Raw genomic sequence first — 112,939 nt, forward strand, 5'->3', positions numbered from 1 at the left:
CGGCGCCACGAGCGACTCGCCCGGTATCGGCTCGGGCAACAACGTCCAGGTCCCGGTGCACGTCCCGGTCAACGCCTGCGGCAACGGCGTCAACGTGGCCGCCCTGTTGAACCAGGCGTCCGACAACTCCTGTGGCGAGGCCTCCGGCAGCGGAACCTCCTCCACGGGTGCGCACGCCACCGGCGCCACGAGCGACTCGCCCGGTATCGGCTCGGGCAACAACGTCCAGGTCCCGGTGCACGTCCCGGTCAACGCCTGCGGCAACGGCGTCAACGTGGGCGGCCTGTTGAACGAGGTCACCGGCAACTCGTGCGGCCCCGCCACCGGCTCGGGCCAGACCTCGAACGGCGGGTCGGGCAACACGGGCGGCCACGGTACGCAGACCCCGCCGCAGACCCCGCCGCAGAACCCGCAGACCCCGCCGCAGACGCCTCCGCAGAACCCGCAGACGCCGCCTCAGACGCCTCCGCAAAATCCGCAGATGCCGCCTCAGACGCCTCCGCAGAACCCGCAGACGCCGCCCCAGACGCCTCCGCAGAACCCGCAGACGCCGCCCCAGACGGTTCCGGGGACCCCGCCGCGGGGTGTCACTCCGGTCGGCACGCCCGTCACCACTGCGCACCCGGCGCCTGCCCTGGCACAGACCGGTGGCGAAGGCGTGATCGCGGCCTCGGCCGTCAGCGTCGCGATGCTGGCCGGCGGGCTCGTCCTGTTCCGGCGCGGCCGCGTAGCGTCCCGCTTCTAGTGCGACGGGTGCCGGGCGTCCGCGTCCGGCACCCGCGCCCTACTCCGTCAGTTCCACGGCCCAGGGGCGGCACCCGTACAAGGGGTGCCGCCCCTGGGCCGTCGTCGTTCCCGGAACACGGCACACCCGCCCCGTTCGTCAGCCGTGTCACAAAGAACTCCGCCGCGTCACGCATGTCCCGCGCGGACCGCTGTTCTGTCACACCCCGTCCACAGGCCCTGCCCGGCCCGGACCCCCCGTCGTTGACGGAGCACAGGTTCGTGATCACCAGCGCAGCGCCCGGCTCCCCCGTCGGCCTCCCCCGGTCGCCACCGCGGCGCGCGCGGGGAGGTGCTATTGATGTCCGACCGCCACCTCTGGTCGTACAAGGAGATCGCCGCGCACATCCGGGTGCAGCCGGACACCGTGCGGTCGTACCGCAAACACGGGCTGCTTCCCCCGCCCGACCACGTGGAGGGCGGAAAACCCTACTGGTACGCCGACACGGTCCGGGCCTGGGTCGCCGCCCGGCCCGGCAACCGCGGCCGCGCGGAGCCCTGACGCCCACCGGAGCGGCCCGTCCCAGGGCGGGGAGGGGCCGCTCCGGTGGGCGTCAGGCCCACGGTTCGATGACGGTCACTCCGCTGCCCGGGGCCGTTCCCATGGCGGCCAGGGCCGCCGGCGACGCGTCCAACGGGATCGCCGAGGTGACCAGGAGGTCGGGGCGCAGGGCGCCCGAGCGGACCAGCTCCAGCAGGGGCGGATAGGCGTGGGCGGCCATGCCGTGGCTGCCGAGCAGCTCCAGCTCGAGGGCGATCGCCCGGGCCATGGGCACCGGGGTCGTGCCGCCGGGCGACGGCAGCAGGCCGACCTGGACATGGCGGCCGCGGCGGCGCAGGCCGTTCACCGATGCCGCGCAGGTGGCCGGGGAGCCGAGCGCGTCGAGGGAGACATGGGCGCCGCCGCCCGTCAGGTCCCGGACCGCTTCCGCCGTGTCCTCGGTGCGGGTCGCGTCCACGCACTCCACCGCCCCGAACTGCCGTGCCAGCTCCAGGGCCCGGGGCGACACGTCGACGGCCACGACTCTCGCCCCCGCGGCCGCCGCGATCATCACCGCGGACAGGCCGACGCCCCCGCAGCCGTGCACGGCGACCCACTCCCCCGCCGCCGTCCGGCCCTGCCCGACGACCGCGCGGAACGCCGTGGCGAACCGGCACCCGAGCGCCGCGGCCGTCCGGAACGACAGCTCCTCCGGCACCGCCACCAGATTCACGTCCGCGTGCTCCAGGGCCACGTACTGGGCGAAGGACCCCCAGTGGGTGAACCCGGGCTGGGTCTGGCGCTCGCACACCTGCTGGTCGCCCGCCGCACAGGACGGGCAGCTGCCGCAGGCGCAGATGAACGGGAGCGTGACCCGGTCGCCGGGGCGCCAGCGGGCCACCCTGGGTCCCGCCGCCTCGACGACGCCGGCGAGCTCGTGTCCGGGCACATGCGGGAGTGCGATGTCCGGGTCGTGCCCCATCCAGCCGTGCCAGTCGCTGCGGCACAGGCCCGTCGCCTCGACCCGTACCACCACCCCCTGCTCCGAAGGCTCCGGATCCGGCACCTCGCGCACCTCGGCCGGCTCCCCGTACCGCTCGAACACCACCGCACGCATACGACCGCACCCTCCGCCCTCGTCGCGCGCTCCCCGGCGGCCCCGGGGGCGCCTCTCCGGCGGAACGCTAGCCGAGGAGGGGCCGGGAGGCGGTCACGGTCATCGGGCGGCGCCTCGCCGGACGTTCCGCCGGACGGGCGCACCGGCCGCCGCCACCGTGCGGTCCGCGCTCCCGGTGGCGGATCCCGGCCCGATCATGTCCCCCAAGGCGCCCCCCGCCCGGCCCGCGTGAGCAACCTCTTTGGGTGATACCCCCTAGGGGTATAGTCTGAGACACGTAGGCCCCATACGTCTCCCAAGGAGTAACGACATGACCGCGCAGACCGACATCTCCGGCTCCGTGACGACCGTCTACCGGGTGAGCGGGATGAGCTGCGGACACTGCGAGGGTTCCGTCTCCGGCGAGATCTCCGGCATCGCCGGGGTCAGCTCGGTCACGGCCGTCGCGTCCACCGGCGAGGTCACGGTGGTCTCCGCCGCGCCCCTCGACGACGAGGCCGTGCGCGCCGCGGTCGACGAGGCGGGCTTCGAGCTCGTCGGCAAGGCCTGAGCAACCCCTCCCCGATCTCCGCACCGGGGCGTACCGACCGGCTGATACCGGCTCCGTGCGTCCCGGTCTCCCTTCTGGAGTCCGGACATGACCACCACCGCAGCACCAGTCCCGATAGACCCCGCCACGCACTCCGAGGTCGAACTGACGATCGGCGGTATGACCTGCGCCTCGTGCGCGGCCCGCGTGGAGAAGAAGCTCAACCGCCTGGACGGCGTCACCGCCACGGTGAACTACGCGACCGAGAAGGCGAAGGTCTCCTACGTCGACGGCATCGAGGTCGCCGATCTGATCGCCACCGTGGTGAAGACCGGCTACACGGCCGAGGCACCCCCGCCGCCACGACCCGAGGATCCCGAACCGCAGCAGTCCGGCGCCTCCGAGGAGGACCCCGGGACGGCGGCACTGCGCACACGGCTCACCGTCTCCGCCGTGCTCGCCCTGCCCGTGGTCCTGATGTCGATGGTCCCGGCCCTGCAGTTCGACAACTGGCAGTGGCTCTCGCTGACCCTCGCCGCTCCCGTCGTGGTCTGGGGCGGACTGCCCTTCCACCGGGCGGCCTTCACCAACGCCCGGCACGGCACGGCCACCATGGACACCCTGGTCTCGGTCGGCACGCTGGCCGCCTTCGGCTGGTCGCTGTGGGCGCTGTTCTGGGGGGACGCCGGGATGCCGGGCATGCGCCACGGCTTCGACCTCACCGTCTCCCGTACGGACGGATCGAAGGCCATCTATCTGGAGGTGGCCGCGGGGGTCGTCGCGTTCATCCTGCTCGGCCGGTATCTGGAGGCCCGCTCCAAGCGGCGCGCGGGTGCGGCCCTGAAGGCGCTGCTGGAACTCGGCGCGAAGGACGTGGCGGTGCTGCGGGACGGCCGGGAGGTACGCACCCCGGTGGCGCGGCTGGCCGTCGGGGACCGGTTCGTCGTACGGCCCGGGGAGAAGATCGCCACGGACGGGACCGTCGTCGAGGGCGCCTCCGCGGTCGACGCGTCGATGCTGACCGGTGAGTCGGTGCCGGTCGACGTGGCCGTCGGGGACGCCGTGACCGGCGCGACCGTGAACGCCGGGGGCCGGCTGGTGGTGGAGGCGACCCGGGTGGGCGCCGACACCCAGCTCGCCCGGATGGCACGCCTCGTCGAGGACGCGCAGAACGGCAAGGCCGAGGTGCAGCGCCTCGCCGACCGTGTCTCGGGGATCTTCGTGCCCGTCGTGCTGCTGATCGCGCTGGGCACCTTCGGGGTGTGGCTCGGCGTCACGGGCGACACGGTCGCCGCCTTCACCGCGGCCGTCGCGGTGCTGATCATCGCCTGCCCCTGCGCCCTGGGCCTCGCCACCCCGACGGCGCTGATGGTGGGCACGGGCCGCGGCGCCCAGCTCGGCATCCTCATCAAGGGCCCCGAGGTGCTGGAGTCCACGCGCCGCGTCGACACCGTGGTCCTGGACAAGACCGGAACGGTCACCACCGGCCGGATGGCCCTCCAGGACGTGTATGTCGCCGAGGAGGCCGACGAGAAGGAGGTTCTACGGCTCGCAGGAGCCCTGGAACACGCCTCCGAGCACCCGATCGCCCGGGCTGTCGCGGCGGGCGCCCAGGAACGCACCGGTGCCCTCCCCGTGCCGGAGCACTTCGAGAACGTGCCCGGCTTCGGGGTGCGCGGCCGGGTCGAGGGCCACGAGGTCACGGTGGGCCGGTTCCCGGACGCGCTCCCGGATGCGGTGGCCCGCGCGAAGGACGCGGCCGAGGCGGAGGGGCGCACGGCCGTCGTGGTCGCCCGGGACGGAGTGGCCCTCGGTGTTCTCACCGTCGCCGACACCGTCAAGGAGACCAGCGCCGAGGCGGTACGGGAGCTGCGCGCCCTGGGGCTGCGGCCGGTCCTGCTGACCGGGGACAACCGGGCGGTGGCCGAGGCCGTGGCACGCGCCGTCGGCATCGGCTCCGGCGATGTGATCGCCGAGGTGCTGCCGCAGGACAAGGTCGACGTCGTCCGGCGGCTGCAGGGCGAGGGGCGGACCGTCGCCATGGTCGGCGACGGCGTCAACGACGCGGCCGCGCTCGCCACCGCCGATCTGGGGCTCGCCATGGGCACCGGCACGGACGCGGCGATCGAGGCGAGCGACCTGACGCTGGTGCGCGGGGACCTGCGGGTGGCCGCGGACGCGATCCGGCTGTCCCGGCGGACCCTCGGCACGATCAAAGGCAACCTGGTGTGGGCCTTCGGCTACAACGTGGCAGCGCTGCCGCTGGCCGCCGCCGGCCTGCTCAACCCCATGATCGCGGGCGCGGCGATGGCCTTCTCGTCGGTCTTCGTGGTCACGAACAGCCTGCGGCTCCGGACATTCTCATGACGCAAGGGTGAGAGTGCCTCTAGAGTCCGACGCATGCCTCACATAAGCTCTTCACAAGGCTCGCGCATCATCCTTACGCTGGGGACTCGATCGCCGTATCGGGCCTCTTGCGTATTTTCAGGACATATGCAAGAGACGCAGATCACAGTGATGTGAACGTAACCAACGGAAGGGTTCGTGGGTCTAAGTTGGCGATGTCAGAAGCGTCTTGGGGGGCGCGACTGACATCCGGGGAGGTCTTGGGGGACGTTCCCGGGAAACTGCGTTGCCGGGGCACGTACACCGGGGAGCTTTGAGCGGCCCTCCCGTCGGTACGCGTCCCGGCAGACCGCATCGCAGTGGTACGCCGAGTTCTGCTCGTTTTGCTCGCAGCGATTCAGGCGCTGTCCCGCAGGCGCCCGGCCGGATCCCGTGGGGGGAATCCGCACCGGGACATGGGAAGGCGCCCCGTGCGCCGGCCCGTGGGGGGACCGTCGCCGGGGCGCCTTCTGCTTTTTCGTGAGGGGTTCGCCTCCGGGGCGCCTGAGCGGCGCCCCTTCGGCTCACCTACCGGTCGAGCAAGCTGCCGTGAGGCGTGCTCAGCGCTCCTCGACCGAGGTGAAGTCGCGCTCCACCACGCCGGTGTAGATCTGGCGCGGGCGGCCGATGCGGGAGCCCGGCTCCTTGATCATCTCGGTCCACTGGGCGATCCAGCCCGGCAGCCGGCCGAGGGCGAACAGGACCGTGAACATCTCGGTCGGGAAGCCCATCGCGCGGTAGATCAGACCGGTGTAGAAGTCGACGTTCGGGTAGAGGCTGCGCGAGACGAAGTAGTCGTCGGAGAGCGCGTGCTCCTCCAGCTTCAACGCGATGTCCAGCAGCTCGTCGGACTTGCCGAGGGCCGAGAGGACGTCGTGCGCCGCCGCCTTGATGATCTTCGCTCGGGGGTCGAAGTTCTTGTAGACCCGGTGGCCGAAGCCCATCAGACGGACGCCGTCCTCCTTGTTCTTCACCTTGCGGATGAAGGAGTCGACGTCGCCGCCCGCGTCGCGGATGCCCTCGAGCATCTCCAGGACGGACTGGTTGGCGCCACCGTGCAGCGGGCCCCACAGCGCGTTGATGCCGGCCGAGATCGAGGCGAACATGTTGGCCTGCGACGAGCCCACCAGGCGCACGGTCGAGGTCGAGCAGTTCTGCTCGTGGTCCGCGTGCAGGATCAGCAGCTTGTCCAGGGCGGAGACGACGACCGGGTCCAGGTCGTACTCCTGCGCCGGCACGGAGAACGTCATACGGAGGAAGTTCTCGACGTAGCCCAGGTCGTTGCGCGGGTAGACGAACGGGTGGCCGATCGACTTCTTGTAGGCGTACGCGGCGATCGTCGGAAGCTTGGCGAGCAGACGGATCGTGGAGAGGTTGCGCTGCTTCTCGTCGAAGGGGTTGTGGCTGTCCTGGTAGAAGGTGGACAGCGCGGAGACCACCGAGGACAGCATCGCCATCGGGTGCGCGTCGCGCGGGAAGCCCGTGTAGAAGTTCTTGACATCCTCGTGCAGCAGGGTGTGCTGCGTGACGTCGTTCTTGAAGGTGGAGAGCTCGTCGACGGACGGCAGCTCGCCGTTGATCAGCAGGTAGGCGACCTCCAGGAAGGTGGAGCGCTCTGCCAGCTGCTCGATCGGGTAGCCGCGGTACCGCAGGATGCCCTGCTCGCCGTCCAGATAGGTGATGGCGGATTTATAGGCGGCGGTGTTGCCGTAACCGCTGTCCAGAGTGACCAGACCGGTCTGGGCGCGGAGCTTCCCGATGTCGAAGCCCTTGTCGCCGACGGTGCTGTCGACCACCGGGTAGGTGTACTCGCCGCCGTCGTACCGCAGTACTACAGAGTTGTCGCTCACGTCTTCCCTCACCGACGTAGTGCCTCATCTTCGAGGTGCCCTGACTGTCTCTACCATCCCCCATTTGGCGCAGGAGAGTGCACTCGGGGTCGACCATTGGGCTCATCGGCGGCACTGAGTGCCGTCAACCTGCTCATCCTGCCCGCCTGGAACCGGTTCCGGAAGTGCTCTGTGACCTTCGCGACTCGTTTGATCGATCATTTTTTTCGAGGGCGGCCCGGGCGGGCGGAGATCAGCCGTCGAGGGGACCCGGGGACAGCCGGAAGTCCAGGGCCGTGCACCGCCGGCCCGCCGAGACCGTGCGCACCGCCTGCCCGATCGCCTTGCGGGAACCGACGAGGACGACCAGCTTCTTGGCGCGGGTGACCGCCGTGTAGAGCAGGTTCCGCTGGAGCATCATCCAGGCTCCGGTGGTGACCGGGACCACCACCGCCGGATACTCGCTGCCCTGGGAGCGGTGGATCGTCACCGCGTACGCGTGGGCCAGCTCGTCCAGTTCGTCGAACTCGTAGGGGACCTCCTCGTCCTCGTCCGTCAGCACCGTCAGGCGCTGGTCGACCGGGTCGAGCGAGGTGACCACGCCCACGGTGCCGTTGAAGACCCCGTTCTCGCCTTTTTCGTAATTGTTACGGATCTGGGTGACCTTGTCCCCGACACGGAAGACCCGGCCGCCGAACCGCTTCTCGGGCAGATCGGGGCGGCCCGGGGTGATGACCTGCTGGAGCAGCCCGTTGAGGGTGCCCGCGCCGGCCGGGCCCCGGTGCATCGGGGCGAGCACCTGCACGTCCCGGCGCGGATCGAGGCCGAAGCGGGCCGGGATGCGCCGTGCCGCCACGTCCACGGTGAGCCGTCCGGCCTCCTCGGTGTCGTCCTCGACGAACAGGAAGAAGTCCTTCAGGCCGTCGGTCAGCGGATGCTGCCCGGAGTTGATGCGGTGCGCGTTGGTGACGACGCCGGACTGCTGGGCCTGGCGGAAGACCCGGGTGAGGCGGACCGCGGGCAGGGGACTGCCGTCGGCGAGGAGGTCCCTCAGCACCTCTCCGGCGCCGACGCTCGGCAACTGGTCGACATCGCCGACGAAGAGCAGATGGGCGCCCGGCGGCACGGCCTTGACCAGCTTGTTGGCGAGCAGCAGATCGAGCATGGACGCCTCGTCGACGACGACCAGGTCGGCGTCGAGCGGGCGGTCCCTGTCGTACGCCGCGTCGCCGCCGGGCTTCAGCTCCAGCAGCCGGTGGACCGTGGAGGCCTCGGCGCCGGTCAGCTCGGACAGGCGTTTTGCCGCCCGCCCGGTGGGCGCCGCGAGCAGGACCTTGGCCCGCTTGGCCCGGGCGAGCTCCACGATGGACCGCACCGTGAAGGACTTGCCGCAGCCGGGGCCGCCGGTGAGGACGGCGACCTTCCGGGTCAGCGCCAGCCGTACGGCCTCCTCCTGCTCGGGGGCGAGATCGACTCCCGTGCGCTCCTTGAGCCAGCCGAGCGCCTTGTCCCACGCCACGTCCCGGAAGGCGGGCATCCGGTCCTCGTCGGTCCGCAGCAGGCGCAGCAGCTGGGCGGAGAGGGAGAGTTCGGCCCGGTGGAAGGGGACCAGATAGACGGCGGTGACGGGCCCCTCCCCCTCGGGTCCGGGCACCTTCTCCCGGACGACACCGGGGTCGGAGTCGTCCTCCGGGGGTGCCGCCAGCTCGGCCAGGCACTCGATGACGAGCCCCGTGTCGACCTGGAGCAGCTTGACCGCGTCCGCGATGAGCCGCTCCTCGGGGAGGTAGCAGTTGCCCTGGTCGGCGGACTGCGACAGCGCGTACTGAAGGCCGGCCTTGACGCGCTCGGGGCTGTCGTGCGGGATGCCGACGGACTGGGCGATGCGGTCGGCGGTGAGGAAGCCGATGCCCCAGACGTCGGCGGCCAGGCGGTAGGGCTGGTTCTTGACTACGGAGATCGAGGCGTCGCCGTACTTCTTGTAGATCCGCACGGCGATGGACGTGGACACCTGGACGGTCTGCAGGAAGAGCATGACCTCCTTGATCGCCTTCTGCTCCTCCCAGGCGTCGGCGATCTTCTTCGTCCGCTTCGGCCCGAGACCGGGGACCTCGATGAGCCGCTCGGGCTCCTCCTCGATGATCCTCAGGGTGTCGATGCCGAAGTGCTGGGTGATGCGGTCGGCGAAGACGGGGCCGATGCCCTTGACGAGGCCGGAGCCGAGATAGCGGCGGATGCCCTGGACGGTGGCCGGCAGGACGGTGGTGTAGTTCTCCACCGTGAACTGCCGTCCGTACTGGGGATGTGATCCCCAGCGGCCCTCCATCCTGAGCGACTCCCCGACCTGGGCGCCGAGGAGCGCGCCGACGACGGTGAGCAGATCACCGGCGCCGCGGCCGGTGTCCACGCGGGCGACGGTGTATCCGTTCTCCTCGTTGGCGTAGGTGATCCGCTCGAGCACGCCCTCCAGCACGGCCAGGCGCCGCTCCCCGTCGCCCGCCTGCCCCGCCCGACTCGCCTCCGTGGTCATGATCCGACGCTACCGCCCGGGTGTGACAACCAGGGACGGCCGGCCACAGGCCCCCCGGGCCGACGGCCTCGGCGCCCGCGTCCGGCGGCGACTGACGGAGCGTCAACCGGCTGCGGGCGGAGGCCGGACGGCCACGAGACCGCACCCCCGGGTCCGAGTTCGCCGCCCACCCCCGCGCCCACCCCAGGATCACAATCCGGTCTCGGGGCCTCTCCGACCCTTGATTAACCCCCGTGTAATCGATTCCAATCCTCCGTGCCGGTCGTTGTAAACGATTCCACCAGATCGCAAAACGGCCGCAACCGGCTCAAACGCCTTTACGGACTCACAAGGAGGTGGTCCCGGCAATGTCGAGCATCAAGGACGTCGCCGCGGCGGCGGGCGTATCCGTCGCCACGGTGTCCCGCGTCCTGAACGATCACCCGTCGGTCAGCGCCGACGCCCGCAGCCGTGTACTGGCCGCCGTCGAGGCGCTGGGCTACCGCCCGAACGCCGTCGCCCGGTCCCTGCGCACCGACCAGACCCGCACCCTCGGCCTGGTCATCAGCGACGTGCTGAACCCCTACTTCACGCATCTGGCGCGCTCCGTCGAGGAGGAGGCCCGCGCCCTGGGCTACAGCGTGATCATCGGCAACGCCGACGAGCGGCCCGAGCTCCAGGACCACCATGTGCGGACCCTGCTGGACCGGCGGATCGACGGGCTGCTCGTCTCCCCGACCTGCGGCGGCTCCCCGCTCATGCTGGACGCCGCGAAGGCCGGCACCCCGATGGTCTTCGTGGACCGGTGGATCGCGGGCGTCGACGTCCCCGTCGTACGCGCCGACGGACGTGCCGCCGTGCACGCCCTGGTGGCCCATCTGCACGCGCTCGGGCACCGGCGGCTCGCGATCATCGCGGGACCGGCGGCGACCACGACCGGCAGTGAGCGTGTCGAGGCCTTCCGCGAGGCCCTGGGCGAGTACGGCCTCCCCCTGCCCGACGCCTACATAGGCCAGGGCGACTTCCAGGCCGACAGCGGACGCAGGGCCACCGAGCGGTTCCTCGACCTGGCCGAGCCGCCCGAGGTCGTGTTCGCGGCCGACAACCTGATGGCGCTCGGCGCGCTGGACGCCATCCGGGAGCGCGGGCTGCGGGTCCCCGACGACATCGCACTCGCCGCGTTCGACGACATCCCGTGGTTCGTGCACACCGATCCGCCGGTCACGGCGATCGCCCAGCCGACCGGCGAGCTGGGCCGTGCCGCCGTGCGGGCGCTGGTCGACCGCATCGAGGGACGGCCCCCCGAGTCCGTCACCCTCCCCGCCCGTCTCGTCGTACGCCGCTCGTGCGGCGAGCCGGCTTCTGCGCAGGCCCCCGCTGCGCAGCCCTCCCCCATGCAAAGGAGCATGCCGTGAGCAACCCGGACGAGTTGCTGCGCATCGAAGGCATACGCAAGACCTTCCCCGGCGTGGTCGCGCTCGACGGCGTCGACTTCGACCTGCGCCGGGGCGAGGTGCATGTGCTGCTCGGTGAGAACGGCGCGGGCAAGAGCACCCTCATCAAGATGCTCTCCGGCGCCTACCGCCCCGACGGCGGCCGGATCCTGGTCGGCGGCGAGGAGGTGCGCATCCATGGAGCGCAGGACTCCGAGCGCCTCGGGATCGCCACCATCTACCAGGAGTTCAACCTGGTTCCCGATCTGACCGTCGCCGAGAACATCTTCCTCGGGCGGCAGCCGCGCCGCCTCGGCATGATCGACCGCAAGAAGATGGAGGCGGACGCGGCCGAACTCCTCGAACGTGTCGGGGTGCAGGTGTCGCCCAGGACGCGCGTGCGAGAACTCGGCATCGCACGGCTGCAGATGGTCGAGATCGCCAAGGCCCTCAGTCTGAACGCGCGCGTGCTCATCATGGACGAGCCGACGGCCGTGCTCACCTCCGAAGAGGTCGACAAGCTCTTCGCCATCGTGCGCAAGCTGCGCGAGGACGGCGTCGCCGTCGTCTTCATCACCCACCATCTGGAGGAGATCGCCGCGCTCGGGGACCGGGTCACCGTGATCCGTGACGGCAGGAGCGTCGGGCAGGTGCCCGCCTCCACACCCGAGAGCGAACTCGTGCGCCTCATGGTGGGGCGGTCGATCGAGCAGCAGTACCCGCGGGAACGGCCGGGCGCCGGGGCCGCGTTGCTCACCGTCGAGGCGCTCACCCGGGACGGCGTCTTCCACGATGTGTCCTTCGAGGTGCGTGCCGGCGAGGTGGTCGGCATCGCGGGGCTCGTGGGAGCCGGCCGTACGGAGGTCGTCCGGGCCGTGTTCGGCGCCGACCCGTACGACAGCGGAGCCGTGCACGTCGCCGGCGCGCCCGTGCGCCGCGCCGACGTGAACGCCGCCATGGCGGCCGGGATCGGGCTCGTGCCCGAGGACCGCAAGGGCCAGGGACTCGTCCTGGACGCGTCCATCGAGGAGAACCTCGGGCTGGTGACCATGCGCGCGGCGACCCACGGCGGCATCGTCGACCGCAAGGGGCAGCACACCGCCGCGGCCAAGGTCGCCGACCAGCTCCGGGTGCGGATGGCCGGACTCGGCCAGCAGGTGCGCACGCTCTCCGGCGGCAACCAGCAGAAGGTCGTCATCGGCAAGTGGCTGCTGGCCGACACCAAGGTGCTCATCCTCGACGAGCCGACGCGCGGCATCGACGTCGGCGCCAAGGTCGAGATCTACCAGCTGATCAACGAACTCACGGCCGCGGGCGCCGCGGTCCTGATGATCTCCAGCGATCTGCCCGAGGTGCTCGGCATGAGCGACCGGGTCCTGGTGATGGCCCAGGGCCGGATCGCGGGCGAACTCTCCGCCGACGAGGCGACCCAGGACTCCGTCATGGCACTCGCCGTCTCCTCCCCCACCACGACCGAGAACGAAACGGAGGCCTCCCGTGGCCACTGACACGCTCAAGACCCGGGCGGGCGCCGGTGGCGCCGGCGGTATCCGCCGTCTCCTGCTCGACAACGGCGCGCTCACCGCGCTCATCGGCCTGGTCATCGTGATGTCGGCGCTGTCCGGCGACTTCCTGACGACCGACAACCTCCTCAACATCGGCGTCCAGGCGGCCGTCACCGCGATCCTCGCCTTCGGCGTCACCTTCGTGATCGTCTCGGCCGGCATCGACCTGTCGGTCGGTTCGGTCGCCGCGCTGTCGGCCACCGTCCTCGCCTGGAGCGCCACGTCGGCGGGCGTCCCCGTCGCGATAGCGGTCCTCCTCGCGATCGCGACCGGCCTCGCCGCCGGTCTCGTCAACGGCGTCCTGATCTCGTACGGCAAGCTCCCGCCGTTCATCGCGACGCTCGCCATGCTGTCGGTGGGCCGCGGTCTGTCGCTGGTCATCTCGCAGGGCTCCCCGATCGCGTTCCCCTCCTCGGTCTCGCACCTCGGTGACACGCTGGGCGGCTGGCTGCCCGTGCCGGTGCTGGTGATGGTCGTCATGGGCCTGATCACCGCGTTCGTCCTCGGCCGTACGTACATCGGCCGCTCCATGTACGCGATCGGCGGCAACGAGGAAGCGGCCCGGCTGTCGGGTCTGCGGGTGAAGAAGCAGAAGATCGCGATCTACGCCCTGTCGGGCCTGTTCGCCGCGGCCGCGGGCATCGTGCTCGCCTCGCGGCTGTCCTCCGCGCAGCCGCAGGCCGCCAACGGCTACGAGCTGGACGCGATCGCCGCGGTCGTCATCGGCGGCGCCTCCCTCGCCGGCGGTACCGGCAAGGCCTCCGGCACCCTGATCGGCGCGCTGATCCTGGCGGTGCTGCGCAACGGCCTCAACCTCCTGTCGGTGTCCGCCTTCTGGCAGCAGGTCGTCATCGGTGTCGTGATCGCCCTGGCGGTGCTGCTCGACACCGTGCGGCGCAAGGCCGGAGCCACCCCGGTGGCCGCCGGAACCCCGGGCGGCGCCGGCAAGGGCAAGCAGGCGTTGACCTATGTGCTCGCGGCCGCGGTCGCGGTGGCCGTGGTGGGCTCCCTGTCGTTCCTGCACGGCGGCTCGTCCTCCACGACGCCGAAGGTGGGCCTGTCGCTGTCCACCCTCAACAACCCCTTCTTCGTGCAGATCAAGCAGGGCGCGCAGGCGGAGGCGAAGAAGCAGGGCGTCGACCTGACCGTCACGGACGCGCAGAACGACGCCTCGCAGCAGGCCAACCAGCTGCAGAACTTCACCAGTTCGGGTCTCGGCGCGATCGTCGTCAACCCGGTCGACTCGGATGCCGCGGGCCCGGCGGTGCGTGCCGCGAACAAGGCGGGCGTCCCCGTGGTGGGCGTCGACCGCGGCGTCAACAAGGCGAAGACGGCCGCGCTGGTCGCCTCCGACAACATCGAGGGCGGCAAGCTGGGCGCCCAGGCGCTGGCCAAGAAGCTGGGCGGCAAGGGCAAGATCGTGATCCTGCAGGGTCTGGCCGGTACGTCCGCGAGCCGTGAGCGCGGCGCGGGCTTCGAGGAGGGCCTGAAGGCCTACCCCGGGATCCAGGTCGTCGCCGAGCAGCCCGCGGACTTCGACCGCACCAAGGGGCTCGACGTGATGACGAACCTGCTCCAGGCCCACCCCGACATCCAGGGCGTCTTCGCCGAGAACGACGAGATGGCGCTCGGTGCGATCAAGGCGCTCGGCGCCAAGGCCGGCACGTCCGTCCAGGTCGTCGGCTTCGACGGCGAACCGGACGGTCTGGCCGCGGTCAAGGCGGGCTCGCTGTACGCGTCGGTGGCACAGCAGCCCTCGCAGCTGGGCCGGATCGCGATCGACAACGCGCTGCGGGCCATCCAGGGCAAGAAGGTCGAGGAAACCGTCAAGGTTCCGGTGAAGGTGGTCACGAAGGACAACGTGGCGGGGTTCACCGGCTGACCCCCGCACCAGCCGGTCGCCACGGCGGCGGGCCCGCGCACACGGCGCGGCCCGCGGCCGTGGCACCGGTTTCACCGCTGTAGTGGATCCACTGGGATCCGTTGGGAGACAGTTCATGTACGACTACGACCTCCTGGTCGTCGGGTCGGCCAACGCCGACCTGGTGATCGGGGTGGAGCGGCGGCCCGCGGCCGGGGAGACGGTGCTCGGTTCCGACCTCGTCGTCCACCCGGGCGGCAAGGGGGCGAACCAGGCGGTCGCCGCCGCCCGGCTCGGCGCCCGTACGGCGCTGCTGGCCCGGGTCGGCGACGACGCGCACGGCCGGCTGCTGCTCGACGCGCAGCGTGCGGCCGGCGTCGACACCGAGGGGGTTCTGGTCGGCGGGGCGCCCACCGGCGTCGCGCTCATCACGGTGGACCCGTCCGGGGACAACAGCATCGTGGTCTCCCCCGGAGCCAACGGCAGACTCGCGCCCGAGGACGTACAGGCCGCCGGGAAGCTGCTGTCCGCCTCCCGGGTGGTCTCGGCGCAGCTGGAGATCCCGCTGGAGACGGTCCTGGAGGTCGTACGGAATCTGCCGTCCGGCACCCGGTTCGTACTGAACCCGTCGCCGCCCCGGCCGCTGCCCGCCGAGGTGCTGGCGGCCTGCGACCCGTTGATCGTGAACGAGCACGAGGCACGGGTCATCACCGGCGCCGAGCTGGACGGTTCGCCCGAGGACTGGGCCGGCGCGCTGCTGGCGCTCGGCCCGCGGTCCGTCGTGGTGACTCTCGGCGCGCAGGGCGCGCTGGTGGCGACCGCCGAGTCCACGACCCGGGTCCCCTCGGTGAAGGTGGAGGCGGTGGACACCACCGGCGCGGGCGACGCGTTCACGGCGGCGCTGGCCTGGCGGCTGGGCACAGGTGCGTCGCTGCCGGACGCGGCTGCCTACGCGGCACGGGTGGGCGCGGCGGCGGTCACCCGCCCCGGTGCTCAGGAGTCGTACCCCACCGCGGAGGAGGTCGGGGCGCTGTGAAGAAGGCCGGAATCCTGAACCGACACCTCTCCGGGGCGCTGGCCGAGCTGGGCCACGGGGACGGGGTCCTGGTGTGTGACGCAGGCATGCCGATACCGGACGGCCCGCGCGTGGTCGACCTGGCCTTCCGCGCCGGGGTCCCGTCCTTCGCGGAGGTCCTGGCCGGTCTGCTGGACGAGCTGGTGGTGGAGGGCGCGACGGCGGCGCGGGAGATCAGGGACGCGAACCCGGAGGCGTCGGCGCTGCTGGAGGCGCGCTTCCCCGGGCTGGCGCTCGTCTCGCACGAGGAGCTCAAGCGGATGACGCGCGAGGCCCGTCTGGTCGTCCGCACGGGCGAGGCCCGGCCCTACGCGAACGTGCTGCTGCGCTGCGGGGTCTTCTTCTGATCCGCACGCTCTGACCCACGCGGTACGGAACTCTCCGACCCACGCCGTAACGACTTCGAGGGGCCCGGTCCACTGGCCGGGCCCCTCGGCTTCCCCCTCCGCGTCAGAACCCCCGCGATCCCCCCGGATCCCCCTCCAGAAGTTCTGACGCCCACTACGACATGCCGAGTGCGGGAAGGGTTGCACGGCCGGGGTGGAAAATTTTTTCACGTCCCGGCAATCCTGAACAGATGTGCATACGATTGGCATACGGCGCAAAGAGGGTGAATCATGGACGGAGAAGCAAGAAGGTGAATGATCACGAGCGACCCTGAGCCCAAGAAGGCACGTTCCGGCTCACGGAAGCCGCCTTCTCCTGAGCGGAAGACGTCCGGCAGCAGGCCGGAGCAGCCACCCCAGGAGCCGGAGGCTTCCGGTCCCGGGCGCGTGCCCGCCCCCCAGGCCATGCGGAACGCGGCGCAGCAGCTGTCCGAACTGCTGGGGCGCGCCCCCCAGTCCGTCTCCGCGCTGAAGCCGACGGCCGACGGCTGGGAGGCACTGGTGGAGGTCGTCGAGCTGGAGCGCATCCCGGACACGAGCAGTGTGATGGCCAGCTACAAGGTCGTTCTGGATCCTGCGGGTCAGCTGATGGCGTACGAGCGTGCACGCCGGTACACCCGCGCAGAGGTCGACAGAGAGGGCCGCTAGGGCAAGGCGGCTCCCCCTCCACGTGAAGCCTACGAGGGGAAGAAATCGTGACTGTGGTACCAGGAGGCGGCGGTGGCGCCCTCGCCGGGGGCGGAGGCGGCGGCTCCGGAACCCTGTACGACGTGCTGGAACTCGTTCTCGACCGCGGTCTGGTCATCGATGTGTTCGCACGGGTGTCCCTGGTGGGCATCGAGATCCTGAAGGTCGACGCCCGTGTGGTCGTGGCCAGCGTCGACACCTATCTGCGCTTCGCGGAAGCCTGCAACCGACTGGATCTGGAGTCGGGCCGCAAGGCACCCGCGCAACTGCCCGATCTCATCGAGGGCGTCTCCGAGGGTGTCACCGAGGGCGGTGCCCGCGGCAAGACCAAGGGGGCACTGACCGGCGCGGTCGAGGCGTTCACCGAATCGCTGCAGGGCCGCGGTGGCGAGAAGCGCGAGAAGGAGCCCGAGCGCGCCGAACGCGGCTCGCACCGCCGCTCCGCCAAGGACCGGGAGGAGTGAACGCACCGATGGCGCTGTATGTGTACGCGATCACCGACGACTCGCACCCCTTGGACCTGGACGGCATCAAGGGCGTGGGCGCGTCGCCCGCCGAGCTGCACACCGTACGGGGCGACTCCCTGTGTGCCGTCGTCAGCGAGGCGCCGGAGGACCTGTCGGTCGCGCGCCGCGACCTGGAGGCGCACCACGAGGCCCAGGAACGGCTGTGGGCCGAGGGGACCGTCCTGCCGCTGAGCTTCGGATTCGTCGCGCAGGACGAGGACACGGTGCGTGCGGTGCTCCAGGAGCGGGCCGAGCAGTTCGCCCTGCGCCTCCAAGAGCTGGCCGGACGAGCCGAGTTCAACATCAAGGGCCTTCAGGACGAGGACGCGGTGCTGCGCAGCGTCCTGGAGGAGTCCCCGGAGGCCCGCGCGCTGAACGAGGCGACCCGGGCGGGCGGGGGCACGCAGCAGGACCGGCTCGCACTCGGCCAGTTGGTGGCCCAGGGGGTGCAGAGGCATGAGGAGGCGCTGGCCGCCGAGGTGCTCGCCGCGCTGCGGCCGCTCGCCCTGACGGAGAAGGTCGCCCCGCCGTCCCAGCAGTACTTCGTGAACGCGTCCTTCCTGGTGGAGGACGAGCGCGGCGAGGAGTTCACCCGGACCGGCGAGGAACTGGCCGAGCGCCTGGGCGAGGGCGTCGAGCTGCGGGTACGGGGGCCGTTGCCGCCGTACAGCTTCACCTGACCGTTGCGAGGGGCCCTGTCCGTACGGCCCGAGGAGGCGGAGTGGGACTGGTCACCGGGATTCTGACGCTGCCGTTCGCCCCCGTGCGGGGCATCGGCTGGGTGATCGACAAGGTCGTGCGGACCGCCGAGGAGGAGTACTACGACCCCGCGCGCGTACAGGAGGGGCTCGTCCAGCTGGAGCGGGCGAGGAACGAAGGCCGCATCGACGAGGGGGAGTTCGCCCGGCGTGAGGAGGAACTGCTGCACCACCTGGAGGAGATCAGGGCGTACCAACTGCGGCGCGGCGGACAGAGCGGGCTGTGAGCGCATGCCGTGACGCGCGGCGCGTGGTGCCCGGCCGTGGACACACGGGCCGTGAAGCCTCGGCAAGGAGAGAAGACGAATCATGATCAATCCCAAGATCGCGGCGGCTGTTCTCGCCGGCTATCTGCTGGGCCGGACCAGGAAGGCCAAGCTCGCCCTGAGCCTCGGCGCGATGCTGGCCGGGTCCAGGGTGAAGCCCGACCAGCTCGGCAAGCTGCTCCAGGACTCACCGCTGGTGGGGAACGTCAGCGAGCAGGTCCGTACGGAACTGGCGGAAGCGGGCAAGACCGCGGCGACCACCCTGTTGACGTCGAAGGCCGAGAGCCTGGCCGACGCGCTGCACGAACGCACCAGCGGGCTGAAGGAGCAGGCGTCCGGCGAGGACGAGGAGGACGGCGAGGAGGAGGAGGGCGAGCGCGGAGAGGGCCGGGGCGAGGGGCGTCGCACCGGGGCCCGCAAGAGCCAGGCGAGCCGGAACACGGCGCGTCAGAAGAAGGCCCAGGCGCGCGCACCGGGCCAGGGAGGCGAGGCGCGCAAGAAGAAGGCACCGGCCAAGAAGGCGTCGCCCGCCCAAGGCCGCGCGAAGAGCGGCTCCGCACGATCGAGGAGGCCCGACGATGGTTGATGGCGCCCTCGCCAAGGTCCGTGAGCAGGCGAAGCAGAACCCTGCCACGGAACGGCTGATGCAGGAGTTGGAGGAATATCTGCAGACCCGGCTCGAGGTGACGATCGGGAACATGGGCGAGCGGCTGGGCGAGGGGGCACGCCGGCTGGCCGAGACGCGTGTCGATCCCGGCATGCTGACCGGCCTCGTCCTCAAGGGCGGCAAGAAGCTCCTCGGGGGCGGGCTGCTCGGCGGCGGAGGGGCGGACGGAGACGGCGGAGGAATGCTGTCCCACGCCAAGGACGTGCTTCTGGACAAGGCCAAGGAGGCGGTGGGCGGCGGCGGGCGCAAGAACAAGCCCGACGGCCGGGGCAGGTCGCTGAACATCATCGAGGACGTCAATGTGGGCGTGCCCGTGCGCGAGGCCTACAACCAGTGGACGCAGTTCACGGACTTCAACCGGTTCGCCAAGGGCGTCGAGGAGGTCCGGCAGGACGACGAGATCTCCAGCCACTGGAAGGCGAAGATCGCCAAGTCGCGCCGGCACTGGCGGGGCACCGTCACCGAGGAGGTGCCCGACGAGCGGATCGCCTGGACCACCGAGGGCCCCAAGGGCACCCACAAGGGTGTCGTCACCTTCCACCCGCTCGGGGACATGCTGGTCATCCAGTACTACCCCCAGGGCCTCTTCGAGAAGACCGGCGGCCTGTGGCGCGCCCAGGGCCGCCGGGTGCGGCTCGATCTGAAGCTCTACCGCGCCTTCGTCATGAGCCGGGGCGAGGCCACCGGCGCCTGGCGCGGCGAGATCCGCGACGGCGAAGTGGTCCGCACGCACGAGGAGGCCGAGGAGGCCGAGGAGCGCGAGGAGGAAGAGGGCTACCCCGAGGACGAGGAAGAAGAGGAGGAAGAGGGCGAGGAGCCCGAGGAGGGCTACGCGGACGAGGAGGAGGAAGAGGCGGACGAGGAGGAAGAGGGGGAAGAGGGGGAAGAGGGGGACGACGACTACGCCTCCGACGAATCCGACGAAGGCGAGCGGGAGGAGGACGAGGACGAGGACCGCTACGACGAGACGGAGGAAGAAGGCACCCAAGGGCGCCGGCGTCGCGGTTAGTTCCGGGCGCTGAGGTGCGCGAGCCCGCCGGTTTCCGCGTCGCCGACGCCGGGGCCCCAGCGAAACGAGGTCGAGTGTGCCGTGACCCAGTCCGAGCCGGTCCCCACGCCGTCCCGGGGCCTGTACCCGTACGGTCAGGGGTCCTCCAGCACCAACCTGGCCGACATTCTCGAACGTGTGCTCGACAAGGGCATCGTCATCGTCGGCGACATCAAGATCAACCTGCTCGACATCGAGTTGCTCACCATCAAACTCCGGCTGCTGGTGGCCTCCGTCGACAAGGCCCGGGAGATCGGCATCGACTGGTGGGAGCACGATCCCGCCCTGTCCTCCCGCGCCTCCCGGGCCGACGGCCGGCGCAGCCTGGAGGAGCAGAACGAGCGGCTGCGCGCCGAGGTGGAGGCACTGCGCCGGCGGATCGCCGAGTCCCCGGCGGAGTTGCCCGGGAACGGCACGGAGGCCCGCCGCCCCTCGCGCGAGGCCACCGACGCCGAGCGGGAGCCGCTCGCGGAACCCCGGCGCAAGCGGCGGAAGGCCGAGGACGACGACCGCGCGGCCGAGGGCACCCGCAGGGCCCGGCCGGCCGAGGGCACCCGTAGGGCGCGCAGGGACGAGGACCGGAGCTGAGACCGGTGGACGAGCAACTGTGCTACGCATACGCCGTGGTGGGGTCGTCCGCCGCCGTGGAACTCACCGGTGTCCAGGGCGTGGCGGGCGCACCCGTCACCCTGGTCCGCTCGGGTCCGGTGGCCGCCGCGGTCAGCGCGGTGCCCCGGGAGGGGTTCTCGGAGACGGCCCTGAAGGCGGGCCTGGAGAACCTGGAGTGGCTGGAGGCGACGGCCCGCGCGCACCACTCCGTCATCGAGGCCCTCACCGCGCGCACCACGGTCCTCCCACTGCGGCTGGCCACCGTGTATCTCGACGAGGCGAGCGTCCGGCAGATGCTCGGCGAACGCGAGGCGGACCTCGCGGCACTCCTGGACCGGCTCGCGGACCAGGTGGAGTGGGGCGTGAAGGTCTACGCCGAGGTGCCGCCCCCGTCCGCGCCGTCCGCCCCGCCGCCGGCCGCCGACACCGGCGCCGCGAGCGAGGCGGACGCCGGACGCGCGTATCTGCGGCGCCGCAGGCATCAGCGGCAGGAGCGCGAGGACGCGTGGCGGACGGCCGAGGAGGCCGTACGGCGGACGGAGTTGCGGGCCCGGGGGCTGGCGGTGGAGCGGACCCGGCACCGGCCGCAGCAGGGCGGTCTGACCCAGGGGGTGCCGGGTGAGAACGTCGCCAACGACGCCTATCTGGTCCCGCGCCGGCTCTCCGAGGAGTTCCGCACCCGGATGCTGCACGCGGCGGACGACCTGCCCGGGGTGCGCGTGGACGTCACCGGCCCCTGGGCACCGTACTCCTTCACCGCGCCCCTGGCACCCGACGCGCAGGAGGGGGCCGGGCAGCGGTGAGCGAGTACGACACGCGGCACTCCTACGACGACCGGTACGGCGGCACGTACGACGACCGCTACGACCCGTACGAGGACCACCCGGTCAGCCAGCCCCAGGTCGCGCTGATCGATCTGCTGGACCGGCTGCTGAGCGGTGGCGTGGTGATCACCGGCGATCTGGTGCTGTCCATCGCCGACATCGATCTGGTGCGGATCTCGCTGCGTGCCGTCCTGGTCGCCGTCCGCGAGGAGTTGGGCGAGGGGTGGGCGGGCCTCCTCCCGTCGGGGCGGGCGCTCGCGGGAGGGGGCGCACCCGGTGACGAACCCGACTGAGGGCCCGGGCGCCGACCGTCTGCGGGAGGTGGCCGAGGCCGCCACCCGGGCCTTCTCCGTGCTGCCGGCCAGGCCGGACGAGATGGCCCCGGCGCCGTCCGGCCGCGGCCGGGTCGCCGCGCGCCGTCTGCACACCGACCCGGACACGGTCGAGCGGGACCTCGTCAAACTGGTCCTGACCCTGGTGGAACTGCTGCGTCAGCTCATGGAGCGGCAGGCCCTGCGCCGCGTGGACGAGGGCGGTCTGACGGAGGCGCAGGAGGAGCGGCTCGGGCTGACCCTGATGCTGCTGCACGACCGGATGGCCGAACTGTGCGATCAGTACGGACTCACCCTCGCCGATCTCAACCTCGATCTGGGCCCGCTCGGGACACTGCTCCCGCCCTGAGAGGGCCCCGAGGCTCACCGCACCACATGCTCCACGAACCGCGCCACCGTCTCCGCAAGGACCTCCCGGCCGTCTCGCGCCCACAGCTCGTCGTTGAACAGCTCGACCTCGATGGGCCCGATGTAGCCCGCGGCCTCCACCCGGCCCGTCCACTCCCGCAGATCGACCGAGCCGTCGCCGAGCCGGCCCCGGCCGTTGAGGGCGCCCTCGGGCAGCGGGGTGGTCCAGTCGGCGAGCTGGAAGGCGTGGAGACGGCCGCCGGCGCCCGCGCGGGCGATCTGCTCGGGGGCCCTGTCGTCCCACCAGATGTGGTACGTGTCCACGGTGACACCGACCTGTTCGGCGGGGAACCGCTCGGCGAGGTCCAGCGCCTGGGTCAGGGTCGAGACGACACAGCGGTCGGCGGCGTACATCGGATGGAGCGGTTCGACGGCCAGCCGAACCCCCCGCTCGGCCGCGTAGGGGCCAAGTTCCCCGAGCGCGTCCGCGATCCGCTCGCGCGCGCCGCGCAGATCCTTGGAGTCGGCCGGCAGGCCGCCCGACACCAGCACGAGCGTGTCCGTGCCGAGTGCGGCGGCCTCGTCGACCGCGCGGCGGTTGTCGTCCAGGGCACGCGCCCGCTCGCGCGGGTCGGTCGCCGTGAGGAAACCGCCCCGGCACAGCGTCGTCACCGTCAGCCCCGCCTCGCGCACCAGCCTGGCCGTGGCGTCCACGCCGTACGCCCGGACGGGCTCGCGCCACAGACCCACGCCCCGTACACCCAGGGCGATACAGGCGTCGACCAGTTCGGGCAGGCTGAGTTGACGTACCGTCATCTGATTGACGGAGAGCCGCGAGAGCCGCTCCGTTGCCGTGCTCGTGCCGCTCATGGAGTCACTCCGTACAGGGTCAGCAGGGTCCTCATCCGCGCCTCCGCCCGCTCCGGGTCGGGGAACAGGCCGAGGCCGTCGGCGAGTTCGTACGCCGTCGCGAGATGCGGCAGCGAACGGGCCGACTGCAGTCCGCCCACCATCGTGAAGTGCTCCTGATGGCCCGCGAGCCAGGCCAGCAGGACCACACCCGTCTTGTAGAAGCGGGTGGGCGCCCGGAACAGATGGCGGGACAACTGCACCGTGGGGTCGAGGAGTTCCCGGAACCCCTTCACATCGCCCGTGTCCAGGACCCGTACCGCCTCGGCCGCGAGCGGGCCCAGCGGGTCGAAGACGCCGAGCAGGGCATGGCTGAAACCGTGGTCGTCACCCGCGATCAGCTCGGGGTAGTGGAAGTCGTCGCCGGTGTAGCAGCGCACTCCGCCGGGCAGCCGCCGGCGCAGTTCGGTCTCGCGCCGGGCGTCGAGCAGCGAGATCTTGACGCCGTCCACCTTGTCCGGGTGCGCGGTGACGACGTCCAGGAAGGTGCGGGTGGCCGCGTCCAGGTCGGTGCTGCCCCAGTAGCCCTCCAGGGCCGGGTCGAACATCGGGCCGAGCCAGTGCAGGACGACCGGTTCGGCGGCCTGGCGCAGCAGACGGCCGTAGACGTCGAGATAGTCCTCGGGGCCCCGCGCGACCGCGGCCAGCGCGCGGGAGGCCATCAGGATGGCCTGGGCGCCCGAGTCCTCCACCACTGCGAGCTGTTCCTCGTAGGCGGCGCGGATCGCGTCGAGGCCGTAGGGCCACCCGATCTCGGTGGGGTGCAGCTGGTCGGTGCCCACGCCGCAGGCGATCCGGCCGCCGGCCGCCCTGGCCTCGGCGGCGGACCTGCGGATCAGTTCGGCCGCGCCCGCCCAGTCCAGGCCCATCCCGCGCTGGGCGGTGTCCATGGCCTCGGCGACCGCCAGGCCGTGCGCCCACAGATGGCGCCGGAAGGCGAGGGTCGCGTCCCAGTCGAGGGCGGCGGGCGCGTCGGGGGACACGTCCGCGTACGGGTCGGCCACGACATGGGCCGCCGCGAAGACCGCACGGGAGGTGAAGGGCGTGCCCGGGGTGAGGGCGAGGGGCGTCCGGCGCGGTGTGTAGGTCCGCAACCGGCCTTCGCCGTCCGGCAGTCGGAGGGTCACAGCGCGATCTCCGGTACGTCGACACGGCGGCCCTCGGCCGAGGACCGCAGCCCGAGTTCGGCGAGCTGCACACCGCGGGCGCCCGCCAGCAGGTCCCAATGGTAGGGCGCGTCGGCGTACACATGCCTCAGGAACAGCTCCCACTGCGCCTTGAAGCCGTTGTCGAACTCGGTGTTGTCCGGCACCTCCTGCCACTGCTCACGGAAGGCCTCCGTGGCGGGCAGGTCCGGGTTCCAGACGGGTTTGGGGGTGGCCGAGCGGTGCTGGACGCGGCACCGGCGCAGACCGGCGACGGCGGACCCCTCGGTACCGTCCACCTGGAACTCGACGAGTTCGTCGCGGCCCACGCGCACGACCCAGGAGGAGTTGATCTGGGCGATCGCGCCGCCCTCGAGTTCGAAGATGCCGTAGGCGGCGTCGTCGGCCGTGGCGGCGTAGGGCTTGCCCTTCTCGTCCCAGCGCTGCGGGACATGGGTGGTGGCGAGCGCCTGTACGGACCGCACCCGGCCGAACAGCTCGTGCAGCACGTAGTCCCAGTGCGGGAACATGTCGACGACGATGCCTCCGCCGTCCTCGGCACGGTAGTTCCAGGACGGGCGCTGCGCGGGCTGCCAGTCGCCCTCGAAGACCCAGTAGCCGAACTCGCCGCGGACGGACAGGATCCGGCCGAAGAAGCCCCCGTCGACGAGCCGCTTCAGCTTGCGCAGGCCCGGCAGGAAGAGCTTGTCTTGGACGACCCCGTGCCGGATGCCCTTCTCCTGGGCGAGACGGGCCAGTTCCAGGGCGCCCGCCAGGCCGGTCGCCGTCGGCTTCTCGGTGTAGACGTGCTTGCCCGCCGCGATCGCCTTCCGCAGCGCCTCCTCGCGGGCCGAGGTGACCTGGGCGTCGAAGTAGATCTCGACGGCGGGATCGGCGAGGACCGTGTCCAGGTCCGTCGACCGGTGCTCGAGGCCGTACTGCCGGGCGAGCTCGTCGAGCGCGTGCGCGCGGCGGCCGACGAGGACCGGTTCGGGCCACAGCACGGTGCCGTCGCCCAGGTCGAGGCCGCCCTGTCGGCGGATGGCCAGGACGGAGCGGACCAGATGCTGGCGGTGGCCCATGCGTCCCGTGACGCCGTTCATGGCGATACGCACCGTCTTGCGTGTCACGTCGGTTCCCTCCGTACGCGTCCGGCGCCGCGTACGCTCAACGGTGAGCGTGACGGCAAGCGCTTTCTACGTCGTGAGACGCTAGCCGCCGTCCGACGGGCCGGACAAGACCGCGTCACGGGCGAGTCGAGGTGTCGCCGGACGGCGCGCCCCCGTACGGCCGGACGCCATCTTCTCGCAATCCGTCACCTGGCGTGACGCCGTGGTCACAAAAGCCGTTGAGTTGTCCGATCCGTCGAACAAAAGGGAACCACGGGCCTGTACAGGGGTGTCCGGAGAGCTGTAGATGGATTCCTGACAAAGCACGCGACCGGAGGACGACGATGACGGTGACCCTGGCAGACGTGGCGGCGCGCGCGCAGGTGTCGCCCGCGACCGTGTCACGTGTGCTGAACGGGAACTACCCGGTCGCCACCGCCACCCGGGAGCGGGTGCTGCGCGCGGTCGACGAGTTGGACTACGTCCTCAACGGTCCGGCGAGCGCACTCGCGGCGGCCACCTCCGACCTGGTCGGGATCCTGGTGAACGACATCGCCGACCCGTTCTTCGGGATCATGGCGAGTGCGATCCAGTCGGAGATCCGCGGCCCGGGAGGGCGGGCCGGCGGCGAACGGCTCGCCGTGGTCTGCAACACCGGCGGCTCGCCGGAGCGGGAGCTGACGTATCTGACGCTGCTCCAGCGGCAGCGGGCGGCCGCCGTGGTGCTGACCGGCGGCGCGGTGGAGGACTGCGCGCACCAGGAGGCGGTGGGCGCGAAGCTGAGCAAGCTGGCGGCGGCGGGGACACGTGTGGTGCTGTGCGGGCGGCCGCCCGCCCCCGAGGCGATCGCGCTGACCTTCGACAACCGCGGCGGCGCACAGCGGCTCACCGAGCATCTGATCGGGCTCGGCCACCGGCGGCTCGGCTATGTCGCGGGCCCGGAGGAGCGCACGACCACCCGGCACCGTCTGGAGGGCCACCGGGCGGCCCTGGCCGCCGCCGGGATCGAGGACGACCCGCGACTGACGGTGCACGGGCGCTACGACCGCCGCGCGGGCTACGAGGCGACGCTCGAACTGCTGCGCCGCGAGCCGTCGCTGACGGCGGTCGTGGCGGCGAACGACACGGTGGCGCTGGGCGCGTGCGCTGCGCTGCGCGCCTTCGGCCTGCGCATCCCCGAGGACGTGTCGGTGGTCGGCTTCGACGACCTCCCCTTCGCGATCGACGCGGTGCCGGCCCTGACGACGGTACGGCTGCCGCTCGCGGAGGCCGGGGCCCGGGCGGGGCGGATCGCCATGGGCCGTGAGGAGCCGCCGCCGGGCGGGATCGCCATGGTGCCCGGCGAGCTGATGGTGCGGGGGTCCTCGGGGGCGCCCCGCGGCTGAGACGCCGGGGGCGTACGGCGCGCCACACCGGCCGTGCCCCGAGGACAGGCGTTACCGGCGGGTGGCGGGGTAGTTTCCGTGACCATGAAGCTGGCGTTCTCCACCCTCGGTGTCCCCGGTCTGCCCGTAGCAGACGTCGTCCGGCTCGCGGCTGCGCACGGCTATCACGGTGTCGAACTGCGCACCCATCCCGAAGAACCCGTGCATCCGGGCCTCGGACCCGCCGAACGGGCCGCCGTGGCCGCCGAGTTCAGGGCCTCCGGCGTCGAGATCCTGGGACTCGCCGGGTACGCGCGCGTCGCCGCGCCCGGCGACGACGCACCCGTGCTCGCCGAGATCCGCGCGCTCCTGGAGCTCGCGCGCGACCTGGGCGCCCCCTTCGTGCGCGTCTTCCCCGGCGGCGGCACCGAACAGCCTCCCGAGGAGGCCGACGCCACGGCCGCCCGGCGCCTGGGCACTGCCGCCGAGTACGCCGCCGACCTCGACGTACGGATCCTGCTGGAGACGCACGACTCGCATCGCACCGGGGCGGACGTCCTGCGCGTCCTCGGCGCGGTCGGCCACCGCCATGTGGGCGCGCTGTGGGACGTGATGCACACCTGGCTGGGCGGCGAGCAGCCGCAGGAGACCTACGCGGCCCTGTGCACCTACCTCGGCTACGTCCAGGTCAAGGACATCGCCTCCGCCGACGACAGCACCCCGCTGCCGCTGGGCGCCGGCGTCCTGCCCATCACCGAGTGCGTGGAGGTCCTCTCCCGCCACGGCTGGGACGGCTGGCTGTGCTGGGAGTACGAGAAGCGCTGGCACGAAGCGGCGGCGCCGCTCCCGGAACTGCTCGACGCCGGCCGGGACCACCTGGCACGACTGCTCAGCGAGTCGGCGTAGCGCGGTGCGATCGGACCGAGAGTGCGGGATGAGCGAACGCACCCTCTGTGGACTGCCCGTGGGCTGAAGCGTGCGCGTCACCCCCCTGCACGTCTGGGAGCGACAACCCTTCCTCGGCTGGAAAGACTGAGTTCCGGCCCCGGGTCCTGGGGTTGCGCAGGCCCCACGCGGCCGAGAGCGGAATGCAGGGTGAGCTGCATGGCACATAGAGCACGCCGTCGGCTCCCGGACGCTCTCCTCGGCCGGGTCACGGCCGCCGAGCAGAGCGTCGGCCAGGCGGGCCCCACCCTCGGCAACCTGCGCGGGGGTCTGGTCGCCGGCTGGACCTCCGGCGCGACCGCGCCGGTCAGCGGGGGTCTGCTGTGTCTGCTGTGTCTGCTCGCGGTGGTGTTCGTGGGCACGAGCACTCCGGAACTGCGGCAAGGGGCCAAGTCCCCCACTGGCACCGCCGTCGAGGCTACGCCGGGCGTGCCGTGAGCCGTGCGGAGGCGTTCAGGCACCAGTCCGGTACGGCGGGCCAGGAGCCGTAGCCGGCGTCCAGGTCGAGGTGGGCGGCGCCGGGAAGGATCTCGGTCGGGATGCCGAGGGGGTCGCCGAAGACGGTCCGCGCGCCTTCCGGGCAGTACGGGTCGTCGCCACCCGCGACCAGACGGGTGGGCGCGGGCAGGCGAGACCGTCGAGGGGCGGCGGGGCGAACTCCGCCACCTCCTGGTGCCGTAGGAGGACGGAGCCGGCCGGCGGGGCCACGAGCAGCACCCGGTCCACGGCGAGGCCCTTCACTCCGCGAGCGACGGCGTGCAGCCACAGCACGGCGGCCGTTCTGCACCGCGAACGGCTGCACGGGATCGTCGGTTCCCAACGACGAGGGTGAGGTTCAGCTTTGGTGCCTCGCTCACACGGGCCGCAACCCGACCCACGACACATTCCGGCGCGTGTTCACTGACCACGCGCGGGTGACCCGAGAGGAATGACCCCGACCCGCCCCTGTCTGACCCTCTCCCCCGACGCCTGGGCCAGCTTCCTGACCCTTGCCTCCAAGGGCGCGCGGCGTTCGGGCCACTCCTGTGCCGTGATCGAGTAGATCGCGGAGTCCCGGAGGCGGTCCTCCTCGCCCGGCGTCCAGGAGCGGGACCAGTTGCGCAGGACGCCCTCGAAGCGGGCGCCGGTGCTCTCGATGGCCGCCCGGGAGCGGGCGTTGCGTGCGTCGGTCTTCAGGTCGACGCGCGCGACGCCCCACTCCTCGAACGCGTGGCGGAACAGCAGCAGTTTGGACTCGGCGTTGACACCCGTGCCCTGGGCCGACCGGGCCAGCCAGGTGAAGCCGATCTCGATGGCGTCGAGCCGGTCGTCCGACAGCCAGCAGCGAGGGTCCCAGAAGGAGGTGGTGCCGACCACCCGGCCCGTGGCGAGGGAGATCTGGGCGTACGGCGCCAGTCGGCCCGCCGCCGCCCGGGCGTGCTGGGCGTCGATGTAGTCCCCGACCTCGTCGGCTCTGGGCACCCAGGTGTACGCATAGGAGGTCCGGTCCTCCTCCGCCGCCACCGCCAGGCCGGCCGCGTGCCGGTGCTCCAGCGGCTCCAGGCGCACGAGCGTGCCCTCCAGGACCGGTCCCCTCAAGATGAACGTCACCGTTGAAGCGTGGCGGATCCGCTCGTCGGCGTCGAATGGATTTCGTGCTCCTTCACACGTACCTCCGCCGACCGGACCCCCTTCGGAGCCAGGGACGTCAGCGCCACCCCGCCCACCAGCAGCGCCGCCGCACCCCAGCGCAGCGGAGTGATCTGCTCCCCCAGGAACAGGGCGGCGGACGACATGCCGAAGACGGGGACGAGCAGGGAGAACGGGGCGACCGTGGACGCGGGGTGGCGGCGCAGCAGCCAGCCCCACGCGCCGAAGCCGAACACGGTGGTGATCCAGGCGACGTAGAGGACGACGCCCACACCCTGCCAGTTGAGGGCGCGCAGGGCCGACAGGTCGCGGGAGGGGCCCTCGGTCAGCAGGGACAGGCCGAGCAGGGGCAGAACCGGCACGGTGCTCACCCACACCATGAAGTTGAGCGCGTCGGGCGGGGACGCCTTGCGGGTCAGGACGTTGGACAGGCCCCAGAAGGCCGCCGCCGCGATCACCAGGGCGAACGCGCCGAGCGGGCCGGCCGTGCCCTCGTCGACGGCCGCGAGGACGACTCCGACGAGGGCCACCGCCATCCCCAGGGCCCGTATGCGCGTGGGCCGTTCGCCGAGGGCCGCGAAGGCGATGAGCGCGGTGAAGACGGACTGGATCTGGAGCACCAGGGAGGACAGTCCGGCGGGCATGCCCGCGTTCATCCCGAGGAACAGGAGGCCGAACTTGGCCACGCCCAGGACGAGGCCGACGGAGACGATCCATTTCCAGGCCACCTTGGGGCGGCCGACGAAGAGGACGGCCGGGACGGCGGCGGCCAGGAAGCGCAGGGCCGAGAACAGCAGGGGCGGGAAGTGGCCCAGGCCGATCTCGATGACCGTGAAGTTCACGCCCCAGACAGCGGTGACAAGGACGGCGAGAGCAAGGTGTGCGGGTCGCATACGTCGAGGATCCCGGCTGGCGACTGTGAAGCACCAGCGATGATTGCTGCATGATCGGATGAAGCATCGCTAATCCCTGAGGGGGGTCCATGCTCGATCTCCAACGGCTGCGCGCCCTGCACGCCGTCTCCGTCCACGGCACGGTCGGTGCCGCGGCCGCCGCGCTCGGGTACACGCCGTCCGCGGTCTCCCAGCAGATCGCCAAGCTGGAGCGGGAGACCAGAACGACACTGCTGGAGCGGGAGGGGCGCGGGGTGCGGCTCACCGACGAGGCGCGGCAACTGGCGGTTACCGCCCAGGAGTTGATGGCGATCGTGGAGCGCGCCGAGACGGATCTGGAGCAGCGGCGCGGGGTGCCGGCCGGACGGCTGACCGTGGCCGCGTTCCCTTCGGCGGCGCGCGGGCTGATGCCCGGCGTGCTCGCGGACCTGGGGCGGCGGCACCCCGCCCTGGACGCCCGGCTCACCGAGATCGACCCGCATCTGTCAGTGGACCTGGTCGCGAAGGGCGCCGTCGATCTCGCCGTCGTGCACGACTGGGACATCGCCCCACTGCCTGCGCCCTCGGGGGTGGAGCAGGCGGTCATCGGGGACGACCTGTGCGATCTGCTCGTCCCCGAGGGGCACCCGTTCGCCGGGCGGGAGTCCGTGCGGCGCGAGGAGCTGGGCGGCGAGCGATGGATCTGCCAGCCGCCGGGCCGGGTCTGTCACGACTGGCTGCTGCGGACCCTGCGGTCGGCGGGGCACGAACCGGAGGTCGTTCACCAGGCCGACGAGAACCCCACCCTCGTCGCCCTGGTCGGAGCCGGTCTCGGGGTCGCGCTCATCCCGCGCCTGGGCCGTGGCCCGCTGCCGTCCGAGGTCGTCGAGGTTCCCCTCGACCCGATGCCCGTGCGCAGGCTCTACGCACTGTGGCGCACGGGCGCGGCGCGGCGGCCGGCGATCGCGCAGACCGTGCGGACGCTGCGGGAGTTCTGGCCCAGGGCGGCGGCACGGACGACCCGCTGACCCCCCACGTGCCGACTTGAGGATTCCCGCGGCGCCCGGGGAACCCGTCCGAGCCCGCCTCCGTCCAAGGCGCAGGCTGCCGGATGAGTCTCCGCCTGCGGTGTCGGCCTCGCTGCTGGCTGCGATCGCTGACCACCCTCTCCGCCGCGCGCGGCCGGCAGCACGCCGTCATCGGCGCGCCCCCTCCACCTGCGCCGATGACGGCCCCCCGGCCGGTTACCGTGCAGTGCCTTGACTGGCAGAAACTTCCCGGATATTGGTGACTCCTCGGAAGTTTCCTTCAGTGTTCTCCTTCGGAAGGAGCGCATGTGCACGACTCCGGCACAGGAAGCACCGCACACCCCTCCAGACGCACGGTCCTCGCCGCCACGGCGGGCCTGACCGCGGCCCTCGCCCTCACCCCGGAATCCGCCCGCGCCGCCGGGCCCGACGAAACGCGGCTCACGGCCCTCATCTCCCGAATGACGCTGGAGGAGAAGGTCGGCCAGCTCTTCGTGATGCGGGTCTACGGCCACTCGGCCACCGACCCCGACCAGGCCGACATCGACGCCAACCTCGCCGAGATCGGCGTACGGACGGCGGCCGAACTGGTCGCCAAGTACCGCGTCGGCGGGATCATCTACTTCACCTGGGCGCACAACACCCGTACACCGCACCAGATCGCGGACCTCTCGAACGGCATCCAGCAGGCGTCCCTCGCCCAGCCGCGCGGCCTGCCCGTGCTCATCGCCACGGACCAGGAGCACGGCATAGTGGCCCGCGTGGGCAGGCCCGCCACCCTCTTCCCCGGCGCGATGGCGATCGGGGCCGGCGGCTCCCGGGCCGACGCCCGTACCCTCGGCCGGATCTCCGGCGCCGAGCTGCGCGCCCTCGGCATCCGTCAGGCCTACGCGCCGGACGCCGACGTGAACGTCAACCCGGCCAACCCGGTCATCGGCGTACGGTCCTTCGGCGCGGACCCGGACGCGGTGGCGGGCCTTGTCGCCGCGGAGGTGAAGGGCTGTCAGGAGTCCGGGGTCGCGGCCACCGCCAAGCACTTCCCCGGCCACGGCGACACCGCCGTCGACAGCCACTTCGGCTTCCCGGTCATCACCCACAGCCGTGAACTGTGGGAGAAACTCGACGCGGTGCCGTTCCGGGCGGCGATCCGTGCGGGGATCGACTCGATCATGACCGCGCACATCATGGTCCCCGCGCTCGACGACTCCGGCGACCCGGCGACGCTCTCCCGCCCGATCCTCACCGGCATCCTGCGTGAGGAGCTGGGCTACGACGGGGTGGTGGTGACCGACTCGCTGGGCATGGAGGGCGTGCGCCAGAAGTACGGCGACGACCGGGTGCCCGTGCTCGCCCTGAAGGCGGGCGTCGACCAGCTGCTCAACCCGCCCTCCCTGGACCTCGCCTGGAACGCGGTGCTCTCGGCCGTGCGGAGCGGGGAGCTGACGGAGGCGCGGCTCGACGAGTCGCTGCTGCGCGTCCTGCGGCTGAAAGCGAAGCTCGGGCTGCTGGACCGGCCGTACGTCACCGCGGCCGGAGTCGACCGGACCGTCGGCACCCCCGGGCATCTGCGCACGGCGGACCGCGTCGCGGACCGTACGACCACGCTGCTCGTCAACCAGCGGGGACTGCTGCCGCTGTCGCGCCGTACGCACCGCAGGATCCTCGTCGTGGGCGCGGATCCGGCGTCCCCGTCCGGCACCGACGGACCGCCCACCACCGTCCTCGCGAACGCCCTCACCGCCCTGGGCTTCACCGCGACCGCGCTCTCCACCGGCACGGCGCCCACGGCGGCGGCGATCGAGAAGGCGGTGACGGCGGCGGGGGACGCGGACGCGGTGGTCGTGGGCACCTACAACGTGACCGCGAGCAGTTCCCAGCGGACCCTGGTGACCCGGCTCGCCGCCACCGGGAGGCCGGTGGTCGCCCTCGCCGTCCGCAATCCGTACGACGTGGCCCAGCTCCCCGACGCCACGGCCTGCCTGACGTCCTACTCCTGGACCGACGTGGAACTGCGCGCGGCGGCACGGGTGATCGCGGGCCGGGTGAGGCCGCGCGGCAGACTGCCGGTGCCGGTGCCGCGGGCGGACGATCCGACGCAGGTGCTGTACCCCCTCGGGTACAGGCTGTCGTACCAGGGGTACGCCGGAGACCTCTCGAACGGCCCCTGAATGTCGCAAAGCGCCCTGGTTGTCTGGCGTGAGCCGTGGCCGCGGTTCACGCTGGACGGGGAAACCGGGGGGGTTGGCGATGCGAGGGACACACGCGTGGCTGGGTGCGCTGCTCACAGCCGCGCTGGCGGCGGCCGGGCTGTGCGGGTGCCAGTCGCCGTCGGGGGCGGCACAGGAGCGGTCGGGCGGGGGCACCTCCTCGCCCGTGGCCTCCGGATTCGGGGCCGAGTTCCTCGCCGTCGGCGAGTGCAGCTCCTTCGGGACGACGAGCTTCACCGAGGTGCCGTGCACCAGCGAGCGGGCGGCGGCGCGGGTGGTCGCCCGGTTCGACGGGGGCCAGCCGGACGGCGGTCCCGCGTGCCCGGCGACCACGGACTTCGTCCTGCACATCAGCGCGTCCGGGACCGTGCCCCGCGGCTACGCCTGTATGCGGAACCTGGAGCCGCCGCACCCCGGGGACCCCGGCGGCGGGGGCGGACCGCGCACGATCGTCGGGGACTGTGTCTACGGCGCGGGCAAGGGCGAGGTCCGCGAGACGGCCTGCGACGGCAAGGGCGGGCACGCGCCCGAGTACAAGGTCACCTCGGCGGTGTCGCGGCGCTCGCAGTGCCCGCCGTCGACCGCGTTGTACGTCCAGCTGGGCGGTGAGAAACCGGTGGGCTGTGCCCGGAAGGCGTGAGCCCTACGGGCACGGCCCGACCGTCACGGCCGAAGCGCCGGCTCCCGCTCCAAGTCCCGGCGGTCCAGCCGCGCGTCATAGTGCGCCAGCGGCCGCGCCGCCGACGGGTCGGTGCGGACCGCCGCCGGTGCCACGCCCGCCCAGTCCAGGATGCGGGCCGTGGCCAGGGTCTTCTGGTCGGCGACCAGACCGGCCACGTTCGCGCCGTGGTTCAGGCCCGGAGCCGTGAAGACGTAGGAGTCCCGCGCGCCCGCGCCGAGCCGGAAGCGCTCCGCGCCCCACGGGTCGTTCTGGCCGTAGACGAACAGCATGTGCCGTGCGTGGTGGCGCACCCAGGTGTCCACGTCCCGCATCGCCCACGGCTGGAAGCGCATCGGGATCGAGCGGGGCACGAAGTTCCGGGGCGGCTGGTAGCCGTAGCGGATCAGCGGCTTCTCGATGTACGGGAAGTGGATCGTGGGCGCGCCGAGCTGGGTGCCCGCCTGGTAGTAGTACGGCGTGTAGGTCTCCAGCCCCTGGTCCGTGTAGGCCGAGAAGCCCGAGATCGTGTCCACCGAGTCCCAGATCTGCTGGTCGGTGGCGTGGGCCGCGTCGGCGGGGACGGTTCCGCAGTCGGACAGCAGGCTGTACTGCCAGAAGCCCCACACATAGTCCAGGACGACCGCCTCGTAGGCCCGGTCCAGACCGCCGATCGTCGTGAACGTGTAGCCGCCGGCCGCCGCGAACTGCTCGTACTTCCGCTCCAGCGGCTCCCGGCGCACCAGCGCCTCGCGCTGCACCGCCTGCAGCCGGTCCCGGCACTCCTCGGTGCCGACCGTCGTGAAGAAGCGGTCGTAGGCCGAGTCCTCGTCGTTGACCACGTCGTTGGGGGCCACGTACGCGACGACGCCGTCCATGTCGTGCGGGTAGAAGCGCTCGTAGTACGTCGCCGTCATACCGCCCTTCGAGCCGCCCGTCGCGATCCACCGGTGGCTGTAGACCGGCTTGAGCGCCTCGTAGATGCGGTGCTGGTCGCTCGCCGCCTGCCAGATGTCGAGCTTCGACCAGTCGGCCGGAGCGGGGCGGGACGGCGTGAAGAAGCGGTACTCCAGGGAGACCTGGTTGCCGTCCACGATCTGCGTCGGCTCACGGCGGCCCGGGGTGGTGGAGACGTTGTAGCCGCTGGTGTAGAAGACCGTCGGCCGCGAGACGTCCTTGTGCAGGATCGTGATCCGCTGCTGGAACGTGCCTTCGGAGGGGTGCCGGTGGTCGATCGGCTGGGTGTAGTTCAGCACGAAGAAGCGGTAACCGGCGTACGGCTTCTCCTCGATCAGGCTCATCCCGGGTATCGCGAGCAGCCGGTCCTTGATGTCCGTGTCCGTCGCCGTGGCGGCGGTGGCCGTCCCGGCCGTGCTCAGCGTGCCGATCAGCACCATGAGCGCCAGCAGCCATCTGAGCGCCTTGCGCATGCACCCTCCCCTGTGAACGCGGATGTCCGCCGGAACCTAGCGGAGCAACTCCGGTCGCACCAGGGGACGTTTGGGAAGCCTGTGAAATGGCTGAGAAGATCCCCCGCCGTTCGGGACGGCGGCCGTCAGCACATGATCCAGCCGGAACTGACCGAGCCCGAGCCCACCGACCCGCGGATCCACACACAGCGGTGGCCGGCATGCACGACCACCGGCCCGGCGTGGTAGGTGAACTGCCCGCTGTCGGCGACGGGACGGCTGCCGCGCGCCTGCACGCTCACCGACATCGCCTTCCGGCCGAAGGTGTTCCTCGCCACCGTCACCGCGCACACGAAGCCGTCCCGCTTGTACACCCGCACCGAGCCGGTGGCGAACGACAGCGTGCGCACCTGCCGTCCGGAGCAGGGGTCGTCCGCCTGAGCGTGCCCGGGGCTCGCCACTGCGAGCAGACCGGACGCCGTCAGCACGGCCAGGCCGAGCGCCAGGCGCCGGCGTATCGCACCACTGTCCACTTCTCGTCCCTCCCGCGACCGTCAACGTACTGGTGTACGGACGCAGGACGTAGGTCCGATGGTTGCGTCGCACGGTTCCCCCTGCCCCATGGGGAACCGGAAATGCCCCTCCGACCGCCGGTCAGGCCGTGGACCCGACGGGCTCCTCCGGCTCCGGCGTCCCGACGAACGTCCGCCACAGCCGCGCGTAGCGGCCGTCGCGGCGCAGCAGCTCCTCGTGGGTGCCGTCCTCCGCGACCCGGCCGTGGTCCATGACCACCACCCGGTCGGCGCGGGCGGCCGTCGTCAGCCGGTGGGCGACCACGAGCGTGGTACGGCGGCCGGTGAGGCGGTCCGTCGCCTGGTTGACCTGGGCCTCGGTGGCGAGGTCCAGCGCGGCGGTGGCCTCGTCGAGCAGCAGGATGTCGGGGTCGACGAGTTCCGCGCGGGCCAGGGCGATCAACTGCCGCTGTCCGGCGGACAGATTGCGGCCGCGCTCGGCGACCTCGTGCAGATAGCCGCCGTCCAGCGTGGCGATCATGTCGTGCGCGCCGACCGCCCGTGCCGCGGCCTCCACCTGGGCGTCGGTCGCGTCCGGACGCCCGTAGGCGATGGCGTCCCGGACGGTCCCCGCGAACAGGTACGCCTCCTGGGGGACGACACCGAGCCGGTGCCGGTACGAGGTCAGGTCGAGGGAGCGCAGATCGGTGCCGTCGATCAGCACCCGGCCGTGCGTGGGGTCGTAGAACCGGGCGACCAGCTTGACCAGGGTCGACTTGCCCGCGCCGGTCTCCCCGACGAAGGCGACGGTCTGCCCGGCGGGGATCCGCAGATCGATGCCGCTGAGCGCCTCCTCGTCGTCGCCGTAGGCGAAGTCGACGCCGTCGAAGGCGACCTCACCGCGCAGGGAGCGCACCTGGAGCGGCTCGTCGGCGGCCTCGGTGGCGGTCGGCTCCCGCAGCAGCTCCTGGATCCGGCCGAGGGACACCGTGGCCTGCTGGTAGCCGTCGAAGACCTGGGAGAGCTGCTGCACCGGGGCGAAGAACAGATCGATGTACAGCAGATACGCGACCAGGGCACCCGTCGTCAGCGTCCCGGCGTCCACCCGGTGCGCGCCCTCGATCAGCACGGACGCGGTGGCCACCGACGACAGCAGCTGCACGAAGGGGAAGTACACGGATATCAGCCACTGGCCGCGGATACGGGCCCGGCGGTAGCTCTCACTGGCCTCGGTGAACCGCCGTCCGCCGTCCTGCTCGCGCCGGAACGCCTGCAGGATCCGCAGCCCGGACACCGACTCCTGGAGATCCGCGTTGACCGTCGAGACCCGCTCGCGGGCGAGTTCGTACGCCTTCACGCTGGCCCGGCGGAAGAAGACGGTGGCCACCACCAGCGCCGGCAGGGTGGCGAACACCACGAGCGCGAGCCGCACGTCGATCACCAGCAGCGCGACCATGATGCCGAAGAAGGTGACCACGGAGACGAAGGCGGTGACGAGCCCCGTCTGCAGGAACGTCGACAGCGCGTCGACGTCGGTGGTCATCCGGGTCATGATCCGGCCGCTCAGCTCCCGCTCGTAGTAGTCGAGCCCGAGCCGCTGGAGCTGCGCGAAGATCTTCAGCCGGAGGGAGTACAGGACGCGCTCACCGGTCCGCCCGGTCATCCGGGTCTCCGCGACCTGCGCCGTCCACTGCACGAGGACGGCGAGCAGGGCCAGCAGGGACGCGGCCCAGACCGCGCCGACGGCCATCCGGGACACACCCTGGTCGATACCGTGCCGGATCAGGATCGGCAGCAGCAGACCCATGCCCGCGTCGACGGCGACGAGGCCGAGGCTCGCGAGGAGCGGCAGACCGAAGCCGCGGAGCAGCCGGGTGAGGCCGTACGACTGCTCGGCCCGCACCGCGCGTGCCTCGTCGATGCCGGGGGTGTCGGTGGCCGGGGGCAGCTGCTCGACCTGGGCGAGGAGTTCAGGGGTGGCCGGGGAGCCGCTCAGCGCACGGTCCCGGGGCTCGCGGTCGCCGGTCCACAGATGCGGGGTGACGCCCCGCTCCGCGTCGAACTCGGCGTCCAGCTCCTCGCGGACGGAGGAGTCCTCCTGGGGCACGGCAGGCAGGGCGTGGCCGGGCGAGACCCCGCCCAGTTCGTCGGGGTCGGTCAGCAGCCGCCGGTAGAGGGCGGAGCGCTCCTGGAGTTCCTCGTGCGTGCCGATGTCGGCGAGCCGGCCGTCGTCGAGGACCGCGATGCGGTCGGCGAGGTTGAGGGTCGAGCGCCGGTGGGCGATCAGCAGGGTGGTACGGCCCTCCATGACCTGCTTCAGCGCCTCGTGGATCTCGTGCTCGACCCGGGCGTCCACCGCCGAGGTCGCGTCGTCGAGGACCAGCAGCCGGGGGTCGGTGAGGATCGCCCGGGCCAGTGCGATGCGCTGGCGCTGGCCGCCGGAGAGGGTGAGGCCCTGCTCGCCGACCTTGGTGGCGTAGCCGTCGGGCAGCTCGGCGATGAAGCGGTCGGCCTGTGCCGCGCGGGCGGCCCGCTCGATCTGCTCGTCGGTGGCGTCCGGGCGGCCGTAGGCGATGTTGTTGCGGACCGTGTCCGAGAAGAGGAAGGAGTCCTCGGGGACCAGTCCGATAGCGGCGCGCAGGGACGACTGGGTGAGCTCGCGCACATCGTGGCCGCCGACGAGGACGGCGCCGTGGGTGACGTCGTAGAAGCGGGGCAGCAGCAGGGAGACCGTCGACTTGCCGGAGCCGGAGGAGCCGACGACGGCGAGGGTCTCGCCGGGGCGTATCTCGAAGGAGAGGCCGTCGAGGACCGGGCGGCCGTCCTGGTAGGCGAAGGAGACGTCGTCGAACTCGACGGTCGCGGGGGCGTCGGCGGGCAGCTCCTTGGTGCCGTCCGACAGCGAGGGCTCGGTGTCGACCAGCTCCAGGATGCGTTCGGCGCCCGCGCGGGCCTGCTGGCCGACGGTGAGCACCACGGCCAGCATGCGCACCGGGCCGACGAGCTGGGCGAGATAGGAGGAGAAGGCGACGAACGTGCCGAGGGTGATGTGCCCGCGCACCGCGAGCCAGCCGCCGAGCGCCAGCATGGCGACCTGGCCGAGTGCGGGCACGGCCTGCAGGGCGGGGGTGTACCGGGCGTTCAGCTTGATGGTGCGCAGCCGGCCCGCGAAGAGGCGGCGCCCGACCTCCCGGAGCTTGGCGGTCTCCTGCTCCTCCTGCCCGAAGCCCTTGACCACGCGGACGCCGCTGACGGCGCCGTCCACCACTCCCGCCACGGCGGCGGCCTGCGCCTGGGCGTACCAGGTGGCCGGGTGCAGCCGGGTGCGGCTGCGCTTGGCGATGAACCACAGGGCGGGCGCGACGGCCAGCGCGACCAGGGTCAGCGGCGGCGACAGCCACGCCATGATCACCAGGGAGAGCAGGAAGAGGAGGACGTTCCCGATCGTCATCGGGAGCATGAACAAAAGGCCCTGGACCAGCTGAAGGTCACTGGTGGCGCGGCCGACGACCTGACCGGTGGACAGCTCGTCCTGGCGGCGCCCGTCGAGCCGGGTGATCGTCCCGTACATGTCCGTGCGCAGGTCGTGCTGGACGCCCAGGGCCAGCCGGCCGCCGTAGTAGCGGCGGATGTAGGTGAGGACGTAGACGAGGACGGCGGCGCCGATGAGCGCGCCGGCCCAGGGCCCCACGGACCGGCTGTGGTTCCCGATGACATCGTCGATGATCACCTTGGTGATCATCGGGACGACCGCCATGACGGCCATGCCGCCCAGCGAGGAGCCGAGCGCGAGGATCACGTCCTTCGGGTAGCGCCACGCGTACCCCGCGAGCCTGCGTGCCCAGCCGCGTGTCTCCCCCTCGTTGGCCACCACGCCGGTCCCTTCCTGTCGCCCTGATCGTCCGGACAGCACCAACGCGGACCAGGGCGGATTTCATCCCTCCGCAACAATTCCGGGCCGAAAGTCGCAGCCGTCCGCGACCGCGGGCCTAGGCGGACGGAGCGCGTGAGGGGAACGCGAGTGACGTTTCTGCGGTGAAGGTGGTGACCCGACCGGGTGAGTAAAGGATCCCTATAGGGGATGACTTGCGTAGGTACAGAAATAATCCCGATCAGGTAAAGGACCCCCCACGGAAGGGCTGGACGGTGGCCTACGGAAACGAGCTGCGGGAGCAGATCGCCGCGCAGGGAACCACACCTCTGATCGGTGTCTACGACATGTACTCGGCCTCGATCGCGGCCGCGCACTACGACGGGATGTTCGTGTCCGGCTTCGGATTCGCCGCGTCGCACTACGGTCTGCCGGACATCGGTTTCATCGCCTGGCCCGACATGGTGGCGTTCACCCAGCGCCTGCGGGGCGCGTTCCCCCGTCACCATCTGCTCGTCGACATCGACGACGGGTACGCCGACCCCGAGGTGGCCTGCCATGTGGTGGAGGCGCTGGAGCGGGCGGGCGCCTCCGGGGTGATCCTGGAGGACCAGCAGCGGCCGCGCCGGTGCGGGCACGCCGACGGCAAACGGATCCTGCCGCTGACCGAGTACGTCGAGAAGCTGGAGACGGTGCTCGCGACCCGCCGGGAGCTGGTGGTGGTGGCCCGCACGGACGCCACCGAGGAGCAGGACATCCTGGACCGGGCGCGGGCCCTGGCCGCCACCGCCGCGGACGTGGTGCTGGTCGACGGGGTGCGCAGCGTGGACTGGATCCGGCGGATCCGGGACGTGGTCGGGGACAAGCCGCTGCTGTTCAACCAGATCGCCGGCGGCAAGTCGCCGCGGTTGTCCCTGAGCGAGCTGTCCGAGCTGGGCGTGGACGTCGCGATCTACAGCACGCCCTGTCTGTTCGCGGCCCACGCGGCGATGGACTCCGCGCTCGCCGAGCTGAAGCGGGCCGACGGGCGGCTTCCGGACATGGACCCTGCGGAGGGGATCGGGGTGCGCGCCTCGACCGGGCTGCTGGAGCGGAACATCGCGCGGTTCCATCCGGAACGAGCGGGTGTGCACCTTCAGCCGAAGCCGGCGGGGGTGGCCGGATGACCGGCAGCCGCCCACGACTGCGGGCCGTGCTCGCCCTGTCCATGACCCTGCTCGGTGCCGCGGCGGGCCCGGCGATCGCGGACGACAGCCTGGTCACCGTGCTCGACAACTCCCACGCCGACTCGATCCTGGAGGTCGACCGCACGGGCAACCTCCAGACCGGCAGCGGCACCGCGGGCAGCGACCACGACGGCAGCGCGGTCGACGCGATCCAGGCCCTCGTGGGCGGCGGGGAGCGGGACGACGGCGAGGAGGACGGCGGCTGAACCCTCCGGCGGTGAACTCGCAGCGGCCGGGCGCGTGGGCGCCCGGCCGTCGCGCGGTCCGTCAGTGGCCGGCGGGTGCGGGAGACGTACGTGCAGCGAGGTGCCGGTGGCGGGGGCGCCGGCGGCGGCCGGTGAGGTGGCCGCCGCCAGGGTGACGGTGGCGAGAAGGATTCTCGGGCGCATGCCGTCACGGTAGGACGAGGCAGATGGCCCCGGAGTGGACTCACCGTGAGCCAGCCGGAGTTGGCTCGTGCCGGCGCACCGCGGGGCCGCCGGGCTTCAGTTCGCCGGGACCGCCGGGATCGCCTCCTGCGGTGTGCTCGTGGGCACGTACGCGCTCTTGGCGGAGACCGTCGGCACCAGGTCCTTGTGGATGGCCTTGGCCACGTTCTGGATCGTGGTGACGCCGTAGTCCATGGTGCTGTTGTCCTGCGTCAGCACGGTGATCATGTAGTCGTGTCCGGCTCCGTTGAAGGTGCCGACGCTGTGCACGCGCCAGCCGTGCGTGGCGCGCGACAGCCAGCCGTTCTTCACATGCACGGAGACACCCGAGGGCGCGCCCGCCGGGGTGCCCCAGCGCTGGGAGGAGATGACCTTCCCCATCAGCTTCAGGATGTAGGCCCGGGAGTTGTCGCTCAGCACGGAGTTCTTGGCGGTGATCAGCTTGAGCAGCTTCTGCTCGTCCTGCACGGTGATCTGGGTCAGGCCCCAGTAGCCGTTCGCGCCCGGCTTGGTCTGGGTCATACCGGCCGCGGCGAGGAAGCCCTTGACCTTCGTCAGGCCCAGCTGCTTCCACAGCGTGCTGGTCGCGTTGTTGTCCGACTTGGTGATCATCGCCGTGGCGAGGGAGGTCTCACGGTCGGTCAGATAGCGGTTGTGCTTCTTGGCGTCCCACAGCAGCGTGGCGAGCACGGTGACCTTGACGACGCTGGCCGAGTCGTAGGCGCTGGTGGCGCGCAGCGAGCAGGTGGTGTTCGTGGACCGGTCGTAGAGGCCGACCGCGACGGTGCCCTTGCGGCCTGCGAGAGCTGCGGTGATGTCCTTCTGCAGCTTGGCGGCGAGACCCGTCTTGCCCGAGGTGCAGCTCACCGTCGGCGTCGTGGCCGAGGCGGGCGTCGCCGCGACCACGGACGGTATGAGAATCCCGGCGGCGATACCCGCACCGAGCACACGGGCACGCCGGGATCTGTGGTGAGTCATGGAAGTCCCCATCCCTTACGTGGATTCGGACGCGCCCCCGGCACGTCCTGCCCTGATGACTCACGAGTACGGGTGAAAGGTTGCACGAGAGAACATCCTTTCCCGGTTGCCCGGCCCTCAGACGTCCTTCCGCCACGGAGGAAACCGCCCGGCGCGGCGCGGCCCTGACCACGATCCGGCCGGGGGCTGTTGCGATCATGGGCGCACGCGTCCGGAGACACGGGGAGGAAACAGTGAGCCACGGCCTGGAGATGAGCACCGGTGACATGCGGAGCGTGATGCGGCTGCTCACCGCGGTGGAGCGGACGCCGGAGCAGGAGCGGATGCTCGGGATCGTGCGCGAGAGGTGCGCGCGGACCGACGCGCGGCTCCAGGAGCAGGACATCGATCTCGGCGTGTCCGTCGGCCGGGCGCTCGACGAACTGCTGGAGGGCGCCCCCAGCGTGGAGGTGAGCCCGGCGTACACCTATGCCTTCCACGAGTTGGTGGCGTGCCATTTCTCCGAGACCGTGGATCTCGGCTCCTGGCGGCGGCTGTCCTGGTTCCACTCGGTGGACGACGAACTGGCCCGGCACGGTGTGCCGTCCGAGCTGCGGCCGGGCTCGTACCTGTTCAGCGGGCCGCCGGTACGGCTGCCGCACCCCGGCGACATCGTTCCGCAGATCGGCGTCCTGGCGGCCCAGCGTGCCGCCGCGGTCGCCGAGGCGTACGTGGCGGTGCTGGACCGGCTGGACCCCGACCACCAGGGGACGGTGCGCCGGTTCGCCGAGGTCCTGCAGTTCGAGGCCGAGGAGTGGGAGAGCGCCCGGGAGCTCGGCCAGACGAACGACACGATCTTCTTCTGGTTCCGGTGATCCGACTGCGGTGACGGCACGTCAGACGTGTCGGGCGCGTCGGACCTGTCAGGCGCGTCCTTCCAGGTGCGTCGGGGCGAACATGCGCAGCACCGCCGGGAGGACCACCACCGAGGGGCCCGGGTCGGCGAGCGCCTTCGTCAGGTCCTCCTCCAGGGTGTCCGGGGTCGTGCGGACACCCGGGACGCCGAACGACTCCGCCAGGGCCACATAGTCCGGGCGGGTCAGTTCCGTCGCCGTGGCCTGGCCGAAGGCGTCCGTCATGTACTCGCGCAGGATGCCGTAGCCGCCGTCGTCGACGATCAGCCAGGTCACGTTCAGGTCGTACTGCCGGGCCGTCGCCAGCTCGGCGATGGAATAGAGGGCTCCGCCGTCGCCGGAGACCGCGAGCACCGGGTGCGTGGGGTCGGCCACGGCGGCTCCGAGCGCGGCCGGGAAGCCGTAGCCGAGGCCGCCCGCGCCCTGTGCCGAGTGCATGGCGTTCGTCCCCCGCGGGTCGAACGCCGACCACGCCCAGTACGCCAGGATCGTCATGTCCCAGAAGGACGGGGAGCCGGTGGGCAGGGCGCGCCGCACCGACGCCAGCAGCCGCTGCTCCAGGGTCAGTTCCTGGGCCGCGATCCGCTCGGCGACCCGCCCCAGCACGGACCGCACGCGCTCGGGGGCGCTCGCGTCCTCCCGTTCCGACACCGTCTCCGACAGGGCCTGCAAGGCCAGACGCGCGTCCGCGTGGATACCGAGGGCGGGGTGGTTGGACTCCAGCTTGCCGAGGTCCGCCTCGATCTGGATCACCCGGCCGCGCGGCTTGAACGTGTGGTAGTTCGAGGACAGTTCGCCCAGGCCCGAGCCGACCACCAGCAGGACGTCCGCGTCCTCCAGGAAGTCGGTCGTGTGGCGGTCCTCCAGCCAGGACTGCAGGGAGAGGGGATGCTCCCAGGGGAAGGCGCCCTTGCCGCCGAAGGTGGTGACGACGGGGGCGTTCAGCTTCTCGGCGAGCCGGCGGAGCTTGCCCGCGGCGTCCGCCCGGACCACTCCCCCGCCCGCGATGACCGCCGGGCGGGACGCCTTCGACAGCAGGTCGGCCGCGACCGCGGTCAGTTCGGGGCGCGGGGGCAGGTCCTCCGGCGTCGCGTCCACCGCGGTCACCACCGGCAGGGCGGTCTCGGCGAGCAGCACGTCCTGGGGGATCTCCACCCACACCGGCCCGTGCGGGACCGTCAGCGCCGACTTCCACGCCGCCGCGATCGCCGACGGGATCTGCGACTGCGTGCGGACCGTGTGGACCGACTTGACCACGCCCCGGAACGAGGCCGACTGGTCGGGGAGTTCGTGCAGATAGCCGTGGCGCCCGCCGCCCAGCCCGGCGGCCGGGATCTGACTGCTGATCGCCAGGACCGGGGCCGAGGCGGCCGCCGCCTCCTGGAGCGCGGCCAGGGACGTCAGCGCGCCCGGGCCGGTCGAGAGCAGGAGCGGGGCGGCCTCCCCCGTGATCCGGCCGTAGGCGTCCGCCGCGAAACCGGCGTTGTTCTCGACGCGCAGACCGACGTACCGCAGCGTGGAGCGGCGCAGCGCGTCGAACATGCCGAGGGCGTGCTGGCCGGGCATTCCGAAGACCGTCGTCGCGCCCAGCCCGGCCAGCGTCTCCACGACCAGGTCTCCGCCGTTGCGGCCGGGGGGAGCGTTCAGTGCGGCCTCGGTCTGCGCCGCCGTCGGACGGAGAACCAGGTCGTGGTCGTGGGTCACTTGGTCTCGGTCTCCCCACCGGCGCGGGCGGCCGCAATCTGGCGGGTCATGATCGTCGTCAGCTCGTAGGCGGTGTGCGAGGCGGCCACCGAGGTGATCTCCGCGTGGTCGTAGGCCGGCGCCACCTCGACGACGTCCGCCGAGACCAGGTTGCAGGAGGCGAGGCCGCGCAGGATCTCCAGGAGCTCGCGCGAGGTCATGCCGCCGGCCTCGGGGGTGCCGGTGCCCGGGGCGTGCGCGGGGTCGAGGCAGTCGATGTCGATGGAGATGTACAGCGGGCGGTCGCCGATGCGCTGGCGCAGCTGGTCGGCGACCTCGTCCGCGCCGCGCCGGTAGATGTCGGCGGAGGTGACGATGCCGAAGCCCATCTTCTCGTCGTCGGTGAGGTCCTGCTTGCCGTACAGCGGGCCGCGGGTGCCGACGTGGGAGAGCGCGGAGGTGTCGAGGATGCCCTCCTCGACGGCGCGGCGGAACGGGGTTCCGTGGGTGTACTCGGCGCCGAAGTAGGTGTCCCAGGTGTCGAGGTGGGCGTCGAAGTGGAGCAGGGCCACCGGGCCGTGCTTCTTGGCGACGGAGCGCAGCAGCGGCAGGGCGATGGTGTGGTCGCCGCCGAGGGTCATCAGACGGGCGCCCGTGCCGAGCAGTTCGTCGGCGGCGGCCTCGACGGTCTCCACCGCCTCGTTGATGTTGAACGGGTTCACGGCGATGTCGCCGCCGTCCGCGACCTGGGCGAGCGCGAAGGGGGAGGCGTCCTGCGCCGGGTTGTACGGACGCAGCAGACGGGACGCCTCACGGATGGCGTTGCCGCCGAAGCGGGCGCCGGGGCGGTAGGAGACACCGGAGTCGAAGGGCACACCGACCACCGCGACGTCCGCGGTGCCGACCTCGTCGAGGCGGGGCAGCCGGGCGAAGGTCGCGGGGCCCGCGTACCGCGGGATGCGGGACGAGTCGACGGGTCCGCGGGGTCGGCCGGCGCCTGCTGCGGGGTTCTCGGTACTGCTCATCGTCGGACTCCTCCGGGTCATGCGGGTTTCTTCCAGTGTCGCGGACCCCGGGGCGGGGTCCGCACGGTCCGGCCACCGTGCGGCGGCCGGACCGAAGCATCCAGGGCTCAGACGCCCACCGTCGTGGGCTCCTCCGTGGCCGGTGCGCCACGCCCCGCGAGCCGCTCGCGCCAGGCGGTCAGCACGGCCTCCTCGGTCGGCTTCGTCGCCAGCGACACCACGACGTACGACACCAGCGAGGCCAGCAGCCCGTAGTAGACGGGCTCGTTGGCGAGGATGCCGTAGGACGCCATCAGGGCGATGACGGCGAGACCGCCGACGGAGACCGAGGCGAGCGCGCCCTGCGCGGTGCCGCGCTTCCACAGCAGTCCGCCGAGGATCGGCACCAGCAGCCCGCCGACGAGCAGGTTGTACGCGACGGTCAGCGCCTCGACCACGTTGTTCAGCGCGATGGCCGTACCGATCACGGCGACCCCCATGACGAGGATGAAGACGCGGTTGCCCCTGACCTCGTCGTGCGCCTCGTCCCCGTCGCGGCGCACGACACCGCGCAGCCGCGACCAGATGTCGTTGTTGGCGACGGTCGCACAGGCGATGAGCGCGCCGGAAGAGGTCGACATCACCGCGGCGAGGGCCGCCGCGAGCACCAACCCGCGCACACCGACCGGGAGTTCCTGCTTGACGATGGTCGCGAAGGCGTCGTCCGGGCTGCCCAGCCTCGGGAACAGCACCTTGGCGGCGGTGCCGATGACGGCGCCGGCGAGGGCGTAGACCAGACAGTAGGTGCCGGCCACCGTGCCGCCCCACCTGGCCGTCGTGTCGCTGCGCGCGGTGAACACGCGCTGCCAGATGTCCTGCCCGATCAGCATGCCGAACGTGTAGATGAGGACATAGGTGAAGATCGTCTCGCCACCGATGCCCAGCGGGTCGAAGTACGACGTCGGCAGCTTGGCCTTCATCTCGCTGAAGCCGCCCGCCCGTATCACCGCGAGGGGCAGCAGCAGAAGCAGGACGCCGATGGTCTTCACCACGAACTGCACCATGTCGGTCAGCGTGATCGACCACATGCCGCCGAGCGTCGAGTACACGACGACGATGGTGCCGCCCAGGATGATCGCGACGGTCCGGTTCATGTCGAAGAGGACGTCGAAGATGGTGGCGTAGGCGATGGTCGAGGTGACCGCGAGCATCAGCGTGTACGCCCACATGACCACGCCCGAGATCACACCGGCCCGGCCGCCGTACCGGAGGTCGAGCATCTCGGAGACGGTGTAGACCTTCAGCCTGGCGATGCGCGCGGAGAAGAAGACGGACAGGGCGAGCAGGCCGAGGCCGATGGTGAAGACCATCCAGGCACCGGACAGCCCGTACCGGTAACCGAGGCCGACGCCACCGATGGTGGACGCGCCGCCGAGGACGATCGCGGCCATGGTGCCGGAGTACATCGCGGGCCCGAGCCGGCGGCCCGCGACGAGGAACTCGCTCTTGGACTTGGCGCGGCGCATGCCCCACCAGCCCATCGCCAGCATTCCGGCGAGATAGACGACGATCACTGTGTAGTCGACGGCCATTGGGGGCCCTCCTTCGCGCACTTCCCGGTGGCGTGTCGTGCAGAGACGTAGTGGTTCCTGGGGAACCGGGACGTCGGCAGTGGATCGCGGGGACATCCGCCCGTACCCGCCGCTGCCGGTCTGCAGAGACACTAGGTGGCCGGAAAGCGACTCTGAAGTGTACGTTTCATCCATCCGAACCGACCGGAATGGAGGAACCGTCCACCATGCCGGATCCGTCGTCACCGACCGCTCCGGCGGTACCCCCCACACCACCGGTGCCGCTGTCGGCCCTTCTCGCCCGGGAGGACCTGGCCCTGCGGCAGATCGCCGGCCCGGCCGGACCCGACATCGTGATCCACTGGGCGCACACCTCGGAGATGGCCGACCCCTACCCGTACCTGCTGGGCGGCGAGCTGCTGCTGACGGCGGGCGTGCAGATCCCCGAAGCGGCCGGCACCGGCGCGGGAGCCCCCGGTGGAGCGGGACCGGGACCGGGGAAGTATTTCGACGACTACGTCTCCCGGATCGTCGCAGCGGGCGGTGCGGCGCTCGGTTTCGGCCTGGCACCCGTGCACGACACGGTGCCGCCCGCGCTGGTGGAGGCCTGCGACCGCCACGGGCTGCCGCTGCTGGAGGTCCCGCCGCAGACGACGTTCTCGGGCGTGGCCCGTGCGGTGTGGCAGCTGATGGCCCAGGCCCGCCTGGCCGAGCTGCGCCGCGTCACGGAGGCCCAGCAGAGCCTGGCCGCGGCGGCGGCCCGCCCGGACCCGGTGCCCTCGGTGCTGCGGCAACTGGCCCAGCGGGTCGCGGGCTGGGCGGTGCTCTACGGCCCGGACGGGACGCACCTCGCGGCGGCGGGGCGGGGGCCGCGGAACGAGGCACGGGAGGCGATGGCGGAGCTGGCCCGGGTCGTACGGCCCGTCGGCACCGCGGCGGTGCCCCCGGCGGGCGCACCGCAGCCGGGTGCGCCCGCGGGGCCGGGCCGTGCCCGCCCCGCTCCGTCCTCCGCCGCCGAGACCGTCGCCGGGACACATCTGGCCGCCTACGCGCTCGACCCGGTCCAGGGCTTCGTCCTCGGGGTCGCCTCCCCGCGGCGCGACCCCGGGGACCACACCATCGCCTCGGTCGCCGCGGTCCTGCTCTCCCTGCTGACCGGAGAGCATCACAGCGGAGCGGGCGCGGCGCGTTCGTCGGCGCTCGTACGGCTGCTGCTGGGCGCCGCACCCGAGGCGGTCGCACCGCTGCTCGGGGACGACCGGTGGATCGTCGTGCACGCCCGCCCGGACGCCCCGGCCCCCGGTGCCGCCGGGCAGCCGCACCCCGGCGGCACCGGTCCGCACGACGCCATGGCCGCCGCCGCGCTCGGCGCCGCGCTCGGGTCCGCGCTGGTCGACCTCGGAGAGGGGGTGGTCCGGGTCCTCGTCCCCGCCGACCGCGAACCGGCCCCGCTCCCGGGCTGGACCCTCGGCGTGAGCGCCCCCGTCCTCCCGGGCGACTGGCCCGCCGCCGACGCCCAGGCGGCCCGCGCCCTGACCCGCGCCCGCGCCACGCGTGCGCCGCTGGTGCGCCACTGCGAGCGCACGGTCCTGGCCGACCTGGTCCCGGCCGAGCAGGCCGAGCTGCACGCCCGCACCCTGCTCGCCCCGATCGCCGGGACGCCCGCCCTGGTGGAGACCCTGCGCACCTGGCTGTCCCTGCACGGCAGCTGGGACCGTACGGCGGTCGCCCTGTCGGTCCACCGCAACACGGTGCGCCAGCGCATCGCCCGCTGTACGGCGCTGCTGGACGCGGACCTGGACGACCCGGACGTACGGATGGAGCTGTGGTTCGCGTTGCAGCGCACGGGACAGGGCCGGGCGGCACCCGCCCGCGCCGAGTGACGCACGTCCCACGCTGCGGAACAACGGCCGTCCCGGCGCAGCTCGACGGCACAATGGGGGCCATGCCGATACCCGGGACCCCCAGCCGCGCCGAGCTCGTCGACCACCTCGTACGCACGCGCATCGCGGGCGACGTCGCCACGCCCCGTGAGAACAACCTCTCTCACTACCGCAGGCTCTCCAACGGCGACCGCAACTACTGGCTCGGCCTGGAACTGGGCGACCGCTGGACCGACGAGCAGGACGTGCTCGCCGTCATGGCGGAGCGCTGCGGTGTGAACGACGATCCCGAGTACCGCTACGGCCAGGACACCATCGACCCGGAGCTGACCGTCGCCGCCCTGGATCGTCTGGCGGCCCGCCTGCGCAAGGCCGCCGACAGCCGGCAGCGCGTGCTGCTGGCCACGGGGCACCCCGGGGGGCTCCTCGACGTGCACCGCGCCACCGCGGCCGCCCTGCGCGCCGCCGGGTGCGAGATCGTCGTCATCCCGGACGGACTGCAGACGGACGAGGGGTACGTCATGCAGTTCGCCGACGTGGCCGTCCTGGAGCACGGCGCCACCCTCTGGCACACGCACTCCGGCGAGCCGATGCGCGCGATCCTGAAGGGTCTGGAGGGGGCGGGCCGTCCGCTGCCCGACCTGGTCGTCGCCGACCACGGCTGGGCGGGCTGCGCGGGCCAGTCGGGCATCGACTCCGTGGGCTACGCGGACTGCAACGACCCGGCCCTCTTCCTGGCGGAGGCCGAGGGAACCGTCCAGGTGACGGTCCCGCTCGACGACCACGTCACCAGCCCCCGCCACTACGATCCGCTGACGGCGTACCTGCTCGACGCGGCGGGGCTGACGAACGGCGGCTGAGCCCCGTCGCCCCACGGACGGCGGCCGCGCCCCCTCACCACGGGACGCGGACCACGCCCTCCTGGATCACCGAGACCGCCAGGCGGCCGTCCTGGGTGTAGATACGGGCCTGGCCGAGGCCCCGGCCGCCGTGTGCGGAGGGGGACTCCTGGTCGTAGAGCAGCCACTCGTCGGCCCGGAACGGGCGGTGGAACCACATCGCGTGGTCCAGGGAGGCCCCGACGACGTCGCCTATGGCCCAGCCGCCACGCCCGTGCGCGAGCAGCACCGAGTCGAGGAGCGTCATGTCGGACACGTAGGTCGCGAGGACCACGTGCAGCAGGGGGTCGTCCGCGAGCTTGCCGTTGGTGCGGAACCACACCTGGGAGTGCGGCTCGCGGGGGTCGCCGAACTTCCCGTAGGGCGGCTCGTCGACGTACCGCAGGTCGATCGCCTCCCGGGCCTCCAGGAGGCGCTCCACCACCTGGGGGTCGAGGTGGCCGTAGGAGCGCAGCCGGTCCTCGGAGGTGGGCAGGGTGGCCGGGTCGGGAGACGGTGGCATCGGGGCCTGGTGGTCGAGGCCCTCCTCGTCCGTCTGGAACGACGCGGACAGCGTGAAGATCGGCTTGCCGTGCTGCACGGCGACGACCCGGCGGGTGGTGAAGGAGCGGCCGTCGCGGAGACGCTCGACGTTGTAGACGATGGGCGCGCCCGGGTCCCCCATGCGCAGGAAGTACGCGTGGAGGGAGTGCGCCAGCCGGTCCGCGGGGACCGTACGCCCGGCGGCGACCATGGCCTGGGCCGCCACCTGCCCGCCGAAGACACGGGGGACGACGGCGGACCGGGACTGGCCGCGAAAGATGTTCTCCTCGATCTGCTCCAGGTCGAGCAGATCGAGGAGACCCTGTAGTGCCTGACTCATGGGGTCAGTTCTATCCGCAGGTGGTTGCGCCGGGCTTACAGGCCCATGTCCTTGGCGATGATCGTCTTCATGATCTCGCTGGTGCCGCCGTAGATGCGGTTGACGCGGTTGTCCGCGTACAGGCGGGCGATCGGGTACTCGTTCATGAAGCCGTAGCCGCCGTGCAGCTGGAGGCAGCGGTCGATCACGCGGTGGGCGACCTCGGTGCAGAAGAGCTTCGCGGAGGCGGCCTCGGCGGGGGTCAGCTCACCGGCGTCGAGGGCCTCCGTGGCGCGGTCGGCGACGGCCTCGGCCGCGTCCACCTCGGCCTGGCAGGCGGCCAGCTCGAACTTGGTGTTCTGGAAGGCGGCGACGGGCTGACCGAAGACGGTGCGCTGCTGGACGTAGTCCTTGGCGAACCGGATCGCGGCCTTGGCCTGCGCGTAGGCGCCGTAGGCGATGCCCCAGCGCTCCGAGGCCAGGTTGTGGCCGAGGTAGTAGAAGCCCTTGTTCTCCTCGCCGAGCAGGTCCTCGACGGGCACCTTGACGTCGACGAACGCCAGCTCGGCGGTGTCGGAGGTCTTCAGGCCCAGCTTGTCGAGCTTGCGGCCGACCGAGTAGCCCTCCGCCTTGGTGTCCACGACGAAGAGGGAGATGCCGTGGCGGCGGTCCTCGGCGGTGGGCGCGGAGGTGCGGGCGCAGACGATCATGCGGTCGGCGTGCACGCCACCGGTGATGAAGGTCTTGGCGCCGTTGAGGACGTAGTGCGTACCGTCCTCGGAGAGCTTGGCGGTGGTCCGCATGCCCGCGAGGTCGGAGCCGGTGCCCGGCTCCGTCATCGCGATGGCCCACATCTCCTCGCCGGCGACGAACTTCGGCAGGTAGCGCTTCTTCTGCTCGTCGGTGGCGAGCAGCTTTATGTACGGCAGGCCGAGCAGCACGTGGACGCCGGAGCCACCGAAGGTGATGCCCGCGCGGGCGGTCTCCTCCATCAGGATGGCCTCGAACTTGTACGAGTCGATGCCCGCGCCGCCGTACTCCTCGTCGACGCGGATACCGAACACGCCCAGCTCGGCGAGCTTGTAGTAGAAGTCGCGCGGCGCCTGGCCGGCGGCGAGCCACTCGTCGTAGACGGGAACGACCTCGGCCTCGATGAAGGCGCGCAGGGTCTCCCGGAACGCCTCGTGATCCTCGTTGAACAGCGTACGGCGCACGCCGCCACCTCCGCGTACCTTGACTGTCTAAGCGCTTGCTCATATCAAACGTACCGGCGAGTAGAGGTGGGCGTCCAGAGGCCCCCCGGTAACGCTCGTCACGCTTTCCGCGCGGCCCTGGAGCGGAAGGCCTCCGCGAGCGCGGCGCCGACGAGCGTGACGCCGGCCGGGACCCCGGCCGCGGCGGGGTGACCGACCGCGTACAGGGCGGCGGAGCCACCGCCGAGCACCACCGCCGTCACGACCCCCCGGCCGCCGCGAAGGCGCCCCGGGCCATTCGGTGCAGCAGCTCCGCCGTGGCTCCCCGGCTCGGGAGCGGGCCCCGGCGGCTCAGGTGCGGGGTCGAGTTCAGCAGGCCGAAGACCGAGTGGACCGCCGAGCGGGCCGCCGGTTCCGCCAGCTCGGGGTAGACCTCGCGCAGGACCTCCACCCACAGTTCGACGTACTGCCGCTGGAGCTGGCGTACGAGCTTGCGGTCGCTGTCCCGGAGGCGGTCCAGCTCGCGGTCGTGCAAGGTGATCAGGGGACGGTCGTCGAGCGCGAAGTCGATGTGCCCCTCGATGAGCGAGTCGAGGACCGTCTCGGGAGCGGCCGCCCCGTCGGCCTCCGCCAGGCGCCGCTTCGCCCCCGTGAGCAACTGGCCGCTGATCCCCACCAGCAGCTCCGCGAGCATGGCGTCCTTGCCCGCGAAGTGCCGGTACAGACCCGGTCCGCTGATGCCGACGGCGGCGCCTATCTCGTCGACCCCCACACCGTGGAAGCCACGCTCGGCGAACAGCCGCGCTGCTTCCTTGAGGATCTGCTCGCGACGGGTGGGGGCGTCGGTTCTGGTGGCCATGAAATCAATTCTAGACAGGGAGGTTAGCGGTCGTTAACCTGAAGGAAATGCGTTAACGCTCATTAACAAGGTGAGGGGACCGCAGGATGCTGGAGGCACCGGAGCTGACGAGCGCGGCAGAACCCGCGTCGGAGGCCTGGCGGGCCAATGAGGAGGCGCACCGCGCGCTGGGCGAGGAGCTGCGCGCCAAGCTGGCCGCGGCCCGCCTGGGCGGCGGCGAGAAGGCCCGTGCGCGCCACACCGCCCGCGGCAAGCTGCTGCCGCGCGACCGTGTGGACACCCTGCTCGATCCGGGGTCGCCCTTCCTGGAGCTGGCGCCCCTCGCGGCCGACGGGATGTACGACGGGCAGGCCCCGGCCGCCGGAGTGATCGCCGGGATCGGCCGGGTCAGCGGCCGCGAGTGCGTGATCGTCGCCAACGACGCCACGGTCAAGGGCGGCACGTACTACCCGATGACGGTGAAGAAGCACCTCCGGGCCCAGGAGGTGGCACTGGAGAACCGCCTCCCGTGTCTGTATCTGGTCGACTCCGGCGGTGCCTTCCTGCCCATGCAGGACGAGGTGTTCCCCGACCGCGAGCACTTCGGGCGGATCTTCTACAACCAGGCGCGGATGTCGGGCGCCGGGATCCCCCAGATCGCCGCGGTGCTCGGGTCCTGCACGGCCGGCGGGGCCTATGTCCCGGCGATGAGCGACGAGGCCGTGATCGTGCGCGACCAGGGCACGATCTTCCTGGGCGGCCCGCCCCTGGTGAAGGCGGCCACCGGTGAGGTGGTGACGGCCGAGGAGCTGGGCGGCGGCGAGGTCCACTCGCGGGTGTCGGGCGTGACCGACCACCTGGCGGAGGACGACGCGCACGCGCTGCGGATCGTGCGGACCATCGTCTCCACGCTCCCCGCGCGCGGGAAGCTGCCCTGGGAGGTCGTCCCGACCGTCGAGCCGAAGGTCGACCCCTTCGGGCTGTACGGCGCGGTCCCGGTCGACTCCCGCACGCCCTACGACGTACGCGAGGTCATCGCGCGCGTGGTGGACGGTTCGCGCTTCGCCGAGTTCAAGGCGGAGTTCGGCCAGACCCTCGTCACCGGCTTCGCCCGTATCCACGGCCACCCGGTCGGGATCGTCGCCAACAACGGCATCCTGTTCTCCGAGTCCGCCCAGAAGGGCGCCCACTTCATCGAGCTGTGCGACCAGCGCGGCATCCCGCTGGTGTTCCTGCAGAACATCTCCGGCTTCATGGTCGGGCGGGACTACGAGGCGGGCGGTATCGCCAAGCACGGCGCCAAGATGGTCACGGCGGTCGCATGCACCCGCGTGCCGAAGCTCACGGTCGTCGTCGGCGGCTCCTTCGGCGCGGGCAACTACTCGATGTGCGGACGGGCCTATTCGCCGCGCTTCCTGTGGATGTGGCCGAACGCCAAGATCTCGGTCATGGGTGGCGAGCAGGCCGCGTCGGTCCTCGCGACCGTCAAACGCGACCAGTTCGAGGCGCGCGGGGAGGACTGGCCCGCGGAGGAGGAAGAGACCTTCAAGGCCCCGATCCGCGCCCAGTACGAGCGCCAGGGCAACGCGTACTACGCGACGGCCCGGCTGTGGGACGACGGTGTGATCGACCCGCTGGAGACCCGGCAGGTGCTGGGCCTGGCCCTGACGGCATGCGCCAACGCGCCCCTGGGTGAGCCCCAGTTCGGCGTCTTCAGGATGTGAGGGGGACCATGTTCGACACGGTGCTTGTGGCCAACCGGGGCGAGATCGCCGTACGCGTCATCCGTACGCTGCGGTCGATGGGCGTGCGCTCGGTGGCCGTCTTCTCCGACGCCGACGCGGACGCCCGTCATGTCCGGGAGGCGGACACGGCGGTCCGGATCGGTCCGGCGCCCGCGGCCGAGAGCTATCTCTCGGTGGAGCGTCTGCTGGAGGCCGCCGCCCGGAGCGGCGCCCAGGCGGTGCACCCGGGGTACGGCTTCCTCGCGGAGAACGCCGCGTTCGCGCGGGCGTGCGCAGAGGCGGGCCTGGTCTTCATCGGCCCTCCCGCGCAGGCGATCTCCCTCATGGGCGACAAGATCCGCGCCAAGGAGACGGTGCGCGCGGCCGGCGTCCCGGTCGTGCCCGGATCCAGCGGCAGCGGCCTCACGGACGAGGAACTGGCCGCGGCGGCCGGGGAGATCGGCATGCCGGTGCTGCTGAAGCCGAGCGCGGGCGGCGGCGGCAAGGGCATGCGGCTGGTGCGGGACCCTGCCGTGCTGGCGGACGAGATCGCCGCCGCCCGCCGCGAGGCCCGTGCCTCGTTCGGCGACGACACGCTCCTGGTGGAGCGCTGGGTCGACCGCCCCCGCCATATCGAGATCCAGGTCCTGGCCGACGGCCACGGGAACGTGGTGCACCTGGGCGAGCGCGAGTGCTCCCTCCAGCGCCGCCATCAGAAGATCATCGAGGAGGCGCCCAGCGTGCTCCTCGACGAGGCCACCCGCACCGCGATGGGCGAGGCGGCGGTCCAGGCCGCCCGCTCCTGCGGGTACGAGGGCGCGGGCACGGTGGAGTTCATCGTGCCGGGCGGTGACCCCTCGTCGTACTACTTCATGGAGATGAACACCCGCCTCCAGGTGGAGCACCCGGTCACCGAACTGGTCACCGGAGTGGACCTGGTGGAGTGGCAGCTGCGGGCGGCGGCGGGCGAGCCCCTGTCCTTCGGGCAGAAGGACGTCACGCTCACCGGACACGCGGTCGAGGCCCGTATCTGCGCCGAGGACCCGGCCCGCGGCTTCCTCCCCTCCGGAGGCACCGTGCTGGCGCTGCGCGAGCCGCAGGGGGACGGGGTGCGCACGGACTCGGGCCTGACCGAGGGCACCGAGGTCGGCAGCCTGTACGACCCGATGCTCTCGAAGGTCATCGCCTACGGCCCCGACCGCGCGACCGCGCTGCGCAGGCTGCGGGCGGCCCTCGCCCGGACGGTCACGCTGGGCGTGCAGACCAACGCCGGCTTCCTGCGCCGTCTGCTGGCCCATCCCGCGGTCGTGGCGGGCGAACTGGACACGGGTCTGGTGGAGCGGGTGGTGGACACACTCGTCACCACCGAGGTGCCACAGGAGGTCTACGAGGCCGCGGCGGCCGTCCGCCTGGAGGCGCTGAAGCCGCGCGGCGCGGGCTGGACCGACCCGTTCTCCGTGCCGAGCGGCTGGCGGCTGGGCGGCGAGCCCCGCCCGGTGGCCTTCCCGCTGCGGGTGTCCGACCCGGTGGAGTACACCCCGCGGGGCACCCACACGGTGACCGAGGACTCGGTGTCCGTCGTCCTGGACGGCGTACGCCACACCTTCCAACGGGCCGGGGACTGGCTGGGCCGCGACGGCGACGCCTGGCATGTGCGCGACCACGACCCGGTCGCCGCCTCGCTCACGCGGTCGGCGCACTCCGGCACCGAGTCGCTGACCGCGCCCATGCCCGGCACGGTGACCGTGGTCAAGGTGGCCGTCGGGGACGAGGTGACGGCCGGACAGAGCCTGCTGGTGGTCGAGGCGATGAAGATGGAGCACGTCATCTCCGCCCCGCACGCCGGGACCGTCGCCGAACTCGACGTCACCCCCGGCGCGACGGTCGCCATGGACCAGGTGCTGGCCGTGATCGCGCCGCACGAGGAGGACGGGGAGGCTACGGAATGACCGCTCAGGGACTGCCCATGGTCGTGCCCTCCGAGGACCTGCCCCCACGGGTCAGGATCCACGAGGTCGGCGCGCGCGACGGGCTGCAGAACGAGAAGAGCACGGTGCCGACGGAGGTGAAGGCGGAGTTCGTCCGGCGGCTCGCGGACGCGGGCCTGACCACCATCGAGGCGACCAGCTTCGTGCACCCCAAGTGGGTGCCCCAGCTCGCGGACGCCGAGCAGCTGTATCCGCTCGTCAGCGATCTGCCGGTCGCGCTCCCGGTCCTCGTCCCGAACGAACGCGGACTGGACCGCGCGCTCGCGCTCGGCGCCCGCCGGATCGCCGTCTTCGCCAGCGCCACCGAGTCCTTCGCCAAGGCCAACCTCAACCGCACGGTGGACGAGGCCCTCGCGATGTTCCGGCCGGTGGTGGAGCGGGCGAAGGAGCACAAGGTGCATGTCCGCGGCTATCTGTCCATGTGCTTCGGCGACCCCTGGGAGGGGGCCGTGCCGATCCACCAGGTCGTCCACGTCAGCAAGGCGCTGATGGACATGGGCTGCGACGAGCTGAGCCTGGGCGACACGATCGGTGTGGCGACGCCGGGCCATGTCCAGGACCTGCTGTCCGAGCTGAACGAGGAGGGCGTGCCGACCAGTGTCATCGGCGTGCACTTCCACGACACCTACGGCCAGGCCCTCGCCAACACCCTGGCGGCGCTCCAGCACGGCGTGACGACGGTCGACGCCTCCGCGGGCGGCCTCGGCGGCTGCCCGTACGCGAAGTCCGCCACCGGCAACCTCGCCACCGAGGACCTCGTCTGGATGCTTCACGGCCTCGGCATCGAGACCGGCGTCGACCTCGGCCGGCTCACCGCCACGAGCGTGTGGATGGCCGCGCACCTGGACCGGCCCAGCCCGTCCCGTACCGTCCGAGCCCTCTCCCACAAGGAGTGACCCCCATGGACCACCGACTCTCCCCCGAGCTGGAGGAACTCCGCCGCACGGTCGAGGAGTTCGCGCACGACGTCGTGGCCCCCAAGATCGGCGACTTCTACGAGCGCCACGAGTTCCCGTACGAGATCGTCCGCGAGATGGGCCGGATGGGTCTGTTCGGACTGCCCTTCCCCGAGGAGTACGGCGGCATGGGCGGCGACTATCTGGCGCTCGGTATCGCGCTGGAGGAACTCGCCCGGGTGGACTCGTCCGTCGCCATCACCCTGGAGGCGGGGGTGTCGCTCGGCGCGATGCCCGTCCACCGCTTCGGCACGGAGGCCCAGAAGCAGGAGTGGCTCCCGCGGCTGTGCTCCGGCGAACTCCTGGGCGCCTTCGGTCTGACGGAGCCGGACGGCGGCTCGGACGCGGGCGCCACCCGGACGACGGCACGGCTGGACCCGGAGACGGACGAGTGGGTGATCAACGGCACGAAGTGCTTCATCACCAACTCGGGCACGGACATCACCGGCCTGGTGACGGTCACCGCGGTGACGGGCCGTACGCCGGAGGGCCGCCCGCAGATCTCCTCGATCATCGTCCCGTCCGGCACACCCGGCTTCACCGTGGCGGCCCCCTACTCGAAGGTGGGCTGGAACGCCTCGGACACCCGTGAGCTGTCCTTCGTGGACGTGCGCGTCCCGGCGGCCAACCTGCTGGGCGAGGAGGGCCGCGGCTACGCCCAGTTCCTGCGCATCCTGGACGAGGGCCGGATCGCGATCTCGGCGCTGGCGACGGGCCTGGCGCAGGGCTGTGTGGACGAGTCGGTGAAGTACGCCAAGGAGCGCCATGCGTTCGGCCGCTCGATCGGCGCGTACCAGGCGATCCAGTTCAAGATCGCCGACATGGAGATGAAGGCCCACACGGCCCGGCTGTCCTGGCGCGACGCGGCGTCCCGTCTGGTCAGCGGCGAGCCCTTCAAGAAGGAGGCGGCCCTGGCGAAGCTCTACAGCTCCACGGTCGCCGTCGACAACGCCCGCGACGCCACCCAGATCCACGGCGGCTACGGCTTCATGAACGAGTACCCGGTGGCCCGGATGTGGCGCGACTCCAAGATCCTGGAGATCGGCGAGGGCACGAGCGAGGTCCAGCGCATGCTGATCGCCCGGGAGCTGGGACTGACGGGCTGAGCCCGTGGCACGACCACAGCGACGAGGGGCCCGCGCCGCACCAGGCGCGGGCCTCTTCGCATATGAGGCGCGGTCAGGCCCCCCGCCCCGATCGAACTGCCCCCTGGACAGGAAGTGAGGTTAGGCTAACCTACCTTCGACTCGTCCGGCGGATGCTCCGCCCCGTTCGAAGGCAGCACACTCATGTCCAATGCCCGTGCCACCCGTCTCACCCGTCGCGGCCTTCTCGCCGCCGGCGGCGCTCTCGGCCTCGGTGCCGCGCTCGCGGCCTGCGGTAGCGACAAGGGGAAAGACACCGGCTCGGACAGCGCGAAGGGCGCGGACAGGACCGGCCCCTGGTCGTTCAAGGACGACCGCGGGCAGACCGCGAAGGCGGACAAGGTCCCCGCGAACATCGTGGCGTTCGTCGGTGTCGCCGCCGCGCTGCACGACTACGGCGTCGGCGTGAAGGGCGTCTTCGGCCCGACGAGGACCAAGGACGGCAAGGCCGACGTCCAGGCCGGCGACCTCGACGTCGACAAGATCACGACCCTCGGCAACGAGTGGGGCCAGTTCAACATCGAGAAGTACGCGGCCCTCAGCCCCGACCTGCTCGTCACCACGATGTTCGACGGCGCCGGGACACTCTGGTACGTCCCGGAGGAGTCGACGAAGAAGGTCCTCGCCGTCGGCGCCCCCAGCGTCGGCATCTCCGTCTACGACCGCCAGATGACCGAGCCGCTGCAGCGGATGCTGGAGCTCGCGAAGTCGCTCGGCGCGGACACCGCCTCCTCGGCCATCGCCCAGGCGAAGAAGCGGTTCGAGGACGCGGCCGCCCGGCTGCGCGCCGCCACCAAGGCCAAGCCCGGCATCAAGGTGCTGGCGGGCTCCGCGAGCCAGGACATCTTCTACGTCTCCGGCTCCGGCCTCTCCATCGACCTGGAGTACTTCAAGGCCCTCGGCGTGAACTTCGTGGAGCCCTCCGCCTCCGCCCTCAAGGCGAGCGGCGGCTGGTTCGAGAACCTGAGCTGGGAGAACGTCGACAAGCACCCGGCGGACATCATCATGATGGACAACCGCACCTCGGCCGTCCAGCCCGCCGACATCACCGAGGCGACCTGGAAGAAGCTCCCCGCGGTCAAGGCGGGCCAGGTCATCGCCCGCAACCCCGAGCCGATCCTGTCCTACGACAAGTGCGCCCCGCTGCTCGAGGACCTCGCCAAGGCCGTCGAGACGGCCAAGAAGGTCAGCTGACCGCCCCTCACCGCCCAAGGCGCCCCGCTCCCGAGGAGCCCCGCCTCCCGGGAGCCCTGCCCCCTCAGGAGCACCCATGACGACGGCCGTGGCCGCCCCGTTCCGTTTCTTCTCCCTCCAGGTCGTACGGACGAGGCGGCTCGGCCCGTCCGTCGTCCGTGTCACCTTCGCGGGGGACGATCTGCGCGCGTTCCGCTCCGACGGACACGACCAGAGCCTGTCTCTCTTCCTTCCGCACCCCGGCCAGCGCGAGCCCGCCGTGCCGATCGAACTCGGCGACCTGTGGTGGCAGGGCTGGCGCCAACTGCCCGACGGCGTACGGGCGGTGATGCGCTCGTACACGCTGCGGTCCCTGCGGCGCGAACCCGATGAACCCGACGAGATCGACATCGACTTCGTGCTGCACGGCGTGGAGCCGGACGCCCCCGTCCCGGCGGGTCCCGCCTCGCTCTGGGCCTCCCGTGCCGCCGCCGGTGACCGTGTCGTCCTGATCGGCCCGGCGGTCGCGGACAACCGCGCGATCCGCTTCCGTCCGCCCGAGGACACCGATCTGGTGCTGATCTGGGCCGACGAGACCGCCGTGCCCGCCGCCTCCGCGATCCTCGGACAGCTCCCCGCGGGCACCCGAGCCCATGTCTGGCTGGAGGCCGGGCGGGCCGGTGACATCCAGGACCTGGCGACGGAAGCCGACGCCGAGGTCACCTGGCTGGTCCGCGGCACGGGCTCCCCCAGCGCGCTCGCGGCGATCAGGGAAGCCGAACTCCCCGGAGCACGGGCCCCGTACGTCTGGATCGCGGGCGAGTCCGGCCGGGTCAAGGAGCTGCGCCGGCACTTCGTCGGCGAACGCGGGATCGACCGCCGGCGCGTCACCTTCGTCGGTTACTGGCGGCAGGGGCTGAGCGAGGAGCAACTGCGCGCCGAGGAGTGACGACGCTCACCGGGGCGGGGCTTCTCGAGATCGAACTTAAGTTAGGCTAACCTAAGTTCCCACGGGCGGCTCCGCCCTGCCCCGTCCCGCACGGACTGTCCCCACCGGAGGACCCCCACATGCGCTCTCACCTGCTCAATGACCTCACCGCGGAGCACTACCGCCGTTCCGTGACCGAAGGAGTGGAGCGGGTGGCCGCCAGACTCGCCGCCACCGACCGTCCGTTCACCGGCGTCACGGCGGACGCCCTCGCCCCCCGGATCGAGGGGATCGACCTGGACCGCCCGCTGCACGACAGCACCGCGGCCCTGGACGAGCTGGAGGAGCTGTACCTCCGCGACGCCGTCTACTTCCACCACCCGCGCTATCTCGCCCATCTCAACTGCCCGGTCGTCATCCCGGCCGTGCTCGGCGAGGCCGTCCTGTCCGCCGTCAACTCCTCCCTCGACACCTGGGACCAGTCGGCCGGCGGCACCCTGATCGAGCGCCGGCTCATCGACTGGACCGCCGGGCGCATCGGCTTCGGACCCGCCGCCGACGGCGTGTTCACCTCCGGCGGCAGCCAGTCCAACCTCCAGGCGCTGCTGCTGGCCCGCGAGGAGGCCAAGCCGGGGCGCGCGGGATGGAACGCCTCCGACACCTCCGGCACCCTCGCCAAACTGCGGATCTTCGTCTCCGAGGCCGGCCACTTCAGCGTGCGGAAGTCGGCGAAACTCCTCGGTCTGAGCCCGGACGCCGTCGTCTCCGTCCCGGTGGGCGCCGACAAGCGCATGCAGACCGTCGCCCTCGCCCGCGAGCTGGAGCGCTGCGTCGCGGAGGGCCTCGTCCCGATGGCCGTCGTCGCCACCGCCGGGACCACCGACTTCGGCTCCATCGACCCGCTGCCGGAGATCGCCGAGCTGTGTGCCCGCTACGACACCTGGCTGCACGTGGACGCGGCCTACGGCTGCGGACTGCTCGTCTCGCCCGCCCGCCGCCGTCTCCTCGACGGCATCGAGCGCGCCGACTCGGTCACCGTCGACTACCACAAGTCCTTCTTCCAGCCGGTGAGTTCGTCCGCCGTGCTGGTCCGGGACGCCGCCACGCTGCGCCATGCGACCTACCACGCGGACTATCTCAACCCGCGCCGCACGGTCACCGAGCGCATCCCCAACCAGGTCGACAAGTCCCTGCAGACCACCCGCCGCTTCGACGCCCTCAAGCTGTGGATGACCCTGCGCGTGATGGGTGCGGACGGCGTCGGCGCCCTCTTCGACGAGGTCTGCGACCTGGCACGGAAGGGCTGGGAGCTGCTGGCCGGCGACCCCCGCTTCGACGTGGTCGTCGAGCCGCAGCTGTCCACCCTGGTCTTCCGCTGCATCCCGGCGGCCGTCACCGACCCCGCCGGTATCGACCGCGCCAACCTGTACGCCCGCAAGGCCCTGTTCGCCTCCGGCGACGCCGTGGTCGCGGGCACCAAGGTGGCCGGCCGCCACTATCTGAAGTTCACCCTGCTCAACCCCGAGACGACGACGGACGACATCGCCGCCGTACTCGATCTGATCGCCGGCCACGCCGAGCAGTACCTGGGAGAGTCCCTTGACCGCGCGTCCTGACACCCCCGACACCACCACCCACGACTTCGTGGGGATCGGACTCGGCCCCTTCAACCTCGGCCTCGCCTGCCTCACCGAGCCGATCGACGGACTCGACGGCGTCTTCCTGGAGTCGAAGCCCGCCTTCGAGTGGCACTCCGGGATGTTCCTGGAGGGCGCCCACCTCCAGACCCCCTTCATGTCCGACCTGGTCACCCTGGCCGACCCCACCTCCCCGTACTCGTTCCTCAACTACCTCAAGGAGCGCGGGCGGCTGTACTCCTTCTACATCCGCGAGAACTTCTACCCGCTGCGCGTCGAGTACGACGACTACTGCCGCTGGGCGGCCTCGAAGCTGAGCTGCGTCCGCTACGACACCACGGTCACCGAGGTGACGTACGAGGAGCAGGACGAGCTGTACGTCGTACGGACGCGGGAGGGGGACGTCCACCGGGCCCGCCACCTGGTCCTCGGCACCGGGACGCCGCCCCACCTTCCCGACGCCTGCCGGGGCCTCGCGGGCGACGTCATCCACAACTCCCGCTATCTGGACCACAAGCACCGGCTCCAGGCCAAGGAGTCGATCACCCTGGTCGGCAGCGGCCAGTCCGCCGCCGAGATCTACCACGACCTGCTCAGCGAGATCGACGTCCACGGCTACCGGCTGGACTGGGTGACCCGCTCCCCGCGCTTCTTCCCGCTGGAGTACACCAAGCTCACCCTGGAGATGACCTCCCCGGAGTACATCGACTACTTCCACGCCCTGCCCGAACGGACCCGCTACCGCCTCACCGAGCAGCAGAAGGGCCTGTTCAAGGGCATCGACGGGGCCCTGATCGACGAGATCTTCGACCTGCTCTACCAGAAGAACCTCGACGGTCCGGTGCCCACCCGGCTGCTCACCAACTCCGCGCTCACCAGCGCCCGCCACGAGAACGGCACCTTCACCCTCGGCTTCCGCCAGGAGGAGCAGGAGAAGGACTTCGAGCTGAGTTCCCAGGGCCTGATCCTCGCGACCGGCTACCGGTACGTCGAACCGGAGTTCCTGAAGCCGGTCCGCGACCGTCTGCGCTACGACGGGCGCGGCAACTTCGACGTGGCCCGCAACTACGCCGTCGACGTGACGGGCCGGGGCGTGTTCCTGCAGAACGCCGGCGTCCACACGCACAGCGTCACCAGCCCCGACCTGGGCATGGGCGCCTACCGGAACGCGTACATCATCCGGGAGCTGCTGGGCACCGAGTACTACCCCGTCGAGAAGACCATCGCCTTCCAGGAGTTCGCCGTATGAGCACGACCACGAGTGCCCTCGGCGCCCTCACCTTCCGGCCTCTCGACCCTCCGAAGGACGCCGAACTCCTGCACCGCTGGGTCACCCACCCCAAGTCGGCCTTCTGGATGATGCAGGAGGCCCGGCGGGAGGACGTCGAGCGGGCGTACATGGAGATCGCGGCCGACCGGCACCATCACGCGTTCCTCGGGCTGCACGACGGCGAGCCCGCGTTCCTGATGGAGCACTACGACCCCGCGCACCGCGAACTCGTCGCCCTGTACGAGCCCGGGCCGGGTGACGTCGGCATGCACTTCCTAGTCGCCCCCACCGACCGGCCCGTGCACGGGTTCACCCGGGCCGTCATCACCGCCGTCGTGCGGCAGCTGTTCGCGGACCCGGCCACCGAGCGGATCGTGGTCGAGCCCGATGTGCGCAACACGGCCGTGCACGCGCTGAACGCGGCGGTCGGGTTCGTGCCCGAGCGGGAGATCACCAAGCCGGAGAAGACGGCGCTGCTCAGCTTCTGCACCCGCGAGCGGTTCGAGCGGGCGGTGGCGGCATGACCCTCACCGACGCCGTCGCCCATCTCTCCCCCGAGCGCTGGGCGCAGGCCAACCGCCTCCTCATACGCAAGGCGCTGGCCGAGTTCGCGCACGAGCGGCTGATCACTCCCGAGGCGGGGGACGACGGCCACTACGTCGTCCACAGCGACGACCGGCTCACCCGCTACCGGTTCCGCGCCACCCTGCGTGCCCTAGACCACTGGGAGGTCGACCCCGAGTCGATCACCCGCCACCGTGACGGCACCGAACTGCCCCTCGCGGCTCTGGACTTCCTCATCGAGCTGAGGACGGCCCTCGGCCTGAGCGACGAGATCCTGCCCGTCTATCTGGAGGAGATCTCCTCCACCCTCTCCGGCACCTGCTACAAGCTCACCAAACCGAAGGTCACCTCCGCCGAACTGGCCCGGAGCGGGTTCCAGGCCATAGAGACCGGGATGACCGAGGGCCACCCCTGCTTCGTCGCCAACAACGGGCGGCTCGGCTTCGACATCCACGAGTACCTGTCGTACGCCCCCGAGACCGCGAACACCCTGCGGCTGGTGTGGCTGGCGGCGCACCGCTCACGGGCCGCGTTCACGGCTGGCACGGGCATCGCGTACGAGTCCTTCGTACGGCAGGAGCTGGGGGCCGCGACCCTGGACCGCTTCCACCGGCAGCTCACCGGCCAGGGCCTGGACCCGGCGGACTACCTCCTCATCCCCGTCCACCCCTGGCAGTGGTGGAACAAGCTCACCGTCACCTTCGCCGCGGAGGTCGCCCGGCGGCACCTCGTCTGCCTCGGCGAGGGGGACGACGAGTATCTGGCCCAGCAGTCGGTACGGACCTTCTTCAACACCGGCCACCCCGAGAAGCACTATGTGAAGACGGCCCTGTCCGTCCTCAACATGGGCTTCATGCGCGGGCTCTCGGCCGCCTACATGGAGGCGACCCCGGCGATCAACGACTGGCTGCACGGGCTGATCGAGAGCGATCCGGTGCTCAAGGCGACCGGCCTGACGATCCTGCGCGAGCGGGCGGCCGTCGGCTACCGCCATCTGGAGTACGAGGCGGCCACCGACCGCACCTCCCCGTACCGCAAGATGCTCGCCGCCCTGTGGCGCGAGAGCCCGGTCGGCTCGCTCCAGGAGGGCGAGACCCTGGCGACGATGGCCTCCCTCGCCCATGTCGACCACGAGGGCGCCTCCTTCGCGGGGGCGCTGATCGAGCGGTCGGGGCTCGCCCCCACCGAGTGGCTGCGCCACTATCTGCGGGCCTACCTCACCCCGCTGCTGCACTGCTTCTACGCCTACGACCTGGTCTTCATGCCGCACGGCGAGAACGTCATCCTCGTCCTGGAGGACGGTGTGGTGCGGCGCGCGGTCTTCAAGGACATCGCCGAGGAGATCGCGGTGATGGACCCGGACGCGGTGCTGCCGCCGGAGGTCACCCGGATCCGGGTGGAGGTGCCCGAGGACCAGAAGCTCCTGTCGGTCTTCACGGACGTCTTCGACTGCTTCTTCCGCTTCGTCGCGGCGAACCTCGCCGGCGAGGGCGTCCTGACGGAGGACGACTTCTGGCGCACGGTCGCCGAGGTCGTCCACGAGTACCAGGACGCGCATCCGCAGCTCGGCGACCGGTTCCGGCAGTACGACATGTTCGCCCCGGAGTTCGCCCTGTCCTGCCTCAACCGGCTCCAGCTGCGCAACAACCGGCAGATGGTGGACCTCGCGGATCCCTCGGGGGCGCTCCAGCTGGTCGGGACCCTGAGGAACCCGATCGCGGGCCTCTAGGGCGCCCGAAACGGGCGGGCACCCCGGTGTACGGTCCACCGGGGTGCCCGTCGTCGTCTCGCCGGACTACCGCGCGGGCCAGGGCACCTGGGGCGAGCGGTAGTACCCGATCCCCAGCGCGTCCCACCGGGGGCCCTGCGCGGCGAGCCGCACCCGGTAGGCGTCCCAGTCGTGCGTGGCGGCCGGCGACCAGCCCAGCTCGGCCACGCCCGGCAGCCGGGGGAAGGCCATGTAGTCGATGTCGGCGTCGGTGACGATCGTCTCGGACCACAGCGGCGCCTCGACACCGGCGATCGCCGAGGCGGGCGCGCCCGCCAGATAGCTGCCCGGGTCCCAGTCGTAGGACCGTTTGACCTCCACCAGTCCCGCCCAGTCCTGTCCGAGCGGAGTGGCCTTGGTGTACTTCATGTCGAGGTAGACCCGGTCGGCCGGGGACAGGATCAGCCCGGTGCCGTTGCGTGCGGCCTGGACGACCTGGGCCTTCTCGTCGGCGGCGGTGTCGTCGAGGCCCCAGTACTGGGCGAGCGCGCCCTTCACCGGGTGCGCCCCGGTCAGTTGGTGCCAACCGATCACGGTCTTGCCGTACTTGACGACGATGGGCTGCACCCGGTCCATGAACGTCACATAGTCGGCGTGGCTGGTGGAGTGCGCCTCGTCGCCGCCGATGTGCAGGTAGCGGCCCGGGGTGAGGGCGGCCAGCTCCCGCACCACGTCGTCCACGAAGTCGTAGGTCACCGGCTTGTTCACACACAGCGAGCTGAAGCCGACGTCGGTCCCGGTGTAGAGCGGGGGTGCGACGCCGTCGCAGTTCAGTGAGGCGTACGAGGCGAGCGCGGCGTTGGTGTGGCCGGGCATGTCGATCTCGGGGACGATCTCGACATAGCGGGCGGCGGCATGGCGGACGATCTCCTGGTACTGCGCCTTGGTGTAGGAGCCGCCCTTGCCGCCGCCGACCTGGGTCGAGCCGCCGTAGGTCGCGAGGCGCGGCCAGGAGTCCACCGCGATGCGCCAGCCCTGGTCGTCACTCAGATGCAGATGCAGGGTGTTGATCTTGTAGAGCGCCAGTGCGTCGATATAGCGCTCGACCTGGGCGACGCTGAAGAAGTGGCGGGAGACGTCGAGCATCGCGCCGCGGTAGGCGTAGCGCGGGGAGTCCGTGACGGTGCCGCCCGCGACCAGCCAGGGGCCGGGCTGCACGGTCTTCCTCTCGACGGCCGGGGGCAGTAGCTGGCGCAGCGTCTGCACTCCGTGGAAGAGGCCGGCGGGGCGGCCGGCGGTGATGGTCACGCCGTGGGCGTCGCTGGCGAGCCGGTAGCCCTCGGCGCCGAACGGGCCGCTGCCGAGGGTGAGCCGGATACCTCCGGCGCCGGTCGTGGTGACCGGCAGCCGGTAGCCGGTCGAGGGCCGCAGGACGTCCGCGAGGTACTCGCCGACGTTCCGGGTCTCACTCGTGCCGTCCACCCGGATGCGGGTGCTCTGTGTGATCGCGTACGGGGATCCCCCCGCCACGGCGGAGGCGGGCGCCGGGACCACCCGGGCGAAGGCTCCGGTGTCGCGGGCTGCCGCGGCGGGCTGGGCACCGACGCCGAGGGTGAGTCCGGCCGTCGCGACGAGCAGAAGTGTTCCGAGGATGCGGGGCGTTCTGTGGTGCTGTGACACATGCGCTCCCTTCCACGAGGCCCCATGGGCTCGCCCGGACCGGACGAGAGGGGTATAGACCACTCTCCCGCAGAACGGGCCCGGGCAACCCCCGCCCCGCCGAGAATTCATCCCGGCGAGCGGGCCGCGCGAAGGGCTCCGGCGAGCCGTCCGGCGGGACACACGCCGAAACCGAGCGGGCGGCCCTCGTGCCGGACACGAGGACCGCCCGCCGTCTTCCGCGCCCTGCCTTCCGGGCGCCGAAGTGGCCTTCCGAGTGGTGCTACTTCGCCCGGCGCGCCACCGTGAAGTGGTCGACCTGCTCACCGGACTCGGCGATGCCGCGCACCTTCAGCGTGGCGTACCGGCCCTCGGCGGCGGGGGTGACGTCGACGCGCAGGAAGGAGTAGTCGAGGTAGCGCACGCGCGACCAGGCGACCGTCTCGTTCTGCTTGCCGTCCTTGACGTTGATGAAGGAGGCGACGGACTCGACCTCGTTCTCGTGGCCCTCGTACGACAGCGGGGCGCTGAACGCGTACAGGCTGCGGCCCGCCGCGCCCGCCGTCACGTACACCACGCCCTCGGACTCGGGGTACGCCGTGCCGCCGATCGGGAGCTTCTTGACGACCTTGTCGCCCTTGATGACGTCGGTGCGCTCGTACTGGTGGTTGTGGCCGTTGATGACCAGGTCCACGGTGTACTTCTCGAACAGCGGCACCCACTCCTGTCGCACGCCCCCCTCCGAGGCGTGCGCCGTGGAGGTGCAGTACGCGCAGTGGTGGAAGAACACGACGATGAAGTCGATGTCGTGGCTGGCGCGGTACTTCTTGAGCTGGTCCTCCAGCCACTTGGTCTGGGTGCCGCCCGAGATGCCGAGGTTGGCCGGGATCTCGAAGGAGATGTCGTTGGCGTCCAGCGAGATGACCGCCGTGTTGCCGTAGACGAAGGAGTAGACGCCCGGGAGGTTCGTCTTGTCCGGTCCGTTGTCCGGCAGGGTCCAGCGGGCCTCCTCACCGCCGTAGCCGTTGGGCGAGTACCAGGCCTCCATGTCGTGGTTGCCGTAGGCCGGCATCCACGGCACCTGCTTGGCGACCGACTCGGTCTGGTACAGGAACTGGTCCCACACGCGCGAGTCGAAGCCGGTGTCGGTGGTCTTGCCCGCGCCGGCCGGGTCACCGTAGGCGATGTCGCCGGCGTGCAGGTGGAAGGCCGGATTCTGGCCGAGCAGCAGGCTGTTGTTGGCCAGGGCGTGGTAGCTGACGCCCTCGTCACCGAACGCGGTGAAGGTGAAGGGCTCCTTGTGGGCGGGAGCCGTGGTGAAGGTGCCGAGGGTGCCCAGCAGATGCCGCTCGGCCGGGTCGAAGCCCGCGTGGCCGACGCCGTAGTAGTAGGTCTTGCCGGGGCGCAGGTTGGTGAGCTTGGCGTGCAGGTAGTACTGGGTGTGGTTGCCGCTGGCGCCGACGCCGGCCGGGGTGTAGAGGGTGCGGACCTCGGCGGGGATCTTGCGGGAGAGGTCACAGGGGTGGGCGCCGACCCGGATGAACGGCTTCTGCACGGCGACCGGGACCTGCCAGGAGACGGTGATCTCGGTGCGCGGGTCGTTGCCGAAGGCGAGGTGGCGGCCGAAGGGGGCGACGAGGGCGCCGTCGACGGTCTCGGTCGCGGGGGCGGTGCGCTGGCTGGGGACGGCGGCCTGGGCGGTGGCGCCCGGGACGAACGCGCCACCGGTGACGGCGCCCAGGGTGACGGCGCCGCCTCTGATCATCGTGCGCCGGGAGAATCTCGCGCGCAGGTACTCGTGCTGCTCCGCCATGTTCATACGGGCGGCGAGCTTCTCAGGTACTCCCATACGAGGTGTGTCCATGTGGCCCGAACTTCCTCCACATAAGCGACGTGGCGCAAGACACAGAATGGACAGGCGTCGAACAGGTGCCCACGAGAGCCGTCACGGGCAGCTGCCCGAAATCGGGCACGAATCTTGCGATTCCGGCGCCCGTGCCGCAGGATCTACCGGGTGCACGACGAACTTGTTGATCATCTGACGCGGTCCACGACCCTGAGCCGGGGCGAGGCACTGCGGGTGGTCCAGGACGTGCTCGCCTACTTCGACGAGACGACCGAGGAGTTCGTCCGCCGCCGTCATCGCGAACTGCAGGCCCAGGGCCTGGTGAACGCGATGATCTTCGAGCGGATCGAGGCCGATCTGAGGTACCGGGCGGTCGCGCCGCCCGAGCTCACGCTTCGCCAGCTGCGCCGCATCGTCTACGGCTGAGGCGCCGGAGACGGCCTCGGTAGCCACCTCACCACAACGGGGACAAAAGGGACTTAAGGATATATATGTGCGGAATCGTTGGATACATCGGTAAGCGCGATGTGGCCCCGCTGCTGCTGGAAGGTCTGCAGCGGCTGGAGTACCGCGGCTACGACTCGGCGGGCATCGTCGTCACGTCCCCCAAGACGTCCGGCCTGAAGATGGTCAAGGCCAAGGGCCGGGTCCGCGACCTGGAGGCCAAGGTCCCCGCGCGCTTCAAGGGCACCACCGGTATCGCCCACACCCGCTGGGCCACCCACGGCGCCCCGTCCGACGTGAACGCCCACCCGCACATGTCGGCCGACCACAAGGTCGCCGTCGTCCACAACGGCATCATCGACAACGCCTCCGACCTCAGGAAGAAGCTGGAGGCGGACGGCGTCGAGTTCCTCTCCGAGACCGACACCGAGGTCCTCACCCACCTCATCGCCCGCTCCCAGGCCGAGACCCTGGAGGAGAAGGTCCGCCAGGCGCTGCGGGTCGTCGAGGGCACCTACGGCATCGCGGTGATGCACGCCGACTTCGCCGACCGCATCGTGGTCGCCCGCAACGGCTCCCCCGTCGTGCTCGGCATCGGCGACAAGGAGATGTTCGTCGCCTCCGACGTCGCCGCGCTGGTCACCCACACCCGTCAGATAGTCACCCTCGACGACGGCGAGATGGCCACCCTCAAGGCCGACGACTTCCGCACGTACACCACCGAGGGCACCCGGACGACGGCCGAGCCGACCACCGTGGAGTGGGAGGCCGAGTCGTACGACATGGGCGGCCACGACACGTACATGCACAAGGAGATCCACGAGCAGGCCGAGGCCGTGGACCGGGTGCTGCGCGGCCGCATCGACGACCGGTTCTCCACCGTCCACCTGGGCGGTCTCAACCTGGACGCCCGCGAGGCACGCGCGGTGCGCCGTGTGAAGATCCTCGGCTGCGGCACCTCGTACCACGCCGGCATGATCGGCGCCCAGATGATCGAGGAGCTGGCCCGGATCCCCGCGGACGCCGAGCCCGCCTCCGAGTTCCGCTACCGCAACGCGGTCGTGGACCCCGACACGCTGTACGTCGCGGTCTCGCAGTCCGGTGAGACCTACGACGTCCTCGCGGCCGTCCAGGAGCTGAAGCGCAAGGGCGCGCGGGTGCTGGGCATCGTCAACGTCGTCGGCTCGGCGATCGCGCGTGAGGCGGACGGCGGCATGTACGTCCACGCCGGTCCCGAGGTGTGCGTGGTCTCCACCAAGTGCTTCACCAACACCACCGTCGCCTTCGCACTGCTCGCGCTGCACCTCGGCCGCACTCGCGACCTGTCGGTGCGCGACGGGAAGCGGATCATCGAGGGCCTGCGGAAGCTGCCCCAGCAGATCTCCGAGATCCTCAAGCAGGAGGAGGAGATCAAGGCGCTGGCGGACCAGTTCGCGAACGCCCGCTCGATGCTCTTCATCGGCCGTGTGCGCGGCTACCCGGTGGCCCGCGAGGCCTCGCTGAAGCTGAAGGAGGTCTCGTACATCCACGCCGAGGCCTACCCGGCCTCCGAGCTGAAGCACGGCCCGCTGGCGCTGATCGAGCCGGCCCTGCCGACCGTGGCGATCGTGCCGGACGACGATCTGCTGGAGAAGAACCGTGCGGCCATGGAGGAGATCAAGGCCCGTAGCGGCAAGATCCTCGCGGTCGCCCACCAGGAGCAGGAGAAGGCCGACCACACGATCGTGGTCCCGAAGAACGAGGACGAGCTGGACCCGATCCTGATGGGCATCCCGCTGCAGCTCCTCGCCTACCACACCGCGCTGGCGCTGGGCCGGGACATCGACAAGCCGCGCAACCTGGCCAAGTCGGTGACGGTGGAGTAGCGGTTCCGCGCCGCCCCGGATCACCTCGCACGACGTGAACGACCCCCTGTGTGCCACCAGCACAGGGGGTCGTTCCCTCAGGGGACCGGGGCCGCCCTCCCCGGCCCGGCGCTGCCTCAGCCGGCGGCCGTCACCCCCCGGCCGGCAGCGCGTCGCGGCAGGGACGTGGGCCACTTGGCCAGGACCGCCGTGGCCGCGTACCAGGCGACGGCGCCCGCGGCGACCGCGCACCAGCCGCCCACCTTGCCCAGCGCGTCGTTGCCCGCGAAGCGCCCGATGGCGAGCAGCACCAGGGAGACGCAGAGCAGGGCGTAGGTGCCCTGGCCGAGGACATCGCCGGCCGCCCCGAGCGCCAGGCTCAGGACGACGAGGGCGAACAGCAGCAGGAAGAGTCCTGCGGCGTTGTCGGACATCTGGCCGCCGGCCGTGACGGCCCAGGTGAACCACAGGGCGCCGAGCGCCGAGAAGGCCGTACCGTTGGCGGAGTCACGGTCTCGGAAAGCGAGCAGGCCGGCGAGGAACAGGGCGACGCCGCCCACATAGTGGGCCAGTGACACGGCGTCGGCCGTCGTCACGCCGTCGATCACCTTGGTCGTTCCGAGACCGAAGGCCAACAGCGTGACACCCAGCGCGAGTCGGCCGACGATCGTTGTGGTGCTTCCCGCAGAGACGTCGTTGTCCACGGCGGGCTCCCTTCTTGTCCTGCACGTACGGTCGTGCGGTGACCGATATATGCCCTTCACAAGGGCACAAACACCTCTACGCGCGAGTAGCTTCGCGCGCTCGCGCACGGGAGTTGGAGGTGGTCGTTCCCCATCTCGCCTGGGCCGACGGGGAGTTACGAAAGGGCGGCGCGGAGATTGCGACGGGGTCGCGGGGCGAGGCGGCGGGGATCGGGCGGTCGTCAGCGCGCGAAACCGGCCAGGGGCGCGTCCGAGGGCCGTCAGCGCGTGAGACCGGCCTGACGCGTCCGAGGGCCGTCAGCGCGTGAAACCGGCCTGAGCGCGTCCGGGCGTTCGTACGCACGCACAAGCGGCGGCCACGGGCGTGCCGGGGCGCCCGGAGGCGGTGCCGAAGGGCCTCAGGGGATGACGATGACGGGGCGCCGGGCGCGCTTGGCGAGCCGTCCGGCGACCGAGCCGAAGATACGGCCGACGATGCCCTGGGTGGAGCCGACGACGATGGCGTCCGCCTCGTACTCCCGCCCCACCTCTTCGAGTTCGTGGCAGATGTCGCCGCCGCGCTCGACCAGGATCCAGGGCACCTCGGCGAGATGCTCGGCGCAGGCCAGTTCCAGCCCGAGGACCTCGGTGCGGTGGTCCGGCACATCGACGAAGACCGGTGGCTCGCAGCCCGCCCACACCGTGGTGGGCAGCCGGTTGGCGACGTGCACGATGATCAGGCCCGAGCCGGAACGGTGGGCCATGCCGATCGCATAGGCGAGCGCGCGCTCGCTGGACGTGGAGCCGTCGAAGCCGACCACCACACCGTGCTTGAAGGCGGGGTCGCAGGACGGGCGTGACTCTTCCGCCGCCAAGGGCTCGGCCGCCGTGGGATCGGCGACGCGGCGCTTGCGGTCCGCGGGTTCGAAGAATTCGTGACCGGCCATGAGTGTCTCGGCGTTGTGATCCTCGTGGGTGGGACGACACTGTGCGGCGGAGCGGTGTCCGGGAATCATCTTCCCCACCGCATACCCCCAAGGGTACGGCGGCACGCCTCCTTCGCCCAGATCCCGCGCGACCCCCAGAGTTCCCGGCTTCGCGCGAACTAGAGGAGCCCCCGTCACGGGGTTCCAGAGAGCATGCACGAGGGACGCCCGTAACGCAATGGTCGCTGCCTCGTACAGGTGGTTCGCTCAGGGTTCACTCAGCGACCAGGGCGGCGGCCCGGCTTCCGCGGTACGGGTTCGGACAGGGAGCGAAGGACACCGGCCACGGCGCCGGGGAGCGACGGACCGGTCACGCCGTGGCACCGGGACGGCTCGCGGCGATCCGCCGGCGCCGGCCGCCGCGGTGCACCCGTGGACGCCAGTGACCGACCGATCGGACACGCGTTGAATCCGGTGACCCTCCGCCCCAGGGAGCCCGCCGTGTCCGCACCCCGCCCCGCGTCCCGGAACCGTCCGGCACCCCGGAACCGTCCCACTTCCGAAACGGCGGCCGTGCTCGTCCGCTGGGCCTGGTTCACCTGTGCCCTGGTCCCCGTGGTCCTCGTCTGGAGCGGTACCTCGGTCGCCGGTGCGATCAGCGCCACGCTGGGCCTCACGGCGGTCACCTGGGCGTGCCGCGCGCTGTTGCGGCAGTCCGAACTGGGCGCTGCGCGGCCCGTGGACGAGGAGTGCGCACCCTGCGGCTTCCGGCGCTCCGCACCCCACTCCGCCCGGTACGGCGTGGCCGGAACGGGGGCGCGCGGGGGCGGGCGGAACGGAGACGCAAACACTCCGGTCGACTGACCGGTTTCCGCGCACGCCCCCGCTTCTTTTCGGCCAACTTCTCACACCCGTGCATCATGGGGCCGAACGGCCCCCCACCCCCCGTTCGACCTGCACCGAAAGGGTCCCGGAGGGCTCCCGGACCCTATGTGGATTGGCCACTGGGACGAGGCGCACTTCCCTGCACGGCCCACGAGTGCAACCCTTCGTGATCGAATGCTTCACGCCAAGTTGTCATGTCGACAATGTGCCGGATGGTGAACTGGTCACGCCGCCACGGCGGGACACAGTAAATTCGATCATGATTGTCTTTACGGCGGGGGACTCGTGCAGGACCGAGGGGAAACGTGCAGGAGCGACACAACCGAGGAGCCGCGACCACTGAGGGGGGCTTAGCAGGATGAGCCACGACTCCACTGCCACGGCGGATGCCGCGGCCCGGAAGCTGTCCGGGCGACGGCGCAAGGAGATCGTCGCGGTGCTGCTGTTCAGCGGCGGCCCCATCTTCGAGAGTTCCATACCTCTTTCGGTGTTCGGGATCGACCGCCAGGACGCCGGAGTTCCGCGCTACCGACTGCTGGTGGCCGCCGGAGAGGAAGGCCCGCTGCGGACCACAGGGGGCCTGGAACTCACCGCGCCGTACGGGCTCGAGGCGATCTCACGGGCAGGCACCGTCGTGGTGCCGGCCTGGAGGTCGATCACCTCACCACCGCCCGAGGAGGCGCTCGACGCACTGCGCCGGGCGCACGAAGAAGGCGCCCGCATCGTCGGGCTGTGCACCGGCGCCTTCGTGCTGGCCGCCGCCGGACTACTGGACGGACGGCCGGCCACCACACACTGGATGTACGCACCGACGCTGGCCAAGCGCTATCCGTCGGTGCACGTCGATCCACGCGAGCTGTTCGTGGACGACGGCGACGTCCTGACGTCGGCCGGCACCGCGGCCGGTATCGACCTCTGCCTCCATATCGTGCGCACGGACCACGGCAACGAGGCGGCGGGCGCGCTCGCCCGGCGCCTGGTGGTCCCGCCGCGCCGCAGCGGCGGCCAGGAGCGCTATCTCGACAGGTCTTTACCTGAGGAGATCGGCGCCGACCCCCTCGCGGAGGTCGTCGCCTGGGCGTTGGAGCACCTCCACGAGCAGTTCGACGTGGAGACCCTGGCCGCGCGCGCGTACATGAGCAGGCGGACGTTCGACCGCCGCTTCCGTTCGCTGACCGGCAGCGCGCCGCTGCAGTGGCTGATCACCCAGCGGGTGCTGCAGGCCCAGCGGCTGCTGGAGACCTCCGACTACTCGGTCGACGAGGTCGCCGGGCGCTGCGGCTTCCGCTCGCCGGTCGCGCTGCGCGGGCACTTCCGCCGCCAGCTCGGCTCGTCACCGGCGGCGTACCGGGCCGCGTACCGGGCGCGCCGTCCACAGAGCGAACGGGCGGGGGACCCTGACGGGCCCGGCGGACCGATGGCGCCGCAGGTGGCGCCGGAGGCCGCCCCGGTCCCGATGCAGACCCGGCGCACGGCCGCCGCGAGCTCGCTCGGCGCAGCGGCGTCCCTGGCCACGGACCACCACGGCAAGCACGTCGATCATCCGGTCAGGCATGTCCCGGAGTTGTACGCGGCCAGCCGCCCGAGCCTGCCGGGGCAGCGCAGCGCGCACTAGGGCCGCCGGCCCGGAGCCGGGGACGGGCGGGATCCACCAGACGTGGCGCACACCACGCGGATCCCGCCCCCTCGGCGTGCCCGCAGGGCCGGGACCGGGCCTTTCTCCCTGCACGGGCGGTCCGCATGACCCGGGCGGGCCATAAGGTGGGACACATGAACGATCGCATGGTGTGGATCGACTGCGAGATGACCGGACTCTCGCTGTCCGACGACGCGCTCATCGAGGTGGCCGCGCTGGTCACCGACTCCGAGCTGAACGTACTCGGCGAGGGCGTGGACATCGTGATCCGGCCGCCGGACACGGCGCTGGAGACGATGCCGGAGGTGGTGCGTCAGATGCACACCACCTCGGGACTGCTCGACGAGCTGGCGGCCGGCACGACGCTCGCCGACGCCGAGGAGCAGGTCCTCTCCTACATCCGGGAGCACGTCAAGGAACCGGGCAAGGCGCCGCTGTGCGGCAACTCCGTCGGCACGGACCGCGGCTTCCTGGCCCGCGACATGCCGACGCTGGAGGACTACCTCCACTACCGGATCGTGGACGTCAGCTCGATCAAGGAACTGGCCCGGCGCTGGTACCCGAGGGCGTACTTCAACAGCCCCGAGAAGAACGGCAACCACCGGGCGCTGGCCGACATCCGTGAGTCGATCGCGGAGTTGCGCTACTACCGGGAGGCGATCTTCGTGCCGCAGCCGGGCCCCGACTCGGAAACGGCGCGCACGATCGCGGCCCGGCACGTGCTGCCCGCGCAGTAGCGTTCTTGACGGGGCCCTGACCGGGCCCCGGAGAAACGCTGGCGCGAGCACCCCGTCGGACCCTGTACACTTTTTCTCGGCCGGTGCGGAAAGCAGAAAACACCGGTCATGGTGGGTGTAGCTCAGCTGGTAGAGCACCTGGTTGTGGTCCAGGATGTCGCGGGTTCGAGTCCCGTCACTCACCCTCAGTAGCCAGCCGGTGACCCGTGGGAGCGGGACACCGGCTGGACTGCGTTTCGGCCACTGCACCCCGGCCGACCTGGGCCGACGCCCCGGAACGCGGGCCGGCCGTCGTGCGACGCACCCGGCGCACTCGAAGCCCTGGGGAAGCCTCGGCAGCCGGAAGGCACCCGGCCCTCGGTGGGCGCGGCGCGCGGACCGACGGCGTGGAGGCGCCTCTCAGGAGGAGGCCCGCTCGACCAGTTCCGTCGGCAGGACCAGCTGACGGCGTTCCGGGCCGCGTACGGCCGCCGGGCGACGGTCCGCTATCTCCTCCAGCAGCAGGTCGATCATCGCCCGGCCCATCTCCTCTATCGGCTGGCGCACGCTCGTCAGGGGCGGATCCATATGGCGGGCGATCACCGAGTCGTCGAAGCCGACCAGCGCCACGTCGTCGGGGATACGGCGGCCCGCCTCGCGCAGGACCTGGCGGGCACCGGCCGCCATCACGTCCGACTCCGCGAACACCGCGTCCAGAGCGGGCCGGCGGGCCAGCAGTTCCGTCATGGCCCGGCGGCCGCCCTCCTCGGTGAAGTCACCGCGGGCGATCAGTGCCTCGTCCACCACGCGGCCCGCGTCCCGCAGTGCGTCGCGGTAGCCGTCGATGCGCCGCTGGGCGCCGTAGACGTCGAGGGGCCCGGTGATCGTGGCGATGTGCGCACGACCCCGGGTGATCAGATGCTCGACCGCCGAGCGGCCGCCGCCGTAGTTGTCCGAGTCCACCGACGGCAGCGTCTCGCGCTCCGAGCGGGGGCCGCTGATCACCGCCGGGATCTCCAACTGGGCGAGGAGATCCGGCAGCGGATCGTCCGCGTGCACGGACACCAGCAGCACCCCGTCCACCCGGTGCGCCGCGAGGTACTGGGCCAGCCGGCGGCGCTCACGGTCGTTGCCCGCAAAAATCAGCAGTAGTTGCATCTCCGTGTCCGCCAACTCGGCGCCCACGCCCTTGAGCATGTCCGAGAAGTACGGCTCGGCGAAGAAGCGGGTCTCCGGTTCGGGGACGACGAGGGCGATGGCGTCCGTGCGGTTGGCGGCCAGTGCCCGCGCCGCCGTGTTCGGCACATAACCGAGTTCCGCGACCGCCGCCTCGACCGCCGCGCGTGTCGCGTCGCTGACCCGGGGCGAGCCGTTGATCACCCGGGACACCGTGCCACGACCGACACCGGCGCGTGCGGCCACCTCTTCGAGGGTCGGCCGACCGCCGCCCCTGCCCCGCGCTCCGTGGCTTGCCATGGGGCTCCGCCTTCCGCCGTCGTCTCACGCTGGCCTGGAATCTAACAGTCCCGTCCACCGCGGTGATCACTCGCGGCGAGCGCCGGACCGCGCGGCGCTAGGGCCTGCCGTCAACCTCCCGCCTGCTCCGCGACGCCATGCACGCTCCCCCACGCTCGGCTTCGCTCGCGCGGGCGGTACCCCCTCCGCCGCAGGGCCGCCCTTCGGGCGACGACGCGAGTTCGACGACGGGCCCCAGGGTGTGCTGCGACCGGAAAGGTTCACTCGCCCCCCAGCCTGGCGGCTGGGAGGTGCCCCCGGGCACGGCGCCTCGCCGCGTTGTCGCATCACCCGAGTACATCCGGTACACGGGCGATGCTCCGCCTTGCGAGGCTCCCCCACTGCCTGAAAGGCGTGGGGGCACCCCGCACCGGACGCCGCGAGCTTTCCGGCAAACCTTCCCGGCCACAGCACCAGCCGATGGCACCGCCCCGGTTCCGGCTAACAGCCCGATAACTGAACGCAGTTCTGCTCGTCAGCTCCCTTGACACCCCCGCCCCGACCCACGACTCTTCAACTCATCACATGTGGGAGCGCTCCCACAGTACCTGACCCATACACGTCCCGCACGTTCCCCGCCCGAGCCGCAGCGCGTACGAACGGGTCCAACCAATGCAGTTGGCCGGGGGGTCGGCACGTCAGGCAACAGGAGGACGCAATGCGCACGAGTACCCGCCGGTCCCACAGGCTGGTGGCCTTCGCGGCCGTCGCCGCGCTGGCCACGGGTCTGCTGGCCGGCTGCGCCAACGACTCGGACGGCGGCTCGCCGGACGCGAGCGGCGGTGGCGGCGGCAAGGGCAAGACCACCCTGACGATCGGCACGTTCGGCGTCTTCGGCTACAAGCAGGCCGGTCTCTACGACGAGTACATGAAGCTGCACCCGGACATCTCCATCAAGGAGAACGTCACCACCCGCACCGACGTCTACTGGCCGAAGGTCCTCACCCGTCTCCAGGCCGGTTCCGGTACGGACGACGTCCAGGCCATCGAGGTCGGCAACATCACCGAGGCGGTCGAGACGCAGGCCGCCAAGTTCGTCGACCTCGGCAAGGAGGTCGACAAGTCCCAGTGGCTGGACTGGAAGCTGGCCCAGGCCACCACCAAGGACGGCAGGACGATCGGGCTCGGTACGGACATCGGCCCGATGGCGATCTGCTACCGCAAGGACCTGTTCCAGAAGGCCGGTCTGGAGACGGACCGCACCAAGCTCGCCGCCCTGTGGAAGGGCGACTGGGCCAAGTACGTCGACCTCGGCAAGCAGTACATGAAGAAGGCGCCGAAGGGCACCAAGTTCGTGGACTCGGCCGCCTCGGTCTACAACGCGGTGCTGGGCGGCGCGAGCGAGCGCAACTACGACAAGGACGGCAACGTCGTCTGGGACAAGTCCGAGGGCGTGAAGAAGGCCTGGGACGTCGCCATGACCGCGGCGACGAGCAACATGTCGGCGAAGCTGAAGCAGTTCGACCCGACCTGGGACCAGGGCTTCGCCAACGGCACCTTCGCCACGGTGGCCTGCCCGGCGTGGATGATCGGCTACATCGAGCAGAAGTCCGGTGACGCCGGCAAGGGCAAATGGGACGTGGCGGCGGCCCCGACGGCGTCGAACTGGGGCGGCTCCTTCCTCGGCGTGCCGACGGCGAGCAAGCACCAGAAGGAGGCCATCGCCCTGGCGAAGTGGCTGACCGCGCCCGAGCAGCAGGCGAAGGTCTTCGCCAAGCAGGCCAGCTTCCCGTCGACCCCGTCGGCGTACGCGAACCTCACGCCGCAGGCCGACACCACCGCCTACTTCTCGAACGCGCCGCTCACACAGATCTTCTCCGACTCGGCCAAGACCATCCCCTCGCAGCCCCTCGGTCCCAAGGACAAGCCGATCGACAGCGCGATCACCGACGTCGGCATCCTCCAGGTCGAGCAGAAGGGCAGGACCCCGGCCCAGGGCTGGGACGCGGCCACCAAGGAGATCAAGGACGTGCTCGGCCAGTGACCCGCTCCCAAGAGGCTCTCGCGCACCCCGCGTCGAGCGCCGAGGCCGCGCCCGGCAGCCAGCCGGGCGCGGCCCGGGGCGCTCACGGTCGCGGTACGCCGCCGGCGGGCAGCGGCTCCTGGCGCAGCCGGCTGTACCGCTGGGACATGAAGGCGTCGCCGTATGTGTTCATCGCCCCGTTCTTCGTCGTCTTCGGGGCCTTCTCGCTGGTCCCGCTGCTCTACACGGCCTGGTACTCGCTGCACAGCGTGCAGCTGTCCGCGCTGGACCAGCAGACCTGGGCGGGGCTGGACAACTACAAGAACCTGTTCTCCTCGGAGTTCTTCTGGAACGCGCTGGAGAACACCTTCACCATCGGTGTGATCTCCACGGTGCCGCAGCTCCTCGCGGCGCTGTGGCTCGCGCATCTGCTCAACTACCGGCTGCGCGGCTCGACCGTCTGGCGGGTCGTGATGCTCACCCCGTACGCCACCTCGGTGGCCGCGGCGACGCTGGTCTTCACGCTGCTGTACTCCTGGGACGGCGGCATGGTCAACTGGCTGCTGCACTTCGTCGGCGTCGGCCCGGTCAACTGGCGGGAGTCCGACTGGGGTTCGCAGTTCGCGGTGTCCTCGATCGTGATCTGGCGGTGGACCGGCTACAACGCGCTGATCTACCTGGCGGCGATGCAGGCGATCCCCAGCGATCTGTACGAGTCGGCGGCCCTGGACGGCGCGGGGCGCTGGCAGCAGTTCCGCCATGTGACGGTGCCGATGCTGCGGCCGACGATCCTGTTCACGGTGATCGTCTCCACGATCGGCGCGACGCAGCTCTTCGGTGAGCCCCTGCTGTTCGGCGGGGTCAGCGGCTCCAAGGGCGGCTCCGAGCACCAGTACCAGACGCTCGGCCTGTACATGTACGACCAGGGCTGGATCATCGGCAACCTCGGCAAGGCCTCCGCGATCGCCTGGTCGATGTTCCTGATTCTGCTGGTGGTGGCCGTGGTCAACATGCTGCTCTCGCGAAGGCTGAGGAAGTCCCAATGACCACAAGTGATCTGACGCTGCCATTGACGCCCGGGAAGGGGACGTCCCGGGGCGAGCGGCGGCGGCCCCGGGTGATGGGCGCGGGCAGGCAGCTGGACGCGGGCCCGGTCACCTACGCCGTCCTGACCGTCTTCGCGCTCGTCTCGCTGGCGCCGCTGGTGTGGACGGCGATCGCGGCCTCCCGCACCGACCGCCGGCTCGCCGAGACGCCGCCGCCGGTGTGGTTCGGCGGGAACCTGTTCAAGAACCTCCAGGCGGCCTGGGACCAGGCCGGGCTCGGCACCGCGATGTTCAACTCGACGCTCGTCGCGGCCACCATCACCGTCAGCACGGTCCTGTTCTCCACGCTCGCCGGGTTCGCCTTCGCCAAGCTGCGGTTCCGGTTCTCCGGTGTGCTGTTGCTGCTGACCATCGGCACGATGATGATCCCGCCGCAGCTGGCCGTCGTACCGCTGTATCTGTGGATGGCCGACCTCGGCTGGTCCAACCAGCTCCAGACCGTCGTCCTGCCGACACTGGTGACCGCCTTCGGGACGTTCTTCATGCGGCAGTACCTGGTGCAGGCGCTGCCCACCGAGCTGATCGAGGCGGCGCGGGTGGACGGCGCGAGCAGTCTCCGGGTGGTGTGGCATGTGGTCTTCCCCGCGGCACGGCCCGCGATGGCCGTGCTCGGCCTGCTGACCTTCGTGTTCGCCTGGAACGACTTCCTGTGGCCGATCATCGCGCTCAACCAGCAGAACCCCACCGTGCAGGTCGCGCTCAACTCGCTGGGCACCGGGTATGTCCCCGACCAGGCGGTCATCATGGCCGGCGCCCTGCTCGGCACGCTGCCGCTGCTGATCGCCTTCCTGCTGTTCGGGAAGCAGATCGTGGGCGGGATCATGCAGGGCGCGATCAAGGGCTGACCGGCGCCCACGCCCGACCGGCTCGCGCGGGGGACCTCCCTCGCCGCCCCTGACGTCCGGGGGCCGGGTCACCGCCGCCCCGGCCCCCTTCCCTCTCCCCCCTTCTCCTCCCCACCACCGCGGATCCCCCGGACCCCCGGGCCCGTCGGGTCCCGCACCACCGTCGGTCTCCTCGACCAAAAATGGGAGCGCTTCCATGCCTGAGTCCGCAACGCCCGTGACCTTCCCCCCTGCCTTCCTCTGGGGCGCGGCGACCTCCGCGTACCAGATCGAGGGGGCGGTGCGGGAGGACGGCCGTACCCCCTCCATCTGGGACACCTTCAGCCATACGCCGGGCCGGACGGCCGGCGGCGAGACCGGTGACATCGCTGTCGACCACTACCACCGCTATCGCGAGGACGTCGCGCTGATGGCCGAGCTGGGCCTGTCGGCGTACCGCTTCTCGATCTCCTGGTCACGGGTGCAGCCGACCGGCCGGGGCCCCGCGGTCCAGCGGGGCCTGGACTTCTACCGCCGTCTGGTCGACGAGTTGCTCGCCCATGGCATCCGGCCCGCGATCACCCTCTACCACTGGGACCTGCCGCAGGAGCTGGAGGACGCGGGCGGCTGGCCGGAGCGGGACGTGGCGTTCCGGTTCGCCGAGTACGCGCGGATCGTGGGCGCGGCGCTGGGCGACCGCGTCGAGCAGTGGATCACCCTGAACGAGCCGTGGTGCAGCGCCTTCCTGGGATACGGCTCCGGGGTGCACGCCCCGGGCCGTACGGACGCGGCGGCTTCGCTGCGCGCCGCCCACCATCTGAACCTGGCCCATGGCCTCGGCACCTCCGCGCTGCGGTCCGTGATGCCGGCCCGCAACTCGGTCGCGGTGAGCCTGAACTCCTCGGTGGTGCGCACGGTGTCTCAGGACCCTGCGGACCTGGCTGCGGGCCGGAAGATCGACGACCTGGCCAACGGGGTCTTTCACGGCCCGATGCTGCACGGGGCGTACCCGGAGACGCTGCTCGACGCGACGGCCTCCGTCACGGACTGGTCGCAGGTGCGGGACGGTGACCTGGCGATCATCAACCAGCCGCTGGACGCGCTCGGCCTGAACTACTACACCCCGGCGCTCGTGTCCGCGGCCGGCGAGGCGAGGGCGAGCGGGCCGAGGGCGGACGGTCATGGCGCGAGCCCGTACTCGCCCTGGCCGGGCGCGGACGACGTGGCGTTCCATCAAATGCCCGGCGAGCGCACGGAGATGGGCTGGTCCATCGATCCGAGCGGACTGTACGACCTGCTCATGCGGTACTCGCGGGAGGCGCCGGGGCTGCCGCTGTACGTCACGGAGAACGGCGCGGCGTACGACGACAAGCCGGACCCGGACGGCCGCGTGCACGACCCGGAGCGGATCGCGTATCTGCACGGGCATCTGTCGGCGGTCCGCCGCGCCCTCGACGACGGCGCCGAGGTGCGCGGCTACTACCTGTGGTCCCTGATGGACAACTTCGAGTGGGCCTACGGCTACGAGAAGCGGTTCGGGGCGGTGTACGTGGACTACGCGACGCTGGCCCGCACCCCGAAGTCGAGCGCGCACTGGTACGGCCGGGCGGCCCGGACGGGCGCGTTGCCGCCGGCGACCGCCTGACCGTCCGGGGCGCGGCACGGGGGGGTGTCGCGCCCCGGGTCGGCCGGGGCTACTTGAAGGCGGCGAACGCCTTGGCGAAGGCGAACTGCTCCTGGGCGATCGAGCTGCAGGTCGCGTCCGCGGTGGGCTTGGGGCCGCCGGCGCACGCCTTGTCTCGGGCGGCCGACCACATCGACAGCCCGCCGAGGCCCTTGGACTTGGCGAAGTCGACCAGCTGAGTGGCGTCGTCGACCTTGAAGACCTCGGACGAGACGTCGTTGACGCCGATCATCGGAGTGACCGCGACCGTCTTCCAGGCGGTGCTGTCGGAGAGGGCGAGCACGCTCTTGATCTGCGCCTGGGTGGCGGTGGCGGCCTGCACGGCGTAGGTGCCCATGTCGCCGCTGTACGCGGGGCCGTAGTCCATCGCCATGATGTTGACAGCGGAGATCCTCACACCGTTCGCCTTGGCGTCGGCCAGGAGGTTCACACCGTCCTGGGTGAGGCCCTCGGGCATGACCGGGAGGGTGAACGAGACGTCCAGGCCCGGGTGCTGCTGCTGAAGCTTCGCGATGGCCTGTGCGCGGCGCGTGTTCGCGGCCGTGTTCGGCAGCGCGCCGCCCTCGACGTCGAAGTCGACCTTGGTGAGCTTGTAGGAGTCCACGGCCTTCCCGTACGCCGCCGCGAGCGCGTCCGCGGAGGAGCATGTGGTCGCCAGCTCCGAACCGGAGGCACCGCCGAAGGAGACCCGTACGTCGCCGCCCTTGGCGCGCAGGTCGCCGATCTGTGCGGCCACCGCGTCGCTGCCGATGGCCGTGACGCCGCCCCACTTGGGCGTGCAGCCGCCGCCGTCGGTGACGAAGGCCAGGTTGTAGTTCTTGACCCCCGTCGCGTTCGCGGAGGCGAGCATGTCGAAGGCCGGGAAGAGGGAGGTGTCGACGTACGGGGCGAAGCCCGCGCCGGTGGTCGTGCCGGAGTCCGAGGTCTGGGTGGGGGCCGGGGCGGCCGGGGCGCTGGGCGTCCGGGTGGCCGAGGCGGTGGGGGCCGGCCTTGTGGTCGCCGTCCGGGTCGGCGCCGGGGTCGTGGGCCGGGTGGGGCGGCCGCTCGGTTCGGGCGTCGCGCCGCCGTCCGCCGAGCACTTCGCTCCGTCTATGAGACAGCCGGTCGGATCGCCCGACCCGGTCACCACGAAGCCCACGGTCACCGACTCGCCCGCGGTCAGTCCGTCCTTGTCCCAGGACGGCGGTCGTACGGTGACATGCTGTCCGCTCACCGTCGACGTGCCGTCCCACAGGGAGCTGAGCTTGGCGCCGGAGGGCAGGTCGAACTGCAGCGTCCAGTCGTCCTTGGCCTTGCCGCTGGCGTTCGTGACGACGTACTGGGCGGTGTATCCCGTAGACCACTCGCTGGTCCTGGTGTACACGGCGCCGACCGCGGCGGCCTGCGCCGTGCCGGTGATCAGGATCGCCCCGCCACCGACGACGGAGGCGGCGACGAGACCACCGATCACCTTGTTCCGGACGCTGATCGTGCGCCGGTGCGTACTGCTCATCGCGTGCCTGCCTTCACTGCTCACGGGGGGAGGGTGCGGCAGCACGCTAGCGAGCCGGAATCGGTCAAACAGCCTGATCCGGACGCCGGTTGTGGATCTTAGGGTGCGCTTAAGGAAGGGATCGGGGACGGTTAAAGGTCGAGACCAATCTGCCGGGGCGGCGGCGCCGCACCGACCCCCGGTGCCCGCGCCGCACCGGGGCCCGCCCGTCCAGCTGGAACCAGATGCGCACCTCCGTGCCGCCCAGCACCGACGAGCCGATCCGCACGTCCCCGCCCGTCGCCTCCGCGAGCCGGCGCACGATGTCCAGCCCGAGACCCGTCGAACCGTCACTGCCCGAACCACGGCCGCGGGCCATCGCCGCCTGCGGGTCGGCGATGCCCGGACCGGCGTCCGAGACCAGCACGATCACCGCGTCCTCGCCGTTGTGCACGTCGACCGCGAACGCCGTGCCCTCCGCGGTGTGCCGGAAGACGTTTCCGAGCAGCGCGTCGAGCGCGGCCGCGAGATCGGCTCGGGCCACGGGTATCCGCACCGGGCGGTCGGCCCCGGCCACCCGCCACTTGCGGCCCTCGTCCTCGGCGAGCGCCGACCAGAACTCCATCCGCTCACGGACCACTTCGGCCGCGTCGCACCCGGCGCCCGGGCCCGCCGTCGCGGTCTGCGGCTTGGCCTCCCGGGCCGTGCGGATGATCGTGTCCACCTCGCGTTCCAGCTGCGCCACGGCCGTGCGCGTCTGTTCGGCGGCCGGCCCTTCGCCGAGCGAGGCCGCGTTCAGCCGCAGCACGGTCAGCGGGGTGCGAAGCCGGTGGGACAGGTCCGCCGCCAGCTCCCTTTCGTTCGCCAGCAGCTGTACGACCTGGTCGGCCATCGAGTTGAACGCGACCGCCGCCAGGCGCAGTTCGGTCGGCCCCTCCTCCGGGACCCGCGCCCCGAGCTTCCCCTCCCCCAGTTCGTGCGCGCCCTCCACCAGACGCTGCGCGGGCTGCACCATCCGCACCCCGAGCCGGTCGGCGACCGCCACCGAGCCGATGATCAGGGCGATGCCGACCCCGGCGAGCACCGCCCAGGCCGTGCCGAGTCCGTTGGTGACCTCGGAGTCGGGCACGTACACCTCGACCACGGCGATCGCACCGGAGCTGATCGCGGTGGGCTGGAGCAGCGTGGAGCCGCCCGGGACCTCGCTGGTGGAGGCGCGGCCCAGCCGGCGGGTGGCCGCGATGTCCTTGTCGGTGGCGCGCCGGCGGCCGATGTCGATCGCCTTCGTTCCGTCGCCCGCCGGTATGTGCACCGCGATCCCGTCGTCGGAGCCCGCCGAGGCCACGACCCGCTCCAACTGGTCCCGGTCGGTGGTGATGGAGAGCGCGGGCGCGATCGCGGCGGCCTTCCGCTCCGCGTTCGAGAAGGCCCGGTCGCGGGCCATCTCCTTGATGACCAGCCCGAGCGGGACCGCGAAGGCGATCACCACCATCGTGGTCACCGCCACGCAGACCTTGACCAGTGCCCACCTCATGGCCCGTGCTCCGTCCTCGGCGGTTCCAGCTTCACGCCGACGCCCCGGAGGGTGTGCAGATAGCGGGGCCTGGCCGCGGTCTCCCCCAGCTTCCGCCGGAGCCAGGAGAGATGGACGTCGATGGTCTGGTCGTCCCCGTACGACTGCTGCCACACCTCGGCGAGCAACTCCCGGCGCGGGACCACCACACCGGGCCGGCCCGCGAGAAAGGCGAGCAGGTCGAACTCACGGCGGGTCAGATCGAGCCGGACGCCGTCGAGTTCGACGTGGCGTCGCAGGGGGTCGATGGCGAGGCCGCCGACCCGGAGGACCGGCCGCGGGGCGGCCTCCGCCGCGACCGCTCGGGAGCGGCGCAGCACCGCCGCGATCCGTGCCGACAGGTGCTCGACCGAGAACGGCTTGGTCAGATAGTCGTCCGCGCCCGCGTTGAGCAGGCGGACGATCTCCGTCTCGTCGTCCCGCGCGGTGGCGATGATGACCGGTACGTCGGTGATGCCGCGCAGCATCTTCAGCGCCTCGGACCCGTCCAGGTCGGGCAGTCCGAGGTCGAGGATCACGACGTCGAAGGGGAGATGGGCGACCTCGCGCAGCGCCTCCAGCGCCGTGCCGACGCTGCGCACCGTGTGCCCGGCCTCGGTCAGGTGCCTGATGAGCGCGGAGCGCACGAACTGGTCGTCCTCCACCACGAGCACACTTGCCATGGGCCGCACCGTACGCCATACGGGGGAGCCCGGCCGGGGCCTGTGGACAACTCCGGTGCACCAACGGGACGAACGGAACTGTGTGCGACCCGTGAGACACGCATGGGGCGCGTGAGGCACTATGGCCCGGATGCTCAGAGGACTCGTACACGTACTGGCCTGGTCGCTCGCCACAGGCGCGGCGGTCACGCTGTCGTGGTGGGGTGTCCACACGGTGATGGCGGGCACCGCATACGACCCGCCGCGCGCCCTGCCCATCACGGCGGGAGGCGCCACGGCGCAGGGAGCCGCGGCGCCGCTGACGTCGTCGACGGAGCGGCCGGAGGCGTCGCGGAGCCCCCAGGGGCAGCCGACGCCGAGCCCGAGGCCGACCCCCTCCAGGACGGCCGGCACCCATCGCACACCGACCGCGGCCACGCCGTCGTCCTCGCCGTCCGTCTCCTCCCCGGGCCAGGTCAAGAGCTACGACACCGACGGCGGACGCGTGGTCTTCGACCTCGGTGACGTCTCCGCGACGCTGGTGTCGGCCACGCCCGGGGCGGGCTGGTCGATGCAGGTGTGGAAGACGGAGTCATGGATCCGGGTGGAGTTCACCTCGGGTGCGAACCGGGTGTCGGTGTTCTGTACCTGGCACGACGGGCCGCCGCATGTGGAGATCGGGAACTACTGAGCGGGAACGGGCGGTCGGCCGACCGGTGTTCAGCGGAACACCGAGGGCGGCGGCGCCGGTGACGCCACCGCGGCCGCGTCCGTGACCGTCGCCGCGCCGCCGGTGAAGTCGGCCAGTGCCCTGCCGTGCTCCACGCGCGCGGGATGCGGGTCCGAGGCGGCGCGCCGGGTCAGTTCGGCGACCGGCAGCGGATGGGTCGAGGCCACCAGGACGGCGTTGCCGAAGCGCTTGCCGCGCAGCACGGCCGGGTCGGCGACCAGCGCCAGTTCGGGGAAGACGGCCGCCGCGGTCGAGATCTGGCCGCGCAGATGGGCCAGCGGCGGCCCGTCGGCGAGGTTGGCCGCGTACACGCCGCCGTCCTTCAGCGCCCTGCGGACCTCGGTGAGGAACTCGACCGAGGTCAGGTGTGCCGGGGTGCGCGCCCCGCTGAACACATCCACGATGACCAGGTCCGCCCAGCCGTCCGGTATCTTCGCGAGCCCTTCACGGGCGTCCGTGGAACGCACCCGGATGCGGGCGTTCGGGTCCAACGGCAGCGCGCGTCGTACGAGTTGGACGAGGGCCGCGTCACACTCGACGACCTGCTGGGTGGAGCGGGGGCGGGTGGCGGCGGTGTAGCGGGCCAGGGTGAACGCGCCGCCGCCGAGGTGCACGGCCTGCACGGGACGGCCGGGCGGGGCGACCAGGTCGATGACATGGCCGAGGCGGCGCTGGTACTCGAAGGCGAGATGGGCCGGGTCCTCGAGATCGACGTGCGACTGCGGGGCGCCGTCGATGAGCAGGGTCCAGGCACGCGCCCGGTCCCGGTCGGGTACGAGCTGGGCGAGCCCGCCGTCGACCGCCTCGACGACGGCTTCGGCGGCCTGCCCGCGCCGCGCGTCCCGTGACCTCCCCATCCCGCCATTATCAGGGGCATCCGGGGGGTCGGCCGCTCGGGGCCGACGGGGCCCGCGGGGGGATTCCGCGCTGTCCGCACGCGCTTACCGACAGTTGTCCGCGGCCTCGATCAGCCGCGCCGCCTCGCCGAGCGCCTCGCGCAGCACCGCCGGGTCCGTGGCCAGTTCCGCGTCGCCGGGCGGGAGCAGCCAGCCGGCGCCCTCGGTCTGGGGCCGCTCCGCGACGAGACTCAGGCCCTTCCCGTCCGTCTGGATGCAGGTGCTGCCCGGGACGTCCCATGCGTCGGCTGTGCCCGGCGGGACCAGGAAGCCGAGGGTGTCGCAGCCGCCGTCGTGCAGGACGGGGCCGACGCAGTCACCCGCGCCGCGGCGGAGGATGTCGACCGCTTCGAGGCCCTGCCGGGCCGGGACGGTCACGAGGTCGGGAGCCGGGTGCGGCGGTGCGCCACGCTCCGGCGCAGGGCGCGCGGTCGACGACTGCGTACCGAACTCGGTGCTCTGCCTGGTCTGCATCCCGGCCTCCAACGGAACCCCTCCTCGACGATGAGTTGGGTCGGGAGTTCGGGCGGCTCCCGGTCCACAGCGTTCAACGCGGTGGAACGTCAACGGCAACGGCACAACACCGCCGTCAAGGATGGCAGTTCATGGCAGATCGCGCATGAGATATCCGGTTTGTAGCCAAACCGTGCATGACGGCACCCGCGAGGCAGGTACTTTCTTGCACCGCCGGACACAGGGAGCCAACTGGCACCACACGGACAAGCCATCCTGAATCCGGCATGGTTCGACGGTTCGCAAGAGAGGGCCCGGCCATGAGTACGTCCCAGTCCCCCAGGCCACCGCGGCCGAACCTCGCCTTCCGGCAACTGCGCGGACAGCGCTCGCCGAGCGAGTTCGCCGCGGCGGTGCGGCGCGCCGCACGCGAGATCGGCGAGCGCGTCAGCTGTGACGCTCGTTACATCGGCCGGGTGGAGGCGGGTGAGATCCGCTGCCCCAACTACGCCTACGAACGCGTGTTCCTCCATATGTTCCCCGGTCACACACTCGCGGACCTGGGATTCGCCCCTCGCTCTTCCGTGCGCGGAAGGGGGGCGCACACCGACGAGCAGGCGCCCCCCGTGTGCCGCGGCGACGTCCCGCATGCTCCCGGTGAGACCCCGAGGGTGTGTGAGACGTATGACATGCGGGACACCCGAGCCATCCACGCAACGTACGAGTCGTACGGCACACGCCCGGACGACGAAGAGAACCACGAGGAGAGCGACGTGCAGCGTCGCGCATTCATGACCGGGGGCACCGCCACCGTGGCGGTCGCCTCCATGAGCCCGCTCGGACTCACCGGCGGCGGCACCGTGACGGCCGCCGAACGCCCCGTCCACCGTGCGGGCACGTCCGAGGCGAACGCCCTCGAAGAGGCCGTACGCAAGATCAGACTGCTCGACGACCGGCACGGCGCGGACGGCCTCTACCGACGCGCGGCGGCTCCCCTGCGGGCCGCCTACGCGCTGCTCGACGCGGGCACGACCCGGCAGGCGGTCGCGGAACGGCTGTACGCGGGGGCGGGTGAACTGGCCATCTCGGTGGGCTGGCTGGCACACGACTCGGGGCGTTTCGACGACGCCCGCTCGCACTACGCCGAGGCGTTGGCCACCGCCCGGATGTCCGGGGACCCGGCCCTGGAGGCGCACGCCTTCTGCAACACGGCCTTCCTCGCCCGTGACGCCGGCCGGCCACGGGAGGCCGTACGGACGGCGCAGGCCGCCCAACGAGCCGCCCGGCCCCTCGGCTCGCACCGCCTGATGTCGCTGCTGGCGCTGCGGGAGGCGGGCGGCTGGGCGGGGCTCACGGATCGGGCGGGCTGCGAGCAGGCGCTGGCCCGGGCGCAGGCCCTGTTCGAGCGGGGAACGTCGGACGCCGACCCCGAGTGGATGACCTTCTACGGAGAGGCCGAGCTGGAGGGCCTGGAGGCGCAGTGCTGGTCGGCGCTGGGCGACTGGCCACGCGCGGCCCGGCACGCCCGGCGCGCCGCGCATCTGCAGGACCCGCACTTCTCCCGGAACATCGCCCTGTACACCGCGGAACTGGCCGACGACCTGGCCCGCGGCGGGCGCCCCGACGAGGCGGCCCAGGCGGGTCAGCGCGTCCTGGACCTCCTGGACCAGGTCCAGTCGTCCAGGATCCTGACCATGCTGGCGGGCACCGCGCGCGTGCTGCTGCCGCACCGGCGTGCATCGGGGGTGTCGGCGTTCCTCGACCGGCACGCGAGCCTGCCGCGCATGGCCTGAGGAACACGGTGGCCGCGGCCGCCCGGCGGTTCTACACCGTCAGGTGGCCGCAGTCGTTCCAGGACTCGATCGCCGGCTCCCCGTACGCCCACCCCAGCACCGACAGGGACGTGGGGCTGAGCCTGATCCGCGCGGCGAAGTCCAGCGGCAGGCCCAGCCAGCGTGCCCCGATGGACCGCAGGATGTGACCGTGGGCGAAGACCAGGACGTCACGGTCCGCCGCGCGGGCCCAGGCGACGACCTCGTCCGCGCGCGCTGCGACCTCGGCGAGGCTCTCCCCCTCGGGGACGCCGTCGCGCCAGATCAGCCAGCCCGGCCGGATCGCCTGTATCTCGGCCGGCGTCATCCCCTCGTACGCCCCGTAGTCCCATTCCATCAGCGTGTCCCAGGCGCTCGCCCGCTCGCCGAACCCGGCCAGCTCGCACGTCTCACGCGCGCGTACCAGCGGACTCGTGCGCACCTCGACCTCCCGCAGCCCCTCGAAGGGCGCCCGGTGCAGCCGCTCACCCAGGAGCTTGGCGCCCCGCCGGCCCTCCTCAAGGAGCGGCACATCCGTCCTCCCGGTGTGCTTGCCGGACAGCGACCAAGCCGTCTGTCCGTGCCGGGCCAGCAGGATGCGCGGTGCCATGAGGGGCCTTTCCGGGAGAAATCAGCGAGGGGTCCCTCCATCATCTCCCACCCCGCTCCCGGGCAACCCGGGGGGCGATCCCTGCGTCTTTGAGGGCCGGGGGCGCCCCGCCGGGCCGCCCCCGGACGCCGTAAAGTGACACGGCCGGACGGCCGGGGGGCGGCCGCAGAGAAGGGGGAGGGCGAATCGGATGCCGCAGGCCGAGACACCAGGCGCCGGGGAGGCCCGCCCGGCCCGGCTGCGCTGGTGGACCGAGCTGCCCCTGATCCTCCTGGTGTACGCCTCGTACTCCGCGGGCCGGTTGCTCGCCCGGGGCGACGTCTCCGACGCCGTCGACCACGGTCTGGCGATCCTGCGCCTGGAGAAGCTGCTCCACATCAACGCCGAGCATCCGCTGAACCGTCTCTTCACCCGTGAGGCATGGCTCGGCATACCCGCCGACTTCTGGTACGCCTCGCTGCACTACCTGGTGACCCCCGTGATCCTGGTGTGGATGTTCAGGCGCCGCGCGGAGCACTACCGCGCGGTCCGCACCTGGCTGATGACGTCCACGTTCATCGGCCTGATCGGCTTCACGCTGCTGCCCACCTGCCCGCCCCGCCTGCTCTCCCCGGATCACGGTTTCGTCGACACCATGGCCCAGTACAGCTCCTACGGCTGGTGGGGCGGCGACGCGAGCGCGCCGCGGGGCCTGGGCGGCATGACCAACCAGTACGCGGCCATGCCCAGCCTGCACGTCGGCTGGGCGCTGTGGTGCGGAGTGATGCTGTGGCGCCACGGCCGCACCCGCTGGGCGAAGGCGGCGGGCGTCGCCTATCCGCTGCTGACCGCGCTCGTCGTGATGGGCACCGCGAACCACTACTTCCTCGACGCCGTCGCGGGCGTCGCCACCATGGGCGTCGGCCTCCTGCTCAGCAGGCCGCTGATGCGGGCCGTGAACACGGTCAGGACCCGGCTGCGGGCGCGGACCGCTCCCGTCACGGCTGTCCCAGGGGCCGCGGGTTCCCCGATTGTCAGTGCCGGATGCCAGACTTCGACGGGTGAGCGAATTCCCCGACAGCGCAACTCCCGCACCGGGCCGGAAGCCGAGCCGGGTGCCTCTCCCGCGGACGCGGGGGACGGCGCTCCGGCAGCAACTCGCTGACCTGCGCGGCGCTTCCGTACCGCCCAAGGCGCTCGACGCGCGCGCCCTCGCCGCGCTCGCCGCGAACCCCGGGTGCAGGCGGCGCGCGCTCCTGGACGGCGCGGGGGTGGACAAGGCGGCGCTGGCGGGTGCGCTCGGCGCGCCGTCGGGGTTCGGACAGTCGCAGTTCGCCTTCATGCGGGGCAACGCCTTCGAGGCCCGGGTCAAGGCGGACGGCGGCGCGGAGCTGCTCCGCCTGGTGCACGAGAAGCTGGACCCGGCCGCCGCGGCGCCGGACGGAGCCCTCGTCCCCGATCTCACCGCCGTCGGCCCGGAGGGCCGCACCGCCCGTACGGCGCTGGCGCTGCGCGAGGCCGTCGAGGCACGCGCCTGGACACTGCTCGACCACCCGATGCTCGTCCTGGACGTGGCGGGCTCCCCAGCGTTCCTGGAGCCGGACGCGGTGGTCGTCCACCCCGACGGCAGCTGGACCGTCGTGGAGATCAAGTCCTTCCCGCTGCTGGACGGTTCGGCGGACCCGGCGAAGGTCGGAGCCGCCGCACGCCAGGCCGCGGTCTACGTCCTGGCGCTGGAGGAGGTCGCCGCCCGCCTCGGCGCGGAGCCGGACGCCCCCGCGCCCGTGGTGCGCCACCGGATCCTCCTGGTGTGCCCCAAGGACTTCTCCAACCTGCCCGCCGCCTCCCCGGTCGACATCCGCAAGCAGCGCGCGGTCACCCGCCGCCAGCTGGCCCGTCTCACCAGGATCGAGGAGATCGCGGACGGCCTCCCCGAGGGCATGTGCCTCGCGCCCGACCTGCCCCAGGAGGAACTGGCGGCCGCCGTCGAGTCGGTCCCCGCGGCCTACGCGCCCGAGTGCCTGGCCGCCTGCGAGATGGCCTTCCACTGCCGTGCGCGTGCCCGCGCGGAGGGCGCCGTGACGTCCTACGGACGATCGCTGCGCGCCGACCTGGGCGGCCTCGCGACGGTGGACGACGTCCTCGCCGCCGCCCACGGGAGCGCCGGGGACCCGGACGACCCGGCGGTGGCGGCCCTGCGCCGGGCGGCACAGCTGCGTGCCGAGGCACTCGGGGCCCTGGAGGGCGCCGTATGTCGCTGATCGCCACCCTCGCCCGGCTGGAGGCCGTGCGGTCGGGGCACGCCCAGCCCGCCGCCACCGTCCGGCACCGGCACCTGTCCGACCGCCCCCTCGTCCTCGTGCCGCTCACCACCGCCGGTGAGGCCGGGGCACCGCTCGGCGCGCTCGTCGGCACCGACCGGGACACGCCCCGGCTGCTCGTCGTGCCCCAGCCGCGCGACCGCGACCTCAGGTTCGCGTTCCTCGCCGCCCTCGCCGACATCGTCCTGCCCTACGTCGACGGGTACGCCGAAGCGGTCGAGGCCGCCGAGCGCACCGAGACCGACTCCGAGACCGGCAAGCGGGTCAAGGTCGAGGTCGAGCTGTGCGCGGACGCCCCGCAGCTGATCGTGCCGAGCCGGTCGGGCATCGACTTCGTACGGCTGCTGGGGCGCTCCATGCGGTTCCGCCGCACCGCCGAGCAGGACCCGCAGACCCCGCATCCGGCGCCACCCCGGGTACCGCTCCTCGGCCGCTGGCTCACCCACTTCGGGGAGCGCGCCCGGGTGCCCGGCTCCGCGCTGCTGCTCGCCCTCACCGAGGTGCTGGCGCGGCACTGGACGACCGGGCAGTCGAGCCTGGAGGACCAGCATCTGGGCGCGCTGCTCGCCTGGATCGATCCGCCGGAGGGCACCTCGGGCGCGGAGGCGGCGCTGTGGGCCGAGCTGGCACGGGACGCGGAGGGCCAGCTGCTGTGCCCGCCGGCCGGACCCGCCACCGACCCGGCCTTCGACAACAAGCTGCTCGCCCCCGCCATCGAACGCTACGACCGCGCGCGGGCCCGGCTCGCCGCCGCCGAGGACGGTGTCGAGGCGGACGACCGGTTCGGGGAACTGTCCGCCGCAGAGGGGGAGATCCGGGCACTGGTGGAGAGCCGTACGCGGCCGACCTGGGACGCCGTGTGGCGCGGGCTCGATCTGCTGCGCACGCTGCCGGAGGGCGCCCACGCCGAGGAGCGGTGGACCCGCGACCGCTGGTCGTTCACCGGCCACCGGGACCGGGTGGTGGCCGGGGAGCCGCCCCAGCCGCGCCACGACGACGCGGTCACCGCGGCGAACAAGCTCGCCACGCGCGAGCGTGAACAGGCCCGGCTGGACGCCCAGGAGGCACTGGACGACCCGCTGGTGATGGCCGGGCGGCGGCTGGCCGGGGAGGCGTTCGCGGGCGAGGTCACGGATGTCGTGATGGCGTACAGCGAGGGCAAGCGCCCGAGCCCCCGCCCGCTGGTGACCGTACGGACCGAGGATCTGCCGCATCTGGGGGAGGGCGTGAAGGTGTACCGGTCACTGGGCGGAAAACCGCAGGCGGCCGAGTTCGTCGGCTACGAGGACGCGGGCGAGGGCGGCCGGCAACACGACGGGGACGGCGCGGAGAGCGCCCTCGTGGTGCTGCGCATCGTCGACAAGATGGGCCGCGGCAAGGAGCCGGAGGCCGGATCCGTGCCGGAGAAGGGCGACCGCGTCTGCTTCACGCTGTTCGAGCACGAGCAGCGTGGCGGGGCGAAGCTGCCCGAGCCGGAGGAGACACCCTGGACCCATGGCGGGCCGCCGGGCGAGGCCGACGCGACGCCCCGGCCGGACCCGGTGACCGAGGAGGACGTGCTGTGACCGTGTTCGCCCGGCCGGGCGGGGACCTCGACCCCGGGACAGCGGCCGCCCGGGCCACCGACGCGATCCTGCGGGACACCCTGCACGGCGCACACCGCGGGGTCGTCGTGGACTCGCCGCCGGGTGCCGGGAAGTCGACGCTCGTGGTGCGGGCCGCGCTCGAACTGGCGTCCGCGGGGCGCCCTTTGATGGTCATCGCACAGACCAACGCGCAGGTGGACGACCTGGTGCTGCGGCTGGCGGAGAAGGACCCGGACCTCCCGGTCGGCCGACTGCACAGCAGCGATCCGGACCCCTACGACAAGGCCCTCGACGACCTGCCGAACGTCCGCAAGTCGACGAAGGCGAAGGAGCTGGCGGGCCTGGACGTCGTCATCTCGACCGCCGCCAAGTGGGCGCACGTCAAGGACGTCGAGCCATGGCGGCACGCGATCGTCGACGAGGCGTACCAGATGCGCTCGGACGCGCTGCTGGCGGTGGCGGGGCTGTTCGAACGGGCGCTGTTCGTGGGCGACCCGGGCCAGCTGGACCCGTTCGCGATCGTGGGCGCGGAGCAGTGGGCCGGTCTGTCGTACGACCCCTCGGCGTCGGCCGTGACCACACTCCTGGCCCACAATCCCGAGCTGCCGCAGCACCGGCTGCCGGTGTCCTGGCGGCTGCCGGCGTCGGCGGCGCCACTGGTGTCGGACGCGTTCTATCCGTACACGCCGTTCCGCAGCGGTACGGGGCACGGGGACCGAAGGCTGGCGTTCGGGGTGCCCTCGGACGGCTCGGGTCCCGACCGGGTGATCGACGAGGCGGCCGAGAGCGGCTGGGGGCTCCTCGAACTCCCCGCCCGGCACACCCCCCGCACGGACCCGGAGGCGGTACGGGCGGTCGCGACGGTCGTACGACGGCTGCTGGACCGGGGCGGGGCGGCGGTCTCGGAGCGGGCGACGGAGCCGGCGCCGCTGACCGCGGACCGGATCGCCGTCGGCACCGCGCACCGCGATCAGGCGGCGGCGGTGCGCTCCGCGCTGGCGGAGCTCGGGGTGGCGGATGTGACGGTGGACACGGCCAACCGGCTCCAGGGCCGGGAGTTCGACGTGACGGTGGTGCTGCACCCGCTGTCGGGACGACCGGACGCCACGGCGTTCCATCTGGAGACCGGGCGGCTGTGCGTGCTGGCGTCCCGGCACCGGCACGCGTGCATCGTGGTGTGCCGGGCGGGAGTGACGGAACTGCTGGACGACCACCCCTCGACCGAGCCGGTGCAACTGGGGGTGACGGTGAAGTTCCCGGACGGCTGGGAGGCGAACCACGCGGTGCTGGCGCATCTGTCCGAGCACCGGGTGGCGTGGCGGCCCTGAGCACCCCGGGCCGAGAGGGGCGGGAACATCGCCGGGCCCGGCGGCCTTGAGAGGTCCGGAGCCGTGTGGCGCGCGGAGCACGGGCGGGCGCTTTCCGCTCGGTCCCGCGCTCTTGCGGCGCCGCGCGACAATGGACGGTGGCCCACCCGCGAGGGGAGCCATCCGAACCGTACGAGGAGGAGAAGACATGGCGGAGCCCACGCCGCGTCGGAACGAGCCGCGGCTACGCCCCGCGCCCCTGCTCTTCGAGCCCGAGGAGGCGGCCTCCGACCCGGAACACTTCTTCGACCTGGAGTCGATCGACGATCCGCGGGCGCTGCTCACGCGGGCGACCGAGCTGGCCCAGGCGTTCCGTGCGGCCACGGACCGCGCGGTGGAGTACCAGGCCATCGCCGCCGCCCAGCTCGCCGATCCGCGCCGTTTCGACCGGCTGACCCCGGCGGACATCGCCGAGCGGGCGGAGTGGACCGAGGACTACGCGAAGAAGATGGTGGAGTTCGGGCAGGACCTGCTGCGGGGCGCCGAGTCGAGCGGCCCCGAGAGCCTGGGCTGAGCGTCCGCCGCACCACTCGACCGAATGATCTTCTGGCATATGCGGCGGCACGATACTCCGCCCGGGCCTTTGGTGTACCGGTTTTCCACAACTCTCGGAGACGGACCGCTCACGCCCGGTACATCTGACTGTCATGAGCAGTCGAGCGCCGTTCACCGAGCCGTTCCGCCCCACCTCGGAGGGGGCCGCGTGGCTCGCCTCCGCAGGAACGTATCCGCGTAGTACGGCGGCGTACTGGGCGGAGCGGCCCACCGCCCCGGTCGTGCTGCCCTGCGGCACCGCGTTCGACGTGGTGAGCGCCCCCGCGATCTTCGGGCGGCGGATGCTCGACCGGCTCTGGGGCGAGGGGCCGGGCTCCGGGCCGGTCGCCGAGCACCGGGGGCGCATGCTGCTGTTCACGGCGCCGGGCACGGCCCGGCGGCTGCCGGCGCTGCTGGACTGGGAGGAGTGGGGCGGTCGCACCCCGGTGGTGCCGCCGCTGCTGTGCCATGGCCCCGGGGACGCCGTCACCGTGCCCGCGAGCAGCCCCACCACCCCTGAGGCCGGCCCCGGCAGCCGCTCCGAGTCCCGCTGGCTCGTCGCACCCGACACCCGTCGTCCCTGGCTTCCCGGACCGGAAGTCGTCCTGTGGGCGGCGGTCCGGGCGGCCCGGGCGGCCGCCTCCTCTGCCGTACGGATATCGATTTTTCCTCCCGCCGACCAGGGTGCTAATGTCTACGACGTCAGCAGGCGCCGCTAGCTCAGTTGGTTAGAGCAGCTGACTCTTAATCAGCGGGTCCGGGGTTCGAGTCCCTGGCGGCGCACGATGGCGATGGCGAGTCGTGTTCGCGGAAAGCGCGAACCGGCTCGCCATCGCTGTGTTCCGCGCGGCCTCGCCGCGCCCAGTGGGGGCTCCGCCACCCACACCCCCACACCACGTCATGGTCACTGCCGAGTGATCCGTACCGTCCACGCCCCCGTGGGCGTGCGGTCCTCCACCTCCACCCGCACGTCGTCGCCGGGCACCGTGAAGCTCTCCCCCACGTCCACGGGGGCGTCCGCCAGGGCCGGGTACACCGAGGTGTTCCAGCAGGCCGAGGAGTGCGGATGGGCGTCGAGGACCTCGATCGGGCCGCCGCCGGACGCCGTGTCGCCGTGGACGCGGTAGACGAGGACCCCCTGGGCGCAGGTCGCACTGTCGTTCCCCGTGGCATCGCGCGCCTCCAGGGCGAGCACACTGTCGGGCCCGGTGCGCACGACCGCCAGTTTGGTGCCGCGCCCGGACCCGAACGCCTGCACTCCGGGCCCGAGGGGCCGCTCCCGCTCCCTCCCGGAGTCCGCGGGCGAACCCGCGTTCACCGCCACCTCCGGCACTCCCTGCTCTCCCGCCCCCAGCGGCTCAAGCGTCAACCGGGTGCTCCCCCTGCCCCGCACACACACCACCTGGCGGTCGTCCAGCCAGCCCAGCTTCCACTTGTGCCAGGCGAAGAGATCCGGGGCGAGGCCGAACTGGCTGCCCATGAGGTCCCAGTCGCCGACGTAGGTGTCCCAGTCGCCCTTGCCGTCCACCGGCCGGTGGTAGAGGTCGGGCAGATCGAAGACATGCCCGGTCTCATGGGCGAGCACCAGCCGGTCCGGCGGATGCTTCTCGAAGACCGTGACCACCCGGCGCACATCCGTGCCGTCGGCCTGCAACGGGGTCTCCAGATTGACCACCTTCGTGGCGTCCGAGTCGATGCCGGGCGCGTCCGGGTCGGCCACGAAGTACACGACGTCGTACCGCGAGAAGTCGACCTCCTTGTCGGCCGCGGCGAGCGCGTCGTGCAGATACGCGCTCCGGTGATCGGGGTCCCAGTCACGCTGTACGCCGTACGAGACAGAGGGGTGGGGCATCCGGATCCAGTGGTCCAGCGGATGCGGCCGCACCGTGAACCGGCCGTAGGAGGCGCGGCCGAAGAAGCGACTGGTGGCCGGGAAGTAGTCCGAGGTCAGCTCGGCCGGCGTGGTCGTCGGCACGGAGTCCGGGAAGGACAGGAAGATCAGGACCGCGTCCAGCGGCCGGGTGGGCCGCGTGTAGGCGGTGTTCCAGGTGTCGATGCCCTCCGAGTGGTGCGCTTCGCTCCGGGTGAGTTCGCAGGGCGCGTCGAGGGAGCCGAAGAGCGCGGGGCCCGTGACGAGGGAGGTCGCGACCAGCGCCGTCATCGAGGTGGCCGCGGCAACGGTCCGACGCACGACGAAAGGCGTCCGCCCGCGGGCGCGTGGCCACGGAGCCTCGTGGCTGAACCCCCTGCTGGGGAGCGGACGCGGCACGTCGACCTCCGGGTGCGATTCAGGCAAGTACGCACCCAGCCTTGTCCTACTTGTATTACTACGTCCTGTTTGTCTGCCCCAGAAGGGTGAGAGGCCGTCAGTCGGGGGAAAGGCCAGGAGGGAAACCGCGACGGCCGGGGGGAGGGGCAGTGCGGGCGGGAGCACACACCGGCGCACAAGCGCCGAGGGGGCGGCCGACATGGGCTGACACCCCGAATACTCACGGAACGTCACAGTCGAAGGCGGCCTGATGGACCGGGGCAAGGTGCGAGCAGAAACGATCTGTCAGACCATGTGCTCGTTCCGGGAGACTGGACAGCGGCTGGAAGGCCCCTGTAGCAGCCTCTATGATCGGCACACTTTCCTGCACGAACACGGCCTGTGCGGCCGCACCCCGAGCGGCCGTCTACCCCGACGAGACCCACGAGATCCGTACGTAGAACGAGTGCACTGCGGGAGCGAGCGATGAGCGGAATGTCCGAAGGGCAGGCGCCCGCGACAGACCTCGTCGGCCCGGCCGTCACAGAGAGTCACGAGAGCACGCCATCCGGTACGCCTGAACCACCGCCCCTCCTCGGGGCGTATCCGCTACCGCCTCCCGCGGACGCGCTGCCGCAACCGGGCGCCGCCGCCTCCCCGCAGTCCGCCTCCCCACCGTCCCCCCGCCCGCGATCCCCCTCCTTCGGCGCCGTGTTCGCCGCCGCGCCGCACGCCATGGCGGTCGTCGACCGGGAGGGCCTGGTGGTCACCGCCAACGACACGCTGGGCGAGCTGCTCGGCACCGGCACCGACGGGCTGCCCGGCAAGGTCGCCGCCGACCTGCTCGATCTGTCCTCCGACGCCCGCACCTGGCACGCGTACCGCGAGGTGCTCCGCGGCCGTCAGGCCCGGCTGCGCTGTGCGCGCCGCCTCAAGCACCCCGACGGGCACTCGCTCTGGGTGCAGGTGACCGTCACCCCGCTGCCCGAGACCGAGCGGGCCGTCCTGCTCTCGGTCTCCGACATCAGCGCCCGTCGGGAACTGCAGTCCCGGCTGCGCCACTTGCAGATGCACGACCCGATGACCCGGCTGCCCAACCGGACGCTGTTCTTCGAACGCCTGTCTGCCGCACTGGAGGCCGAGTCGTACGAGGAGAGCGGGACCGGCCGGATCGGGCTGTGCTACCTCGATCTCGACGGCTTCAAGGCGGTCAACGACACCCTCGGCCATCGCGTCGGCGACCGGCTGCTCGCGGCCGTCGCCGAGCGTCTGACGCACTGCGCGGACGAGGCGGGCCACAACCGGGCCACCACTCCCCTGGTGGCCCGGCTCGGCGGCGACGAGTTCGCCCTGCTCGTCGAGGACTCGACGGGCACCGACCAACTCGCCGAGCTGGCCGAGTCGGTGCTCAAGGCGCTCCAGGCGCCGTTCGACCTGGCCGGGCAGCGGTTGTCGGTCTCGGCGTCCATCGGTGTGGTGGAGCGGCACGCGGCCGGGACCACGGCGACGGGTCTGATGCAGGCGGCCGACACGACGCTGTACTGGGCGAAGGCCGACGGGAAGTCCCGCTGGACCCTCTTCGACCCCGAGCGCAACGCCCACCGCATGACCCGCCAGGCCCTGTCCTCCGGTCTGCGCCCCGCCATCGAGCGGGGCGAGTTCGCCCTGGAGTACCAGCCTCTCGTGGGCATGGAGGACGGACGGGTGCGTGGCGTGGAGGCGCTGGTGCGCTGGCACCACCCGCAGTTCGGCACACTGACGCCGAATCGGTTCATCGGACTGGCGGAGGAGGACGGCTCGATCGTGCAGCTCGGGCGCTGGGTGCTGAAGACCGCCTGCCTCCAGGCCCGCCGCTGGCAGCTGGAGCGCCCCGACGAGCCGCCGATCTTCGTCAGTGTGAATGTGGCGGTGCGCCAGGTCTGGGACTCCGACCTGGTGGCGGACGTGGCCGGAACCCTCTCGGAGACCGGACTCGCCCCCCGTCTGCTGCAGTTGGAGCTGACCGAGTCCGCGGTCATGGGCTCGGCCGGCCGACCGCTCCAGGCGCTCCAGGCGCTCAGCGACATGGGGGTGCGCATCGCCATCGACGACTTCGGCACCGGCTACTCGAACCTCGCCTATCTCAGCCGGCTGCCGGTGTCCGTGCTGAAGCTGGACGGTTCGTTCGTCCGCGGATTCCAGTACGAGGGCTCGGACGCCCACCACCCCAACCCCGCCGACGAGGTCGTCGTCGAGGCCATGATCCGGCTCGCCCACCGGCTGGGGCTGACGGTCACCGCGGAGTGCGTGGAGACCTCGGCGCAGGCCACCCGGCTGCGCCGGATCGGCTGTGACACCGGGCAGGGCTGGCTGTACTCGCGGCCCGTGCCGCCCGACCGCATCTCGGAGCTGGTGGAGGCGGAGGCCTGCGGCCATTCCTGAGCGTGGCGGGGGGGGGGGCCCCGGGGGCCGCCCCCCCCCCCCCCCCCGGGGGGGCGGCGGCCCCCCCCCCCCCCCCCCCCCCCGGGCGGGGGGGGGGGGGGGGGGGCCGCCGCCCCCCCGGGGGGGGGGGGGGGGGCGGCCCCCGGGGCCCCCCCCCCCGCCACGCTCAGGAGACCGGCAACCCGTAGGCGTCCGCGATCAGTTCGTACGAGTGCACGCGCAGCTCACCCGTGTGGGCGTGCGAGGTGATCATCAACTCGTCGGCGCCGGTGCGCTTCTGAAGGTCGTCGAGGCCGGCCCGCACCTCGTCCGCGGTGCCGTGGACGACGTTGGCGGACCAGGTCTGGATGAACTCCTCCTCCATCGGGCTGAGCGTGAGTGTCTCGGCCTCCGCCGGGTCGGGGAACAGACCGGGCCGGCCGGTGCGCAGCCGCACCATGTTCAGGGCACCCGCCCGCACCTGACGGCGGGCCTCCTTCTCCTCGTCGGTGGCGAGCGCGCTGACGCCGATCAGGGCGTAGGGGGCGTCGAGGACCTCGGAGGGGCGGAAGGACTCGCGGTACAGGTCCAGCGCCGGGATGGTGTTCTGCGCCGAGAAGTGGTGGGCGAAGGCGAAGGGCAGTCCGAGCATGCCGGACAGCCGGGCGCTGAAGCCGGAGGAGCCCAGCAGCCAGATCGGCGGCCGGTGCGGGGACTGGACGCCGCCCGGGGTGGTGGCCTGGACCGGGCCCGGGATCGCGTGGATCCGGGCGTAGGGGTGGCCGTCCGGGAAGTCGTCGTCAAGGAAGCGGGTCAGCTCGGCGAGCTGTTGGGGGAAGTCGTCGGCGCCCTCGTTCAACCGGTCGGTGCGGCGCAGGGCGGCGGCGGTTGCGCCGTCGGTGCCCGGGGCGCGGCCGAGGCCGAGGTCGACCCGCCCGGGGGCCATGGCCTCCAGCGTGCCGAACTGCTCCGCGATGACCAGCGGGGCGTGGTTGGGCAGCATCACGCCGCCGGAGCCGAGCCGGATGCGCTCGGTGTGGGCGGCGAGGTGGGCGAGGATGACCGCGGGCGAGGAGGAGGCGACGCCCGGCATGGAGTGGTGTTCGGCGACCCAGTAGCGGTGGAAGCCGCGGGACTCCGCGAGGCGGGAGAGGGCGACGCTGGTGCGCAAGGCGTCGGAGGCGGTACTGCCCGCTCCGACCGTGACCAGGTCCAGTACCGAGAGGGGGACGGGGGCGGTGCCCTGCGCCGTGCCTCGGATCTCGTCCACCGGGGTGCCTCCTGTGTTGTACGTGGCGTCTCCTCAGCCGGAACAGGAGGCAGTCCCCGGTTATTCCCGCCGGACGCGTCCGCCGGCCCGGCCGCCCCGCCCCGTCACACCTGGACGATCGGTTCCTTGGTGAACAGCGAACCAAGGGCCGGCGCGTTCACCCGGCGGTCCACCAGGCGCAGCGCCTCCCACATCGTGACCTGGTTCGCGGTGAGGACCGGCTTGCTCAGCCCCTTCTCCAGCTCCGGGAGATACGCGGCCGTGTGCAGGGCGGTGTCGGGGAGCAATACCGCCTGGGCGTCGGGGTGATCACCCTCGCGGGCCAGCGTCAGCACCTGGGCCGCGCCCCAGGTGCTCACCTCGTCCGGGGCGGCGCCCACCCCGTGCACCGACACCACCTCCAGGCCCCCGGCCCGCAGGAACCCCGCGAACAGCTCCGCCAGGGTGTCCGGGTAGGCCGCCGCGACCGCCACCCGTCGTACCCCGATCTCCTGCGCCGCGTGCACGAACGCGAAGGAGGTGCAGGAGGCCGGCATCCCGGCGGCGAGCGCCAGGGCGCGCACCTGCTCATGGGCGCCCTCCCAGCCATGGGCGAAGCTGCCGCCGGCGCACGCCCACACCACCGTCTCGGCGCCCGCGAGCCGCAGCTCGTCGACACCGGCCGCGAGCCGCCTCGGTACGCCGCTCTCCGGCCGCTCGGCCGCCGCAGGGAGGGCGCCCCGGCGCAGGGCCTCCCTCAGCTGCGCCTCCTCGGCGTCGTCGGTGTGCACGAGGTCCGCCCGGATGTCGCTGCCCAGCAACTGCTCCATGCGTGGATAGTCGTCCTCGGCGTAGTGGCCCGGGTAGAGGAATCCGAGTGCGGTCATGCCCAACCTTCCTGTTCTTCCGGCGGTACGGGTCCCGGTCCGCCGCCTCCTTCGGCGTGGTCCGAGACGGGCCCATGACCCGGGTACCCAGGTGACGCGGGGCCGTCCCCTCCCTCACCCGGATGGCCGAGAGGCGCCGGGTCGCGCGCGGCCTCCGGGGCCGGTGCCGAGGCCCCGGACGGCCGTACCGGACGGTGTGTCCCGACCCTGTTGACGGCGCCGGGATCGGGTGCGACCGTGGTCAATCCGCGCATGTCAGACGCCGGACCGGCCGTTGGGCCGGCCGCCGCCGAAGGGAGAAACGGCTCCCGTATGACCCCTTCCCCGCCCGGCCGCCCCACCCTGCTCGTGCTGGACGCCGAACCCCTTCCCCGGCTCGGCCGGCTCACCGGGCGGGCGCGGATCGAACACGCGGACGCCGCCACGCTGGCCGAACGGCTGCCGGGCGCCGATGTGCTGCTGGTCTGGGACTTCCCCACGGACGCGGTGCGCGAGGTCTGGCCCGGCGAGGGCCCCCGGCCGCGCTGGTTGCACACGGCGAGCACGGCGGTGGACCATCTGATGTGCCCCGAACTCACCGCGTCCGACACCGTGGTGACCAATGCGCGCGGGATCTTCGAGCAGCCGGTGGCCGAGTACGTGGCCGGGCTCGTCCTCGCGCTGGCCAAGGACCTGCCCCGCACCTGGGATCTGCAACGGGACCGGGAGTGGCGGCCGCGCGCGGTCACCCGGATCGCGGGCACGCGCGCGTGCGTGGTCGGCTCCGGGCCGGTCGGGCGCGCGATAGCCCGTACGCTCAAGTCACTCGATGTCACGACGTCGATCGTGGGCCGCGTCCCGCTCACCGGAATCCACGGTCCCGCCGATCTCGACCGGATGCTCGCCCGCGCCGACTGGGTGATCGCGGCGGCGCCGCTCACCGACCGGACGTTCGGCATGTTCGACACCCGCCGTTTCGGGGTGATGCAGCCCTCCGCGCGCTTCATCAACGTCGGGCATGGCGCGCTGGTGGACGAGGAGGCGCTCGTCGCCGCACTGTCGAAGCGCTGGATCGCCGGGGCGGCCCTGGATGTCCTCCGGCAGGAACCGCTCCCTGCGGACAGCCCGTTGTGGCGGGTCCCGGGCCTGCTGCTGTCCCCGCGGATGAGCGGCAACACGGTCGGTCTGCACGACGAACTGGGCCGCCAGTTCGTGGAGTTGTACACACGCTGGGAAGCCCGCAAGCCGCTGCTGAACGTGGTCGACAAGCGACGCGGTTACGTACCCGGCCACTGAGCCGCTCAGCCGCGGCCGGCACGGCCGGCCTCACGCCGAAAGAAATCGGCCTGAATACCTGGCGTGGTGCGGGGTAGCCGCGCGCCCATGGCCGCACCACGGACGCATCACACAGGGAAACCGGTATCCACCAGACGGTCGCTGCTCGCCGGCCTCGCCGCGTTCGGCGCGCTGGGCGCCGTCGGCTGCAGCCGAGTGGCCGAGGCGTCGAACAGCCGCGGCGGGGATCTGCTCGGCCGGCTCAGGGCCCAGGGCGTCGTCCGCCTCGGTATCGCAGGCGAGATCCCCTTCGGCTATATCGACAAGGACGGCAAGCTCACCGGCGAGGCCCCTGAGCTGGCAAAAGTCGTCTTCCGCCGGCTGGGGGTGGATCGGGTCCAGCCCGTACCGACCGAGTTCGGCTCGCTCATACCCGGGCTCAACTCACAGCAGTTCGACGTCGTCTCCGCCGGGATGTACGTCACTCCGGACCGCTGCCAGCAGGTCGTCTTCGCCGACCCCGACTACCAGATGCTCGACTCCTTCATCGTGCGCAAAGGCAACCCCAAGGGTTTGCACGACTACCGGGACGTCGTCGAGAAGAAGGCGAAACTCGCCACCGGCACGGGATACGCGGAGATCCAGTACGCGGTGGAGGCCGGCTACAAGGAGAGCGACCTCCTCATCGTGCCGGACCAGGTCGCGGGTCTGAACGCGGTGGAGGCGGGCCGCGTCGACGTGTTCGCCGGTACCGCCCTGACCACGCGCGCGGTCGTCAAGAAGTCCCGTACGGCCGAGTCCACGAAGCCCTTCGCGCCGCTGGTGAAGGGAAAACCGCACGTCGACGGCGGCGCGTTCGCCTTCCGGCGCACCGAGACCGCGCTGCGGGACGCCTTCAACGCCGAGCTGAAGAAGATGCGGGCCAACGGCGAACTCTTCCGCGTTCTACGGCCGTTCGGCTTCACCCGGGCCGAGATGACGGACATGACCGCGAAGGAGCTGTGCCGCGGATGACCACGGGCCTGTGGGAACTCGTACTGAAGGGTGTCTGGACCACGATCCAGCTCCTCGTGCTCGGCGCCCTGCTCGCGACGGCCGTCGCCTTCGCCGTCGGCATCGCCCGCACCCATCGCCGATGGGTCGTGCGCTTCGTCGCCGGCTTCTACACCGAGGTGTTCCGCGGCACCTCCGCCCTGATCATGATCTTCTGGGTGTTCTTCGTGCTGCCGCTCGCCTTCGGCTGGCAGCTGGTGCCGTTGTGGGCGGGCACCCTCGCCCTGGGCCTGACCTACGGGGCCTACGGCGCCGAGATCGTGCGCGGCGCCTTGAACTCCGTCGACCCGGCGCAGCGGGAGGGCGGCGTCGCGCTGAGCTTCACCCCCTGGCAGCGCATGCGCAAGATCCTGCTGCCGCAGGCGGTGCCGGAGATGATCCCGCCGTTCAGCAATCTGCTGGTGGAGCTGCTCAAGGGCACCGCGCTGGTCTCCGTGATGGGCATGGGTGACCTGGCGTTCAGCGGCAACCTGGTGCGGCTCGCACTCCAGGAGAGTGCGCAGATCTACGCGTACGTCCTGGTCATCTACTTCGTGATCGCCTTCCTGCTCACCCGGCTGATGCGGAGCCTGGAGCGCCGGCTCAAGGCCGGGGTGGGCAAGGCGCCACAGCCCGAAGTCTCCGTTCCGCAGCCCGTCGGAGGTGGTGTCTCGTGACCTGGGACTGGGGCGCCGTCCGCGCCTTCATGCCGCACTTCTGGGACGGCCTGCTGGTCACCCTGGAGGCACTGGCGCTCGGCTCGCTGATCGCGTTCGCCCTCGGTCTGGTGTGGGCGCTGCTGATGCGCACGCCGAGCATGGGGGTCCCCCCTGCTCGAGCGAAGTCGAGAGCTTGGGGGTGGGCGACCTGGCCGGTGGGGATCGTGACCGAGTTCATCCGCGACACCCCGCTGCTGGTGCAGCTGTTCTTCCTCTTCTACGTGCTGCCCGAGTGGGGGCTCGCCTTCTCCGCGCTGACCACCGGTGTCGTCGCGATCGGCCTGCACTACTCGACGTACACGATGCAGGTCTACCGGGCCGGCATCGACGCCGTGCCCGCCGGTCAGTGGGAGGCGGCCACCGCGCTGAGCCTGCCGCCGGTGCGCACCTGGACGGCGGTGATCCTGCCGCAGGCGATCCGCCGGGTCGTGCCCGCGCTCGGCAACTACGTCATCGCGATGCTCAAGGACACACCGATGCTGATGACGATCACCGTCCTCGACATGCTCGGCGAGGCGCGGCTCTTCTCCCAGCAGCACTTCCAGTTCACCGAGCCACTCACCGTCATCGGGGTGGCCTTCGTCCTGATCTCCTACCCCGCCTCTCTCCTCCTGCGAGCCCTGGAGCGCCGTCTTGTCCGCTGACACCCCCCTCATGAAGGAACCCGACGCCCGCGCCGGCCAGCCGCCGGCGACCGGCGAGCTGATCCGCTTCGACAAGGTCACCAAGCGCTTCGGCCGCCACACGGTCCTCGACGGACTCGACTTCTCGGTCGAGGCGGGCCGGCACGTCACGCTGATCGGCCCCTCCGGCTCCGGCAAGACCACGATCCTGCGGCTGCTGATGACCCTGGCCCAGCCCGACGAGGGCACGATCACGGTCGGCGGGCAGCGGCTGTTCCCGGCCGGTGAGAAGCAGGTCCGGGAGATCCGCAAGAACATAGGAATGGTCTTCCAGCAGTTCAATCTGTTCCCGAACATGAAGGTGCTGCGCAACGTCACCGAGGCGCCGGTCGCCGTCCTCGGGCTGTCGAAGGACGAGGCGGAGCAGCGGGCGCGGGAGCTGCTGGACCTGGTGGGGCTCGGCGACCACCTCGACAAGTACCCGAGCCAGCTCTCCGGGGGCCAGCAGCAGCGCGTCGCGATCGCCCGGGCGCTGGCGATGCGCCCGCAGGTGCTGCTGCTCGACGAGGTGACGTCGGCGCTCGACCCGGAGCTGGTCGCCGGGGTCCTCGACGTCCTGCGGGACATCGCGCACACCACGGACATCACCATGCTCTGCGTGACCCACGAGATGAACTTCGCGCGGGACATCTCGGACCGCATCCTCATGTTCGATTCCGGCCATGTCGTCGAGGCGGGTACCCCGGAGAAGATCTTCAGCGCACCCGAGCACACTCGCACGCGGGAGTTCCTCAGCGCAGTGCTCTGACTACAGGAAGTGAACATGTCGATCGGGTCGGGCCGGGTCGATCGGGGCATGACCTTGACATATGCCAGAGTGGCGCGTTCCTGCTGAGCGGGCCGGAGTCGGCCAGAGAGTTCGTCAACACCCGCCCCCTGGGGTGCCCTTGAGCCGTATCGTGGAGTCAGCCAAGCTGTCCCGAGAATGGCCCAAAAAGCGCAGGGGGAGACCGTGGCGCTGACCCATGAGCCGACCGCTCCGTACCACTCGGCCCAGGACGCGCTGCGCGTTCTGGAGACGGTGGCGCGGCACTCCACCGGTGTCACCGACGCCGTACTGGCCCGCCTGACCGGCCTGGGCACCCAGCGACTGACCCCCCTGCTGCGGATGCTGCGCCGGGAGGGGTACGTCGAGCAGACCGCCGACGGCGCGTACGTCACCGGCGCCGCCCTCAGCCGGCTGGGCTCGGCCCAGAGCCATGAGGAGGCGCTGCGGGAGAAGCTCCAGCAGATCCTGGACGAGCTGCGCGACTCGGTGGGCGCCGCGGTCTACATCAGCCGGTACATCGACGGCGAGGTGCGGGTCACCCAGTGCGCCGAGGGCCCGGCGACGCCCGCGGTGCACGAGTGGGTGGACTTCCGCTCCTCGGCGCACGCGAGCGCCGTCGGCAAGAGCCTGCTCGGGCAGCTCGACGTCAACGGCCGGCGGGACCACCTCGCCCGGCACAAGATGGCCCGGCTCACCTCGCGGACGATCACCAACGAGCGGCAACTGCTGTCCCGCCTCGACGCCCATCCGCCGACGGTCCCGGTCCTCGACCTCCAGGAGTACGCGGTGGGCACGGTCTGCGCGGCCGTCCCGATCACCGCGGGCTCCTCGGTCGGCTGTCTGGCGCTGTCCCTGCCGGTGGAGCACGCGCACCGGCTGCGGCAGGCGGCGGACCGGCTGAACAAGGGGGCGGCCCCGGTGCTGCTCTCCCTGGCGATCTGAAGGTGGTCACGACCACCCCCAGGGACCAGGTAGTATTTCTTTTGTCGCCGGACGCGAGAGCGAAAAGCGACGGAGTCTGCGCCGCTAGCTCAGTTGGTTAGAGCAGCTGACTCTTAATCAGCGGGTCCGGGGTTCGAGTCCCTGGCGGCGCACGTTTGACGATGGCGAGTCGTGTTCGCGGAAAGCGCGAACGGACTCGCCGTCGTTGTTTCTGCGCGGCTTCGCCGCGCGTTGTGGGGGACCACGCCACCCCGTCCTCCCGGAACCGAGTTCGCGCACCGCTCCGACCGGCCCGCATCGCCGCGCTGTCGACGCCTTTGCCGACCGACCTACGGCATGCCCGCGAACGGGACGTCCTCGGCGACTGCGTGGTACGTGGCCATGAAGCCGATGCAGAACGCGACGATCACCGAGAGGAAGACGAGGGTCCCCACCGTGCCCGCCAGGGTCCTGCCCCGGGCCGGGGCGTGGGCCGTCGCGCGTTCGGGATGGGCCTGAGTGTAGTGGACGGGGACGATGTCACCCTCGAGCGTCGTCCGCGAGCCGCCCCTCTCCTCGAAGCGGACGGTGCGGCCCTCGCGGGTCGTGAACTCGTAGACGTGATGCAGCGTGGTGGAGACGGCGGTGTCACCGTGGCCGCCGCTGGTCGTCGTGTACGTCCGCAGACAGCGCGCCTCGGCGGTGAGGCCGCTGTTCCAGTTGCTCCTCAGCTGAAGCGCGCTGCGGACCACACGCGCCGCCATGGTGAGCGCCCCGGCCATGATCAGGCCCGGCATCGCGTAGAAGATGAAGTCCATGTTTCCCCCGAGTCCGGTACGGCTCCACGCACGCCGTCATGGTCATGTCGACGTGCGTGGAACGTACCCGCCCGGATCGCCGGGGCTCCTCAAGCCAGGCTCAGAAATATCCCCCGGCACGGACTCGGGACGGGGCGGTGCTCAGAACGTGACATCCGCGCACGAGTAGAACGCGTTGCCCGTGTCCGCGATCGTCCACACGCCGAGGATGACGTGGTGTCCGCTCAGCCCGGTCGGCAGGGTGCCGGTGTGGGTGAGCGTGGACGGCGGGCGCTGACCGTTGTACGGGACCGTCAGGAACGGGGTGGTGTTGAGATCCGCCCTGGTCAGGGCGTGGTTCTGGTTCCAGCCCGGTTTGGTGACGTAGTACCTGAAGTCGGTCGTCGCGTGCGATGCCGTGAACTGCCAGCGGAAGGTGTAGCTCTGTCCGCCGGTCACCCTGGTCGTCGGCCACGCCGCGCCGGAGGGCGTCCTCGGCTGGTCGAGCGCGCCGAAGTCGGTGTGGTTCGCCGAGCAGATCCGCCCGTCGTCGGGCCCCGCCGCCGGGAAGCCCTTGGGGCCCTCGACGCTCTGCGGTTCCCACTGGATGTCGCCGCAGCCGGAGACGATGCCGCCGTTCGCGGCGCACATCTTCTGTCGGCTGAGGGGCTGGTCGGTGTAGCCGTGAGCGCTGGCGCCACCGGTGGAGAGCACGAACGAACCCGCGGTGGCGAGGCCGACCGCGGCCACGTACCACTTCGCCCTTCTGGTCGTACGGATGCGCATGCTGCCGCTCCTAAGGATGTGGGGAGTTCCTCGAGCCGTGCGCGCGCTTTCAGGTCTAGACCAAGTTCCAGATTATGGCGGTGAGTTGTACATGTCCATCCCCGTCCCGGTGCCGGTTCCTCACCCCCCGTCGGCCGTGCGTCCCGTGTAGAACGCGACCGTCAGGTCCTTCACCAGCGCCTTGCGTTCGTAGTCGTCGAGTTCCACCAGACCCCGCGTGGTCAGCCGGGTCACCGTGTCCTCCACCGAGTCCACGACCGTGCTGAGCACCGTGTCCCGGTGCTCGGCGTCGAGCGCGGCGATACGGCGGCGCTGCAGCCGCTCGGCGACCTCGGGCGCGTACTCGATCCGGGTCGGCTGCGCCGCGAACACCTCCAGCCCGGCCGGTTCCGCCTCCGCCGCCACCAGCCGGGTCAGCGCGTCACCGATCGCCTCGACATTGCGCAGACTCACCACGTCCTTGGTCGCGGACGACTCCACCGGCACCTGCGGCACCACCCGCGCCAGTGCCGACTCCACGCACTCCCGCAGATAGGTCTGGTGGTCGTCGATGCCGAGCACGGCGCGCGCGGTGTCCTTCACCCGCCAGGTCACCAGGACGACCACCCGAAGAGCGACCCCGTTGGCGTCGACCGTGGGGATCGGCTCGCTGCGCCAGTGCCGCAGCCGGACATCGGCACGGTGACGCACCACCAGCGGGTTCACCCACATCAGGCCGGTGCGCCGGGCCGTGCCCCGGTAGCTGCCGAACACGCGGAGCACCCAGGCGTATCCCGCGCGCCCGCGCATGAGCCCGCTGAAGCCCAGCAGACCGAGCGCCCCCGCGCCGACGTACGCCGCCAACTGCGCGGGCCCGAGTCCCGCGTTTGCGCTCGCCGGAAGCTCCAGCACCCGCATCGCGGCCGGCGAGAGAACACCCGCCCACCACGACACGACCCCGCAGCCCGTCAAGCCGCCGAGCCCGGCCAGCACGCCCACCGACCCGGGCAGCACCCAGGCCGGCCGCTCGGCCAGCTCGGGATCGGCGACCGGCGACCGCCGCGCCGGCTCGACGGGCGGGCGCACACACGGCTGTTCACCGGTGCCGAGCCGGCGCCCCACCACGGTGGGCGCGACCGGCAGGGACGCCGGTTCGGGGGCGTTCCGGAACAGCAGATGAACCGGGATCTCGGTGGTCGACTCGCCATGGATGAGCCGGGCCGACGAGGTGCCGGGGTCGAGCGGCACCCCCTCGGGCTCCGGGACCGGCGATGACGTCGTGTTCATAGGTGCCTCCACCCTCCGCGCCAGGAGGTCTCGTACCGG

The 112,939-nt window shown here is 71.6% G+C and carries 99 protein-coding genes, 3 tRNA genes and 2 pseudogenes; 67 read left to right on the forward strand and 37 right to left on the reverse strand.

The window, feature by feature from the left end; all coding sequences use genetic code 11:
- Positions 1-745, forward strand: a 745-nt coding sequence (locus tag ACFY2Z_RS14905) for a chaplin (protein ID WP_390744582.1), incomplete at its 5' end; no start/stop codon positions are given.
- 339 nt (positions 746-1,084) lie between these two features.
- The gene (locus ACFY2Z_RS14910) at positions 1,085-1,285 is read left to right on the forward strand and encodes a MerR family transcriptional regulator (protein ID WP_311692677.1); all 201 of its coding nucleotides are present in this window, start codon (positions 1,085-1,087) and stop codon (positions 1,283-1,285) included.
- A 52-nt stretch (positions 1,286-1,337) separates the two neighbouring features.
- Here the strand turns inward: ACFY2Z_RS14910 and ACFY2Z_RS14915 are convergent, their stop codons facing one another.
- Positions 1,338-2,381, reverse strand: coding sequence for a zinc-dependent alcohol dehydrogenase family protein (locus tag ACFY2Z_RS14915; protein WP_390744583.1), 1,044 nt, complete (start codon positions 2,379-2,381; stop codon positions 1,338-1,340).
- A 310-nt stretch (positions 2,382-2,691) separates the two neighbouring features.
- Between ACFY2Z_RS14915 and ACFY2Z_RS14920 the strand changes: the two genes are divergently transcribed.
- Both ACFY2Z_RS14920 and ACFY2Z_RS14925 read left to right on the forward strand, forming a co-directional pair.
- Complete coding sequence (locus tag ACFY2Z_RS14920; protein ID WP_390744584.1) at positions 2,692-2,931, forward strand: heavy-metal-associated domain-containing protein; 240 nt, start codon at positions 2,692-2,694, stop codon at positions 2,929-2,931.
- A gap of 87 nt (positions 2,932-3,018) precedes the next feature.
- Positions 3,019-5,277 (forward strand): heavy metal translocating P-type ATPase, encoded by a 2,259-nt coding sequence (locus ACFY2Z_RS14925; protein ID WP_390744585.1) that lies wholly within the window; start codon positions 3,019-3,021, stop codon positions 5,275-5,277.
- Between the two features lie 578 nt (positions 5,278-5,855).
- On the opposite strand, the gene ACFY2Z_RS14930 is transcribed toward ACFY2Z_RS14925, so the two are convergent.
- Both ACFY2Z_RS14930 and ACFY2Z_RS14935 read right to left on the reverse strand, forming a co-directional pair.
- Positions 5,856-7,145, reverse strand: coding sequence for a citrate synthase (locus ACFY2Z_RS14930; protein WP_355917801.1), 1,290 nt, complete (start codon positions 7,143-7,145; stop codon positions 5,856-5,858).
- Between the two features lie 232 nt (positions 7,146-7,377).
- On the reverse strand, positions 7,378-9,654 hold the full coding sequence (locus ACFY2Z_RS14935) for an ATP-dependent RecD-like DNA helicase (protein WP_390744586.1): 2,277 nt from the start codon (positions 9,652-9,654) through the stop codon (positions 7,378-7,380).
- 347 nt (positions 9,655-10,001) lie between these two features.
- Between ACFY2Z_RS14935 and ACFY2Z_RS14940 the strand changes: the two genes are divergently transcribed.
- The 15 genes from ACFY2Z_RS14940 (at position 10,002) to ACFY2Z_RS15010 (ending at position 21,999) form a co-directional block, all read left to right on the forward strand.
- Entirely contained in the window at positions 10,002-11,048 is a 1,047-nt protein-coding gene (locus tag ACFY2Z_RS14940; RefSeq protein ID WP_390744587.1) for a LacI family DNA-binding transcriptional regulator, read from the forward strand.
- Complete coding sequence (locus ACFY2Z_RS14945; protein ID WP_390744588.1) at positions 11,045-12,574, forward strand: sugar ABC transporter ATP-binding protein; 1,530 nt, start codon at positions 11,045-11,047, stop codon at positions 12,572-12,574. Before ACFY2Z_RS14940 ends, ACFY2Z_RS14945 begins: the two co-directional genes overlap by 4 nt.
- Entirely contained in the window at positions 12,564-14,513 is a 1,950-nt protein-coding gene (locus tag ACFY2Z_RS14950; RefSeq protein WP_390744589.1) for a substrate-binding domain-containing protein, read from the forward strand. The genes ACFY2Z_RS14945 and ACFY2Z_RS14950 overlap by 11 nt, the downstream gene beginning before the upstream one ends.
- Before the next feature lie 115 nt (positions 14,514-14,628).
- Positions 14,629-15,528, forward strand: coding sequence for a ribokinase (locus ACFY2Z_RS14955; protein WP_390744590.1), 900 nt, complete (start codon positions 14,629-14,631; stop codon positions 15,526-15,528).
- Positions 15,525-15,914 carry a D-ribose pyranase gene (gene rbsD / locus ACFY2Z_RS14960; protein WP_390744591.1) on the forward strand — a complete coding sequence of 130 codons (390 nt, stop codon included), beginning with the start codon at positions 15,525-15,527 and terminating at the stop codon, positions 15,912-15,914. Before ACFY2Z_RS14955 ends, rbsD begins: the two co-directional genes overlap by 4 nt.
- Before the next feature lie 294 nt (positions 15,915-16,208).
- Positions 16,209-16,601 (forward strand): gas vesicle protein, encoded by a 393-nt coding sequence (locus ACFY2Z_RS14965; RefSeq protein WP_390744592.1) that lies wholly within the window; start codon positions 16,209-16,211, stop codon positions 16,599-16,601.
- 53 nt (positions 16,602-16,654) lie between these two features.
- The gene (gene gvpJ / locus ACFY2Z_RS14970) at positions 16,655-17,104 is read left to right on the forward strand and encodes a gas vesicle protein GvpJ (RefSeq protein WP_390744746.1); all 450 of its coding nucleotides are present in this window, start codon (positions 16,655-16,657) and stop codon (positions 17,102-17,104) included.
- Positions 17,101-17,826, forward strand: coding sequence for a GvpL/GvpF family gas vesicle protein (locus ACFY2Z_RS14975; protein ID WP_390744593.1), 726 nt, complete (start codon positions 17,101-17,103; stop codon positions 17,824-17,826). Before gvpJ (ACFY2Z_RS14970) ends, ACFY2Z_RS14975 begins: the two co-directional genes overlap by 4 nt.
- A 41-nt stretch (positions 17,827-17,867) precedes the next feature.
- A complete protein-coding gene (locus ACFY2Z_RS14980) occupies positions 17,868-18,131 on the forward strand; it encodes a gas vesicle protein GvpG (RefSeq protein ID WP_390744594.1) in 264 nt (87 codons plus the stop codon).
- Positions 18,132-18,213: 82 nt separating this feature from the next.
- Positions 18,214-18,756 (forward strand): hypothetical protein, encoded by a 543-nt coding sequence (locus tag ACFY2Z_RS14985; RefSeq protein ID WP_390744595.1) that lies wholly within the window; start codon positions 18,214-18,216, stop codon positions 18,754-18,756.
- Positions 18,749-19,846, forward strand: coding sequence for an SRPBCC family protein (locus ACFY2Z_RS14990; protein WP_390744596.1), 1,098 nt, complete (start codon positions 18,749-18,751; stop codon positions 19,844-19,846). Before ACFY2Z_RS14985 ends, ACFY2Z_RS14990 begins: the two co-directional genes overlap by 8 nt.
- 81 nt (positions 19,847-19,927) lie before the next feature.
- Positions 19,928-20,473: a gas vesicle protein GvpJ gene (gene gvpJ, locus ACFY2Z_RS14995; protein ID WP_390744597.1), complete on the forward strand. Its 546-nt coding sequence runs from the start codon at positions 19,928-19,930 to the stop codon at positions 20,471-20,473.
- 5 nt (positions 20,474-20,478) lie between these two features.
- Positions 20,479-21,297: a GvpL/GvpF family gas vesicle protein gene (locus tag ACFY2Z_RS15000; protein WP_390744598.1), complete on the forward strand. Its 819-nt coding sequence runs from the start codon at positions 20,479-20,481 to the stop codon at positions 21,295-21,297.
- Entirely contained in the window at positions 21,294-21,611 is a 318-nt protein-coding gene (locus tag ACFY2Z_RS15005) for a gas vesicle protein (RefSeq protein WP_390744599.1), read from the forward strand. Before ACFY2Z_RS15000 ends, ACFY2Z_RS15005 begins: the two co-directional genes overlap by 4 nt.
- Positions 21,595-21,999 (forward strand): gas vesicle protein K, encoded by a 405-nt coding sequence (locus tag ACFY2Z_RS15010; RefSeq protein ID WP_390744600.1) that lies wholly within the window; start codon positions 21,595-21,597, stop codon positions 21,997-21,999. The genes ACFY2Z_RS15005 and ACFY2Z_RS15010 overlap by 17 nt, the downstream gene beginning before the upstream one ends.
- A gap of 14 nt (positions 22,000-22,013) precedes the next feature.
- Here ACFY2Z_RS15010 and ACFY2Z_RS15015 read toward each other — a convergent pair whose 3' ends face one another.
- Genes ACFY2Z_RS15015 through ACFY2Z_RS15025 form a run of 3 tightly spaced genes read right to left on the reverse strand, consistent with a single transcriptional unit; the run spans position 22,014 to position 25,182 of the window.
- Positions 22,014-22,868, reverse strand: a complete 855-nt coding sequence (locus ACFY2Z_RS15015) for a sugar phosphate isomerase/epimerase family protein (protein ID WP_390744601.1) — start codon at positions 22,866-22,868, stop codon at positions 22,014-22,016.
- On the reverse strand, positions 22,865-24,034 hold the full coding sequence (locus ACFY2Z_RS15020) for a dihydrodipicolinate synthase family protein (protein ID WP_390744602.1): 1,170 nt from the start codon (positions 24,032-24,034) through the stop codon (positions 22,865-22,867). Before ACFY2Z_RS15020 ends, ACFY2Z_RS15015 begins: the two co-directional genes overlap by 4 nt.
- Positions 24,031-25,182 carry a Gfo/Idh/MocA family protein gene (locus tag ACFY2Z_RS15025; protein WP_390744603.1) on the reverse strand — a complete coding sequence of 384 codons (1,152 nt, stop codon included), beginning with the start codon at positions 25,180-25,182 and terminating at the stop codon, positions 24,031-24,033. The genes ACFY2Z_RS15020 and ACFY2Z_RS15025 overlap by 4 nt, the downstream gene beginning before the upstream one ends.
- Before the next feature lie 323 nt (positions 25,183-25,505).
- Between ACFY2Z_RS15025 and ACFY2Z_RS15030 the strand changes: the two genes are divergently transcribed.
- The 3 genes and pseudogenes from ACFY2Z_RS15030 to ACFY2Z_RS15040 all read left to right on the forward strand — a co-directional run.
- Positions 25,506-26,546: a LacI family DNA-binding transcriptional regulator gene (locus ACFY2Z_RS15030; protein ID WP_390744604.1), complete on the forward strand. Its 1,041-nt coding sequence runs from the start codon at positions 25,506-25,508 to the stop codon at positions 26,544-26,546.
- 84 nt (positions 26,547-26,630) lie between these two features.
- A complete protein-coding gene (locus tag ACFY2Z_RS15035; protein WP_390744747.1) occupies positions 26,631-27,431 on the forward strand; it encodes a sugar phosphate isomerase/epimerase family protein in 801 nt (266 codons plus the stop codon).
- Positions 27,432-27,650: 219 nt separating this feature from the next.
- Positions 27,651-27,908, forward strand: a pseudogene (locus tag ACFY2Z_RS15040) (MFS transporter); the annotation flags it as partial.
- Here the strand turns inward: ACFY2Z_RS15040 and ACFY2Z_RS15045 are convergent.
- From ACFY2Z_RS15045 to ACFY2Z_RS15055, 3 genes and pseudogenes are all read right to left on the reverse strand, one after another.
- Positions 27,889-28,247, reverse strand: a pseudogene (locus ACFY2Z_RS15045) (alpha/beta hydrolase); the annotation flags it as partial. The pseudogenes ACFY2Z_RS15040 and ACFY2Z_RS15045 overlap by 20 nt on opposite strands.
- 120 nt (positions 28,248-28,367) lie before the next feature.
- Positions 28,368-29,060, reverse strand: coding sequence for a GNAT family N-acetyltransferase (locus tag ACFY2Z_RS15050; protein ID WP_390744605.1), 693 nt, complete (start codon positions 29,058-29,060; stop codon positions 28,368-28,370).
- Positions 29,057-29,992, reverse strand: a complete 936-nt coding sequence (locus ACFY2Z_RS15055) for an EamA family transporter (protein ID WP_390744606.1) — start codon at positions 29,990-29,992, stop codon at positions 29,057-29,059. The genes ACFY2Z_RS15050 and ACFY2Z_RS15055 overlap by 4 nt, the downstream gene beginning before the upstream one ends.
- Before the next feature lie 89 nt (positions 29,993-30,081).
- On the opposite strand from ACFY2Z_RS15055, the gene ACFY2Z_RS15060 reads away from it, so the two are divergent.
- The 3 genes from ACFY2Z_RS15060 to ACFY2Z_RS15070 all read left to right on the forward strand — a co-directional run bounded on the left by ACFY2Z_RS15060 (position 30,082) and on the right by ACFY2Z_RS15070 (position 33,846).
- Positions 30,082-30,999, forward strand: a complete 918-nt coding sequence (locus ACFY2Z_RS15060) for a LysR family transcriptional regulator (protein ID WP_390744607.1) — start codon at positions 30,082-30,084, stop codon at positions 30,997-30,999.
- A 308-nt stretch (positions 31,000-31,307) separates the two neighbouring features.
- Positions 31,308-33,167, forward strand: coding sequence for a glycoside hydrolase family 3 protein (locus tag ACFY2Z_RS15065; RefSeq protein WP_390744608.1), 1,860 nt, complete (start codon positions 31,308-31,310; stop codon positions 33,165-33,167).
- Positions 33,168-33,246: 79 nt separating this feature from the next.
- Positions 33,247-33,846: a hypothetical protein gene (locus tag ACFY2Z_RS15070; protein ID WP_390744609.1), complete on the forward strand. Its 600-nt coding sequence runs from the start codon at positions 33,247-33,249 to the stop codon at positions 33,844-33,846.
- 23 nt (positions 33,847-33,869) lie between these two features.
- On the opposite strand, the gene ACFY2Z_RS15075 is transcribed toward ACFY2Z_RS15070, so the two are convergent.
- From ACFY2Z_RS15075 to ACFY2Z_RS15085, 3 genes are all read right to left on the reverse strand, one after another.
- Entirely contained in the window at positions 33,870-35,294 is a 1,425-nt protein-coding gene (locus tag ACFY2Z_RS15075) for a S28 family serine protease (RefSeq protein WP_390744610.1), read from the reverse strand.
- A gap of 125 nt (positions 35,295-35,419) precedes the next feature.
- A complete protein-coding gene (locus tag ACFY2Z_RS15080; protein WP_390744611.1) occupies positions 35,420-35,806 on the reverse strand; it encodes a hypothetical protein in 387 nt (128 codons plus the stop codon).
- 121 nt (positions 35,807-35,927) lie between these two features.
- A complete protein-coding gene (locus ACFY2Z_RS15085; RefSeq protein WP_390744612.1) occupies positions 35,928-39,659 on the reverse strand; it encodes an ABC transporter ATP-binding protein in 3,732 nt (1,243 codons plus the stop codon).
- Positions 39,660-39,931: 272 nt separating this feature from the next.
- Here ACFY2Z_RS15085 and ACFY2Z_RS15090 point away from each other — a divergent pair, with 272 nt between their 5' ends.
- Positions 39,932-40,822, forward strand: coding sequence for an oxaloacetate decarboxylase (locus ACFY2Z_RS15090; RefSeq protein WP_390744613.1), 891 nt, complete (start codon positions 39,932-39,934; stop codon positions 40,820-40,822).
- Positions 40,819-41,088: a hypothetical protein gene (locus ACFY2Z_RS15095; RefSeq protein WP_390744614.1), complete on the forward strand. Its 270-nt coding sequence runs from the start codon at positions 40,819-40,821 to the stop codon at positions 41,086-41,088. The genes ACFY2Z_RS15090 and ACFY2Z_RS15095 overlap by 4 nt, the downstream gene beginning before the upstream one ends.
- A 279-nt stretch (positions 41,089-41,367) precedes the next feature.
- Here the strand turns inward: ACFY2Z_RS15095 and ACFY2Z_RS15100 are convergent, their stop codons facing one another.
- Complete coding sequence (locus tag ACFY2Z_RS15100; protein WP_390744615.1) at positions 41,368-42,288, reverse strand: serine hydrolase; 921 nt, start codon at positions 42,286-42,288, stop codon at positions 41,368-41,370.
- A gap of 233 nt (positions 42,289-42,521) precedes the next feature.
- Between ACFY2Z_RS15100 and ACFY2Z_RS15105 the strand changes: the two genes are divergently transcribed.
- Positions 42,522-43,142 (forward strand): hypothetical protein, encoded by a 621-nt coding sequence (locus tag ACFY2Z_RS15105; RefSeq protein WP_390744616.1) that lies wholly within the window; start codon positions 42,522-42,524, stop codon positions 43,140-43,142.
- Between the two features lie 48 nt (positions 43,143-43,190).
- Here the strand turns inward: ACFY2Z_RS15105 and ACFY2Z_RS15110 are convergent, their stop codons facing one another.
- The 3 genes from ACFY2Z_RS15110 to ACFY2Z_RS15120 all read right to left on the reverse strand — a co-directional run bounded on the left by ACFY2Z_RS15110 (position 43,191) and on the right by ACFY2Z_RS15120 (position 47,460).
- Complete coding sequence (locus tag ACFY2Z_RS15110; protein WP_390744617.1) at positions 43,191-44,885, reverse strand: thiamine pyrophosphate-binding protein; 1,695 nt, start codon at positions 44,883-44,885, stop codon at positions 43,191-43,193.
- Positions 44,882-45,889 carry an agmatinase gene (speB, locus tag ACFY2Z_RS15115; RefSeq protein ID WP_390744618.1) on the reverse strand — a complete coding sequence of 336 codons (1,008 nt, stop codon included), beginning with the start codon at positions 45,887-45,889 and terminating at the stop codon, positions 44,882-44,884. The genes ACFY2Z_RS15110 and speB overlap by 4 nt, the downstream gene beginning before the upstream one ends.
- Positions 45,890-45,996: 107 nt before the next feature.
- Positions 45,997-47,460: a sodium:solute symporter gene (locus ACFY2Z_RS15120; protein ID WP_390744619.1), complete on the reverse strand. Its 1,464-nt coding sequence runs from the start codon at positions 47,458-47,460 to the stop codon at positions 45,997-45,999.
- Positions 47,461-47,666: 206 nt separating this feature from the next.
- On the opposite strand from ACFY2Z_RS15120, the gene ACFY2Z_RS15125 reads away from it, so the two are divergent.
- Both ACFY2Z_RS15125 and ACFY2Z_RS15130 read left to right on the forward strand, forming a co-directional pair.
- A complete protein-coding gene (locus tag ACFY2Z_RS15125) occupies positions 47,667-49,322 on the forward strand; it encodes a PucR family transcriptional regulator ligand-binding domain-containing protein (RefSeq protein ID WP_390744620.1) in 1,656 nt (551 codons plus the stop codon).
- Positions 49,323-49,384: 62 nt separating this feature from the next.
- Positions 49,385-50,182, forward strand: a complete 798-nt coding sequence (locus ACFY2Z_RS15130; RefSeq protein ID WP_390744621.1) for a phosphatase — start codon at positions 49,385-49,387, stop codon at positions 50,180-50,182.
- A gap of 34 nt (positions 50,183-50,216) precedes the next feature.
- Here the strand turns inward: ACFY2Z_RS15130 and tesB are convergent, their stop codons facing one another.
- From tesB to ACFY2Z_RS15150, 4 genes are all read right to left on the reverse strand, one after another.
- Positions 50,217-51,083: an acyl-CoA thioesterase II gene (gene tesB / locus ACFY2Z_RS15135; RefSeq protein WP_388975288.1), complete on the reverse strand. Its 867-nt coding sequence runs from the start codon at positions 51,081-51,083 to the stop codon at positions 50,217-50,219.
- 35 nt (positions 51,084-51,118) lie between these two features.
- Positions 51,119-52,276 (reverse strand): acyl-CoA dehydrogenase family protein, encoded by a 1,158-nt coding sequence (locus ACFY2Z_RS15140; RefSeq protein ID WP_390744622.1) that lies wholly within the window; start codon positions 52,274-52,276, stop codon positions 51,119-51,121.
- 98 nt (positions 52,277-52,374) lie between these two features.
- On the reverse strand, positions 52,375-52,518 hold the full coding sequence (locus ACFY2Z_RS15145) for a hypothetical protein (protein WP_390744623.1): 144 nt from the start codon (positions 52,516-52,518) through the stop codon (positions 52,375-52,377).
- Entirely contained in the window at positions 52,515-53,114 is a 600-nt protein-coding gene (locus ACFY2Z_RS15150; RefSeq protein WP_390744624.1) for a TetR/AcrR family transcriptional regulator, read from the reverse strand. Before ACFY2Z_RS15150 ends, ACFY2Z_RS15145 begins: the two co-directional genes overlap by 4 nt.
- An 86-nt stretch (positions 53,115-53,200) precedes the next feature.
- Between ACFY2Z_RS15150 and ACFY2Z_RS15155 the strand changes: the two genes are divergently transcribed.
- From ACFY2Z_RS15155 to ACFY2Z_RS15200, 10 genes are all read left to right on the forward strand, one after another.
- The gene (locus ACFY2Z_RS15155; protein ID WP_390744625.1) at positions 53,201-54,817 is read left to right on the forward strand and encodes a carboxyl transferase domain-containing protein; all 1,617 of its coding nucleotides are present in this window, start codon (positions 53,201-53,203) and stop codon (positions 54,815-54,817) included.
- A gap of 8 nt (positions 54,818-54,825) precedes the next feature.
- Positions 54,826-56,766: a biotin carboxylase N-terminal domain-containing protein gene (locus tag ACFY2Z_RS15160; RefSeq protein WP_390744626.1), complete on the forward strand. Its 1,941-nt coding sequence runs from the start codon at positions 54,826-54,828 to the stop codon at positions 56,764-56,766.
- Positions 56,763-57,701 carry a hydroxymethylglutaryl-CoA lyase gene (locus ACFY2Z_RS15165; RefSeq protein WP_390744627.1) on the forward strand — a complete coding sequence of 313 codons (939 nt, stop codon included), beginning with the start codon at positions 56,763-56,765 and terminating at the stop codon, positions 57,699-57,701. Before ACFY2Z_RS15160 ends, ACFY2Z_RS15165 begins: the two co-directional genes overlap by 4 nt.
- Positions 57,702-57,706: 5 nt before the next feature.
- On the forward strand, positions 57,707-58,867 hold the full coding sequence (locus tag ACFY2Z_RS15170) for an acyl-CoA dehydrogenase family protein (protein ID WP_390744628.1): 1,161 nt from the start codon (positions 57,707-57,709) through the stop codon (positions 58,865-58,867).
- Between the two features lie 183 nt (positions 58,868-59,050).
- On the forward strand, positions 59,051-60,100 hold the full coding sequence (locus ACFY2Z_RS15175; protein WP_390744629.1) for an ABC transporter substrate-binding protein: 1,050 nt from the start codon (positions 59,051-59,053) through the stop codon (positions 60,098-60,100).
- 76 nt (positions 60,101-60,176) lie between these two features.
- The gene (locus ACFY2Z_RS15180) at positions 60,177-61,028 is read left to right on the forward strand and encodes a siderophore-interacting protein (RefSeq protein ID WP_390744630.1); all 852 of its coding nucleotides are present in this window, start codon (positions 60,177-60,179) and stop codon (positions 61,026-61,028) included.
- 119 nt (positions 61,029-61,147) lie between these two features.
- A complete protein-coding gene (gene desA, locus ACFY2Z_RS15185) occupies positions 61,148-62,623 on the forward strand; it encodes a lysine decarboxylase DesA (RefSeq protein ID WP_390744631.1) in 1,476 nt (491 codons plus the stop codon).
- Entirely contained in the window at positions 62,607-63,893 is a 1,287-nt protein-coding gene (locus tag ACFY2Z_RS15190; RefSeq protein ID WP_390744632.1) for a lysine N(6)-hydroxylase/L-ornithine N(5)-oxygenase family protein, read from the forward strand. The genes desA and ACFY2Z_RS15190 overlap by 17 nt, the downstream gene beginning before the upstream one ends.
- The gene (locus ACFY2Z_RS15195) at positions 63,890-64,438 is read left to right on the forward strand and encodes a GNAT family N-acetyltransferase (RefSeq protein ID WP_390744633.1); all 549 of its coding nucleotides are present in this window, start codon (positions 63,890-63,892) and stop codon (positions 64,436-64,438) included. Before ACFY2Z_RS15190 ends, ACFY2Z_RS15195 begins: the two co-directional genes overlap by 4 nt.
- Positions 64,435-66,207 carry an IucA/IucC family protein gene (locus tag ACFY2Z_RS15200; RefSeq protein WP_390744634.1) on the forward strand — a complete coding sequence of 591 codons (1,773 nt, stop codon included), beginning with the start codon at positions 64,435-64,437 and terminating at the stop codon, positions 66,205-66,207. Before ACFY2Z_RS15195 ends, ACFY2Z_RS15200 begins: the two co-directional genes overlap by 4 nt.
- Before the next feature lie 66 nt (positions 66,208-66,273).
- On the opposite strand, the gene ACFY2Z_RS15205 is transcribed toward ACFY2Z_RS15200, so the two are convergent.
- The gene (locus ACFY2Z_RS15205; RefSeq protein ID WP_390744635.1) at positions 66,274-67,866 is read right to left on the reverse strand and encodes a beta-N-acetylhexosaminidase; all 1,593 of its coding nucleotides are present in this window, start codon (positions 67,864-67,866) and stop codon (positions 66,274-66,276) included.
- Positions 67,867-68,128: 262 nt separating this feature from the next.
- Positions 68,129-69,694, reverse strand: coding sequence for a fibronectin type III domain-containing protein (locus tag ACFY2Z_RS15210; protein ID WP_390744636.1), 1,566 nt, complete (start codon positions 69,692-69,694; stop codon positions 68,129-68,131).
- 165 nt (positions 69,695-69,859) lie between these two features.
- On the opposite strand from ACFY2Z_RS15210, the gene ACFY2Z_RS15215 reads away from it, so the two are divergent.
- The gene (locus ACFY2Z_RS15215; RefSeq protein ID WP_390744637.1) at positions 69,860-70,117 is read left to right on the forward strand and encodes a hypothetical protein; all 258 of its coding nucleotides are present in this window, start codon (positions 69,860-69,862) and stop codon (positions 70,115-70,117) included.
- A 65-nt stretch (positions 70,118-70,182) separates the two neighbouring features.
- On the forward strand, positions 70,183-72,000 hold the full coding sequence (gene glmS, locus ACFY2Z_RS15220; RefSeq protein WP_390744638.1) for a glutamine--fructose-6-phosphate transaminase (isomerizing): 1,818 nt from the start codon (positions 70,183-70,185) through the stop codon (positions 71,998-72,000).
- A 116-nt stretch (positions 72,001-72,116) separates the two neighbouring features.
- Here glmS and ACFY2Z_RS15225 read toward each other — a convergent pair whose 3' ends face one another.
- Together ACFY2Z_RS15225 and ACFY2Z_RS15230 are read right to left on the reverse strand one after the other, a co-directional pair.
- On the reverse strand, positions 72,117-72,683 hold the full coding sequence (locus tag ACFY2Z_RS15225) for a GPR1/FUN34/YaaH family transporter (protein WP_390744639.1): 567 nt from the start codon (positions 72,681-72,683) through the stop codon (positions 72,117-72,119).
- A gap of 398 nt (positions 72,684-73,081) precedes the next feature.
- Positions 73,082-73,609: a universal stress protein gene (locus ACFY2Z_RS15230; protein ID WP_311692556.1), complete on the reverse strand. Its 528-nt coding sequence runs from the start codon at positions 73,607-73,609 to the stop codon at positions 73,082-73,084.
- A gap of 480 nt (positions 73,610-74,089) precedes the next feature.
- Between ACFY2Z_RS15230 and ACFY2Z_RS15235 the strand changes: the two genes are divergently transcribed.
- The 4 genes from ACFY2Z_RS15235 (at position 74,090) to ACFY2Z_RS15250 (ending at position 77,030) form a co-directional block, all read left to right on the forward strand.
- Positions 74,090-74,452, forward strand: a complete 363-nt coding sequence (locus tag ACFY2Z_RS15235) for a hypothetical protein (RefSeq protein ID WP_390744640.1) — start codon at positions 74,090-74,092, stop codon at positions 74,450-74,452.
- Positions 74,453-74,831: 379 nt separating this feature from the next.
- Positions 74,832-76,088, forward strand: a complete 1,257-nt coding sequence (locus ACFY2Z_RS15240; protein WP_390744641.1) for a helix-turn-helix domain-containing protein — start codon at positions 74,832-74,834, stop codon at positions 76,086-76,088.
- Between the two features lie 155 nt (positions 76,089-76,243).
- Positions 76,244-76,846: an oligoribonuclease gene (orn, locus tag ACFY2Z_RS15245; RefSeq protein ID WP_390744642.1), complete on the forward strand. Its 603-nt coding sequence runs from the start codon at positions 76,244-76,246 to the stop codon at positions 76,844-76,846.
- Positions 76,847-76,957: 111 nt separating this feature from the next.
- A tRNA-His gene (locus ACFY2Z_RS15250) sits at positions 76,958-77,030 on the forward strand.
- Positions 77,031-77,245: 215 nt separating this feature from the next.
- Here the strand turns inward: ACFY2Z_RS15250 and ACFY2Z_RS15255 are convergent.
- Positions 77,246-78,301, reverse strand: coding sequence for a LacI family DNA-binding transcriptional regulator (locus ACFY2Z_RS15255; RefSeq protein ID WP_390744643.1), 1,056 nt, complete (start codon positions 78,299-78,301; stop codon positions 77,246-77,248).
- Between the two features lie 697 nt (positions 78,302-78,998).
- On the opposite strand from ACFY2Z_RS15255, the gene ACFY2Z_RS15260 reads away from it, so the two are divergent.
- From ACFY2Z_RS15260 to ACFY2Z_RS15275, 4 genes are all read left to right on the forward strand, one after another.
- Complete coding sequence (locus ACFY2Z_RS15260) at positions 78,999-80,324, forward strand: ABC transporter substrate-binding protein (protein WP_390744644.1); 1,326 nt, start codon at positions 78,999-79,001, stop codon at positions 80,322-80,324.
- The gene (locus ACFY2Z_RS15265; RefSeq protein ID WP_390744645.1) at positions 80,321-81,349 is read left to right on the forward strand and encodes a carbohydrate ABC transporter permease; all 1,029 of its coding nucleotides are present in this window, start codon (positions 80,321-80,323) and stop codon (positions 81,347-81,349) included. The genes ACFY2Z_RS15260 and ACFY2Z_RS15265 overlap by 4 nt, the downstream gene beginning before the upstream one ends.
- Entirely contained in the window at positions 81,346-82,254 is a 909-nt protein-coding gene (locus tag ACFY2Z_RS15270; RefSeq protein ID WP_390744646.1) for a carbohydrate ABC transporter permease, read from the forward strand. The genes ACFY2Z_RS15265 and ACFY2Z_RS15270 overlap by 4 nt, the downstream gene beginning before the upstream one ends.
- Positions 82,255-82,450: 196 nt before the next feature.
- The gene (locus ACFY2Z_RS15275) at positions 82,451-83,878 is read left to right on the forward strand and encodes a GH1 family beta-glucosidase (protein WP_390744647.1); all 1,428 of its coding nucleotides are present in this window, start codon (positions 82,451-82,453) and stop codon (positions 83,876-83,878) included.
- A 49-nt stretch (positions 83,879-83,927) separates the two neighbouring features.
- Here the strand turns inward: ACFY2Z_RS15275 and ACFY2Z_RS15280 are convergent, their stop codons facing one another.
- From ACFY2Z_RS15280 to ACFY2Z_RS15290, 3 genes are all read right to left on the reverse strand, one after another.
- Positions 83,928-85,409: a cellulose binding domain-containing protein gene (locus ACFY2Z_RS15280; protein WP_390744648.1), complete on the reverse strand. Its 1,482-nt coding sequence runs from the start codon at positions 85,407-85,409 to the stop codon at positions 83,928-83,930.
- Between the two features lie 109 nt (positions 85,410-85,518).
- Positions 85,519-86,922: a sensor histidine kinase gene (locus ACFY2Z_RS15285; protein WP_390744649.1), complete on the reverse strand. Its 1,404-nt coding sequence runs from the start codon at positions 86,920-86,922 to the stop codon at positions 85,519-85,521.
- Positions 86,919-87,623: a response regulator transcription factor gene (locus ACFY2Z_RS15290; protein ID WP_390744650.1), complete on the reverse strand. Its 705-nt coding sequence runs from the start codon at positions 87,621-87,623 to the stop codon at positions 86,919-86,921. Before ACFY2Z_RS15290 ends, ACFY2Z_RS15285 begins: the two co-directional genes overlap by 4 nt.
- A 130-nt stretch (positions 87,624-87,753) precedes the next feature.
- Here ACFY2Z_RS15290 and ACFY2Z_RS15295 point away from each other — a divergent pair, with 130 nt between their 5' ends.
- Positions 87,754-88,293, forward strand: a complete 540-nt coding sequence (locus ACFY2Z_RS15295) for a hypothetical protein (protein WP_390744651.1) — start codon at positions 87,754-87,756, stop codon at positions 88,291-88,293.
- A 29-nt stretch (positions 88,294-88,322) separates the two neighbouring features.
- Here ACFY2Z_RS15295 and ACFY2Z_RS15300 read toward each other — a convergent pair whose 3' ends face one another.
- Both ACFY2Z_RS15300 and ACFY2Z_RS15305 read right to left on the reverse strand, forming a co-directional pair.
- Positions 88,323-89,189, reverse strand: a complete 867-nt coding sequence (locus tag ACFY2Z_RS15300; RefSeq protein ID WP_390744652.1) for a spermidine synthase — start codon at positions 89,187-89,189, stop codon at positions 88,323-88,325.
- An 84-nt stretch (positions 89,190-89,273) separates the two neighbouring features.
- On the reverse strand, positions 89,274-89,702 hold the full coding sequence (locus tag ACFY2Z_RS15305) for a hypothetical protein (RefSeq protein ID WP_390744653.1): 429 nt from the start codon (positions 89,700-89,702) through the stop codon (positions 89,274-89,276).
- A 299-nt stretch (positions 89,703-90,001) separates the two neighbouring features.
- Here ACFY2Z_RS15305 and ACFY2Z_RS15310 point away from each other — a divergent pair, with 299 nt between their 5' ends.
- Positions 90,002-91,474: a hypothetical protein gene (locus ACFY2Z_RS15310; RefSeq protein WP_390744654.1), complete on the forward strand. Its 1,473-nt coding sequence runs from the start codon at positions 90,002-90,004 to the stop codon at positions 91,472-91,474.
- A 31-nt stretch (positions 91,475-91,505) separates the two neighbouring features.
- Here ACFY2Z_RS15310 and ACFY2Z_RS15315 read toward each other — a convergent pair whose 3' ends face one another.
- The gene (locus ACFY2Z_RS15315; RefSeq protein WP_390744655.1) at positions 91,506-92,102 is read right to left on the reverse strand and encodes a histidine phosphatase family protein; all 597 of its coding nucleotides are present in this window, start codon (positions 92,100-92,102) and stop codon (positions 91,506-91,508) included.
- 190 nt (positions 92,103-92,292) lie between these two features.
- On the opposite strand from ACFY2Z_RS15315, the gene ACFY2Z_RS15320 reads away from it, so the two are divergent.
- From ACFY2Z_RS15320 to ACFY2Z_RS15350, 7 genes are all read left to right on the forward strand, one after another.
- Complete coding sequence (locus ACFY2Z_RS15320; RefSeq protein ID WP_390744656.1) at positions 92,293-93,246, forward strand: phosphatase PAP2 family protein; 954 nt, start codon at positions 92,293-92,295, stop codon at positions 93,244-93,246.
- Positions 93,197-94,342 (forward strand): hypothetical protein, encoded by a 1,146-nt coding sequence (locus ACFY2Z_RS15325; RefSeq protein ID WP_390744657.1) that lies wholly within the window; start codon positions 93,197-93,199, stop codon positions 94,340-94,342. The genes ACFY2Z_RS15320 and ACFY2Z_RS15325 overlap by 50 nt, the downstream gene beginning before the upstream one ends.
- A complete protein-coding gene (locus ACFY2Z_RS15330) occupies positions 94,333-95,967 on the forward strand; it encodes a hypothetical protein (protein WP_390744658.1) in 1,635 nt (544 codons plus the stop codon). The genes ACFY2Z_RS15325 and ACFY2Z_RS15330 overlap by 10 nt, the downstream gene beginning before the upstream one ends.
- On the forward strand, positions 95,964-97,316 hold the full coding sequence (locus ACFY2Z_RS15335; protein WP_390744659.1) for an AAA domain-containing protein: 1,353 nt from the start codon (positions 95,964-95,966) through the stop codon (positions 97,314-97,316). Before ACFY2Z_RS15330 ends, ACFY2Z_RS15335 begins: the two co-directional genes overlap by 4 nt.
- 187 nt (positions 97,317-97,503) lie before the next feature.
- On the forward strand, positions 97,504-97,869 hold the full coding sequence (locus ACFY2Z_RS15340) for a hypothetical protein (protein ID WP_390744660.1): 366 nt from the start codon (positions 97,504-97,506) through the stop codon (positions 97,867-97,869).
- Positions 97,870-98,002: 133 nt separating this feature from the next.
- Positions 98,003-98,608: a bifunctional DNA primase/polymerase gene (locus ACFY2Z_RS15345; RefSeq protein WP_390744661.1), complete on the forward strand. Its 606-nt coding sequence runs from the start codon at positions 98,003-98,005 to the stop codon at positions 98,606-98,608.
- A tRNA-Lys gene (locus tag ACFY2Z_RS15350) sits at positions 98,599-98,672 on the forward strand. Before ACFY2Z_RS15345 ends, ACFY2Z_RS15350 begins: the two co-directional genes overlap by 10 nt.
- A 121-nt stretch (positions 98,673-98,793) precedes the next feature.
- Here the strand turns inward: ACFY2Z_RS15350 and ACFY2Z_RS15355 are convergent.
- Entirely contained in the window at positions 98,794-100,080 is a 1,287-nt protein-coding gene (locus ACFY2Z_RS15355) for a M6 family metalloprotease domain-containing protein (protein ID WP_390744662.1), read from the reverse strand.
- 543 nt (positions 100,081-100,623) lie between these two features.
- Between ACFY2Z_RS15355 and ACFY2Z_RS15360 the strand changes: the two genes are divergently transcribed.
- Positions 100,624-102,558 (forward strand): putative bifunctional diguanylate cyclase/phosphodiesterase, encoded by a 1,935-nt coding sequence (locus ACFY2Z_RS15360; RefSeq protein WP_390744663.1) that lies wholly within the window; start codon positions 100,624-100,626, stop codon positions 102,556-102,558.
- Positions 102,559-102,724: 166 nt separating this feature from the next.
- Here the strand turns inward: ACFY2Z_RS15360 and ACFY2Z_RS15365 are convergent, their stop codons facing one another.
- Both ACFY2Z_RS15365 and ACFY2Z_RS15370 read right to left on the reverse strand, forming a co-directional pair.
- Positions 102,725-103,807, reverse strand: a complete 1,083-nt coding sequence (locus ACFY2Z_RS15365; protein ID WP_390744664.1) for an LLM class flavin-dependent oxidoreductase — start codon at positions 103,805-103,807, stop codon at positions 102,725-102,727.
- Between the two features lie 104 nt (positions 103,808-103,911).
- Positions 103,912-104,673, reverse strand: coding sequence for a decarboxylase (locus tag ACFY2Z_RS15370; RefSeq protein WP_390744665.1), 762 nt, complete (start codon positions 104,671-104,673; stop codon positions 103,912-103,914).
- A gap of 312 nt (positions 104,674-104,985) precedes the next feature.
- Here ACFY2Z_RS15370 and ACFY2Z_RS15375 point away from each other — a divergent pair, with 312 nt between their 5' ends.
- From ACFY2Z_RS15375 to ACFY2Z_RS15405, 7 genes are all read left to right on the forward strand, one after another.
- The gene (locus ACFY2Z_RS15375; RefSeq protein WP_390744666.1) at positions 104,986-105,948 is read left to right on the forward strand and encodes a D-2-hydroxyacid dehydrogenase; all 963 of its coding nucleotides are present in this window, start codon (positions 104,986-104,988) and stop codon (positions 105,946-105,948) included.
- Between the two features lie 87 nt (positions 105,949-106,035).
- A complete protein-coding gene (gene ehuB, locus ACFY2Z_RS15380; protein WP_390744667.1) occupies positions 106,036-106,941 on the forward strand; it encodes an ectoine/hydroxyectoine ABC transporter substrate-binding protein EhuB in 906 nt (301 codons plus the stop codon).
- Positions 106,938-107,636: an ectoine/hydroxyectoine ABC transporter permease subunit EhuC gene (ehuC, locus tag ACFY2Z_RS15385; RefSeq protein WP_390744668.1), complete on the forward strand. Its 699-nt coding sequence runs from the start codon at positions 106,938-106,940 to the stop codon at positions 107,634-107,636. The genes ehuB and ehuC overlap by 4 nt, the downstream gene beginning before the upstream one ends.
- Positions 107,633-108,322 carry an ectoine/hydroxyectoine ABC transporter permease subunit EhuD gene (gene ehuD / locus ACFY2Z_RS15390; protein ID WP_390744669.1) on the forward strand — a complete coding sequence of 230 codons (690 nt, stop codon included), beginning with the start codon at positions 107,633-107,635 and terminating at the stop codon, positions 108,320-108,322. Before ehuC ends, ehuD begins: the two co-directional genes overlap by 4 nt.
- Before the next feature lie 10 nt (positions 108,323-108,332).
- Complete coding sequence (ehuA, locus tag ACFY2Z_RS15395) at positions 108,333-109,109, forward strand: ectoine/hydroxyectoine ABC transporter ATP-binding protein EhuA (RefSeq protein ID WP_390744670.1); 777 nt, start codon at positions 108,333-108,335, stop codon at positions 109,107-109,109.
- Between the two features lie 204 nt (positions 109,110-109,313).
- Positions 109,314-110,072: an IclR family transcriptional regulator gene (locus ACFY2Z_RS15400; RefSeq protein WP_390744671.1), complete on the forward strand. Its 759-nt coding sequence runs from the start codon at positions 109,314-109,316 to the stop codon at positions 110,070-110,072.
- 78 nt (positions 110,073-110,150) lie between these two features.
- A tRNA-Lys gene (locus tag ACFY2Z_RS15405) sits at positions 110,151-110,224 on the forward strand.
- Between the two features lie 177 nt (positions 110,225-110,401).
- On the opposite strand, the gene ACFY2Z_RS15410 is transcribed toward ACFY2Z_RS15405, so the two are convergent.
- The 3 genes from ACFY2Z_RS15410 to ACFY2Z_RS15420 form a co-directional block, all read right to left on the reverse strand.
- The gene (locus ACFY2Z_RS15410; RefSeq protein ID WP_390744672.1) at positions 110,402-110,869 is read right to left on the reverse strand and encodes a DUF3592 domain-containing protein; all 468 of its coding nucleotides are present in this window, start codon (positions 110,867-110,869) and stop codon (positions 110,402-110,404) included.
- A gap of 141 nt (positions 110,870-111,010) precedes the next feature.
- Entirely contained in the window at positions 111,011-111,634 is a 624-nt protein-coding gene (locus tag ACFY2Z_RS15415; RefSeq protein WP_390744673.1) for a lytic polysaccharide monooxygenase, read from the reverse strand.
- Between the two features lie 120 nt (positions 111,635-111,754).
- Positions 111,755-112,900: an SPFH domain-containing protein gene (locus ACFY2Z_RS15420; RefSeq protein ID WP_390744674.1), complete on the reverse strand. Its 1,146-nt coding sequence runs from the start codon at positions 112,898-112,900 to the stop codon at positions 111,755-111,757.
- Positions 112,901-112,939 lie beyond the last annotated feature (39 nt).

The sequence above is a fragment of the Streptomyces sp. NPDC001222 genome, from assembly GCF_042896945.1.
In the GTDB taxonomy this organism is placed as follows: Bacteria; Actinomycetota; Actinomycetes; order Streptomycetales; family Streptomycetaceae; genus Streptomyces; species Streptomyces gibsoniae.

What these genes read in the sequence shown, in the direction of transcription:
- ACFY2Z_RS14955 (WP_390744590.1), top strand. Translation starts at nt 14,629, where the DNA reads ATGTACGACTACGACCTCCTGGTCGTCGGGTCGGCCAACGCCGACCTG.
- ACFY2Z_RS15015 (WP_390744601.1), bottom strand. Translation starts at nt 22,868, where the DNA reads ATGAGCGGCACGAGCACGGCAACGGAGCGGCTCTCGCGGCTCTCCGTC.
- ACFY2Z_RS15415 (WP_390744673.1), bottom strand. Translation starts at nt 111,634, where the DNA reads ATGCGCATCCGTACGACCAGAAGGGCGAAGTGGTACGTGGCCGCGGTC.
- ACFY2Z_RS15160 (WP_390744626.1), top strand. Translation starts at nt 54,826, where the DNA reads ATGTTCGACACGGTGCTTGTGGCCAACCGGGGCGAGATCGCCGTACGC.
- ACFY2Z_RS15070 (WP_390744609.1), top strand. Translation starts at nt 33,247, where the DNA reads ATGCGAGGGACACACGCGTGGCTGGGTGCGCTGCTCACAGCCGCGCTG.
- ACFY2Z_RS14915 (WP_390744583.1), bottom strand. Translation starts at nt 2,381, where the DNA reads ATGCGTGCGGTGGTGTTCGAGCGGTACGGGGAGCCGGCCGAGGTGCGC.
- ACFY2Z_RS15095 (WP_390744614.1), top strand. Translation starts at nt 40,819, where the DNA reads ATGACCGGCAGCCGCCCACGACTGCGGGCCGTGCTCGCCCTGTCCATG.
- ACFY2Z_RS15285 (WP_390744649.1), bottom strand. Translation starts at nt 86,922, where the DNA reads ATGAGGTGGGCACTGGTCAAGGTCTGCGTGGCGGTGACCACGATGGTG.
- ACFY2Z_RS15170 (WP_390744628.1), top strand. Translation starts at nt 57,707, where the DNA reads ATGGACCACCGACTCTCCCCCGAGCTGGAGGAACTCCGCCGCACGGTC.
- ACFY2Z_RS15155 (WP_390744625.1), top strand. Translation starts at nt 53,201, where the DNA reads ATGCTGGAGGCACCGGAGCTGACGAGCGCGGCAGAACCCGCGTCGGAG.
- ACFY2Z_RS15165 (WP_390744627.1), top strand. Translation starts at nt 56,763, where the DNA reads ATGACCGCTCAGGGACTGCCCATGGTCGTGCCCTCCGAGGACCTGCCC.
- ACFY2Z_RS15230 (WP_311692556.1), bottom strand. Translation starts at nt 73,609, where the DNA reads ATGGCCGGTCACGAATTCTTCGAACCCGCGGACCGCAAGCGCCGCGTC.
- ACFY2Z_RS15255 (WP_390744643.1), bottom strand. Translation starts at nt 78,301, where the DNA reads ATGGCAAGCCACGGAGCGCGGGGCAGGGGCGGCGGTCGGCCGACCCTC.
- ehuB (WP_390744667.1), top strand. Translation starts at nt 106,036, where the DNA reads ATGGCCGCACCACGGACGCATCACACAGGGAAACCGGTATCCACCAGA.
- ACFY2Z_RS15055 (WP_390744606.1), bottom strand. Translation starts at nt 29,992, where the DNA reads ATGCGACCCGCACACCTTGCTCTCGCCGTCCTTGTCACCGCTGTCTGG.
- ACFY2Z_RS15360 (WP_390744663.1), top strand. Translation starts at nt 100,624, where the DNA reads ATGAGCGGAATGTCCGAAGGGCAGGCGCCCGCGACAGACCTCGTCGGC.
- ACFY2Z_RS15175 (WP_390744629.1), top strand. Translation starts at nt 59,051, where the DNA reads ATGTCCAATGCCCGTGCCACCCGTCTCACCCGTCGCGGCCTTCTCGCC.
- ACFY2Z_RS15330 (WP_390744658.1), top strand. Translation starts at nt 94,333, where the DNA reads ATGTCGCTGATCGCCACCCTCGCCCGGCTGGAGGCCGTGCGGTCGGGG.
- ACFY2Z_RS15195 (WP_390744633.1), top strand. Translation starts at nt 63,890, where the DNA reads ATGAGCACGACCACGAGTGCCCTCGGCGCCCTCACCTTCCGGCCTCTC.
- ACFY2Z_RS15320 (WP_390744656.1), top strand. Translation starts at nt 92,293, where the DNA reads ATGCCGCAGGCCGAGACACCAGGCGCCGGGGAGGCCCGCCCGGCCCGG.
- glmS (WP_390744638.1), top strand. Translation starts at nt 70,183, where the DNA reads ATGTGCGGAATCGTTGGATACATCGGTAAGCGCGATGTGGCCCCGCTG.
- ACFY2Z_RS15410 (WP_390744672.1), bottom strand. Translation starts at nt 110,869, where the DNA reads ATGGACTTCATCTTCTACGCGATGCCGGGCCTGATCATGGCCGGGGCG.
- ACFY2Z_RS15345 (WP_390744661.1), top strand. Translation starts at nt 98,003, where the DNA reads ATGAGCAGTCGAGCGCCGTTCACCGAGCCGTTCCGCCCCACCTCGGAG.
- desA (WP_390744631.1), top strand. Translation starts at nt 61,148, where the DNA reads ATGCGCTCTCACCTGCTCAATGACCTCACCGCGGAGCACTACCGCCGT.
- ACFY2Z_RS14920 (WP_390744584.1), top strand. Translation starts at nt 2,692, where the DNA reads ATGACCGCGCAGACCGACATCTCCGGCTCCGTGACGACCGTCTACCGG.
- ACFY2Z_RS15035 (WP_390744747.1), top strand. Translation starts at nt 26,631, where the DNA reads ATGAAGCTGGCGTTCTCCACCCTCGGTGTCCCCGGTCTGCCCGTAGCA.
- ACFY2Z_RS15150 (WP_390744624.1), bottom strand. Translation starts at nt 53,114, where the DNA reads ATGGCCACCAGAACCGACGCCCCCACCCGTCGCGAGCAGATCCTCAAG.
- ACFY2Z_RS15075 (WP_390744610.1), bottom strand. Translation starts at nt 35,294, where the DNA reads ATGCGCAAGGCGCTCAGATGGCTGCTGGCGCTCATGGTGCTGATCGGC.
- tesB (WP_388975288.1), bottom strand. Translation starts at nt 51,083, where the DNA reads ATGAGTCAGGCACTACAGGGTCTCCTCGATCTGCTCGACCTGGAGCAG.
- ACFY2Z_RS15270 (WP_390744646.1), top strand. Translation starts at nt 81,346, where the DNA reads ATGACCACAAGTGATCTGACGCTGCCATTGACGCCCGGGAAGGGGACG.
- ACFY2Z_RS15295 (WP_390744651.1), top strand. Translation starts at nt 87,754, where the DNA reads ATGCTCAGAGGACTCGTACACGTACTGGCCTGGTCGCTCGCCACAGGC.
- ACFY2Z_RS15280 (WP_390744648.1), bottom strand. Translation starts at nt 85,409, where the DNA reads ATGAGCAGTACGCACCGGCGCACGATCAGCGTCCGGAACAAGGTGATC.
- ACFY2Z_RS15375 (WP_390744666.1), top strand. Translation starts at nt 104,986, where the DNA reads ATGACCCCTTCCCCGCCCGGCCGCCCCACCCTGCTCGTGCTGGACGCC.
- ACFY2Z_RS15290 (WP_390744650.1), bottom strand. Translation starts at nt 87,623, where the DNA reads ATGGCAAGTGTGCTCGTGGTGGAGGACGACCAGTTCGTGCGCTCCGCG.
- ACFY2Z_RS15240 (WP_390744641.1), top strand. Translation starts at nt 74,832, where the DNA reads ATGAGCCACGACTCCACTGCCACGGCGGATGCCGCGGCCCGGAAGCTG.
- ACFY2Z_RS15100 (WP_390744615.1), bottom strand. Translation starts at nt 42,288, where the DNA reads ATGACTCACCACAGATCCCGGCGTGCCCGTGTGCTCGGTGCGGGTATC.
- ACFY2Z_RS15370 (WP_390744665.1), bottom strand. Translation starts at nt 104,673, where the DNA reads ATGACCGCACTCGGATTCCTCTACCCGGGCCACTACGCCGAGGACGAC.
- ACFY2Z_RS14985 (WP_390744595.1), top strand. Translation starts at nt 18,214, where the DNA reads ATGATCAATCCCAAGATCGCGGCGGCTGTTCTCGCCGGCTATCTGCTG.
- ACFY2Z_RS15315 (WP_390744655.1), bottom strand. Translation starts at nt 92,102, where the DNA reads ATGGCACCGCGCATCCTGCTGGCCCGGCACGGACAGACGGCTTGGTCG.
- ehuC (WP_390744668.1), top strand. Translation starts at nt 106,938, where the DNA reads ATGACCACGGGCCTGTGGGAACTCGTACTGAAGGGTGTCTGGACCACG.
- ACFY2Z_RS15120 (WP_390744619.1), bottom strand. Translation starts at nt 47,460, where the DNA reads ATGGCCGTCGACTACACAGTGATCGTCGTCTATCTCGCCGGAATGCTG.
- ACFY2Z_RS15030 (WP_390744604.1), top strand. Translation starts at nt 25,506, where the DNA reads ATGACGGTGACCCTGGCAGACGTGGCGGCGCGCGCGCAGGTGTCGCCC.
- ACFY2Z_RS15210 (WP_390744636.1), bottom strand. Translation starts at nt 69,694, where the DNA reads ATGGGAGTACCTGAGAAGCTCGCCGCCCGTATGAACATGGCGGAGCAG.
- ACFY2Z_RS15060 (WP_390744607.1), top strand. Translation starts at nt 30,082, where the DNA reads ATGCTCGATCTCCAACGGCTGCGCGCCCTGCACGCCGTCTCCGTCCAC.
- ACFY2Z_RS15420 (WP_390744674.1), bottom strand. Translation starts at nt 112,900, where the DNA reads ATGAACACGACGTCATCGCCGGTCCCGGAGCCCGAGGGGGTGCCGCTC.
- ACFY2Z_RS15305 (WP_390744653.1), bottom strand. Translation starts at nt 89,702, where the DNA reads ATGCAGACCAGGCAGAGCACCGAGTTCGGTACGCAGTCGTCGACCGCG.
- ACFY2Z_RS14965 (WP_390744592.1), top strand. Translation starts at nt 16,209, where the DNA reads ATGATCACGAGCGACCCTGAGCCCAAGAAGGCACGTTCCGGCTCACGG.
- ACFY2Z_RS15310 (WP_390744654.1), top strand. Translation starts at nt 90,002, where the DNA reads ATGAGTACGTCCCAGTCCCCCAGGCCACCGCGGCCGAACCTCGCCTTC.
- ACFY2Z_RS14935 (WP_390744586.1), bottom strand. Translation starts at nt 9,654, where the DNA reads ATGACCACGGAGGCGAGTCGGGCGGGGCAGGCGGGCGACGGGGAGCGG.
- ACFY2Z_RS15260 (WP_390744644.1), top strand. Translation starts at nt 78,999, where the DNA reads ATGCGCACGAGTACCCGCCGGTCCCACAGGCTGGTGGCCTTCGCGGCC.
- ACFY2Z_RS15200 (WP_390744634.1), top strand. Translation starts at nt 64,435, where the DNA reads ATGACCCTCACCGACGCCGTCGCCCATCTCTCCCCCGAGCGCTGGGCG.
- ACFY2Z_RS14940 (WP_390744587.1), top strand. Translation starts at nt 10,002, where the DNA reads ATGTCGAGCATCAAGGACGTCGCCGCGGCGGCGGGCGTATCCGTCGCC.
- ACFY2Z_RS15340 (WP_390744660.1), top strand. Translation starts at nt 97,504, where the DNA reads ATGGCGGAGCCCACGCCGCGTCGGAACGAGCCGCGGCTACGCCCCGCG.
- orn (WP_390744642.1), top strand. Translation starts at nt 76,244, where the DNA reads ATGAACGATCGCATGGTGTGGATCGACTGCGAGATGACCGGACTCTCG.
- ehuA (WP_390744670.1), top strand. Translation starts at nt 108,333, where the DNA reads ATGAAGGAACCCGACGCCCGCGCCGGCCAGCCGCCGGCGACCGGCGAG.
- ACFY2Z_RS14925 (WP_390744585.1), top strand. Translation starts at nt 3,019, where the DNA reads ATGACCACCACCGCAGCACCAGTCCCGATAGACCCCGCCACGCACTCC.
- ACFY2Z_RS15180 (WP_390744630.1), top strand. Translation starts at nt 60,177, where the DNA reads ATGACGACGGCCGTGGCCGCCCCGTTCCGTTTCTTCTCCCTCCAGGTC.
- speB (WP_390744618.1), bottom strand. Translation starts at nt 45,889, where the DNA reads ATGAGCAGTACCGAGAACCCCGCAGCAGGCGCCGGCCGACCCCGCGGA.
- ACFY2Z_RS15275 (WP_390744647.1), top strand. Translation starts at nt 82,451, where the DNA reads ATGCCTGAGTCCGCAACGCCCGTGACCTTCCCCCCTGCCTTCCTCTGG.
- ACFY2Z_RS15125 (WP_390744620.1), top strand. Translation starts at nt 47,667, where the DNA reads ATGCCGGATCCGTCGTCACCGACCGCTCCGGCGGTACCCCCCACACCA.
- ACFY2Z_RS14910 (WP_311692677.1), top strand. Translation starts at nt 1,085, where the DNA reads ATGTCCGACCGCCACCTCTGGTCGTACAAGGAGATCGCCGCGCACATC.
- ACFY2Z_RS14990 (WP_390744596.1), top strand. Translation starts at nt 18,749, where the DNA reads ATGGTTGATGGCGCCCTCGCCAAGGTCCGTGAGCAGGCGAAGCAGAAC.
- ACFY2Z_RS15130 (WP_390744621.1), top strand. Translation starts at nt 49,385, where the DNA reads ATGCCGATACCCGGGACCCCCAGCCGCGCCGAGCTCGTCGACCACCTC.
- ACFY2Z_RS15300 (WP_390744652.1), bottom strand. Translation starts at nt 89,189, where the DNA reads ATGGGGAGGTCACGGGACGCGCGGCGCGGGCAGGCCGCCGAAGCCGTC.